This window comes from Chitinophaga sp. Hz27, assembly GCF_042263525.1.
GTDB lineage: Bacteria > Bacteroidota > Bacteroidia > Chitinophagales > Chitinophagaceae > Chitinophaga.
Genome location: NZ_JBHKFJ010000003.1, coordinates 37,335 through 152,677 on the forward strand (window position 1 = coordinate 37,335; position 115,343 = coordinate 152,677).

At 43.7% G+C, this 115,343-nt stretch carries 90 protein-coding genes and 3 tRNA genes (1 of these 93 only partly in view); 32 read left to right on the top strand and 61 right to left on the bottom strand.

Annotated elements, in window-relative coordinates:
• The 8 genes from ACE38W_RS07010 to ACE38W_RS07045 all read right to left on the bottom strand — a co-directional run.
• A partial coding sequence (locus ACE38W_RS07010) for a class I lanthipeptide (RefSeq protein WP_375829691.1) occupies window positions 1-186 on the bottom strand: 186 nt, incomplete at its 3' end.
• Between the two features lie 54 nt (window positions 187-240).
• Window positions 241-432 carry a class I lanthipeptide gene (locus ACE38W_RS07015; RefSeq protein WP_375829692.1) on the bottom strand — a complete coding sequence of 64 codons (192 nt, stop codon included), beginning with the start codon at window positions 430-432 and terminating at the stop codon, window positions 241-243.
• Between the two features lie 63 nt (window positions 433-495).
• A complete protein-coding gene (locus tag ACE38W_RS07020; RefSeq protein WP_375829693.1) occupies window positions 496-678 on the bottom strand; it encodes a class I lanthipeptide in 183 nt (60 codons plus the stop codon).
• 62 nt (window positions 679-740) lie between these two features.
• Window positions 741-923, bottom strand: a complete 183-nt coding sequence (locus tag ACE38W_RS07025) for a class I lanthipeptide (RefSeq protein ID WP_375829693.1) — start codon at window positions 921-923, stop codon at window positions 741-743.
• Window positions 924-1,025: 102 nt separating this feature from the next.
• Window positions 1,026-1,217 carry a class I lanthipeptide gene (locus ACE38W_RS07030; RefSeq protein WP_375829694.1) on the bottom strand — a complete coding sequence of 64 codons (192 nt, stop codon included), beginning with the start codon at window positions 1,215-1,217 and terminating at the stop codon, window positions 1,026-1,028.
• Window positions 1,218-1,295: 78 nt separating this feature from the next.
• Window positions 1,296-1,508, bottom strand: coding sequence for a hypothetical protein (locus tag ACE38W_RS07035; protein ID WP_375829695.1), 213 nt, complete (start codon window positions 1,506-1,508; stop codon window positions 1,296-1,298).
• Between the two features lie 99 nt (window positions 1,509-1,607).
• Entirely contained in the window at window positions 1,608-1,787 is a 180-nt protein-coding gene (locus ACE38W_RS07040) for a class I lanthipeptide (RefSeq protein ID WP_375829696.1), read from the bottom strand.
• Between the two features lie 68 nt (window positions 1,788-1,855).
• The gene (locus ACE38W_RS07045) at window positions 1,856-4,261 is read right to left on the bottom strand and encodes an outer membrane beta-barrel protein (RefSeq protein ID WP_375829697.1); all 2,406 of its coding nucleotides are present in this window, start codon (window positions 4,259-4,261) and stop codon (window positions 1,856-1,858) included.
• Between the two features lie 308 nt (window positions 4,262-4,569).
• Here ACE38W_RS07045 and ACE38W_RS07050 point away from each other — a divergent pair.
• The 3 genes from ACE38W_RS07050 to ACE38W_RS07060 all read left to right on the top strand — a co-directional run bounded on the left by ACE38W_RS07050 (window position 4,570) and on the right by ACE38W_RS07060 (window position 5,285).
• Window positions 4,570-4,643, top strand: a tRNA-Asp gene (locus tag ACE38W_RS07050).
• Window positions 4,644-4,728: 85 nt separating this feature from the next.
• Window positions 4,729-4,810, top strand: a tRNA-Tyr gene (locus ACE38W_RS07055).
• A 401-nt stretch (window positions 4,811-5,211) separates the two neighbouring features.
• Window positions 5,212-5,285, top strand: a tRNA-Tyr gene (locus ACE38W_RS07060).
• Window positions 5,286-5,476: 191 nt separating this feature from the next.
• On the opposite strand, the gene ACE38W_RS07065 is transcribed toward ACE38W_RS07060, so the two are convergent.
• From ACE38W_RS07065 to ACE38W_RS07080, 4 genes are all read right to left on the bottom strand, one after another.
• The gene (locus ACE38W_RS07065) at window positions 5,477-6,760 is read right to left on the bottom strand and encodes an HAD-IB family phosphatase (protein ID WP_375829698.1); all 1,284 of its coding nucleotides are present in this window, start codon (window positions 6,758-6,760) and stop codon (window positions 5,477-5,479) included.
• Between the two features lie 346 nt (window positions 6,761-7,106).
• Window positions 7,107-8,156 carry a hypothetical protein gene (locus ACE38W_RS07070; RefSeq protein ID WP_375829699.1) on the bottom strand — a complete coding sequence of 350 codons (1,050 nt, stop codon included), beginning with the start codon at window positions 8,154-8,156 and terminating at the stop codon, window positions 7,107-7,109.
• Window positions 8,157-8,398: 242 nt separating this feature from the next.
• A complete protein-coding gene (locus ACE38W_RS07075; RefSeq protein WP_375829700.1) occupies window positions 8,399-9,655 on the bottom strand; it encodes a DEAD/DEAH box helicase in 1,257 nt (418 codons plus the stop codon).
• Window positions 9,656-9,948: 293 nt separating this feature from the next.
• Complete coding sequence (locus ACE38W_RS07080) at window positions 9,949-10,377, bottom strand: c-type cytochrome (RefSeq protein WP_375829701.1); 429 nt, start codon at window positions 10,375-10,377, stop codon at window positions 9,949-9,951.
• Between the two features lie 160 nt (window positions 10,378-10,537).
• On the opposite strand from ACE38W_RS07080, the gene ACE38W_RS07085 reads away from it, so the two are divergent.
• Entirely contained in the window at window positions 10,538-11,374 is an 837-nt protein-coding gene (locus ACE38W_RS07085) for a methylated-DNA--[protein]-cysteine S-methyltransferase (RefSeq protein ID WP_375829702.1), read from the top strand.
• Between the two features lie 83 nt (window positions 11,375-11,457).
• Here ACE38W_RS07085 and ACE38W_RS07090 read toward each other — a convergent pair whose 3' ends face one another.
• Both ACE38W_RS07090 and ACE38W_RS07095 read right to left on the bottom strand, forming a co-directional pair.
• Window positions 11,458-13,236 (bottom strand): RagB/SusD family nutrient uptake outer membrane protein, encoded by a 1,779-nt coding sequence (locus ACE38W_RS07090; RefSeq protein WP_375829703.1) that lies wholly within the window; start codon window positions 13,234-13,236, stop codon window positions 11,458-11,460.
• A gap of 27 nt (window positions 13,237-13,263) precedes the next feature.
• On the bottom strand, window positions 13,264-16,557 hold the full coding sequence (locus ACE38W_RS07095; protein WP_375829704.1) for a SusC/RagA family TonB-linked outer membrane protein: 3,294 nt from the start codon (window positions 16,555-16,557) through the stop codon (window positions 13,264-13,266).
• A 118-nt stretch (window positions 16,558-16,675) separates the two neighbouring features.
• Between ACE38W_RS07095 and ACE38W_RS07100 the strand changes: the two genes are divergently transcribed.
• From ACE38W_RS07100 to ACE38W_RS07110, 3 genes are all read left to right on the top strand, one after another.
• Window positions 16,676-20,755: a two-component regulator propeller domain-containing protein gene (locus tag ACE38W_RS07100; RefSeq protein ID WP_375829705.1), complete on the top strand. Its 4,080-nt coding sequence runs from the start codon at window positions 16,676-16,678 to the stop codon at window positions 20,753-20,755.
• 194 nt (window positions 20,756-20,949) lie between these two features.
• Entirely contained in the window at window positions 20,950-23,175 is a 2,226-nt protein-coding gene (locus ACE38W_RS07105) for a heavy metal translocating P-type ATPase (RefSeq protein WP_375829706.1), read from the top strand.
• A gap of 51 nt (window positions 23,176-23,226) precedes the next feature.
• Window positions 23,227-23,436, top strand: a complete 210-nt coding sequence (locus ACE38W_RS07110) for a heavy-metal-associated domain-containing protein (protein WP_375829707.1) — start codon at window positions 23,227-23,229, stop codon at window positions 23,434-23,436.
• Window positions 23,437-23,622: 186 nt separating this feature from the next.
• On the opposite strand, the gene ACE38W_RS07115 is transcribed toward ACE38W_RS07110, so the two are convergent.
• The 3 genes from ACE38W_RS07115 to ACE38W_RS07125 all read right to left on the bottom strand — a co-directional run bounded on the left by ACE38W_RS07115 (window position 23,623) and on the right by ACE38W_RS07125 (window position 29,207).
• Complete coding sequence (locus ACE38W_RS07115; protein WP_375829708.1) at window positions 23,623-25,083, bottom strand: RagB/SusD family nutrient uptake outer membrane protein; 1,461 nt, start codon at window positions 25,081-25,083, stop codon at window positions 23,623-23,625.
• Between the two features lie 11 nt (window positions 25,084-25,094).
• On the bottom strand, window positions 25,095-28,217 hold the full coding sequence (locus ACE38W_RS07120; RefSeq protein WP_375829709.1) for a SusC/RagA family TonB-linked outer membrane protein: 3,123 nt from the start codon (window positions 28,215-28,217) through the stop codon (window positions 25,095-25,097).
• Window positions 28,218-29,000: 783 nt separating this feature from the next.
• Window positions 29,001-29,207, bottom strand: a complete 207-nt coding sequence (locus tag ACE38W_RS07125; protein WP_375829710.1) for a hypothetical protein — start codon at window positions 29,205-29,207, stop codon at window positions 29,001-29,003.
• Between the two features lie 567 nt (window positions 29,208-29,774).
• On the opposite strand from ACE38W_RS07125, the gene ACE38W_RS07130 reads away from it, so the two are divergent.
• Together ACE38W_RS07130 and ACE38W_RS07135 are read left to right on the top strand one after the other, a co-directional pair.
• Window positions 29,775-33,644 (top strand): Pls/PosA family non-ribosomal peptide synthetase, encoded by a 3,870-nt coding sequence (locus tag ACE38W_RS07130; protein WP_375829711.1) that lies wholly within the window; start codon window positions 29,775-29,777, stop codon window positions 33,642-33,644.
• Window positions 33,641-34,153: a GNAT family N-acetyltransferase gene (locus tag ACE38W_RS07135; RefSeq protein WP_375829712.1), complete on the top strand. Its 513-nt coding sequence runs from the start codon at window positions 33,641-33,643 to the stop codon at window positions 34,151-34,153. Before ACE38W_RS07130 ends, ACE38W_RS07135 begins: the two co-directional genes overlap by 4 nt.
• Before the next feature lie 34 nt (window positions 34,154-34,187).
• Here ACE38W_RS07135 and ACE38W_RS07140 read toward each other — a convergent pair whose 3' ends face one another.
• The 8 genes from ACE38W_RS07140 to ACE38W_RS07175 form a co-directional block, all read right to left on the bottom strand.
• Window positions 34,188-35,450 (bottom strand): DUF2264 domain-containing protein, encoded by a 1,263-nt coding sequence (locus ACE38W_RS07140; RefSeq protein ID WP_375829713.1) that lies wholly within the window; start codon window positions 35,448-35,450, stop codon window positions 34,188-34,190.
• A 277-nt stretch (window positions 35,451-35,727) separates the two neighbouring features.
• Window positions 35,728-36,918, bottom strand: a complete 1,191-nt coding sequence (locus tag ACE38W_RS07145; RefSeq protein ID WP_375829714.1) for a glycoside hydrolase family 88 protein — start codon at window positions 36,916-36,918, stop codon at window positions 35,728-35,730.
• Between the two features lie 21 nt (window positions 36,919-36,939).
• A complete protein-coding gene (locus ACE38W_RS07150) occupies window positions 36,940-38,001 on the bottom strand; it encodes a LacI family DNA-binding transcriptional regulator (RefSeq protein WP_375829715.1) in 1,062 nt (353 codons plus the stop codon).
• A 37-nt stretch (window positions 38,002-38,038) separates the two neighbouring features.
• The gene (kduD, locus tag ACE38W_RS07155) at window positions 38,039-38,794 is read right to left on the bottom strand and encodes a 2-dehydro-3-deoxy-D-gluconate 5-dehydrogenase KduD (protein WP_375829716.1); all 756 of its coding nucleotides are present in this window, start codon (window positions 38,792-38,794) and stop codon (window positions 38,039-38,041) included.
• Window positions 38,794-41,007 (bottom strand): DUF4861 family protein, encoded by a 2,214-nt coding sequence (locus ACE38W_RS07160; RefSeq protein ID WP_375829717.1) that lies wholly within the window; start codon window positions 41,005-41,007, stop codon window positions 38,794-38,796. Before ACE38W_RS07160 ends, kduD begins: the two co-directional genes overlap by 1 nt.
• Before the next feature lie 21 nt (window positions 41,008-41,028).
• Window positions 41,029-41,871 (bottom strand): 5-dehydro-4-deoxy-D-glucuronate isomerase, encoded by an 843-nt coding sequence (gene kduI / locus ACE38W_RS07165; RefSeq protein ID WP_375829718.1) that lies wholly within the window; start codon window positions 41,869-41,871, stop codon window positions 41,029-41,031.
• Window positions 41,872-41,908: 37 nt separating this feature from the next.
• Window positions 41,909-43,171, bottom strand: coding sequence for a DUF2264 domain-containing protein (locus tag ACE38W_RS07170; RefSeq protein WP_375829719.1), 1,263 nt, complete (start codon window positions 43,169-43,171; stop codon window positions 41,909-41,911).
• A gap of 175 nt (window positions 43,172-43,346) precedes the next feature.
• Complete coding sequence (locus tag ACE38W_RS07175; protein WP_375829720.1) at window positions 43,347-45,305, bottom strand: heparinase II/III family protein; 1,959 nt, start codon at window positions 45,303-45,305, stop codon at window positions 43,347-43,349.
• A gap of 298 nt (window positions 45,306-45,603) precedes the next feature.
• Between ACE38W_RS07175 and ACE38W_RS07180 the strand changes: the two genes are divergently transcribed.
• Entirely contained in the window at window positions 45,604-47,250 is a 1,647-nt protein-coding gene (locus ACE38W_RS07180) for a UxaA family hydrolase (protein ID WP_375829721.1), read from the top strand.
• A gap of 184 nt (window positions 47,251-47,434) precedes the next feature.
• Here the strand turns inward: ACE38W_RS07180 and ACE38W_RS07185 are convergent, their stop codons facing one another.
• Genes ACE38W_RS07185 through ACE38W_RS07205 form a run of 5 tightly spaced genes read right to left on the bottom strand, consistent with a single transcriptional unit; the run spans window position 47,435 to window position 53,382 of the window.
• Window positions 47,435-48,775 carry an MFS transporter gene (locus ACE38W_RS07185; protein WP_375829722.1) on the bottom strand — a complete coding sequence of 447 codons (1,341 nt, stop codon included), beginning with the start codon at window positions 48,773-48,775 and terminating at the stop codon, window positions 47,435-47,437.
• Between the two features lie 35 nt (window positions 48,776-48,810).
• Window positions 48,811-49,473, bottom strand: coding sequence for a bifunctional 4-hydroxy-2-oxoglutarate aldolase/2-dehydro-3-deoxy-phosphogluconate aldolase (locus ACE38W_RS07190; protein ID WP_375829723.1), 663 nt, complete (start codon window positions 49,471-49,473; stop codon window positions 48,811-48,813).
• Window positions 49,474-49,476: 3 nt separating this feature from the next.
• On the bottom strand, window positions 49,477-50,475 hold the full coding sequence (locus ACE38W_RS07195; protein WP_375829724.1) for a PfkB family carbohydrate kinase: 999 nt from the start codon (window positions 50,473-50,475) through the stop codon (window positions 49,477-49,479).
• On the bottom strand, window positions 50,475-51,869 hold the full coding sequence (gene uxaC, locus ACE38W_RS07200) for a glucuronate isomerase (protein ID WP_375829725.1): 1,395 nt from the start codon (window positions 51,867-51,869) through the stop codon (window positions 50,475-50,477). Before uxaC ends, ACE38W_RS07195 begins: the two co-directional genes overlap by 1 nt.
• 16 nt (window positions 51,870-51,885) lie before the next feature.
• The gene (locus ACE38W_RS07205; protein WP_375829726.1) at window positions 51,886-53,382 is read right to left on the bottom strand and encodes a tagaturonate reductase; all 1,497 of its coding nucleotides are present in this window, start codon (window positions 53,380-53,382) and stop codon (window positions 51,886-51,888) included.
• A gap of 213 nt (window positions 53,383-53,595) precedes the next feature.
• Between ACE38W_RS07205 and mnmA the strand changes: the two genes are divergently transcribed.
• The gene (gene mnmA / locus ACE38W_RS07210) at window positions 53,596-54,699 is read left to right on the top strand and encodes a tRNA 2-thiouridine(34) synthase MnmA (protein ID WP_375829727.1); all 1,104 of its coding nucleotides are present in this window, start codon (window positions 53,596-53,598) and stop codon (window positions 54,697-54,699) included.
• A 119-nt stretch (window positions 54,700-54,818) separates the two neighbouring features.
• Here mnmA and ACE38W_RS07215 read toward each other — a convergent pair whose 3' ends face one another.
• The 6 genes from ACE38W_RS07215 to ACE38W_RS07240 form a co-directional block, all read right to left on the bottom strand.
• A complete protein-coding gene (locus ACE38W_RS07215) occupies window positions 54,819-55,229 on the bottom strand; it encodes a hypothetical protein (protein ID WP_375829728.1) in 411 nt (136 codons plus the stop codon).
• 42 nt (window positions 55,230-55,271) lie between these two features.
• Window positions 55,272-55,835, bottom strand: coding sequence for a hypothetical protein (locus ACE38W_RS07220; protein ID WP_375829729.1), 564 nt, complete (start codon window positions 55,833-55,835; stop codon window positions 55,272-55,274).
• Between the two features lie 122 nt (window positions 55,836-55,957).
• A complete protein-coding gene (locus ACE38W_RS07225) occupies window positions 55,958-56,440 on the bottom strand; it encodes a hypothetical protein (RefSeq protein ID WP_375829730.1) in 483 nt (160 codons plus the stop codon).
• A 99-nt stretch (window positions 56,441-56,539) separates the two neighbouring features.
• Complete coding sequence (locus tag ACE38W_RS07230; protein WP_375829731.1) at window positions 56,540-57,703, bottom strand: Fmu (Sun) domain-containing protein; 1,164 nt, start codon at window positions 57,701-57,703, stop codon at window positions 56,540-56,542.
• 133 nt (window positions 57,704-57,836) lie between these two features.
• Entirely contained in the window at window positions 57,837-59,396 is a 1,560-nt protein-coding gene (gene odhB / locus ACE38W_RS07235; protein ID WP_375829732.1) for a 2-oxoglutarate dehydrogenase complex dihydrolipoyllysine-residue succinyltransferase, read from the bottom strand.
• Between the two features lie 108 nt (window positions 59,397-59,504).
• Complete coding sequence (locus ACE38W_RS07240; RefSeq protein WP_375829733.1) at window positions 59,505-62,261, bottom strand: 2-oxoglutarate dehydrogenase E1 component; 2,757 nt, start codon at window positions 62,259-62,261, stop codon at window positions 59,505-59,507.
• Window positions 62,262-62,538: 277 nt separating this feature from the next.
• Here ACE38W_RS07240 and rpsT point away from each other — a divergent pair, with 277 nt between their 5' ends.
• From rpsT to ACE38W_RS07255, 3 genes are all read left to right on the top strand, one after another.
• Complete coding sequence (gene rpsT / locus ACE38W_RS07245; protein ID WP_167015808.1) at window positions 62,539-62,793, top strand: 30S ribosomal protein S20; 255 nt, start codon at window positions 62,539-62,541, stop codon at window positions 62,791-62,793.
• A 70-nt stretch (window positions 62,794-62,863) separates the two neighbouring features.
• Window positions 62,864-64,648, top strand: coding sequence for a M14 family metallopeptidase (locus ACE38W_RS07250; RefSeq protein WP_375829734.1), 1,785 nt, complete (start codon window positions 62,864-62,866; stop codon window positions 64,646-64,648).
• A gap of 99 nt (window positions 64,649-64,747) precedes the next feature.
• Window positions 64,748-65,851: a Fic family protein gene (locus ACE38W_RS07255; protein WP_375829735.1), complete on the top strand. Its 1,104-nt coding sequence runs from the start codon at window positions 64,748-64,750 to the stop codon at window positions 65,849-65,851.
• A gap of 11 nt (window positions 65,852-65,862) precedes the next feature.
• On the opposite strand, the gene ACE38W_RS07260 is transcribed toward ACE38W_RS07255, so the two are convergent.
• The 11 genes from ACE38W_RS07260 to ACE38W_RS07310 form a co-directional block, all read right to left on the bottom strand.
• Window positions 65,863-66,189 carry a hypothetical protein gene (locus tag ACE38W_RS07260; protein WP_375829736.1) on the bottom strand — a complete coding sequence of 109 codons (327 nt, stop codon included), beginning with the start codon at window positions 66,187-66,189 and terminating at the stop codon, window positions 65,863-65,865.
• Window positions 66,190-66,203: 14 nt separating this feature from the next.
• The gene (locus ACE38W_RS07265) at window positions 66,204-67,214 is read right to left on the bottom strand and encodes a beta-ketoacyl synthase chain length factor (RefSeq protein ID WP_375829737.1); all 1,011 of its coding nucleotides are present in this window, start codon (window positions 67,212-67,214) and stop codon (window positions 66,204-66,206) included.
• Window positions 67,215-67,230: 16 nt separating this feature from the next.
• Entirely contained in the window at window positions 67,231-68,445 is a 1,215-nt protein-coding gene (locus ACE38W_RS07270; RefSeq protein WP_375829738.1) for a beta-ketoacyl-[acyl-carrier-protein] synthase family protein, read from the bottom strand.
• A gap of 13 nt (window positions 68,446-68,458) precedes the next feature.
• Window positions 68,459-68,719, bottom strand: a complete 261-nt coding sequence (locus ACE38W_RS07275) for a phosphopantetheine-binding protein (protein WP_073077454.1) — start codon at window positions 68,717-68,719, stop codon at window positions 68,459-68,461.
• Window positions 68,720-68,809: 90 nt separating this feature from the next.
• A complete protein-coding gene (locus ACE38W_RS07280) occupies window positions 68,810-70,105 on the bottom strand; it encodes an ABC transporter permease (RefSeq protein ID WP_375829739.1) in 1,296 nt (431 codons plus the stop codon).
• A 22-nt stretch (window positions 70,106-70,127) separates the two neighbouring features.
• The gene (locus tag ACE38W_RS07285) at window positions 70,128-70,874 is read right to left on the bottom strand and encodes an ABC transporter ATP-binding protein (RefSeq protein ID WP_375829740.1); all 747 of its coding nucleotides are present in this window, start codon (window positions 70,872-70,874) and stop codon (window positions 70,128-70,130) included.
• Between the two features lie 9 nt (window positions 70,875-70,883).
• Complete coding sequence (locus ACE38W_RS07290) at window positions 70,884-71,885, bottom strand: BtrH N-terminal domain-containing protein (RefSeq protein WP_375829741.1); 1,002 nt, start codon at window positions 71,883-71,885, stop codon at window positions 70,884-70,886.
• Window positions 71,886-71,961: 76 nt separating this feature from the next.
• Entirely contained in the window at window positions 71,962-72,360 is a 399-nt protein-coding gene (locus ACE38W_RS07295; RefSeq protein WP_375829742.1) for a hypothetical protein, read from the bottom strand.
• Window positions 72,361-72,384: 24 nt separating this feature from the next.
• Window positions 72,385-73,521, bottom strand: coding sequence for a beta-ketoacyl-ACP synthase III (locus tag ACE38W_RS07300; protein WP_375829743.1), 1,137 nt, complete (start codon window positions 73,519-73,521; stop codon window positions 72,385-72,387).
• Between the two features lie 187 nt (window positions 73,522-73,708).
• Window positions 73,709-74,635 carry a hypothetical protein gene (locus ACE38W_RS07305; RefSeq protein ID WP_375829744.1) on the bottom strand — a complete coding sequence of 309 codons (927 nt, stop codon included), beginning with the start codon at window positions 74,633-74,635 and terminating at the stop codon, window positions 73,709-73,711.
• A 292-nt stretch (window positions 74,636-74,927) separates the two neighbouring features.
• A complete protein-coding gene (locus ACE38W_RS07310; RefSeq protein WP_375829745.1) occupies window positions 74,928-75,659 on the bottom strand; it encodes a head GIN domain-containing protein in 732 nt (243 codons plus the stop codon).
• Window positions 75,660-75,753: 94 nt separating this feature from the next.
• On the opposite strand from ACE38W_RS07310, the gene guaA reads away from it, so the two are divergent.
• Both guaA and ACE38W_RS07320 read left to right on the top strand, forming a co-directional pair.
• Window positions 75,754-77,292: a glutamine-hydrolyzing GMP synthase gene (gene guaA, locus ACE38W_RS07315; RefSeq protein ID WP_375829746.1), complete on the top strand. Its 1,539-nt coding sequence runs from the start codon at window positions 75,754-75,756 to the stop codon at window positions 77,290-77,292.
• 98 nt (window positions 77,293-77,390) lie between these two features.
• Window positions 77,391-78,710, top strand: coding sequence for an ABC transporter substrate-binding protein (locus ACE38W_RS07320; RefSeq protein ID WP_375829747.1), 1,320 nt, complete (start codon window positions 77,391-77,393; stop codon window positions 78,708-78,710).
• Between the two features lie 99 nt (window positions 78,711-78,809).
• Here ACE38W_RS07320 and ACE38W_RS07325 read toward each other — a convergent pair whose 3' ends face one another.
• Complete coding sequence (locus tag ACE38W_RS07325) at window positions 78,810-79,865, bottom strand: hypothetical protein (RefSeq protein ID WP_375829748.1); 1,056 nt, start codon at window positions 79,863-79,865, stop codon at window positions 78,810-78,812.
• A gap of 59 nt (window positions 79,866-79,924) precedes the next feature.
• A complete protein-coding gene (locus ACE38W_RS07330; protein ID WP_375829749.1) occupies window positions 79,925-81,295 on the bottom strand; it encodes an MFS transporter in 1,371 nt (456 codons plus the stop codon).
• 146 nt (window positions 81,296-81,441) lie between these two features.
• On the opposite strand from ACE38W_RS07330, the gene ACE38W_RS07335 reads away from it, so the two are divergent.
• Genes ACE38W_RS07335 through ACE38W_RS07350 form a run of 4 tightly spaced genes read left to right on the top strand, consistent with a single transcriptional unit; the run spans window position 81,442 to window position 84,284 of the window.
• Complete coding sequence (locus ACE38W_RS07335) at window positions 81,442-81,912, top strand: Lrp/AsnC family transcriptional regulator (RefSeq protein WP_375829750.1); 471 nt, start codon at window positions 81,442-81,444, stop codon at window positions 81,910-81,912.
• Window positions 81,913-81,914: 2 nt separating this feature from the next.
• Entirely contained in the window at window positions 81,915-82,775 is an 861-nt protein-coding gene (locus tag ACE38W_RS07340; protein WP_375829751.1) for a helix-turn-helix transcriptional regulator, read from the top strand.
• A 60-nt stretch (window positions 82,776-82,835) separates the two neighbouring features.
• A complete protein-coding gene (locus ACE38W_RS07345) occupies window positions 82,836-83,231 on the top strand; it encodes an ester cyclase (RefSeq protein WP_375829752.1) in 396 nt (131 codons plus the stop codon).
• Window positions 83,232-83,258: 27 nt separating this feature from the next.
• A complete protein-coding gene (locus ACE38W_RS07350; RefSeq protein WP_375829753.1) occupies window positions 83,259-84,284 on the top strand; it encodes an LD-carboxypeptidase in 1,026 nt (341 codons plus the stop codon).
• Between the two features lies 1 nt (window position 84,285).
• On the opposite strand, the gene ACE38W_RS07355 is transcribed toward ACE38W_RS07350, so the two are convergent.
• Complete coding sequence (locus ACE38W_RS07355; protein WP_375829754.1) at window positions 84,286-85,611, bottom strand: NCS2 family permease; 1,326 nt, start codon at window positions 85,609-85,611, stop codon at window positions 84,286-84,288.
• A gap of 52 nt (window positions 85,612-85,663) precedes the next feature.
• On the opposite strand from ACE38W_RS07355, the gene ACE38W_RS07360 reads away from it, so the two are divergent.
• Genes ACE38W_RS07360 through ACE38W_RS07370 form a run of 3 tightly spaced genes read left to right on the top strand, consistent with a single transcriptional unit; the run spans window position 85,664 to window position 89,719 of the window.
• Window positions 85,664-88,117, top strand: coding sequence for a ligase-associated DNA damage response DEXH box helicase (locus ACE38W_RS07360; protein ID WP_375829755.1), 2,454 nt, complete (start codon window positions 85,664-85,666; stop codon window positions 88,115-88,117).
• Between the two features lie 39 nt (window positions 88,118-88,156).
• Entirely contained in the window at window positions 88,157-88,804 is a 648-nt protein-coding gene (gene pdeM / locus ACE38W_RS07365) for a ligase-associated DNA damage response endonuclease PdeM (protein ID WP_375829756.1), read from the top strand.
• A 12-nt stretch (window positions 88,805-88,816) separates the two neighbouring features.
• Window positions 88,817-89,719 carry a histone deacetylase gene (locus ACE38W_RS07370; protein WP_375829757.1) on the top strand — a complete coding sequence of 301 codons (903 nt, stop codon included), beginning with the start codon at window positions 88,817-88,819 and terminating at the stop codon, window positions 89,717-89,719.
• Window positions 89,720-89,774: 55 nt separating this feature from the next.
• On the opposite strand, the gene ACE38W_RS07375 is transcribed toward ACE38W_RS07370, so the two are convergent.
• Window positions 89,775-90,464, bottom strand: a complete 690-nt coding sequence (locus tag ACE38W_RS07375; RefSeq protein WP_375829758.1) for an ABC transporter ATP-binding protein — start codon at window positions 90,462-90,464, stop codon at window positions 89,775-89,777.
• Window positions 90,465-90,566: 102 nt separating this feature from the next.
• Between ACE38W_RS07375 and ACE38W_RS07380 the strand changes: the two genes are divergently transcribed.
• Complete coding sequence (locus tag ACE38W_RS07380; RefSeq protein ID WP_012794455.1) at window positions 90,567-90,788, top strand: DUF2795 domain-containing protein; 222 nt, start codon at window positions 90,567-90,569, stop codon at window positions 90,786-90,788.
• A 188-nt stretch (window positions 90,789-90,976) separates the two neighbouring features.
• Here ACE38W_RS07380 and ACE38W_RS07385 read toward each other — a convergent pair whose 3' ends face one another.
• The 6 genes from ACE38W_RS07385 to ACE38W_RS07410 all read right to left on the bottom strand — a co-directional run bounded on the left by ACE38W_RS07385 (window position 90,977) and on the right by ACE38W_RS07410 (window position 97,360).
• Window positions 90,977-91,798, bottom strand: coding sequence for an enoyl-ACP reductase (locus ACE38W_RS07385; RefSeq protein ID WP_375829759.1), 822 nt, complete (start codon window positions 91,796-91,798; stop codon window positions 90,977-90,979).
• A gap of 61 nt (window positions 91,799-91,859) precedes the next feature.
• Window positions 91,860-93,506 carry a DNA repair protein RecN gene (gene recN / locus ACE38W_RS07390; protein ID WP_375829760.1) on the bottom strand — a complete coding sequence of 549 codons (1,647 nt, stop codon included), beginning with the start codon at window positions 93,504-93,506 and terminating at the stop codon, window positions 91,860-91,862.
• Window positions 93,507-93,613: 107 nt separating this feature from the next.
• Window positions 93,614-95,101, bottom strand: a complete 1,488-nt coding sequence (locus ACE38W_RS07395) for a tol-pal system YbgF family protein (protein ID WP_375829761.1) — start codon at window positions 95,099-95,101, stop codon at window positions 93,614-93,616.
• 4 nt (window positions 95,102-95,105) lie between these two features.
• A complete protein-coding gene (locus ACE38W_RS07400) occupies window positions 95,106-95,501 on the bottom strand; it encodes a hypothetical protein (RefSeq protein ID WP_375829762.1) in 396 nt (131 codons plus the stop codon).
• Between the two features lie 8 nt (window positions 95,502-95,509).
• The gene (locus ACE38W_RS07405) at window positions 95,510-96,262 is read right to left on the bottom strand and encodes a zinc ribbon domain-containing protein (RefSeq protein ID WP_375829763.1); all 753 of its coding nucleotides are present in this window, start codon (window positions 96,260-96,262) and stop codon (window positions 95,510-95,512) included.
• 3 nt (window positions 96,263-96,265) lie between these two features.
• Window positions 96,266-97,360, bottom strand: coding sequence for a Nif3-like dinuclear metal center hexameric protein (locus ACE38W_RS07410; protein ID WP_375829764.1), 1,095 nt, complete (start codon window positions 97,358-97,360; stop codon window positions 96,266-96,268).
• A gap of 59 nt (window positions 97,361-97,419) precedes the next feature.
• On the opposite strand from ACE38W_RS07410, the gene ACE38W_RS07415 reads away from it, so the two are divergent.
• The gene (locus ACE38W_RS07415; protein WP_375829765.1) at window positions 97,420-98,916 is read left to right on the top strand and encodes a carboxypeptidase M32; all 1,497 of its coding nucleotides are present in this window, start codon (window positions 97,420-97,422) and stop codon (window positions 98,914-98,916) included.
• A 58-nt stretch (window positions 98,917-98,974) separates the two neighbouring features.
• Here the strand turns inward: ACE38W_RS07415 and ACE38W_RS07420 are convergent, their stop codons facing one another.
• Together ACE38W_RS07420 and ACE38W_RS07425 are read right to left on the bottom strand one after the other, a co-directional pair.
• A complete protein-coding gene (locus ACE38W_RS07420; protein WP_375829766.1) occupies window positions 98,975-99,658 on the bottom strand; it encodes a rhodanese-like domain-containing protein in 684 nt (227 codons plus the stop codon).
• 5 nt (window positions 99,659-99,663) lie between these two features.
• On the bottom strand, window positions 99,664-100,245 hold the full coding sequence (locus ACE38W_RS07425; RefSeq protein WP_375829767.1) for an SAM-dependent methyltransferase: 582 nt from the start codon (window positions 100,243-100,245) through the stop codon (window positions 99,664-99,666).
• Window positions 100,246-100,393: 148 nt separating this feature from the next.
• On the opposite strand from ACE38W_RS07425, the gene ACE38W_RS07430 reads away from it, so the two are divergent.
• The 4 genes from ACE38W_RS07430 (at window position 100,394) to ACE38W_RS07445 (ending at window position 109,795) form a co-directional block, all read left to right on the top strand.
• A complete protein-coding gene (locus ACE38W_RS07430) occupies window positions 100,394-105,250 on the top strand; it encodes a PKD domain-containing protein (RefSeq protein ID WP_375829768.1) in 4,857 nt (1,618 codons plus the stop codon).
• Between the two features lie 114 nt (window positions 105,251-105,364).
• Window positions 105,365-108,205, top strand: coding sequence for a PKD domain-containing protein (locus ACE38W_RS07435; protein ID WP_375829769.1), 2,841 nt, complete (start codon window positions 105,365-105,367; stop codon window positions 108,203-108,205).
• A gap of 3 nt (window positions 108,206-108,208) precedes the next feature.
• A complete protein-coding gene (locus ACE38W_RS07440; protein ID WP_375829770.1) occupies window positions 108,209-109,240 on the top strand; it encodes a PorP/SprF family type IX secretion system membrane protein in 1,032 nt (343 codons plus the stop codon).
• A 198-nt stretch (window positions 109,241-109,438) separates the two neighbouring features.
• Window positions 109,439-109,795: a T9SS type A sorting domain-containing protein gene (locus ACE38W_RS07445; RefSeq protein ID WP_375829771.1), complete on the top strand. Its 357-nt coding sequence runs from the start codon at window positions 109,439-109,441 to the stop codon at window positions 109,793-109,795.
• 236 nt (window positions 109,796-110,031) lie between these two features.
• Here ACE38W_RS07445 and ACE38W_RS07450 read toward each other — a convergent pair whose 3' ends face one another.
• A complete protein-coding gene (locus ACE38W_RS07450; RefSeq protein WP_375829772.1) occupies window positions 110,032-111,204 on the bottom strand; it encodes a class I SAM-dependent rRNA methyltransferase in 1,173 nt (390 codons plus the stop codon).
• A gap of 138 nt (window positions 111,205-111,342) precedes the next feature.
• Between ACE38W_RS07450 and ACE38W_RS07455 the strand changes: the two genes are divergently transcribed.
• From ACE38W_RS07455 to ACE38W_RS07465, 3 genes are all read left to right on the top strand, one after another.
• The gene (locus ACE38W_RS07455; protein WP_375829773.1) at window positions 111,343-111,924 is read left to right on the top strand and encodes a nucleotide exchange factor GrpE; all 582 of its coding nucleotides are present in this window, start codon (window positions 111,343-111,345) and stop codon (window positions 111,922-111,924) included.
• A 112-nt stretch (window positions 111,925-112,036) separates the two neighbouring features.
• Window positions 112,037-113,209: a molecular chaperone DnaJ gene (dnaJ, locus tag ACE38W_RS07460; protein WP_375829774.1), complete on the top strand. Its 1,173-nt coding sequence runs from the start codon at window positions 112,037-112,039 to the stop codon at window positions 113,207-113,209.
• 200 nt (window positions 113,210-113,409) lie between these two features.
• The gene (locus tag ACE38W_RS07465) at window positions 113,410-114,351 is read left to right on the top strand and encodes a class I SAM-dependent methyltransferase (RefSeq protein ID WP_375829775.1); all 942 of its coding nucleotides are present in this window, start codon (window positions 113,410-113,412) and stop codon (window positions 114,349-114,351) included.
• Between the two features lie 29 nt (window positions 114,352-114,380).
• On the opposite strand, the gene ACE38W_RS07470 is transcribed toward ACE38W_RS07465, so the two are convergent.
• Window positions 114,381-115,343, bottom strand: partial view of a von Willebrand factor type A domain-containing protein gene (locus tag ACE38W_RS07470; protein ID WP_375829776.1) — the 3' portion only. Its footprint extends 783 nt past the window's final position; only the last 963 of its 1,746 coding nucleotides appear in the window; its start codon lies beyond the right edge, outside the window; its stop codon occupies window positions 114,381-114,383.

Consider the following 115,343-nt stretch of genomic DNA (forward strand, 5'->3'; position numbering starts at 1 on the left):
TTCTGCGTAGCCAGACAGGGTGGTACAAGCGCTGCAAGTGAAGTTGTGGTGAGTACTCAGATCGCCACCTTGTACTGGCGCCTGAACACCGCCTTCTACCTGATCCAGTTCTTCACCGGTTAAATTGGCCACTTTTTCTTTGTCGAAAGAAAGTTTGTCGTTCATTAATGCGAATTGCTTTTTCATGTTTGTGATTTTTGGTTGGTTGATAAATAATTATTGATGGAATATTTGTTTTAATTATGCTTCTGCGTAGCCAGACAGGGTGGTACAAGCGCTGCAAGTGAAGTTGTGGTGAGTACTCAGATCGCCACCTTGTACTGGCGCCTGAACACCGCCTTCTACCTGATCCAGTTCTTCACCGGTTAAGTTGGCCACTTTTTCTTTGTCGAAAGAAAGTTTGTCGTTCATTAATACGAAATGCTTTTTCATGTTTGTGATTTTTGGTTGGTTGATAAATAATTATTGATGGATTTTTTGTTCTAATTATCCTTCTCAATTACCTGTAAGTGTAGTACAAGCGCTGCAAGTGAAGATGTGGTGTGTGCTCAAATCTCCTTTACCGATAGTTTCAACACCGCCACCTTCTACTTGGTCCAGTTCTTCACCATTGAGGTTAGCTACGCTTTCTTTGTCGAAAGAAAGTTTGTCGTTCATTAATACAAAGTGCTTTTTCATGTTTTGATTTTTGGTTGGTTGATAAATAATTATTGATGGATTTTTTGTTCTAATTACCCTTCTCAATTACCTGTAAGTGTAGTACAAGCGCTGCAAGTGAAGATGTGGTGTGTGCTCAAATCTCCTTTACCGATAGTTTCAACACCGCCACCTTCTACTTGGTCCAGTTCTTCACCATTGAGGTTAGCTACGCTTTCTTTGTCGAAAGAAAGTTTGTCGTTCATTAATACAAAGTGCTTTTTCATGTTTTGATTTTTGGTTGGTTGATAGAGAATTGTTGATAAAAATGAAATTAATGATTGGCGATTTTTTTAATGGTTGGGTTGGTTTGATTTTTACCTGTGCTACTATGCATCTAAATAAGCAGACATAGTATTAGAAGCGCCGCAAGTGAAATTGTGATGAGTAGTCTGATCGCCACTAACGATTGGCGACTGAACACCACCTTCTACCTGGTCTAACTCATCTGGTGTTAGGTTTGCAATCCTTTCTTTATCAAAAGGAAGCTTGCTGTTTTGTAAGGCAATTTTCTTTTTCATTTTCTTGGTTTTTGATTGTTAATACGTTAATAATTAAAAAGCTAAATGATGGTTGATAATATGGTAAGGACGTATATATTATTGTGGTTGTGTTTTATGTTCATTATCCAGACTGTAGTAATCACAGTTAAAATCATCTTGCGTACTTTGTGGCGCATGAGCTGCAAACACTCTGGCAATGGTATCTTCCATACCGGTCACTATTTTCTCCATTTCATAGCTCGACAAAATAGCTACCCGGTCTTTGTTAAGGAATAATTTTGTTTTCTGATATCTCTCCTGCTTTTTCATATTTTATATTTTTATTTTGCAGTTAATAATTTCCCTGGTATCACAGGTTTTTTTTTTAGTTTTTATGAAATGATTTTTGTTATTGATAGATGATGATGCTTATTCAGGATCAATGATGGTAGTACATAATCCGCAGGTGAAGTCATTTTTAGTACTTGCTCCACGTGTTGGAAATTTTTCATAACCTCCATTGATGCTATCGATTTCTTCTCCGGTTAGCGCTGCTATGCTTTCCTTATCCAGATTAAGTTTCGATTGATTTACTTGTATCTTTTTCATAATAATTTTTGTTTAGTTTAAATGATTGGTTTTTGTTTTTTATGTAGATAACAGGAGAGACACCTGTTTTAATTGCTTTCAATTCTTTGTTTTTCGGTTTCTATACTGCTACTTCTGATAGTGCTGGCTTTCACATTCTTATTACCGAGCTTATAAGTCAGTTGCAGTTTTACAAACCTGCTTTCTGCTTTGGCCACATTTGCCATATTCAATCCGGAAGAGAGTATGCTATATTTACTTTGGAACGTATTGAAGATGTCTGATACGCTGAGTGATACGGTGGCTGTCTTTTTCAGCATTGTTTTAGACAAACCCATATCCACGGCATAAGAAGGATCGAAATGGTACATTCCAAAAGCTTGTGCAGAGTAGTACCTGCCATTAACTTCCAGCTTAAAGCTCTGCGGCAGTTGTATGATATTGTTACTGCTGAAGTATCCTGTTACCTGGGCACTATTTAGTTGCAGATCAGAAGTAGAATTATATTTCGCATAAAAACCTCCTAGTGTATTTATAGATGTCCATTTATTGTGCAACAGTGGTAAAGAGTAAGTCACGTTACCATCTACATAGTCACCACTGCTTACATTTTCAAAAGTGGAGATCACTGCATCACCTGAAGCTGCCTTTTTAAAGATATCTGCTACCACTTTCTGATGATGCTGATAAGTAAATGCTGCCATCCATTGGTTATTGTAAGCATACGATAGTTCGAAGTTGTGCGATATAGATGGAGACAGATAAGGATTTCCCTGGAAGTAGCTATATTGGCTTCTGTAGATGATAAATGGATTCAGGATATCAAACTTAGGCCTGTCTATTTTTTCCTGGTAAGAGAAGCCAAACTGCTGCTTTTCTGATTGATTAAACTGTACGCTAAGACTAGGGAAAAAGTTGAGATAACTATTTTTGTCTGTTTGCCCTGTTGTCACAGAAATACCTTCTGTATTGGTTTGTTCTGCTCTGATCCCTGCTTGCGTTTCAAATTTTCCAAATGTTCGGGAGGCATTGAGGTATAGCGCATTGATATTTTCTTTATAGATGAAATGGTTGGTTTTTGCGCTATCTGTCAGCCATTTGCCCACAGCCTGTTGTTGCCAAATAATATCGTTGTCGATCGTATTGAAGTTTACTTTTAGTCCTGCTTCAAATCTGGCCAGCTTGGAAGGGTGTACATAATCAACAGTGACCGATTTGATGGTATTGTTGGTAGGAGAATTATTGCGTAGTGCCAACGAAGGATACTGCTCAATCATCTCACTATTAAAATACCGGGTAAGAATATCGTCGTTAATAGTTTTATCGTAGCGTAGATAATCTGCATTTACAATCAGCATTTTACCAGTGGAATCAAGCATGCTTTTGTAGTAGATATTTACTGCGGGATTATAGAAGGTAGCATGCCCGTCTGTGGCTACTGTGGAGTAAGAAGGTTCAGTACCAGGTCCTCTTTGGTCGGTATGATTCATATCATCACGATCTCTAGTATTGTACATCCCTCGCAGGAATATGCCGAACGTGTTTTTAGAATTGATATCATAATCCATTCCAGCTTTGAAAGTATGATTGTTGCGGGTGCGTACTTCATGCTCATCTTCATTGATTTTTGTAATATTCTCCATTAATCGGTTGGAGGTATTATCCATATAAGATTGGGCATGGAGGTAATCATAACCGCCGTATAAGTTCAGTTTATTATTTCGGTAGTTAATACTTGCGCCGGCATTATACCTGGCATAGGTGCCAGCACCGACTCCGAGTGTAACGACACCATTGGTGCCTAATTTTTTATTTTTGGCAGTGATGATGTTGATAACAGCACCACCGGCAGCATCATATTTGGCGGAGGGATTGGGTATGACTTCTATTCTTTCTACGCCATTGCTGGGCATAGCAGAGAGATATTCTTTTATATTATCTCCGGTGAGGTTTGTATTTCTACCATCTACCAGAACAATTACTTTTTTACCTCTGAACTGGAGCCCGTCTTTTTCAGCAACACCGGGGGCTCGCAGTACTACGTCGTAAGCATTACCGCCAGCGGCTATAGGGCTTTCGGCTACGTTCAGCACCACTTTATCAAGACGTTGAACGATAAAGGGTTTAGCCCCTGCAACGCTTACGCCTTTGAGTTGTTGCTGATCCAATGCCAGGTATATATCAGCAGGGATAGCTGTTTTGCTACCATCAATTACGATTTCATTTTTTGTATAAGGTTTGTAACCTATGTATACTACAGAAAGCGTATAGGTACCTGTAGGCAGATCTTTGAAATGGAAGCTTCCTTTTACACTACTAAGCGAATGGAAGGTAGTATCCTTACCTTTTAAAATCACTGTAGCATTTGGTAATGCTCCTTTGGTGAGACTGTCACCAACCTGGCCATATAGTTCGGTTTTTCTCTCCTGGGCTGTTGCCAGTTGTATGCCTGAGAGTAGCACCAGTATTGTTTTCGCGATTTTTATTGATTTCATAAAATGTGTTTTTTGAACTTGTTGATACAAACTTAGCGCATGGGATAAGGCATGGAAAATCCGATACACCAACTGGTATAATTGAAGTACAAAACCGGCAAATAAGAATGAAGATATCTTGGTCAGGAGCATGCGCTTTTGAGATGAATACTGCGATGTGTTAGCAGTAGTTCAGCGCTTAATCATTGAAAAAGAAAAACTTAAGATGAGCAGAGATTTATTAGAAATATTTGGTTAGTTGAAATTATTATCTATATTTGCAACCCCAAACGGGGAAAACGAACGGCTCAAAGGGCCGTCTGTATTGAGGATCGGTAGTTCAGTTGGTTAGAATGCCGCCCTGTCACGGCGGAGGTCGCGGGTTCGAGTCCCGTCCGGTCCGCACATTGAAATATGACGCTTGATGATTAATTCTTCAAGTCCAATTGGTCAAAAGAAATTGATAAGTTGTCTCTTATCTTAAAGCTGGGCAGGTTCCAGAGCGGCCAAATGGGGCGGACTGTAAATCCGCTGTCTACGACTTCATAGGTTCGAATCCTATCCTGCCCACACTAGTATTAAAGCCTTCGGTATACCGAGGGCTTTTTTCTTTTAATGTATTTTTTAGTAAGATCTCATATCAGGGCACTCCGCGGTCTCTACTCTGTAGAGAGGCGGACTGTAAATCCACTCCCTACGACTTAATAGGTTCGAATCCTATCCTGCCCACATTAGTATTAAAGCCTTCGGTATACCGAGGGCTTTTTTCTTTTAATGTATTTTTTAGTAAGATAAATCTGCAGGACCAGCGCGGTCTCTACTCTGTAGAGAGGCGGACTGTAAATCCACTCCCTACGACTTAATAGGTTCGAATCCTATCCTGCCCACATTAGTATTAAAGCCTTCGGTATACCGAAGGCTTTTTTCTTTTAATGTATTTTTTAGTAAGATAAATCTGCAGGACCAGCGCAGTCTCTACTCAGTAGAGAGGCGGACTGTAAATCTGCTCCCTACGACTTAATAGGTTCGAATCCTATCCTGCCCACACTAGGATTAAAGCCTTCGGTATACCGAGGGCTTTTTTCTTTTAATGTATTTTTTAGTAAGATCTCATAGCAGGGCACTTGACCTTCAGCTATTCAGTATAGCCTACCCCGTTACCCATCAATAATGGTATCACATAAAAAAGCCTCCGAAAATAACTTCCGGAGGCCTTATATACATTTAAGGATATTATCAGTACAGGACCCTGAAACTAATCGTGCCTGGCACTTCTCGCAATGCCTTTAATAATTGCGGCTGATAATCTGCACGTATATCTGCAATAACATATCCTATTACCTCATTGGTCATCAGATATTGAGAAACGATATTGATCTGGTGATCCGCGAATACCTGGTTCACCTTTGCCATAACACCAGGCACATTGCTATGTATGTGAATACAACGATGAACATTTTCCACCTTCGGCAATGTCAGATGCGGAAAATTACTGCTCTTGAAAGAATCACCATTGTTGATAAAACGAATCATTCTCTTGGCAACAGATGCCTGCTTCTTCAGATTATCAAATACGATCACTCCCGCTTCTGTACAGGCTTCCAGTGGCAAATGTTTTTTACCATTGCCTATGTAGCCTATCACTTTCAGCTTTTTTGCCTGCTTCAACTGCGTAGCAGATAATCCTGTTTTCTCTCCCAGCAACAACATGCTTGCCTTAGCTATCAGCTTTTCATCCAAACTATCAACCACCTTTACATTAAAACCTTCTTTCTTCAGCAACTTCACAGCATCTTCTGCTACACTCCCCGCAACCACACAGTGGATACGGTTCTTAGGGTACGATACTGCCGATGGAAGATTATTGATAAAAAGAAATTCATCCAAACTAGGTGTCACATAATCCGCCTTTTCTACTACTGATTTACGGCTGACATTCTCTGTAAAGGCATAGAACTTACGAATCATGCCGAATTCTTTCAGCTGAAAATCTGAATAACCATCACCAATTCCATGGATCTCTCCCTGTAGCTGCAACTCCTTCAGCAGCTTCACTTTGCCCCCTTCGAATGATAACGGGTTCGCCTCATCGTAGCCATTGATCCTGCCTTCACTATCAAAGGTGAAAGTATTTGCATAAATATTTTCCTTCTTGATATGATAAGGCAATACTACTGGTGTAATAAACTCTTTGAAGCCACCAGAAACGATCAGCACATCGTCTGCATGGTCCTTGAAAAACTGCTTGTTACGCGCAAAGGAAGGCGATACCAGCTTCTTCAGGTGTTTTACCAGCAGCTTCAGATGCTCCTTGTTAGCCTCCAGCAACTTCACCCTACCAGCCAAACTTTCACGGAAAGAGAGTTTTCCTTCCATCGCCTGGTTAGTCAGGTCCTCAATTTTTTTATAGATGGCTTCTCTGTCTGGATGATGTTGAAGAGAGATACGGGCGAGTTCGTCCAATGCTTCTACTTGTGTAAAAGTGCTGTCGAAATCTATGATATAGTACTTTTTACTCACTGACTATCTGTTTTGAGAAGCACAAAAATAAAAGTTTGCAAAGGTTTTTTGCGACAAACTTCCCGCCAGCAGCAAATTATACCGCTTGCATTTTTCAGAATTATAACAGTTTATAGCTGTTGCAATAAAATACAAGTATAACTGTTGCCGCTTGTACACAGCTTCTCCAGCCGGTTGCCGGGAAGAAAGATATGGATGTCATTTTCACTTACCTCAATAATCTGAATAGCGGCATGCGCCGACTCGTTGCACCTGTTCAGGTGTTCATTGGGTCCAATATCTGATTTCGTGATTAAATTAAGTTAAGGGGTACAGTTAAAATAGGCCAGGCATGTACATTCTATCGTTATTCGAACTCATAAGCAAAATTACCGATTACCCTGTTTCTGTCTTCCGGATTTACAGATAGATAACGCGCTACTTCAGCAAATACAAACTTCTTAATATCATTTTTGATGACGGAAGATTCCATTCGCCATCTGGCGGGGCCTGTCAGCTCAAAGCCTTTGCCTCGCACAGCAGCAATCAAAATCATGCTTTCTACAAGCTTACGTTTACTAATCCTGATCTTGGTCCTGGCTTTAGCAGCAGCATCCTTAATCGCCATGATCATGCCTTCCTGCACACCTTCTATCAAACTGCCACCCAGGAACAATTCATAGTGGTTTGCAAAAGATCGTACATACGATGTCGTTATCCATAGTGGCTGATAACAAAAACTGATCTGGTACACATAATCACGGATATTGGCTTTCAGGTCCATGCGAAAGAATGGATTAGCATGTGGATGTTGCGCGATAGCATGATCCATCATACGGCTTATTCCTTGCGGATACAGTAATACATTCCGTCTGAAATCAATGCGTTCATCTGAGGTGACGATTTTTATGCCTGGATAGAGATAAGCGAATTTCTGCAGCAGTAGCGTGGTTTGCTCGTAATCCACGATAAACTGGCGGAAAATAGTGGTGTCCAGTGCAAATTCAATCATGATACCACCGGGTGTTCCTTTTCCTTTGGTGATATTGAGAATATAACATCCTTGTTTGCTATCGATTGTATAGATATCCTCCTCATGGTGAATCTCTATTTCGGCATGTGCACTGAGCGCTATCATGATGGCAATAGGCAATGCACTTGTCTGCTCCATTTCGGGCAGATCAAGGTTATTCACGCAGTTGATGAGTCCTGCGGTTGCTACTTTCGTTGCTGACAGCCGAATACTTCCTGAATGCAGAAATTCAATAGTTATGGTCGTTTCATCCCTGGTCTCAGTTAACATCTCTTCCAATACATATTCCAGCATATTCGCGAAGCCCGTAAATTTCAAATTCCCAATAAACATCGCAGGTCGAGAACGTATCAGCTCATTCAATTTGTTGGCGCGGGTATCCATCTCTTAAAAAAGGGTCAAATTCAAAAAAATAATAATATTCCGTCACAATGTCGTATGAAAAATCGCTACTATCTCATTTAGTTTTTATGAACATTGGCAAATCGTCGCTCAAAATAAGCAATAACGGAGTTTCATAGGCCGATAAATTTTCTCAAATGATAGCTTTAACTAAGGGGAGTGTCATTTTTTTGAGTTTTCGGGCATAAAAAAACCGGGAAGTTCGTCCCGGCTTCATCATATGCTTAAAAATCGATTTTGTTGCGTTTATCTGTCTGATAGCGTTTTTTATGCTGATTAGAAGGCTTCGGCTTTCTTGGCTCCCGGCGCGGGTTTCCGGGGTTGCCTCTATCAGCTTCCAGGTTTGCAGCCTCTGCAAATGGATGACGTAGCACCGTAATCGGTTGCTTTGTTAATTTACCAATATTATTTAGGAAACCACGCTCATTCACATCACAGAACGACAGTGCAATACCATCATGGCCTGCCCTACCTGTACGTCCAATACGATGCACATAGGTTTCCGGTACATTAGGTAAGTCAAAGTTGATCACATGTTCCAGTGAATCTACATCAATGCCTCTTGCAGCAATATCTGTAGCTACCAGTACACGCAGTCCGCCTCCTTTGAAGTTGGTCAGCGTAACCTCTCTTGATTCCTGTGATTTATCGCCATGCAATGCATCCGCACGTATACCGCTGCGTTTCAGGTGCTTGGCAATATTATCTGCGTTATGTTTAGTTTGTGTAAATACAATGGTACGTTTGATATCTCTGTTCTTCAATATCAGTTCCAACAAAGCCTGTTTGTCCTTTTTACGTACATAGTAAACACCTTGCTCAATCCTTTCAGCAGTAGAAGAAACGGGAGTTACCGTTACTTTTTCGGGCTTATAGAGCATACTGTTTGCCAGCTGAGAAATCTTAGGCGGCATCGTTGCAGAAAAAAACAGTGTTTGCCTTTCTTGTGGCAGTTCCTTGATGATTTTCTTGATATCATTCACAAAACCCATATCCAACATACGGTCTGCTTCATCCAGCACAAATACTTCCAAATGACTTAGATAAACATATCCCTGGTTCATCAGGTCCAGGAGGCGGCCAGGCGTAGCAATGAGTATATCTGTGCCATTACGCAGCGATATCACTTGTTTATGCTGTGGTACCCCACCAAAGATTACATCATGTTTTAAATCGGTAAACTGACTGTAAGACTGGAAATTATCCCCGATCTGAGAGGCTAATTCGCGTGTAGGTGTAAGGATGAGAGCACGAACATGCTTATAAGCCTGTGCGCCTCTGTCTTCTTTGTATAACTTTTGTATGATAGGAATCGCAAATGCGGCGGTTTTTCCTGTGCCGGTTTGTGCACATCCAAGCAGGTCTCTGCCTTGCAGTACAATAGGTATAGATTGTTGCTGTATGGGGGTTGGGGTTGTATAACCCTGAGCTTCCACAGCTTTTAATATAGGCTTGATCAGCCCTAATTGCTCAAATTGCATGTTCAAAATTTTAGCCCGGAAACGTGGCACCGGAGTCATCAACATCAGTAAAAGGCAGGTGTCCGTGTATACGTCGGGGTGACCGGATGAGCTTATTATAAAATAATTGAAAGTTTATCTGGTCTGTTATTAAAAGTTTACAAGATAAGTCCTTGTATATCTGACCAATGAGGAGCGCAGATTTTCGTCGTACGTGTTTTAATCTCAAAAGACGGTACCAAAGATACGGCTTTTTGGGTTCTTCATAGTGTTAAAAGTAAAGGCCCTTACTACAGGGCCTTATACCGGATAAATTACTTAGATGGAGCAGGCGGCGCTGGCGGCGTCTGTCCTTCGGCTGGTTTACTGGCTGGTTCCTGATTACCATGGTGACAGGTATAGCAGGTAACAGTCATTGGCTCTGCACCTTTGAAGAATTTCTTGTTGATACGCTTGGTCATACGCATCATATCACGTGCAATCTCCTTGTGTGGGTTGTCATCACTTGCGAAATCCATTTTCTTAGGATCATCTTTGCTCGGAGCATGACAGAAATTACATCTTACACCTAATGCACTGTTGAAATTACGCATTACAACAATCAGCTCTTCGTGGCTGATATCTTTAGGCAATACCTTCAGATTTTTAGGCTTTTCCTGCTGCTGTGGCAGTGATAAAGAACATAATGAGCCAGCAGCAATGATTGCAGCAGCCACTACGACTACGCTCTTTTTAAGTTTCATGACCTTGGATTTAGACTGGATTAAGACAGTTATTTGCTTCCTTTATAGATGAAATCTACAAAAAAATATCATATCCCAAAATTTTATATAGATAAAAGCGCAAGTTTCGGGTTTACAGGCAGTAATCACCGGCTTAATTTTGTTGTAAATTGATGGAGATATGAACAACTACGATAAAGTGGCAACGGCCATCACGTATATCAGGGAGCATTTTAAAGAACAGCCCGACCTCAGCGAAATCGCTGCGGCAGCACATCTCAGCCCCTATCACTTTCAACGGGTATTTGCAGAATGGGCAGGTGTATCTCCCAAAAAATTCCTGCAATACCTCACACTCGACTACGCAAAACAATTACTGCGAGAAGAACATACCACCTTGCTGGATGCCGCCTTCGAAGCTGGTCTCTCTGGTACCAGCAGACTGCACGACCTCTTCATAAATATAGAAAGTATGACGCCGGGAGAATATAAAAACGGTGGAAAAACATTACATATCAACTACAGTTTTGCAGAAAGTCCATTTGGTAATATCCTCGTAGCAAGTACGCCTAAAGGTATTTGTTATATGGCTTTTGCAGATGACCAAGACACTGCGCTACAGGAACTTTACGCCAATTTCCCGGAAGCGGAATTCAAACAAATGACGGATATGCTACAACAAAATGCATTGTATATTTTTCGTCAGCAACCTACCAGTCTGCCTGAAATCAAACTGCATCTCAAAGGCACACCATTTCAGCTGAAGGTATGGGAAGCACTGCTGAAAATACCAATGGGTAACCTGCGCACCTATACACAAATCGCAACAAGCATCCAGCATCCAAAGGCTTCAAGAGCAGTAGGTACCGCGATCGGTAGCAACCCGGTAGCATTCCTGATACCTTGTCACCGCGTGATCAAAGCAACAGGAGAAACCGGTGGATATCATTGGGGCAGTACGCGCAAAACAGCTATCCTGGGATGGGAAGCAGCGCGTACCCAACCAACGGATCAATGATGGGGTACAGATGAAAGGCCTCTGTTATAAAAAATAAGCCTCCTGGAAAGGAGGCTTACTCGTTTGTTTGACTTTATATTGCTCTATTCAATCCAGCCTTTATTCTGATCCAGCTTCGGATTATTTTGTCTTTCTGTTAATGGAATAGCCCAGGTATACAACTGATCTCCCAGCCATACAAACGGTACTACCACCGTTCCCCAGATTTGTTTGATACCATTACCTGGATAGAATACATCATCTTTCCAGGTTTTCCAGCGCAGCTCATCAAAGTAGGAAATACCTTCGTTCGGGAATTCTGCCAGGCGCTCATGACGAATACGTTTGCGTAAATCATCCTGTCCTGCAACGGTAGTAGCCGGAGAAGAATTCAGCAAACCTACACCAGCACGACCTCTTACCTGGTTCACCAGATCAACAGCCCCAGAGGTATTACCCTGCTCATTCAGTGCTTCAGCCCACATCAATACTACATCTGCATAACGGATAATTGGAAAATCAATACCACCGGAAGTACGGTTAGGTAATTGTGTTGAACCAGTATAAACGAATTTTCTATGCAGATAGTAGAAGAAAGATTTAGTATCTGTCAGCAAGTCCAATGTTGGCGGCAATTCATTTCTTACCGGCCAGCGCATGGTAAATGTTTGATCAGCACCATTGATATTTCTGCCGACATAGGTAGAATATGGCGTGATAACGTTTGCATTCAGACGTGGATCTCTATTAGCATAAACCGCCTGAATTCTCTGTTCATTACCATCAGGCAGATAATCAGCCATATAAGCGCCACGGCCGGCAGCTGCCGTCTTTTCTGCATCTGTAAGATTATTACGGAGGAAGTAAACTTCACGCTGTGCAGGTGTTTTGCTGCTGTACCCCGGAATAACAGCATCCCAGTTAAATGCACTACCATCTTTATTTTCGTAGCCATCCACCAGGTCTGGTGCGATCAGGTAAGTGTTCCAGCAGGAGCCAAAAGAAGAACGACTGCCGCAATAAAACTGTGTAGTGCTTCCAAATCCATCTACCGGCAGGTTCTGGATAGAGAAGATACACTCGTCACTTTCTTCGTTCGCTTCGAGGAACAGTTCACGGTAAGTAGGGAACAGAGTATAGCCAGCATCTTTCACACTCTGGAAATCTGCAATCGCCTTATCCCAAACTTTCTGATACATGTATACTTTACCTCTCAGTGCATAGGCTGCACCTTTGGTAGCATGACCAAAGCTGGCATTACCTTTTGCATACTTTGCAGGAAGATTCGGTTCTGCAACTGCTTCCGTCAGATCTTTAATCACCTGCGCCCATACCTCATCCTCGGTGTTACGCGGACGCATCAGGTCATTGATATTCCTTGGATCTAAATAGATAGGCACACCTTTAAACACTTGGTTCAGGCGGAAATAATAATAAGCACGCATAAACTTCATCTCTGCGAGATAACGGCTTTTCTTTTCCGGTGCAGAAGGTGAAACTTTTTGCAGATTGTAAATGGCATCGTTTGCACGGAAAACGCCTTCATACAAATCCTGCCATACTGAAGAAAACATTCCGTTTGCTGGTGTGGCTGTACCTGTCTGGAATGCATCTCCATCACGGCCCTGTCCATCAATAAAACGGCTGTATTGATACAACTCTCTTCCACTCGCACCACCAGTGCTATAGCCCATTTTCAATTGCTGATAAACACCGGAAACACCCAGGTCGGTCAGGTTGTCGGTTGTCCACATAGTAGCGGAAGAAACCGAAGTATAAGAGTGCGTATCCAACAGGTTTTTACGGCAGCCTGCCAGCGTCAGCACACCTAGCACCAGCGCTGCTCCTGTTAAGTATCTTCTTTTGATATCTATATAATTCATTGTAGTATCTTCTTTTTGTCTGAAAAATTATAAACCAAGGGTAATACCAGCAGCCACTTGTTTCATGGTTGGATAACCGATACCCTGACTTAATTCAGGATCTATACCTTCCCATTTGGTCAGCGTCAGCAGGTTTTCACCGGAAACAAATACACGACAGCTATGCAAACGCAAACGTTTCATCACATCAGCAGGCAGTGTGTAACCAATCTGGATATTTTTCAGTTTTACATAATTGGCATTATACAGCCAGAAGGTGCTAGCAGTGTTGTTGATAGCATCGCCATTGTATTTCAGACGAGGAAAATGACCGTTGATATTATTTCTTGGATCATTAGGATTTGCATCGTTGAAATAATAGTGATCATCTGCAATACGAGAAGCAATCGCATTACCCGTACGTACAATGGAGTTATCATATCCTTCCTGATTCCAGTAGAATTGCAGACCTAATGCGCCCTGAATCTGTAATGACAGATCAAAGTTTTTATACGCCAGATTGGTATTAAAACCGAAGATGAACTTAGGATCTTTGTTAGTACCAGTAAACTTCCTGTCGTAGCTGTTACCATAAATACCATCACCATTCAGATCAGCGAAGATGAAGTCGCCATAATACAGCTGTGATTTACCTGTAGCATTTACTGGTGAGAAAGTATAACCTGCGGCTTTCATGTCTTGTACCCACTGGTAGTCAGCAGCAGTTCTGATCATACCATCTTTAGGACCGCCATTGATGTTTACGGAACCATCTGCATTTTTGTAAGAACCATTACCATGGTATAGCTGACGCAGATAGTATTCGCCGATCATATGACCTTCCACGTTTGGATTAACAGCACTGGTGCTGGATGCGACAGCACCGATGTTGCTGTTATATACTTTGGAGCCATTCACTGTGCTCCAACCTTCTACTAATTCGCCTTTGTATTTGGTGATCTGGTTACGGTTGTAAGCGAAGTTACCGCCGATAGAATAGCGGAAATCACCTTTATTTCCTTGCCAGTTCAGGGTAATTTCAATACCCTTATTGTTGACGCTTGGGCCGTTTACAGTAGGTGCGGCAACGTTACCTGCTGTCAGTGGCAGTGGAACAGTTGTAAGGATACCAGTTGTCTGGCGGTTATATAAATCCAGTTCTACAGATAAATGTCTGTCGAAGGTGCTGAAGTCTAAACCAATGTCAGTTTGTGCAGTGCTTTCCCAACGAAGGTTAGGGTTGGCAATTTTTCCCTGCACCAGGGAAGATGTCTGGTTACCACCATAAGAATAGTTATTGGGGCCATAAGTGGCTTGCCAATCGTACACGCCTGCGGCATCGTTTCCGAGTTTACCCCATGAACCTCTCAGTTTCACATCCTGGAAGAGATGAGAGAAGGACTTAGCAAACGACTCTTCTGAAATGCGCCAGCCGGCAGAGAAAGAAGGGAAGTTACCCCATCTGTTGTTGGAACCGAATCTGGAAGAAGCATCTCTACGCATATTAGCTTCGAACATGTATTTGTCTTTGTAGATGTAGTTCACTCTACCAAAGAAGGAACGCATAGAACGATCGAAGGCCGTACCGTTGATAGAAGACATGGTAGTACCGGTACCGATGTTGGTAATGGTAGCATCCAGCAGTCCCATCATGGTGGCGCCGAAGTTAAAGTACTTCCAGTAGTATTCGTTATAACCTACCATGGCGTTGAAGCTATGCGCACCCCATTGGTTGTTGTAGCGCAGGATCTGGTCCATGGTGTAACTATAGTCCTTGCTCTGTCCCTGACCAGTAGTCAGGTTATTAGGCAGTGCTGCCTGTACAGCGATGGTGTTGGTGGCAAAATTCCAGCGGTCCAGCGGAATGGTATAGTCAGTAGAGTCAGTACCTCTTACCTGGTAGTTAAACCGGCTTTCGAGGACAAGATTTTTAAGGACATGAATGTTGGAATATAAAGTAGTATTGATTCTGGACGTCTGGTTAGTACCACCTGCACCATAGAGGTAGCCGAGCAGGTTATTTAATCCGGCAGATTCATCAGATGAAGATGGAGCGCCGAATTTGCCATTGTACATCGGATACAATCCTGGTGTGGTCTGGCGGAGGAAGTTGAAGAGATTACCCACATTTCCTTTGTCCTGGTTCTGGATTGATGCAAACGTTTGCGTTCCAAGGGTCAGAAAATCAGTTACTTTCACTTCAACATTTGCGCGCATTTCATAGCGGTTGATACCAGTATTATGCATAACACCAGGGTTGCCGAGGTAGCGTGCAGAGATATTATATAATACATTATCACTACCACCAGTAACCTGGAAGTTATGGTTTTGGATCAGGCTATTCTCGAAAATGGTTTTTCCCCAATCGGTATTAGGATAAGCTACATAGTTAGGGATACCAAATTCATTGAGTTTGTTTGGATCTTTTTGCGCAGCCTTCCACAGATCGATGTTGGACTGCTGATAAGGAGCTGCCTGACCAAGGTTGGTAGCACCTTCGTTGAAAAGCTCCATGTGACGTACATAGTCGGTCACGAACTTAGGCTTATTATTAGGAGTAGCCTGTGAGAAGATGCCGGTGTAGTTAAACTGAGGCTTTCCTTTGGTTCCTTTTTTAGTAGTAATAAGAATTACACCATTTGCCGCCTGCGCACCATAGATGGAAGCAGCAGCAGCATCTTTCAGGATAGAAATGGAAGCGATATCAGATGGGTTTACCGCATCCATTGTTCCGATGATACCATCAATAACAACCAGCGCGCCGGCATTATTCAGGGTACCAGTACCTCTTACACGGATAGTGGCACCATCCAGGCCTGGTTGGCCTGAGTTCTGTACTACGCTCACACCGGCAGCAAGGCCACCAAGTGCAGAGGATACGTTGGTCACAGGTCTCGCTTCCAGTTGCTTGGAACCGATAGCGGATACCGCGCCAGTCATATTAACTTTTTTCTGTACACCATAACCTACCACTACTACTTCATTCAAACCAGTTTCTTTAGAATGAAGTAATACGCTGTAGGATGATGCAGCGCCAGTTTGGAGTTCGGCGTTGTCGTATGACATCCCCGAAAAGACAAGGATAGCACCGTCTGGCACCACTGCCTTGAAATTACCGTTTCCGTCGGTAACACCGATAGGCTTACCTCCTTTTATGTGGAAACTTACTCCGGGAATTGGCATACCCGTGGAATCTTTCACTGTTCCCTGGATGTTCTTCGTTTGTGCAAATAAGAATAACGGGGAAAACACAAATACGAATAACATCAACCGCATAGCAGTAAAGAGCTGGTTTTTCTCCTTCTTGAGTTGCGGCTCACAAATTCTTCTTTGAAAATGCATTGTGGAAATTTTAGAAATTAACTAATTAGAGTTGGTTGACGTGGTTTTTTAAAACACAGGCATACAAGAATTCTTACCTACAAAATTGTATATTTGGCAGTACGGGAGGGGGGCAATAATGAATTTAAATAGGGGCGCTTTCTTAAATCTTTCGACCAAAACAGCAGTGAACAGCAATTTCTCCACCATATTGGCAGTGGTACTACTGCTTTTATTACCACTTTTTTCCAGGTCGCAACAGCAGAACCTGAAGTTTCATCATATTAATACAGAGAAAGGTCTGAGCCAGAATTCCGTGCTGGCGATCACCCAGGATAAAGAAGGTTTCCTGTGGTTTGGTACACAGAGTGGCCTTAACAGATACGATGGTAATAATATGAAAGTCTTTAACAGCCGTGATAAAAACGGACTGTCGCACGGCTATATACTTTCCCTTTTATGCGATCATAATAACCAATTGTGGATAGGCACCGGGCAGGGCCTCAATAAATTTGATAAGGTTACGCAAACGTTTGCATCATATCTTCCTAAAACCAATAAATGGGATAACGCCAACGTCATCACCAGCATAGCCGAAAGCCCAAAAGCCCTATGGATAGGCACTAAAGATGGACTATTTAAGTTTTTACCCTCCCTAAAATCCTTCGAAAAAGTCAACCTCGACAACGCACTACCTAACCAGGAACGCTTAATAATATATGATATATGGCCCGCTCAAAATGGTGACCTATGGGTAGCCTCCAGCGGTGGCATACTTATATTAGATATACATACATCCCAGACTCAGATCAAAAAAATCCAACAACACTTCTCCCCTACCAACAACGAAATATCCGCAACAGCCATAACGGAATATCCCAAAGGCAACTTCTGGGTAGGCACCCAAAATAACGGCATGCTCCTTTGCGACAGCAGTGGCGCCATCACCCGCTCCTTCACCGCCGCCAATAATCCCGGATTTGTCAGCGACCATATAAGAAAAGTTATCGTAGACAGCGTCCGGAATAAAGTACTGGTAGCCACACAAAACGGATTGGTCATCATTAATGCTTCAGATAAATCCATTACACCCTGCCAACATTTTTCCAGAAACCCGCAAAGCATTGAAAAGAACTCCCTCTGGAGCCTCTACCTCGCCACAGATGGCAGCTATTGGATAGGCTCCTATTTCGGCGGCGTGAGCGTTTCTGATGGCGACCATTCCGCTTTCAATACCTGGCCAGGAACAGAAATGTACCCAGGCATCGGTAACCCCGTCATCAGCGGCATGACGAAAGATAAAAATGGACAGCTATGGATTTGTACAGAAGGTAATGGATTGATACAGCTAGATCCCCGTTCCTTACAATATAAGGTGTACCGCAACAGCCAGGCAGCCAACAGCATCAGCTCCGACCTCCTGAAATGCATCTTCCTCGATAAAGAAGGTCAGCTATGGATAGGCTCCCACAGCGGAGGCCTCAATATGCTCAATACCGCCCGCAACAGCTTCTCCCATTATGCACTCTACCAAAATTTACAAACAGAACGGGCAAACGAAATCTACGCCATCTCCGAAACCAACAATGGCAAACTACTAGTTGGCGGTAAGCATGGCCTCTTCGCAATCACTAAAGGCAGCAACGAATTCGAAACAAAGAATTTCCTGCAGCTACTCCGCCCCTCCACCAACGCCCTATTCCAGCTCAATACCACCCAACACCTGGCTGGCACTCAGGAAGGTCTATACCTCATTGAAAATAACCAGGCCACCCGCCTCTTCGACGGACTCGCTATCAACTGCATCCTGCCTCAATCAAACGAAATCATATGGCTGGGGACCAAAGCCGGATTATATACCTATAACCTGAAAAGCCGCCGCCTGCTGAAAAGCAATATCAAGGCGCTGGATATCAGCATACTCAGTATCAGCACCGACCCTCGTAAAAACCTCTGGCTCAGCACAGAAAACGGTCTCTTTATGCTGACTCCGGATAACTCCATACATCATTACCTCGCCAGCGATGGCCTGGCCAACAATCAATTCAACTACAACTCCGTTATAACCGACAACGAAGGCCGCATCTTCTTCGGGGGTAATGATGGCCTCACCTATTTTCATCCGGCTGATATAAAAATCAATACCTCCATCAGCCCACTGATGTTTACCGGTATCACCATGCTGGACTCAGCAGCCAACAACATGACCGCCCAGCTAACAACTGATTTAAACCATACAGATCATATAACACTTAATAATAAACAAGCTTCTTTCAGTCTCCAGTTCGCATTACTGAATTATATAAAATCTGAAAAAAATCAATATGTCTACCAGCTGGAAGGTTTCGATAAAAACCCAAGAACAACGCTTTTTCCCACAGCAGCTTACATTAACCTCCCACCAGGGGATTATACCTTTACCGTAAAAGGCATCAACAATGATAATATCGAAAGTGCAGTAAAACATTTACACATAACCGTACTACCACCACTATGGCGCACATGGTGGGCATATACGATTTATGCCCTGCTGATATTTGCGCTGATCTTCAGCACCATTCGCTATATCTTCCTGCAACTCATTCTGAAAAAAGAAGAATACCTACATCAACAGAAGCTGGATTTCTTTACCAATATCTCCCATGAGATCAGAACCCACCTAACCCTGATAGTGGCGCCAGTAAGCAATTTGATGCATCAGAAAGAAATGCCACCAGCAAACAAAGCGGCCTTAATCCAGGTGGAAGCCAATGCTTCAAGACTCATGCAACTGGTCAATGAGCTAATGGATTTCAGGAAGATAGAAAGAGGTTACATGCACCTTCACATCGCCAGCTATGAAATAAATAGTTTCCTCGATGATATCTACAAGGCATTTTTGCCTGTAGCCGAAAGCCGCAATATCTCCCTGACATTTACACCACTAAAAAAAGATATCCAGCTATTTTTTGATAAACATCAGCTGGAGAAGGTTTGCTTTAATCTGATTTCAAATGCCTTCAAATTCACGCCAGACAGTGGTCATATCTGTATTAAATTATTTGCAGATGAGGAACAATGTCGTATAGAAATTGCAGATAATGGATTTGGTATAGACGATGATTATAAAGATAAAATCTTTGAAAACTATTACCAGATAAACGATCATACCCGCCAGAATACCGGCTATGGCATCGGTCTGGCACTCTCCCGCAAAATCGTGGAATTACATAATGGCAGCTTATTCCTCTCTGATAAAACCAGTGAATATTCCACTGTTTTCCACATCGTGCTCAAACAAGGTACCGAGCATTTCCAGGGCGATCATGTTCACTTTGATGGAAAGCCAGGCAGCCTGGGTATCACACCACAAGTATTACTTCAACCTGAAATAAATACCTCTTCCGATCAGGAAGAAATCACCGACAAAAACCGCAAAACCGTGCTGGTAGTGGAAGACAACCTACTGATACAAGAACTCATCAAAGGTATTCTCTCTCCGTTCTACCAGGTTACCATCGCTTCCAATGCTGAATCAGGACTGGTGATAGCACAGGAAATATTGCCAGATATTGTCATCAGTGATGTGATGATGCCAGGCATGAATGGGTTTAAATTCTGTCAATTGCTGAAATCAGATACACTCACCGCACATATTCCCATCATCTTGCTAACAGCAAAAACTTCTACAGATGATCAGATTTATGGGCTGGACCAGGGGGCAGACATCTATCTCTCCAAACCATTCAATTCACGTATATTATTATTACATGTACGCAATCTCGTGCGTAACCAGGAAAACATCCAACATAAAATTGCAGCGCATTATCTTAATAATAAAACAACAGATATCCCTGAAACCTCAGCCGCCGAAGCAGAAAGCATTGCAGCTTCCGGCCTCAGTGAAACAGATCAGCGATTCCTCGAACGTTTAGTAAATCACGTAGATGAATATATTGCTGATGCAGAACTAGGCGTGCAGGCACTTACCAAAGAATTTGCTATGAGCGCACCCGTATTATATAAGAAGATATACGCGGTTACTGGTTTGTCTATTCATGAGTTTATCAAAATCCAACGACTCAGAAAAGCTTGCGTGTTATTGAAAGATAAGGAAATGAATATCTCTGAAGTCGCATACTCCGTTGGTTACAACGATCGCAAATATTTCAGTAAAGAGTTTAAGAAATTCTTTGGTATTAACCCTACGGAATATCTGAAACAAACTACTACCGAATAAACCACCCGCGGGAGACTGAAGGCTCTTCAGCAACCTTCCATCTCCCCTTCAAACATCCTACCACATTGACTTACAACCCATCTCCCTATCACATAATTATCTACCTGCACCAGAAATTATATAAATCATATCCATGATTGTATAACAATTCCGCACCTGTTGTGTCCGACCTTTGATCTATCAATTTGAATCATATGGAAACACAGGAACAAATCATAAAAAAGACATTCCCTATCACCGGCTTAAGCTGCGCCTCCTGCGCTGTTAGCGCAGAATCTATGCTGAGCGCCACGCCAGGCGTAGTGCATGTAGGCGTTAACTTCGCCAACTCCAGCGCCACCGTGGAATATCAACCATGGGTAGTAGGCCCTGATGGCTTAAAAGCCGCTATACAGTCTATCGGTTATGACCTGGTAACAGAAGAATCCGAAGAAGCTACTGCAGCCCTGGAAGATCTGCATCGCAATAAATTTGAAACACTGCGTAAAAAGGCCATCTGGTCTATCATATTCTCTGTACCACTGGTAATCATTGGTATGATATATATGAATATGCCTTACGCTAACTATATTATGTGGGCACTCGCTACACCAGTAGTATTGATCTTTGGCCGCCAGTTTTATGTGAATGCCTGGCGCCAGGCCAAACACAGAGCTGCTAACATGGACACGCTGGTAGCACTGAGCACCAGTATCGCTTATATCTTCAGCGTTTTCAACACTCTCCTCCCTGAATTCTGGCACAGCCGCGGATTACACGCACACGTATACTTCGAGGCCGCCGCAGTAGTGATAACCTTTATCCTCTTAGGCCGGCTCCTTGAAGAAAGAGCGAAATCAAATACCTCTTCAGCCATTAAAAAATTAATAGGACTGCAACCTAAAACAGTACAACTCATCCAGGACAATGGTGAAACGGTAGAAGTGCCGCTGTCACAAGTAAAAGTGGGTGATTTATTACTGGTGAAACCAGGTGAAAAAATCCCTGTAGATGGAGCAGTAACCACTGGTAGTTCTTATGTAGATGAAAGCATGATCTCCGGAGAACCTTTACCAGTACTGAAAGAGAACGGCGCGGAAGTATTCGCTGGCACTATTAATCAGAAAGGTGTATTACGTTTCAAAGCCCTGAAAGTAGGCGGTGATACCATGCTGGCACAGATCATCAAAATGGTGCAGGAAGCACAAGGTAGTAAAGCGCCGGTACAAAAGCTCGTAGATAAAATCGCTGGTATATTCGTTCCCGTTGTAACGGGATTGGCTATACTAACATTGATCGCGTGGCTGATCTTCGGTGGCGACAATGGCTTCACACAAGGTATGCTGGCCATGGTAACAGTACTTGTCATTGCTTGTCCATGTGCTTTAGGTCTTGCCACACCAACCGCTATCATGGTAGGTGTAGGAAAAGGAGCTGAAAACGGTATGCTTATTAAAGATGCAGAAAGCCTTGAATTAGCACACAAAATCAACGCTGTAGTACTCGATAAAACTGGTACTATCACCGCTGGCAAACCAGCAGTAACCGGCATCCAATGGAAAGCAGGCATCGACACAGAACGAGCTGCCAGACTGCTTTACAGCATCGAGCAACAATCCGAACATCCATTGGCATCAGCTATTGTTAAATACTTAAACGTAAATGAAACCATACAACCGGAACACTTTAATAGCGTGACTGGTAAAGGCGTTGAAGCCACCTACAGTGGTAAAAAATACTACGCCGGTAGCAGAAATTATATTAATAGTCTTGGTGTAAAAGTAGGCGCACAGCTGGAAGCACAGTCTGACCGCTGGCTAGCAGATGCAGCAACCGTTATTTGGTTTGCGGATGAAAGAGAAGCACTGGCTGCTGTGGCTATCGCGGATCAGATTAAAGAAACCTCCGCCGCCGCTGTGAAAAAACTGGAGAACATGGGTGTAACTGTTTACATGCTCACCGGTGATAATGAACAGACGGCAAAAATTGTAGCTGAGAAAACAGGTATCACGCACTTCAAAGCAAACGTACTGCCAGCCGATAAAGCGGCCTTTGTAGAGAAACTGCAAAAGCAAGGTAATGTGGTAGCGATGGCCGGCGACGGTATCAACGATAGCCACGCACTGGCACAGGCAGATGTGAGCATCGCGATGGGTAAAGGTACAGACATTGCCATGGACGTGGCCCGCATGACGCTCATCTCTTCAGACCTGTTGATGATACCTAAAGCAATTAAACTATCCAGGCAAACGGTGAAGCTTATACGTCAAAACCTTTTCTGGGCATTCATCTACAACCTGATAGGTATTCCTTTAGCCGCAGGCATATTATATCCTGTAAATGGTTTTCTTTTAAATCCAATGATCGCAGGAGCAGCCATGGCACTGAGTTCTGTATCTGTGGTAGCAAATAGTCTGCGATTAAAATGGAGCAAACTTTAAACAAATTTTTAAACAATTTTATTCATAAACAATAATATAAATCAAATCAATATGGAAACTTACAAATTCAAAACCAATATCAATTGTAGCGGATGTGTGGCAGGAGTAACTCCACACTTAAATCAAGCAGAAGGCGTTGAAAAATGGAACGTTGATACTGCAAATCCACAGAAGGTATTAACAGTAGAAGCAGCGGGTGTTTCTGCAGAAGAAGTAGCAGCGATCGTAGCAAAAGCTGGTTTCGTTGCAGAAAAGATCTAAGAAAATATCAATACAGCATCAAGACAATGGAGCCGTCCATACCTAGTATGGGCGGCTTATTTGTGAGGTTGGTTTCGGGCACCAACCAAAACAAATGTCCCTCCCGAGTGGGAGGGACTCCATTATTGCTTATGAAAAAGACCAGCATTAAATAATGCCACGTCGCTACAAAGAGGAAACTACTTTTTACTGGTTATCAACACAAAGTTTGTTATATACCAATTCATCAGAAGATATAGGCCAGATATACTTTGTATCTGTAGGAAGTGTTTGTACCACACCACCTCTGGCCACAAAATTTTGTTGCGTTCTGGTAACTTCCATGCCTCTGAAACCTTCTCCCAGTAGTTCAATATGTTTTTCCTTCCAGATAGCATTTACCAAATCTGTTGGTGTTGCAAAGTCTCCGGCAGCAAAGGTTACAGTAGGATCAGACCTATGACGCACTGCATTCAGCAGGGCTAACGCAGTCGGATCTACGGAGTTATTTTGTTTCACCAGCGCTTCTGCATAGTTCAGCAATATTTCAGCATAGCGGATAATCGGCGCCCAATCTGTATACGGGTTTGGCGTAGGATATTTTACCAGGAAGTTTTTTGAACCTACAACAAACAAGAATTTCCTGCGTGTATCTGTGGCTGATTTCCACGAAGAGTCGGAAATAATACCAGTAGATATCAGCGAGTATTCACCATTACCACCATAAGGCAACGTAGCAGGCGCAAAATAATATCCCAGCTGTGTTTGTGTAGCAGGATAGTCACCGGTAGTACCTGTAAATGGTAAAGAGAAAATAGATTCTGTAGTGGTATAAGGAGGTGCGAACACTTTGGCGATCTCTGTATTCAATGCATGCCCGCCAGGAGAACTAAATGAGGTGGTACCTGTTACTATTTTCTGTGCTTCGGTAATCACCTTATCATATTTACCCATGTACAGATATACACGTGTCTTCAGTGCTACCACACTATAGTAGTTAGCATGCGTAATGGCCTTCACCGTACCCGCCGTGGATTTAGGCAGTACAACTTCTGCTTCGTCCAAATCTTTCAGGATCTGCGTATAGACGTCGGCCACGGTGCTTCTTGCTTTTGCATAGTTACCTTTTTCCTTATGGCCTTCCAGATACAGGATCAGCCCAGGTTTGCCGCCGGTACCATCCCAATATGGACGAGCATATAATTGCAACAATGAAAAATAAGAAAGTGCTCGCACAAACTTAGCTTCACCCACGTAGATCTTTCCTAAGGAGTCGCCTACTACTTTATTCCCCTGCGCTGCCATACCGTCAATAAACAGGTTCGCGTTATTGATAGTAAGATAGCCCTGGCTCCAGATTTCTTTTACTTCCTGGGTTTCATTACCTACGTTTCTTCTCCAGGTAAGCGCCAGGGTAACGGAGTTAGACAGTTCATTGCTGTAATCTTCTCCACGTGCTTCGTTGGCAATCTGAAATTTCCCACCAAGGAATTTACCGTTTTTAAGCACGGTGTATAAACCATTGTTCTGGCTGGCGATACGGTCTGGCGTATCAAAAACAAGGCCTGCATCAAGGTCCGACTGCGGTTTAGGATCCAGCAGCGATTTCTGGCAAGATGCCATCATCATTGCACCTAACACTAATGTATATACGCTAATTTTTTTCATCTTCATTCGGTTTAGAAATTAACATTTAAACCCACTGTGATAGTACGTCCGTTGGCCAGCGTGTTGCGGTCAATACCTTGACCCGATGCGTTGTTACCGTTGGAAGATACTTCCGGATCAGGACCAGGATATTTAGTCCAGATAGCCAGGTTTTGTGCATTGGCATATACTCTCACGTTTGAAAGGTGCGCCAGTTTGGTCACATTGGAAGGTATGTTATAGCTCAATCCAAGGGTGCGCAGCTTCAGAAAATCGCCTTTGAATACGTTGGCAGAAATAGCATAGGAGCTACCATTAGATACGTTATCACCTGCAACCAGGCGTGGGATATCAGTAACATCACCCGCTTTCTGCCATCTACGTAATACATCTGTAGTGTTGTTCCAATAACGCTGATCTCTTAAACCTGCATTGGAACCATAGTACACAGAGAAACCAGTTTGATAGGTCAGTAATACATTCAGTTCAAAACCTTTATAACGGAAGGTGTTTTCAAAACCACCGATAAATTTAGGATTGGTATTAGCAAATGGTACGGCAGACTTAACATTCACTGCAGCCGCAGGCTTGCCATCCATATAGTAGTAAGCTCCTGCCGCTGGATCATAACGCACTGTTTCACCTGCTGCATTGATAAGCATGCGCTGACCTGTAGCAGGATCTACACCGGCAGATCTTACCACATAAATCATACTTGCAGGAAGACCAATTTTATTAATAGAAGTTTGTTCCAGTGAAGAAGTAGTAAATGGCACTTCAGTCATACCATCCGCCAGAGAAGTAATCTGGTTCTTGTTATAGGTAATATTGAAGTTAGATGACCAACTGAATGCACCCTTTTCCAGTACTACAGCATTTACACTAGCTTCCAGCCCTTTATTGTACATAGAACCTGAGTTGTAAGGTACAGTTGTTGGTAATCCGGCAGAAGGCGCCTGTGTAAGATAGAGGATCAACCCATCAATATTGTTGTAGTAGTAGGCAAATTCAAAGTTGATGCGGTTTTTAAGAATACCAAAGTTGATACCCACATCTGTCTTTTTACTTTCTTCCCAGGTAAGGTTGGAGTTACCAGACTGGTTAAAATACATCGCCTTATTACCGCCATATAGCAATGGATGATACAGGAACATAAAGTCGTAGTCGCCCAGGCCGGCAAAGTTACCCACCTTACCATAACTGGCTCTCACTTTGAAATTGCTGAAGATTTTTCCTAATGCACCTTCGGCCCAGAAATCTTCTTTAGCTACTTCCCATCCACCAGAGAAACCATAGAAATTACCTTTTTTATGATCTTTCGCAAATGCGGAATATTGATCCTGACGGAGGTTACCACTCAGGAAATATTTTTCTTTAAAGTTATAGTTCAGTCGTCCGAACCCTGAGAGCAAATAGTTATCTCTGGAATAAATACCGGTAGAATAATCGATCAACCAACCACCTTGTGTAGTATTAAAATAATCATCCGCCTGGAACTGTCTGTCCAACCCATAACGCTGACGCGTATCACGCTGTTGCTCCATACCCAGTAACAGGTTCAGGTTATGATTGCCGAAAGAATGTGCAAACTGGGCGGTATTTGTCCATACCCATCTTTTGTAATTGGAAGAAATACTGATGGCCTCTCCTTTTAAGCTAACACCATCACCACTTTTATTATTGCGGTAAATATTGTTGTCCATCAAAAGATAATCAATACCATACATCGTTTTCAGCGTTAGCCATTCGAATGGTTTCAGCTGTGCATATACGGAAGACTGAATATGATTGGACTCGGTATTGGATTTATCTTTATCCAGCAATACCTGTGGATTGTACAGACCAACCTGTAAGCTAGGATTAATAGGGTTAGATACATATCCGTTTGACAACAAGCTATAGGACCCATCATTATTGTATGGCGCCGCAATTGGAGAAGTAAGGAATGCCAACCTAGCCAGACCACCGGAGTTAAATGCCTCCCCTTCCAGAGAACCAGAAGACCCGGAAATTTCACTCAATTCATTGCTGTAAGAGCCTTTAACGCCAACAGTAAGTATTTTCCCAACTTTCTGATCCAGGTTAAACAGAACGTTTTTACGATTGAAAGCATTACGTTTCAGAATACCTTCCTGCCTGCTGTAACCACCAGATAAATAATAGCTGGTACTTTCTGTAGCACCAGAAGCATTGAAGCTATGTTGCTGCGAGAAAGCCTGTTTACGGTAAACAACATCTTGCCAGTTAGTATTAATAGGATTCCCGTTTGCATCTTTATTGAGCGCATAAAGATTAGTAGCACCAGGGGTTTTGTTCAGGATACCTTCGTTCTTGATGGTGATATACTGATTAGCATCCAGCAGTTTAGGCATACGCGTTGGCGTTGACCAACCTGCCCAGCCATCATAAGAAAATCTTGCTTTACCTGCTTTACCTTTTTTGGTGGTGATAAACACGACACCATTAGCAGCGCGGCTACCGTAGATAGCAGTAGCAGCTGCATCTTTGGCAATTTCGATAGAGGCAATATCTGCAGGGTTAATGCTGGCGAGTGGGTTCAGTGGCGCACTGGTGGAGCCCTGATCTCCAGTGAAAGTGGCGACACCATCGATGATGATCAGCGGGTAAGCACTCAGCGACAGCGAGTTTACACCACGGATACGGAATACCGGCGGGTTGTTTACTACGCCGTTAGGTACAGTGATCTGTACACCAGCAGCACGGCCGCCAAGGCCTGCCTCAAAGCTCTGGATAGGAAGTTCTGCAACAGCACCTCCTTTGATAGAACTGATGTTACCAGTTACTTCTGCTTTACGTTGCGTACCGTACCCTACTACTACCACTTCCGAAATTGATTTGGCATCAGTGGCAAGTGTGATGTTAAAACCATTCTGCCCGGAAATCGGTATCAGCTTGGTTTCGTAGCCTACCATCGATACTTTGATTTGTTTTACTGTTTCAGGAAGTGATAAGGTAAATTCACCTTTTGCATTGGTAACAGTACCTGTTTTGCCGCCAGGATAACTAACCGTTACCCCGAGTAATGCAGCGCCGGCGTCATCTACTATGCGACCCGAAACAGTCCTGTGAGATTGGGCCAATAGCGAAGATGCTAGCAATAGCATGCTGGCCACCACGAGTAATAGTTTCCTCATGTAGTTCAGATTTTGGTTGTGAGAAATTGACTGAATTAAAGTTGACTGATTTTTTTCCTCTTGTTACGTGTTTGTCTGATTCAGATTTTGGTTATAAAAAGATTATTCAGGCCAGGCATGACCACAGGTCTTATCTGGGCATAAGTAGACCCCTAGCGGTTTTCACCGCATAACGTACAGCATCTTCCTATGTTTAAAATAAACGCGCTAGTCTGCCCTATGAATAATTGGCATATTAAATTCTATACAGTATTGATACTTACAGTTCGTTGCAAAGGATTTTCTTCTCATTAAATCTTGGTTAAGGTAAAAGCAAAACACAGATATCTTCCTATCTGATGATAATAAATGGACTACATAACAACATTCCTGTTCTCTCGCGTGGTAAGACTGATTTTATTTTTGGTGCTGATTTATTAGTAGTGAAAAACAGATCCAGACGATGGGAGATATCCTTTTTTAGAAGATGATCAGGTCAGCATTATTGTTTTTCATTACCAGGCTACAATACAAATTAGTCACAGATTTTGGTCATATACGCACGATAAAAAGTTGTGGTGCTTTTATCGATTCTCTTTCTCTATAAGCGATAAAATGCTACTTAAAGCAAACTTGACTAAAAATAATAAAATATTTTATTGCATGATAGTGTTTGCAATAATAATGCAGTATTATTTAGATAGATTAATGTTAATATATTAATATTCAAAAATTTATACATTATAAGTCCAGGAAAAAAATTTCCTGCTTTGCATTAGGTGAGAGCGTTAATCAGAGAGAAAATTATTTCGTTGGTTGTGTTTTAGAATAAGGGATATTGTTAGAATCTGCTGCTTGTCTGGCTTTGTCTCTTGCTATTTCTTCCATTCTCATTTTCATGATACGTCTTTGGCGACGGAAACGTTGTTCAGGAGAAAAATAGTAAGCTATTGCCGTTATGAAGAATAACAGGAAGAATAATGGCAGCAATAAGGAGTATTTTCTGGACATAGGAACTCTATAGTAACAATAAAGAAGGTTTTCTGCTTAAAGAGTCGGTTTCCCGATTAAACTACAATTTATAACAAAAAGGCGAATCTTAACATTTAGTAAGTAGAGGACTATGGCAGTCGCGCGCGTCATAAAAAGGTAAGTTAAGCTGTCGGGAGGCTCGGACAATCCATATTAATCAAATGTTAAAAATTTATCATGAAAAATCTAACCTTATAAACAATATTTTTTAATAAGTGTTATCCTCTACAGACCTGTATTTTTAAGCATATTATAAGCCAGGACCAGCATAGTATATATTACCTTTGCATTTAACCTTTACCCAATCAGACATGAATATGATGTCAAGTGTGTTGAATGCAGATGGTAAAACGGAACCGGGCCCTATTATGCGATCACTACACAAGGTAGATTACTGACAGCACTGGAGCAACCGCCGTAAAACAGCACCAATCACAATTACGAGTTTTTTAGAACTACATTTTCGGGCAGCAATATATGAATGGTTATAGCATAGTAATGGGACCCCAGCGGCCGGATTTACTTCATACAGAAACATTAGCAGAGATGTTTGCGAACACGGTTCAACACCATCCGCATCATACTGCCATAATCTTTCAACAACAGACTTTTACTTACAAACAACTGGATCACTGGAGTGATGCAGTTGCGGCCATGCTGCAATCCCAGGGAATAGGCCCTGGTAGCATCGTTGGCGTTTGGTGGCCTAGAGGCCCGGAACTCCATGTGGCAATTCTGGGTATTATCAAGGCAGGTGCAGGCTATGTTCCCCTGGACAGAGAAATGCCTGCAGAACGTGTGGAAGGTGTACTGACAGAAGTAAAGGCTGCCGCCTGCTTTAGTCAGGAACCACTGCAACTCAATGCCACCATACTTAACGTACCACAAGTACCACAGGCAAACGACCATTTTGTGTTGGTTGCTGGTGCCAAGCCGGAAAATATCGCCTACGTGCTTTACACCTCCGGCAGCACCGGTAAACCTAAAGGAATACCCATCACGCACAAACAAATCTGCCACCTCATCAGGTCAGAACAAACTGTGCTAAACATCCAAAGCAGCGATAAAGTATACCAGGGCTTCTCCGTATCCTTCGATATGTGGTGCGAAGAAACATGGCTCAGTTACTTCGCCGCCGCTACACTCTGGGTAGCTGATGCCACCACCGCCAAAGCTATCGATGAACTGAGCGACACACTAAAAAAAGAAAAAATTACCGTTCTCCATGCCGTGCCGAGCCTACTCGCCATTATGGACAACGATATCCCCACCATCCGTCTCCTAAATGCCGGCGGTGAAGCCTGTACGCCACAAGTACTCGCCCGATGGGGAAAACCGCCACGCGAGTTCTATAACAGTTACGGCCCTACGGAGACAACCGTTAGCGCCACCTTCGCACGATTACTCCCCGGAGATCCCATCACCATCGGTCATCCACTGCCCAACTACAACATGGCAGTAGTAGATAGCCAAATGAATATCCTCCCCCTCGGAGAACGCGGCGAACTGGTAATTACCGGCCCTGGCGTAGGCATGGGCTATATAGACCGCCCAGACCTTACCGCCGAAAAATTCATGGACAAACCCGCCTCCCTGGACGCAATTCCGGGAGATCGTGTATACAAAACCGGTGATGCTGCCATCATCCTGCCCGATGGAAACATCGACTTCCAGGGCCGCCTCGATGACCAGATCAAACTTCGCGGCTACCGCATAGAACTAGGCGAAATAGAAAATAAACTCAATGATATCCCCGGTATCTCGGCTGCTGCCGTTGCCGTCAGAAAAGATAGCAACGAACAAGATCAACTGGTAGGTTATGTTGTAAAAGATACTGGCAGTACCATCCATGAGGCAGATATGCGCCAGGAACTGGCCAAAACACTGCCCACCTACATGGTGCCCGGCGTTATCATGGAACTGGATGATATGCCTAGGCTCCCAAGCGGAAAAATAAACCGTAAGGCTCTACCCGTTCCTTCTGCTTTTGCACAAGCCACCGAACCACTCAAAATTGATACAGGCACCCCTTTACCAGAGCGCGTCATCGCTGTACTGGAGAAAGTATTCCCTGATAAAACCATCAACCTGCAGGAAGATTTCTTCACAGACCTCGGCGGACACTCCCTGCTGGCAGCTGCTTTCGTATCAAGACTACGCCGTGAAGCGGATATACCACAAGCCTCTCTGAAAGATATCTACATACATCGCCCCTTACAAGCTTTGGTAGATACCTGGGCTTCCGCACCGCAACAAGGAAAAGAGAAACAACATACCTTCAATAAAGTGCCATGGTGGCGACATACACTCTGCTGGATAGCCCAGACAATCAGTCTCCTGCTGATTTTCGGACTGTTTGCCATGCAGATATTCTTCCCTTATCTCGGCTATTACTACGTAGCAGAAGATACTGGAAAGCTGAGCTACGCCATCATGACGGCATTAGGCATGTTTTGCCTGCTCCCGCCAGTTTTCACTTCCCTGATCATCATCTTCAAATGGCTGGTAATCGGTAAAATGAAAGAAGGCGACTATCCACTCTGGGGTAGCTATTATTTCCGCTGGTGGTTCGTAAAAACCATGCAACGCCTGATGCCTGCTCAATTCCTGCAAGGCACACCGCTATATCCAACCTTCCTTCGTTTCCTAGGTGTGAAAATAGCCTCCGATGCACAGCTCGGCTCCGTGACCATTGGTGCGGAAGACCTGGTCAGTATAGGCAGCGACGTTAGTATCAGCTCCCAGGCAGTAATCAACAACGCATGGGTAGAAGATGGTATGCTCAAACTGAGAAAAGTACATCTCGGTGATCATGCCTACATCGGCAGTAGTGCCGTTATCGCCGGTGGCGCCATCATGGAAAACTGGAGCGAACTCACAGACCTTAGCTATCTCCCGCAAGGAAAAACAATCGCTCAGGGAGAAATATGGCAAGGAAGTCCTGCTCAACTGAAACAGAAGAAATCTATAAACGAACTACCACAGCCACTGCCGGTTTCTATGGCAAGACGCGTTAAATACAGCCTCGTATTCTCGCTCTTCCTACTGGTATTTCCTTTCACCGTACTGTTGCCGTTATTGCCCACCATCATTACCATCAATAAACTGGATAATGCTGCTCCGGACTACAACTTCAACTACATGGTGATCACACCAGTGCTGGCATTGACCTATATACTACTGTTTACCACACAAACGGTGATCCTTACACGCTTACTGCAATGGGGCATCAAACCGGGCATCTACCCCATATACAGCCCATTCTATGTGCGTAAATGGTTTGCGGATCAGCTGATGTCTTTATCACTGATCGTAATACACCCGATTTTTGCAACGGTATATATTAGTTCCTTGTTCCGCGCTCTGGGCGCCAAGATTGGTAAAAACACAGAGGTATCCACCGCCAGCAGCGTTACACATCCATTGCTGGAAATCGGCGACGGCGCTTTTGTTGCAGATGCCGTTACCCTCGGCGAATCCGACGTTAGAGCCCAACAGCTCACCCTCGCAAAAACAATTATTCATAATACCAGCTTTGTTGGTAACAGTGCACTCATCCCACAAGGATATGAACTGCCTGAAAATATGCTCATAGGCGTGTTATCCACACCGCCTTCCAAAGAGCAGATGGCTGCAGACAAAGCCCGCGACTGGTTTGGTTCTCCGGCGATCGCACTGCCACGCAGGCAGGAAAGTCGTTTCTTCCCGCCAGAACTCACCACCCATCCTACTTTGCTGCGCAAGCTGGCAAGAGCAACAGCGGAATTTATTCGTATACTCATACCCGAAACAGTAGTAATCTGTTGCAGTATCCTTTTCATCGCCTATGCGCATGACCTGGTAACGCAGAAATCATTAGGAAACATCTTCCTGCAATTTCCATTCTACTACCTGTTTTTCCTGGGTATACCAGCATTTCTCTTTACGGTGTTGCTGAAATGGATTATGGTGGGCGTGTACCATTCAAAACAAAGTCCAATGTGGACATCTGCTGTATGGCGCAGTGAAGGCATTACTTCTACCTACGAAGCCTTGTCAGTGCCATTCCTGTTGGAATACCTGAAAGGCACGCCATGGTTACCCGTTTTATTGCGCTTCCTGGGCGTAAAAACCGGTCGTCGTGTATGGCTGTTCACCACTGATATCACCGAGTTTGATATGGTGGAAATAGGCAGCGACTCTGCGTTAAATGATGATAGCGGCCCACAGACGCATCTCTTCGAAGATCGCGTAATGAAAGTTGGTCCGATAAAAATTGGTAAACGCAGCAGCATCGGCGCCCGCACCATCATCTTGTATGATAGCGAAATCGGTGATGATGTCAACCTCGCACCACTGTCGCTGGTCATGAAGGGAGAAAAACTGCAATCCAATACCAGCTGGACCGGTAGCCCGATTAAACCTGATTACGAATGATAACGCTCACGCATATACGCATCCGGGACCATTACAAGATAATGGCTGATATGCTGCATCAGCTGCATCTTTCAGAAAAAGAGTACTTCCCGGCCACCGCAGCCTGGGAGGACATTGCGGACAACTACATGCAACATGTGATAGAAATGCAGGAAGAATATGAAGGCACCTGCATCGTTGCATGGGACCGTGATAAGCCAGTAGGATTCATCTTCGCTTACCTTGAATATCCCGATGAAAGCAGGATAGAAGATTACACCGGCGATACGCTCTATGTATCCGATGGCTATGTGGCGCCAGACTACCGCCAGATGGGCATCTACCGCAGTATGAACGAAGACCTGGAAAATAAATACATCGCTCAGGGAATACGACGTATGGTGCGTTATACGCTTACCAACAACAAACGTATGCAGGCTTTTCTTACATCAAAAAATTATACTGCCGTTCGGTTGGTATATGAAAAATGGCTCACACCAGATGGGCAAGAGCCAAAGAAAATATTCTAGCAAAAAGCGCCTCTGTTGCAGAGGCGCTTTTTTGTCAATATTCTATCGCATGATCTCTTATTACAGCAGCACCGTTATAGGCGGCCTTCGATGTCCAGTCTGCCGGAGCTGCACTCCAGTAAGGATTATCCGCCGCTAAGCCCAAAGGCAGGAAACTATTGGTGCAGAGATATAAACTACCTGTAGAAATATAGCCGTCGGCAATGCTGGGTTGATGACCACAAAAACCGATTTGAAGCCAACCTTGTTTGTCAAAAGTACCAGGTGTCTCATAAATACGTTTATGCATTGCCGTTAGCGCGCTTCTCACCTGCGCTGGCTGTAGTTCCTTAGGCAATTGTTGTTGTAATGCCAGCTGTGCCAGTGGCTGAAAGGCGCCGCTGCGATATGGCATGCTACGCCCTACCACGGGGAAGGTGCCTTCCGGCGACACCTGTCTTTCCAGGATGGCGCCGTAGCGTTGCATACGCTTAAACGCAAGCCGATATTGCTCTTTACTACCTTCTCCTTTCTCAGACATGATACGCAGTGTTTCTGTTAGCATTGGATGTATCACGAATGCATTATAGTAATCGAAGTGGAAACTCGCACCATCACCATACATGCTATCGCCTTTGTACCAGTCCATCATTTTCTGGATAGCGGTATCCGCTGGTTTACGGTCCCAGCCTGCATCTGCCATTAATAAAAATGCTTCAATAATAGCAGAAAACAGCAACCAGTTATTATTGAATGCCTTAATACTTCTTAGCTGTTTCAAAGCAGTGATGATATTCTGCTGAGTGTCAGCAGGTAGTTTTCCCCAAACATTTTGTGGTGATCTCAATAAGCCCAATGCCAGGAAAGCACCGTCTACCAAAGGTTGTGGATCATACTTACCGGTAAAATTCATATAGTCGGGGGAGTTAGGATTGGTAGCATGGTCCAGTGCTGCATGAACAGCAGTCAGCATTTCAGCACGCTTCAATCCTTCAGGCGTATTGTCTGCGGGGAGTTCTAACCACGGCGTTAGCCCTGACATAGTGCGGCCAAAGGCTTCCAGATAAGTTACTTTATCCACTGGCTTCATGTAGTTGGGAGCTACTTCCGTAGGCATGGTTGCTTTCAGTTTACCCTGGCTGAGTGCCTGAATAACGGGTGTGGCTATACGCAATAGTAATTGCAGATTATAAGCTCTGTCATCCGCAGTTTTTTTAGGTAGATGATCCGCCATATCTTTAGCGAAGCCTTTATCGGTATGGAGTGTAGCGGCGATACCTGCGAGTGGTACGGCTTGTAGAAAATTTCTTCTGTTCACTATTATAAATTGAAGGTTGATCAAAAACTATAATTCATTTTAAGCGAAGTGCCGGCCGTCCCGCAGGGCGGAGCTACCGCTTTCAATGATGTCAAATGTATTATCACGCGTTCCCTATAAATATATCTCGTTGCTTTATTCAAGATAGCTATTAAAACAGCATCTAGCAAACCACTGTTCATCTTCCTATAAAAAAGAAAAGCGCCGGAGGCGCTACTACAAAACACAAGAAAAAAAGGGGGTATCGGAAAACCGACACCCCGTTGCCTTTAAGATATTATTTAGCCCATTGTTTATAGCGCAAGAGCGCCTCAACAAAATAGTAATCCGCATAGGTCAGTGGCACATCTACTTCAGAATTATGAGGCAGAGAGCCCACGCTATGCATGAGGATGAAGTCATTGTTTTCACCTTCTTTCGCCAGGTAAGCAGGGCTGCAAAGGCTCGCTAACATTTTTTCAGCTGCGCCCCAGTAGCGGTTGCCAGTGGTTTTGTCGGTGTACTTGCTCAGTTCCAGCAATGCGGAAGCGGCTACGGATGCAGCAGAAACATCACGCAATGCATTAGGAATATTTGGAGCATTGTAATCCCAGTAAGGCACTAAGTCAGCAGGCATATTCGGATTGTTCAGAATAAACTCAGCTATATGCTTGGCCTGTTCCAGGTATTTTTTGTCTTTAGTTTCGCGATACATCAGTGTATAGCCATAGAGGCCCCATGCCTGACCGCGAGACCATGCAGAGCTATCAGCATAGCCCTGGTGTGTTTTTTTCTGTAACACTGCGCCGGTAGCAGGATCATAGTCTATCACATGATAGGAGCTATAATCCGGGCGGAAGTGATTTTTCATCGTGGTGTTAGCATGTGTCTTTGCTATTTCAGCAAATTTTTTGTCGCCACTGGCTTTGCTGGCCCATGTGAGCAGTTCCAGGTTCATCATATTATCGATGATCACCGGAAATTTCCAGGTGCCGTGGTCCCATGATTTGATGCAACCTACAGTCGGGTTAAAGCGGGTAGATAACGAAGCTGCACTGGTGAGCAGTACGGCCTTGTAAGCAGGATCTTTAGTGATACGATAAGCATTTCCGAATGGGCAGTACATCATGAAGCCCAGGTCGTGTGTGCCTTTATTATTTTTTTCTTTTTCTACCAATGCCATACGTTTCAGGGCTTCTGCCTTGAAAGCGGGATCTTTGGTATATTCGAAGAGATACCAGTTGGTACCAGGATAAAATCCTGAGCACCACCAGCGGGAATTAGATGTTTCCAATGCACCAGTTTTGGTGGTGGATTTTGGTAGTACAGAATCAGGTAAATGCTGCGCCATCAGTTTATACTGACGAGCTGCAAATTGTAAGGTTTCATCTGCTTTTTTCAGCAGTTCTTTGTTGGCTTTCCCTACTTGTGCATACGATTGCATACACAGTACAGAGAGTAATAATGGAAGGAACAGTTTTCTTTTCATGATTTCGTTTATGCGTCTGAGTTATGTCAATGTCACTTTCTTTTTGCTCGTCTTAGCTTTTCCAGCACTGGATTGTCTTTCGATGAGCTGAATAGGAATGATTTCCTGGGAATAACGTGGCACAGCGGTCTGTTTGCCGTTGATCAGTTCCATTAAAGCGGCTACTACTCTTTCTCCCATCATGCCGGGGAATTGGTCGATAGAGCTGATGGGGGGCGTTACGATTTCGGTACGAGGGTCATTGGAATAACCTACGATTTTAAGATCTTCAGGTACCCTTAGGTTGATTTTGCGGCAATACTCCATGATGGTAATCGCGGTGGTATCATTAGAGGCAAAAATACCGTCTGGGTAAGGCTTTTGCGCAAATATTTTCTCACAGGTCTGCCAGGCGTTGTCTCTGGTCAGTTCCTGATAGAATACGCGGTTCTTTTTAAATGTCAGGCCATGTTCCTGCAAAGCATTTTTGTAACCAGCAACACGATCACTGTACAGGCAGCAGGTAAGCGGCCCTGAGATATGCACCACATCCTTACAACCTTTATCTATCAAATGTTTGGTGGCAGTGTATCCTCCCAGGTAGTCATCTCCCTTGATCACCTTCACATTATAATCTTTAGGTACCCTGTCAAAAAACACCAGTGGTATATTATTATCTCTGAAAACATCAAAATGAGAAAAATCAGTAGTATATAATGTGGTAGAAACCACCAAAGCATCTACCCTGGCGGAGTATAGCGTATTGACTAATGTCTTTTCCTGTTCATAGGAGTCGTTAGACTGGCAGATGATCAGGTTATAGCCATATTCCTGCAATTTATTCTGGATGATGGTAGAGATAGTTGCAGGAAAAAACATAGAAATCCTTGGCACTATCAAACCGATCGTTTTGCTTTTATTATTACGGAGTCCTGCGGCCAGGGCATTCGGTCGATATCCCAGCTTTCGCGCCATTTTCTTAACACGTTCTTTCGTACGTGCGCTGATGTTAGGATGATCATTGAGGGCCCTGGATACTGTGGATACCGATAGTTGGAGTTCTTCCGCAATATCAACGATGGTTTTTTCTGTGCGTTTACTCATGGAATGTATATGCTTTTTCCTGCAATGGTTATATTAATTATCTGCCCATCCAGCCACCATCAACGGTGAGGATGGTGCCATGTACGTAATCGGAGGCTTTAGAGGCCAGGAATACAACAGGGCCGTCAAAATCTTCAGGTTCTCCCCAGCGGCCTGCAGGAATACGATCGAGTATGGAAGTACTGCGCTGCTCATCTGCACGGAGTGCGGCAGTATTGTCTGTGGCGATATATCCTGGGGCTATTGCGTTCACGTTCACTCCCTTAGAAGCCCACTCGTTAGCAAAAGCCTTTACCAGCGAACCTACGGCTCCTTTGCTGGCTGCATATCCCGGAACATTGATACCGCCCTGGAAGGTCAGCAAGGAGGCTGTAAAGATAATCTTTCCCTTTCCTCTGGCAATCATACCCTTACCAATTTCTCTGGTCAAGATAAACTGCGCATTCAGGTTGGTATTAATCACGGTATCCCAATACTCATCCGGATGCTCCGCAGCCGGCTTACGCATAATCGTACCTGCATTGTTCACCAGGATATCAATTACAGGCGCGTCCTGCTGTAATTGATGAATAAACGCATACAATGCTTCTCTGTTGGCAAAGTCGCACTGATAGGCCTTAAAACGCCTTCCCAATGCTGTTACTTCACGCTCTACCTCAGAGCCGCTCAGCTCCAGCGAAGCTGATACACCAATAATATCGGCGCCGGCTTTTGCTAAAGCTACTGCCATCGCTTTACCGATACCTCTTTTACATCCTGTTACCAGGGCTATTTTTCCGTTTAATTCAAACATTATTTCTGTGTTGGAGTGTAAGTCTGTAAGGTTACTGCAATCTTGTTGTTAACACGCTGGGAGAAATCTTCCAGATAGTTAAACCACTCGGTGGAATTAGCAATCCATCCACCTTTACTCCAGGTAGCACCGGCATAATAAACATAAGGCTTATTATTTTCCGCTACGCCAGGAGTCAGCAAATGCACATCATCGGTTTTCATGCCAGGTTTTACTTCAGGGAATACGCAACCCAGGCCGATCGTACCGTCTTCGCCATGTTGTGGCTCCCAATATCCCATCACACCGGTTTTTTCATCCAGCAAGATAGTACCCGGTTCTTTTCGTTTAACGATACCCGTTACCACTGGCAGTTCTTTACCGCTAAAGCTATATTGTAAAGAGATCCTGTTTAGTTGAGAACCAGCATCCAGACTGATAGTTTTAGTCACGGTTACAGGAATACCACCTGCATTCCATTGCTCATAAGTAAGTGCAAAGGAAGTACGTAACGGACCATTATCCAGTGATTTCTGCTGACGATAATTTTTAGGGAAACGAATCGTATCCTTGATAACAGGTGCATTATCACCTGCGCCAAGTGTGAGTCCTACGCTATAGAAATCAAGTCCCTGGCCATTATCATGGTGATAATTATCTGTTTTATACCACTCGTTGATGACCAGTTCCTGGGTACGTTTAGCCCAAACATCAATACCATAAGCCATTTCCTTAGGTACCTGTTCCAGCGCTTTACCGTACATACGATAAGCCATGCGGTCATTTTCCCATGCATAGTCATCTTTACGCTCAGGAACATAACGACCATAAGCCCTTGCTTTTACAGGAGCCGGCGTACCTTCTTTTACAAAGGCAGTCACGGTTGCACCAGGTGCAGCATTGATCTGCAGCAGTATGGATTTAGGAAATTTCTCCCCTGCATAGATAAGCTGGTAGGGAATTTCTTCACCAGTAACGGCATTGACTATACGGAAAGATTTAGCGGCAGCTTTAGGCTGTGCTTTGGCAAAGGTCGCCATATCCAACTCTACAAGCTCTCCCTGACGGTCTACACCAATATTGTTGGTCATCTCTATGGCTGTACCTCCCTGGTTCCTGATATCACTTTTAATAATTTCAGAACCCGCTAACAGGAACGCACCTACGCCATAAACATCGGTATCTTCTGCAGTTGCCTTACCGGGAGCTGCAGCCACTACCTGCACAAAACCCAGCTTACCATTAGGTTGTACGCAACTTACCAATGCTTGCCAGCCCTTTTTAATTACCGGCATAAAATCTTTTGCAGGCAGGATATTATTATTCACACCCCACATTAATGCATATACGTAGAAGCCAGTACCACTTGTTTCTTTTGCAGGGTAGCTTTCAGCGTCCAGGAGGCTGGCATGCCAGGTACCATCGCTGCTTTGCAGGGAAGCCACCTTATAAGCCATTTGTTTGAACTGTTCTATGAATTTGGCTTTGCCTGCATAATTCGCAGGCATGTTGTCCATCATACGTGCAAGTCCGCCCATTACCCAGCCGTTACCGCGACTCCAGAATACGCGTCTGCCATTTGCTTCTTTCTTTCCAAAGTAGCTGGCATCACGATAGTATAAGCTGTCTTCTTTGCTATACAGGAAGTCGCTGGTTTTCCACCACAGTTTATCTGCAGTAGCGAGGTAGCGTGCATCACCGGTAGCAGTGGTAAGATAAGCCAGTGCGGTAGGACCCATAAACAGGGCATCACACCAGGCCCATTCACGATGATGAATACCGTTTACCCAATCCAGTGATTCGGTATGCGGCGCTGCAACGATGCTATCAGCCAGCTTACGCCAGCGTGCTATCATCACAGGATTTTTATACACTGTATATAACTGTGAATAGGTTTGGCCAATGCAATATTCATCAGCGAAGAACCTGTCCGGACCTGTATTCCAGTTATTATCCACGCCTACTTTTACGAGGCGTTGCATAAAGAAAGGATTTTCAGATACCTGTGCCAGCTTAAACATACCGGTGTACATAGCACCGTTGGTCCAGTTGGTTTGCGGATTAGCCCAACCTCTGTTATCGAGTTTGTTCCATTGCCAGGTAGCTACTTTTTCCATCTGTCCTAAAACAGCTGGCGCATTGAGCGTGGAATCACCCACTGGCAGGCATTTAGCCGTGGATGCATGGAATAAGGCAAGTCCTGAAAGACTTGCCATTACTATATTCTTTATCATGATTACGGTTATTATCAGTTACTAACGTAGCTCAGTAATTTTGCAATGGTCCATATCACTATAATCCAGGTTTTCACCTGCCATACCCCAAATGAATGTATAATTGCTGGTACCAGCACCGCTATGAACGGACCATGGCGGAGAAATGATCGCCTGTTCGTTCTGCATCCAGATATGTCTCGTTTCCTGCGGTTGACCCATAAAGTGGCATACAGACTGTCCTTCCGGTACTTCAAAATAAAAATAAACTTCCATTCTTCTATCATGTGTATGCGCTGGCATAGTATTCCAGACACTGCCCGGTTTCAACTCGGTCATACCCATTTGTAACTGGCAGGTTTCCAGCACAGAATTTACCAGCAATTTATTGATGGTACGGTGGTTAGATGTTTCCAGAGAACCCAGGGTCACTACTTCCGCTTCATTTTTAGTTATCTTTTTAGTTGGATACGTATGATGAGCAGGTGTAGAGTTCAGGTAGAATTTAGCCGGATTAGCAGCATCTTTACTATGGAAGGTTACCTGTTGTGTACCTTTCCCGATGTATAAAGCTTCTTTAAAAGCGATTTCATATTTCACGCCGTCTGCTTCTACAATACCATCACCACCTACGTTGATCATTCCCAGCTCTCTGCGTTGCAGGAAATAATCTGCTTTCAGCAGATCAATAGTTTCCAGTTTCAGTGCAGTTTTCACCGGCATAGCACCACCAGTGAGATACCTGTCGAAATGGGTATGTACCCAGGTAATTTCATCTGCTGCAAATACACGTTCAATCAGGAAAGCCTCTCTCAGTGCAGCAGTATCCATTTGCTTTACTTCAGCAGGACTACTTGCATAACGGGATTCATATTGTTTGCTCATAATACTTTATCTGTTGTTATTAGTTTTTTACTGTTGATTAATAAGTAACGTGGTAATCTTTTTTCACTGGTTTACCAGACCATACTTTTTGCGCAGTCCATTCCGCCGCCGGTGCAGACCAGTACGGATCTTCAGCAGGTAATCCCAATGCCAGGAAGCCATTGGTACAGATATACAAACTACCAGTAGAAGTGTATACATCTGCTACTTCTGGTTGATGTCCGCAGATACCTAACTGCAGCCAACCGTTTTTATCGAAGGTGCCTTCCTGTTCAAAGATGCGTTTCATAATGGCAGACATAGCACAACGTACCTGAGCAGGCTCCATACCTTCCGGTAGTTGATGCATGAGCGCTAGTTGTACCAGCGGCTGGAATGCTGCCGTGCGGTAGGTCATAGACCTTCCTAAAGCAGGATAAGTACCATCCGGCGCGATCATGCGTTCCTGTAATTCCGCAAAGCGCTGCATACGTTTCATCGCCTGATCATAGTCAGCTTTAGCACCTTGTTTGTTGTCAGACAGCACTCTGAGCATGTCTGTCAGCATAGGATGAATGACATAACCATTGTAGTAATCCAGCGAAAACTGCGGCCCATCTGAATAAAAGCCATCACCAGCATACCATTCCTTCATTTTCTGCGTCGCCACCATGGTACGCAGTGGTTCGAAGTCTTCGTTGATTGATAACAAGAAAGCCTCTACCATGCCGGCAAAAAGCAACCAGTTATTATATGCAGGACGTATACGTCTGAGCTCTTTCAGTTCAGTGATAACATTTGCTTTAGTTTTATTATCCAGCGGCTTCCAGAAGGTATCCGGTGCACGCATGAAAGTCTGACATAAATAGGCTGCATCTACCAGTGGCTGACCTTCTACGCGGAAATTGAGATAATCCGGCGATTTAGGGTCTACCGCATTCACGATACCTTGTAATACCTGCTCTTTCATTTGCTTACGCACTTTGCCTTCCGCGGTATTATCTTCTGGTAATGCCAGCCATGGCGCGAGGCCAGAGATACAGCGTGCGAAGGCTTCCAGGTAAGTCACTTTTTCCAGTGCCAGGCCATAGCCAGGGCCTTTTTCCTTAGGCATGTTCTTTTTCAGTGTGCCTTTGCTCATGTTCTCTACCACCGGTCCAGCTATCTTCTGCAGTAGTTTATACTGATATTCACGGTCCGACAACGTAGCTGCTATATTGTTTGCACCAGTATTTCCTGTTGCTGCCAGCGCCTTGGAAGGTGCTACCATTCCCGCTATTCCGGCCAGCGGGGCCATCTTTAAAAAATTCCTTCTTTCCAAACTATATAGTTTTTGCTGTTTGTAACAGGTGCCGGGTTATTAAAACCCTAATTTAATGCAAACGTTTGCAATAATCCAAGTGCTATTTTATGCAATCGATTTTAACGCGCTATGGTGCTGTGTTTGCGAGATATAAAAAATATTTGCTCAAATAGGCAACTACAATCTCCCGATGCTATTTTAACGCAAATTTGATGGTGTATTTTCCGCGTAGTTGCTGTTGTTTGGCCACCAGACTAATACGCGTAACGCTATTACCCCAAACGGAAGACAAGCGTGGATCATCGATAGGTTGCTGCGTAGTCTCCACGGTCAGCAATGCCGGATCATAGTTAACCACCAGGTCATTACCATTACCTTTGATAACAAGTACCCCTGCCTTGCTGGTATCAGGTACCTGCACGCTCATCAGGTTACAATGGAAAGGTTCTTTCCATTCTTTCAGGTCATATTCATCGGTTAATATAACAGTGGAAGCATTTGCAGTGAAGTTCCAGGTGCGTACCCAACTATTTACCTGGGCGGTTTCAGGGTAAGCTTTGGCGATGTTCATTTTAAGCGTACCGCCGTCAGGACGCTGCTTAAAGGATACATCACTTGCCTGGAAGCGGCGTCCATCCTGCTGTTGCAGGCCGTTAATCGTAGGACAATTATGCCACTGCGATTGCATATACCATAACTGATAACGGTCTTTGCTAAACGTTTGCTTAGTATAGGTACCAACGCCAACATCGATGATGGCAGGTTGCCCATTTACATACAACACAAAATTACCTACATCATTATGGTTATGGCTTTCGGCATTGTGTCCGCCCTGAGCTGCCAGGAACAAGCCTTTAGGTGTACCTCCCTTAGTTCTTAATGAAAGCACCTGCAAGTCGGGCAACCAGTTGACTGCAGTATAAGGCGCAGCTGCCGGGGTTTTCCGGATATCATCTCCTAACAATAACTCATATACGAATTCCGCCATGGCAGTGGCACGCAAACGTTGTTTATCCGTATGCCCCAATTGATAGAGATAGGAACCAAATTTCGTCAGCAGAGAATCATGATACATGGTACCATACATAAATACATCCTGTGGTGGCGGGATACTTCTGGCAGAAGCATCTGCAAAATTCACAAAGCGGTTGCTATCTACATGCATTTTATAGATATAAGCGCCTATAGCATGCATCAGTTGATTATTGCTAAAATCTAATTTACCGCCAGAAGCGCTCTGTAAAGATTCCAACATTTCAATCAGTTTGCCGCCTGCATGTCCCCAGTAAGAAGGACCTTCATCGCAGCCACCATCGGGCGCATACGCATTCACAAAGTTATCGGCGCTGCGTATACTCTTTGCAATCACTGCATTTCTTCTTTCGCTGTCATCAAGATTCAGCAATGCCGTTTTTAATATGTTATTATTTATCCAGATGTTCCAGTTATTGACTTGCCCACCTTTAAAGCCCATCCACCAGAAATCATCGCGTTGGAGATAAGGTATATAGATACGACGGTCCAGTTCATAGTCAATCCGTTTATTGATGATCACAGAATATTTATCCAGCTCATCTCTCAGCAGAAACTGCGCCCAGCTGAGGGTTACGGCGGTTTCACCAGCTACCAGATCAATAATCTGTTCAGAAGGATCAGGTAAATTGGCGCCGGATTTTTGTACGCCAATATGCGCAGGTAGCACCCAGGTACTTTCTTCCAGCACCAACCAGAGGCCATTGGCTATCTGGGGCATGAAACGGCCTTTATGTTCCACCAGTTCGCCGGCAATCAATGCTACCATCATTCTTCGGCGTTCGCCTTGTACTGTTTCGAAGTTGATCCTGTTGCCATTATCGCGGTATTGGAGATAGAGATCAGCAGTTACGGAAGGCCATTTATAGTTCAATGCTTTTTCTGCATCCTGTAACAGTCCGGCTTTGGTATCTTCAGGGAGCGTGTTTAAACGCTGCTGGATAGTGGCTTTCAGGTTGCTGCGCCAGGTGTCTCTGCCTGCAAATGCAGTAGCACCGCCGGCTTGCTGCCAGGCCTTTTCCAAGAAATTTGATGGCGATGGCTTTGTTTGAGCCTGCGTATTTACTGAAAGGGCCATTACAGCCGCTATCAGCACGTGGAATACTTTTATTGATCGCATAGGGCGATAGATTTATAAGGTGAGTAAGCGCTGTGCATAGTCATCCAGTTTTCATTGTTCACTAAAAAATGCTGGCTTTTACCAGAAAGCTGTTACAATGTAATAATTGTTCAAACGTTTGCATAATCTTTTTTTCAGATGGTATTTAAACCATTTAATTTGAATTTATCATTTACTGATTCATTTGTAACTTGCTGTAGTAAACGATTTGCGTTGATTTTGCAAGAAGGCAAAATTTTATCAGGGATTAATAGGATAGTATTACCAGCGCGCTGCCTTATTTACTACTTTAGCTTTTATGAACAGTTATTTACAAATACATCCGGCCGATAATGTGCTGGTTGCATTGCAAGATTTACAGGCTGGAACAAAAATCACATATAACGGCCAGGAGATAACATTGCTGCAAAACACTCCCGCTAAACATAAATTCTTTATCAACGATATCAATAGTGGCGAACCTGTAATCATGTACGGCGTACTGGTTGCAAAGGCATTAACGCCTATACCACAGGGTGGACTGATGACTACAGAAAACGTAGTACACGATGCCAACGCCTTCCATGAAAAAGAAGGTAGCCAGCAATGGCAGGCGCCGGATATCAGCAAATGGAAAGACCGCACATTTATGGGCTATCAGCGTGCAGACGGACAAGTGGGCACTCGTAACTATTGGCTGGTAATTCCATTGGTATTTTGTGAAAACAGGAATGTAAGCGTGATCAAAACAGCTTTTGAAAAAGGACTGGGATTCGCGCCTGCAGAGATTTACAACGAACAGGTTACTGATCTCGTTGATCTCTACAAAAAAGGTGACTTAGCCGCCATCAAACAATATGAAGCCGGCGTAACCACCAACACAGATAAACACAGCAAAGTATTCCCTAATATCGATGGTATTAAGTTCCTCACCCACGAAGGTGGCTGTGGCGGCACGCGCCAGGATTCAGACGCGCTGTGCGCATTGCTGGCAGGTTACATCCATCATCCAAACGTGGCTGGTGCTACAGTGCTCAGCTTAGGCTGTCAGCACGCACAAGTTTCCATCCTGCAGGAAGCAGTAAAAAAACTGAACCCATCATTCAACAAACCAATACTGGTATACGAACAGCAGAAGAGTCCTTCCGAATTCGCGATGCTCTCTTCAGCCATTAAAGATACCTTCCTAGCACTCGTAGAAGCCAACAAGGATACCCGTAAACCTAGTCCATTATCCAAACTGGTAATAGGCCTGGAATGCGGCGGCTCTGACGGTTTCTCTGGCATCTCTGCCAACCCCGCGGTAGGTCATACCTCCGACCTCCTGGTAGCATTAGGCGGTACTTCTATCCTCTCTGAGTTCCCTGAACTCTGTGGTGTAGAACAAGAGCTGATCAATCGTTGTACTACAATTGATACTTCTGATAAATTCATTCGTATCATGCGCGCATACGAAAACCAGGCGCAGTCTGTAGGTTCTGGTTTTTATATGAACCCTTCTCCTGGCAACATCAAGGACGGCCTGATCACCGACGCAATCAAATCTGCTGGTGCTGCTAAAAAAGGGGGTACCTCTCCTGTTACTGACGTTCTCGACTATACGGAATATGTTACCAAACCAGGCTTAAACCTGCTTTGCACACCTGGCAACGATGTTGAGTCTACCTCTGCTGAAGTTGGTTCCGGTGCTAACGTAGTACTTTTTACCACTGGCCTGGGCACACCTACCGGCAACCCAATTGCGCCAGTATTAAAACTGGCTACTAATACCAGACTGGCTACCCGCATGCCTGATATCATCGATATCGATACTGGTTCTATCATCAGTGGCCAGCATAGCATCGCTGAAATGGGTGAACAAATCCTGGAATATGTGATCCAAACCGCCAGCGGTAAAGTGCATACCAAAGCAGAATTACTGCACCAGGATGACTTTATTCCGTGGAAACGTGGTGTGAGTTTATAATTTGAAAGAGCTGCCCGAAATAAATAAAAAATGGAGTGCCTAAGGCACTCCATTTTTTATTTATTCTTTCTGAAAATCAGTAAAATAATGCAGGACTTCGCATAAAAAAAAGAGTCAGGGCCGCATCCCCTGACTCTACATGCTTGGTACTCTTCTTAAACTATGAAACCCTTTAATAGCGTGCTTAATTGCTGTAAACAGCATTCTTTTTATCATCAGTAATTGGTTCATCCAGTTGCACCTGCTCCATTCTTGGCGCAAAAGCGTGCATCATCAACCAGGCCACCAGATAGGCGAGTCCACATACGGTCAGGATGATACCATACCCTTTTGAAATATGATTTAATGCTTTGTAATGATCAAGAATAACACCCACCAACAGTGGGAACAATGAACCACCCACAGATCCAGCCATACCGCCAATACCCACAACAGAACTTACTGCCCTTTTAGGGAACATATCTGACACGGTGGTAAAGATGGTAGCAGACCATGCCTGATGCGCTGCAGTAGCCAATCCTATCAATCCTAAACCAACAGCCAGGTTATTAACATGCGGTACTATTACTACCGGCACTACTGCAATAGCAAATGCCAACATAGATATTTTACGCGCTTTAAATACAGGCCAACCTTTTTTGATCAGGTAAGAAGATAACCATCCCCCGAAAATACTACCCACACTAGAGATAGAATATACGACCACTAAAGGCCAGCCCTTAGTAGCTTTCATATCTAGATCGAAAGTAGTAGTAAGATAAGTAGGTAACCAGAACAGGAAGAACCACCATACAGGATCTGTCAGCAGTTTACCAAAAACAAATGCCCATGTCTGACGAACAGCAAACAGTTTTCCCCATTTTACACTTTTGGGTTTCTCTGTGGAATCTGTCACTTCTTCATTATCGCTATGGATATAGTCATACTCTTCTTTAGTCAAACGTTTTTGTCTGGCAGGAACTTCATAGAACATCCACCAGAATATCAGCCAGATAAAACCGATGGCGCCGGTCCAGATGAAAGCAGTTTGCCAGTGGTAGGAAGATAGGATCCAATAAACTACCGGAGGGCCTACAATGGCTGCGATATTAGCGCCTGAGTTGAATAATCCGGTTGCCAATGCTCTCTCCTTTTTAGGAAACCATTCTGCAACAGATTTAATAGCTGCAGGGAAATTACCCGCTTCACTGACACCCAGTACAGAACGGGCAGCGCCAAAGCCAAAAGTGGAACGTGCGGCAGCATGTGCCATAGCAGAAATACTCCAGATCGCTACAGAAACAGTATATCCGAGCTTACTGCCTATCTTATCTATTAATCGTCCAAAGCCCAGTAAACCAAGTGCATAGGCCGCGGAAAATGCAGTAACAATATAACTATAGTCTTTTTCTGTCCAGCTAAACTCCTTAGTCAGCGCATCCTTTAATAAGCCTATTACCTGCCTGTCTACATAATTAATCGTGGTCGCAAAGAATAACAACGCGCAGATGCCCCAGCGATATTTACCTAAAGTTGTGGAATTCATTTCGGCTGATTTTGGAAATTATAAAGTGGCTGAATTTACGCTAAGCTCTTCAGAATTGCAAACGTTTGCATAACTTTTTCTTTCAATGCTGTCCAGTCGCGGTTTTCAATTACTGCTTTGGATAACAGGTTGGAACCCATACCAACGCAAACAACTCCTGCATCAAACCAGCTTTTCATACTTGCTGCTGTTGGCTCTACGCCACCAGTAGGCATAAACTTAAGGCCAGGGAATAATGGCTTGATAGCAGTTGCAAAGCCCGGTCCCAGCACATTTCCAGGAAACAGTTTCACCAACTGTGCACCATTCTTTTCTGCAACAGAGATCTCTGTTGGCGTCATACAACCCGGTATCCAGGTAATAGATTTCTGTTGGCAAATGGCCGCAGTAGCCGCATCAACAATCGGACATACAATAAAATCCGCACCCGCATCTGCAAAAAATGCTGCATCATCCGCATTCTTGATCGTACCTATCCCCAGGTACATCTCCGGCATAGTTGCTTTTTTCTTTTCCAGCATAGCACTGAAATTAGCCCTGGCAGCGGCGCCGCGACTCGTAAATTCGAATACACGCAAACCGCCGTCATAACATGCCTGTAAAACTTCCAGACAAACGTTTACATCGTCGTGGTAAAAAACCGGGATGATCCCGCTCTGCTGAAAAGCAGCTAAAATAACTTCTGATTTCGGCGCCATAGTCTACATCAATTTATAAATCTCTTCTATTGGAGTTGTATTAAAATCACCTTTCACAAAGAATTTGGAATAGGCTGCTGCAGCGGCAAAAGAAATAATGCCCTGATCATCTTTTCCTGCTAATTGTGCATGGATAAGTCCTGCCATAAAGCAATCACCACTACCCACTCTATCCACTACTTTATCGGTATCATATGCCTTACTCACACTCACTTTGCCTTCATTGTAGTAAAATGCATAATAATGATTATGTGTAGGCCCTGAAGAGAAGCGGAAAGTGAAAGCCACTCGCTTACAACGTTTATACCTTTCCGTTATTTCCTTTGCCACATGTGTTGCCTGCTCCAGGTAAGCTTCTTTCGTATCACGTTCCAGCTCTGCTGTGTTAAGTGAAGTATCCAGCATTGTATGTGCCGCCCAGATGTTACCCATGATCACATCACAATATTCCACCAGCTCCGGCATGATCTCAAAAGGCTTTTTGCCATACTGCCATAACTTGCTGCGGAAATTAAGATCTGTCGAAATAGTCAATCCCTTACGGGTGGCCGCTTCCAGCACTTCCTTACAAATGGCTGCTGCCTGGGGGTTCAACGCTGGCGTAATAGCGCTCCAGTGAAACCACTCTGCATCGCCCAGTAATGAATCCCAGTCTGTAGTACCTGGCTCAATGCCAGCAAAGGAAGAATACTTCCTGTCATACACAACTTCTGCATGTTTAAGATCGCTGCCCTGTGCCAGGTAATAAATCCCGATACGGTCGCCCCCCCATAACATCCTGTCTGTTTCTATTCCCAGTGCTGTCAGCTGTGATAACACATCCCTCGAAAGACCGTTGTCAGGCACTTTGCTGAGATAAGATACCGGCGTGCCCCACTGTGCAAGTCCGGCGGCTACATTAGCTTCCGCTCCCCCAACGTAAATAGCAGCTGTATGGGACGACAGCTGCGGGGAAAGCCTTAACAGGATCTCTCCAAACGTAATTACTTTTACTGCTTTCATTAGAATCCGAAATATGCTTTTGCATTATTGTAACAAATATCCTGCACCATCTTACCCAACCACTTCAAGTCATTAGGCAGCTCCCCATTTTCTACATCCCGGCCCAGGAGGTTACACAAAATACGACGGAAATATTCATGACGCGAATAAGAAAGAAAACTACGTGAGTCCGTTAACATGCCAACGAACCTGGAAAGCAAGCCCATATTGCTTAAGCAGTTCATTTGTTTTTCCATACCATCTTTCTGGTCGAGGAACCACCATCCGGAACCATACTGGATTTTTCCTGGTATACTTCCATCCTGGAAATTCCCTGCCATAGTAGCAAAAACATCATTGTCAGCACCATTCAGGTTATAAAGTATCGTTTTAGCGAGTCTATTATTCTTATCAAGCTCATTTAGGAAAGCACTCATGGCCATGGCATTTTTCCAGTCGCCAATAGAATCAACACCGGCATCTGCCCCGAAAGAAGCCAGCAGTCTGCTGTTGTTGTTCCTGATAGCACCTACATGGAACTGCTGTGCCCACCCTTTTTCATGATTCCACTCACAGATATGTAGCAGCACGGCTGTTCTGAACTGCTCATTCTCCAGCTCTGTAGCCACTTTGCCCGTTCTCCCCTGCTGGAAAATACGCTCCAGTTCTGTACCGGTAGCTGGCTTGAAATAAAAAGCACTCTGCCCATGATCACTCAGTCGGCCACCTTTCTCATGGAAATAATCATGGCGTTGTTTGAGACCTGCAAGTAATTTATCATAACTGTTGATATCCGTACCTAGTACTTCCGATAGTTTATCCACAAATGAATTGAACATAACCGGGTTATCCACCGCCATGGCCCTATCTGGGCGGAAGGTAGGTAACACCACCGTGCCAAAAGGATTAGCAGCAATAGTAGCATGGTGCTCCAGCGAATCCACCGGATCATCGGTAGTACACAATGCTTTTACCTGGAAATGTTGCAGCAGGGATTGCGTACTCAGGTCGGGCAGCAGCTCATTACAGCGTTTGTAGATGCTTTCAGCGGTGGACTCATTCAGCAGTTCCGTAATTCCAAAAGGATTACGCAACTCCATATGCGACCAGTGATACAGCGGGTTACGCATGGTATAAGGCGTAGTAGCGGCCCAATGCCGGAACTTCGTATAGTCGTCAGCATCACCAGTGATATATTTTTCCGCCACGCCATTGGCACGCATTGCACGCCATTTGTAGTGGTCACCCTTCAGCCAGATGGCCGTCAGGTTATCATACACCTTGTTCTGCGCAATTTCATCCGGCGGCAGGTGATTGTGATAATCGATGATAGGCATAGACATGGCGTAGTCAAAGTATAATCGCTTTGCTGTCTCTGTTTGTAACAAAAAGTCCTCCGACAAAAATTCTTTCATATTCGCTGTATATAAATTATCTGGAAGCCGCCAGTTCCTGACGGATGAATGCTTTTACTCCCTGTTGCTGTAATTGTTCAAGATGATTGGCAATGGTGGCAGTAAAGCCTGGAAGCCCGTCCAGGTTTACTTCCCAGAGACGCTGGTCAGCACATATCGAAGCTACCATTTCACGGCTGCCGTTATACTTATTCCAGTATTCTGCGAAAATGGAAATGTTATCATCTGTAATCAGGTATTCTTCTCCATCTCTTGCTCCATAGTATTTACCGCCCTCTTCACGCACCGGCTTCAGGAAAAGCAGCATGGCAGCGAAGCCCAGCGACATATAAGGAGGCAACGCCTGTTGCTGCTCATAGTAGCGCACCAGCGTGCGCACATTACGTGCATTCATTTTAGAACTCTCCTGGAAGGTAATGCTGATCAGCTTATGCGCGATAAACGGATTCGCAAAACGGTCCAGCACATCCTGTGCAAAGGTGCTGGCTTGCGGACAAATATCCTTGATGGTAGGCAAGATCTCCTGTAGCACTACCTGCTGGAAGAAATGCTTCATATATTCGTCCTGCATGCACTCATATACGGTGTTGAGGCCAGAAAGGAAGCCCATAGGCACAGAGGCTGTATGACTACCATTCAGGATACGCAACTTCTGTTCACGGAAAGGGATAATGCTTGGCGCAATCAGCATTCTTTCATCTGCCTTATAAAAAGAAAGAACAGACTTAATATACTCATCTCCTTCAATAGCCCAAAGTAAAAAGGGTTCTACTTCTATCCACAATTTATCAGTATAACCGGCTTTTTCTTCCTGTTCCGCCAAGTTTCGCGGTTTGCCAGGAACGATCCTGTCTACCAGAGAGCTGCAGAAACGGTTAGCATTATTGATCCAGTCGATGAAAGCCGCTGGCAATTCGTTGTATGCTGCCAGTTGAAGTACGATATCTTTCAGGAGGATACCGTTATCCACTACCAGTTCAGTAGGTACAATTACGAAGCCCGTATGGCTGCTGCCACCAAAGAACTGGAATCTTTCCCAGAGTATGGCCAGGAGCTTGCCGGGGAAGCTGGAAGGGACCCCTTCCGTGACTTTCTCCGGAACGTATTGTATGCCCACTTCGGTAGTATTGGATATAATAGTCTGTAAATCAGGCTGATGTACTGTTTTTAGAATCTCTACCCACTCTGCATTCGATTGCAAAACACGGGAAATAGAAGCATTTACCAGTACGCTATCAACCAGTTCTCCCTGGGAAATTCCTTTGATATGCGTAGTATAGAGGCTATTTTGCTGGTCAAAATCGTTCGTATCACCGTCCGTGCTTTTGATGACAACGATGCGGCCCTGGAAGATGCCTTGTTTGTTTGCTTTATCTACGAGGTAGTCTACTAATCCGCGCAAAAGCACGCCAGTACCGAATTGTAGTATTTTTTCCGGGTATTGGAAAAGGTTTTCATGAACGCCGGAATCAGCTCTTCTCAGGATGAGCTCTTGGTTAAGTGTTGCTAACATTTACTTCTACTTTGGACACTAAATATAGAATGCGAAATTAACAATTTGAAGCAAAAGGTAACATTTTGTAGTAATTCGCTAATTAAACGGCATAGATTAGCAAAAAGCTATCATCAAATAGTCATAATTGATGGTGGCATTGCTAATATCGATAATGTGAGTACCTGCATTGGCAGGAAAATAAGTAATTTTGCAGCCTTAAACTATTTTAAAATGAGCAAGCATGGAAAAGTGCTGGTTGCCATGAGCGGCGGTATTGATAGTACTGTAACGGCGCTGATGTTGCATGAACAGGGCTACGACGTGGTGGGTATCACCATGAAGACCTGGGATTATGCATCGGCAGGCGCCAGCAAGAAGGAGACCGGCTGCTGTAACCTGGATTCATTCAATGATGCACGCGCTGCAGCGGTGCACCACGGATTCCCTCACTTTGTGCTGGATATCCGCGATGAATTCGGCGACTTTGTGATCAATAACTTCGTAGATGAATATATTGCAGGACGCACGCCTAATCCGTGTGTGCTCTGTAATACACATATCAAGTGGCGCGCATTAATGAAACGCGCCGATGCACTGGATTGCGAATTTATTGCCACTGGTCACTATGGCCAGATTCGTCAGCACGATAACGGCCGTTTTGTTATCAGCAAAGGAATAGATGAATTAAAGGACCAAAGTTATGTTTTGTGGGGTATCGATCAGGGAGTTTTATCCCGTACCCTGCTGCCATTAGGTAAGTACCGTAAAACAGAAATCAGGCAGATGGCCTTCGATTTCGGTTATCCGGAGCTGGCAAAGAAAGCAGAAAGCTATGAAATCTGCTTCGTGCCAGACAATGACTACCGTGGCTTCCTGAAACGTAAGGTAGAAGGCCTGGAAGAAAGAGTAAACGGCGGTAATTTTGTACTCGCAGACGGTACTATCGTGGGTAAACACAAAGGTTATCCATTCTATACCATCGGTCAGCGTAAAGGCCTGGATATTGCCCTGGGTCGCCCTGTATTTGTTACAGAGATTATCCCCGAAACCAATACCGTAGTATTAGGTAATGAAGATGAACTGCAGAAAAACGAGATGTTTGTAAGCGGTATCAACATGGGTAAATACGAAACTATTCCGGAAGGAATGGAATCAATTACCAAAATCCGTTATAAAGATAAAGGTGCACTCAGCACCCTTCACAATGAAGGTGGTCTCGTAAAAGTGAACTTCTTCGAACATGTGAAAGGTATCGCTCCTGGCCAGTCAGCCGTTTTCTATGAAGGCGATGATGTAATCGGTGGTGGTATCATCCAACGTGCTACGTCTATCTAAATTGATATTTCTATCATAAACGAAAATCCGTCTCTACGCTGTAGAGACGGATTTTTTATTGTTGATATTTATAGCAGCATAGCTTAATGCATCATAATAACTCACTACCGCTATTGATATTATTCGCTGATTCTCTCTTGCTCCCCTTTATTTAACCAGTCAACAAAAATCCTTACCAACCCCTTAAACCATTCCCAATTAAAAATTAGAAAAAGTATTAATAGTAATAAACAATATGGCTGCAACACTATAGTCAGTTTAGCATTACTAATACCTCCCCATATACTGGTTCTGCTTATGGTAGTTGTAAATGCCGCCTGACCAAATGTACTTAATAGTAACACAACAAAAGTTGCATATCTGTTTACTGTTTGATTAAATGGAATAGCGATCAGCGCTACCAATATCAAGACTAAACCAATATAATGTTCATAGGTAAAGCAATACTGCGTAGTAGCAACTTCATAAATACTGTAAGCCATCAAACAACTAATGACTAATAGGGAAATATAAGGGAGTATTTTTTTCATAAATATTGCTACTAACTATAATAATTTCGTACCGATATACTTTCATTTCGGCCGCTTATTCAAACGCTTATAAATAATCTCCTGTCTTAAATAATCCCGAAATCCTTCTAATAACTGTTCATTTACCATTCCACGATTCCACATTAAATTATAGCCGTGTGATAGAAAATAATTCGGTCCGTCAAATACACCATATTCTTTGTCAGTTTTAGCATCCGCACTTAAAATACTATCCGCTTTGTGACTAATTACATTCCATGTTAATGTATCCACAGCAAATATTAAACTTTCATAAAACCGCACTCTATTCAAGCTATCCGACATATCAGCCGCAGCACTATAATAGGGTGCTATTGCGTAGTTAACAAAAATGTTAGCTTGATTATTTTTCTTTTTAATATATACATAATACGAAGTATCCCATACTTTTTCATAAGCAAAAAATAAATCCGTACTATCCAGGTTTTCACTAATAGGCACAGGAAATTTAAGGGCCAGATATTTCATTTGCTGCTCATCATTTTTATCATGTAAATGCTCATGTACAGGCTGTCTACAGGAAATAAACAAGAAGACTAAAATAGGGACCGATAAGTATCGCATCATTACATAGATTAAAATGACTTATTACTATTCTGACATTAAACTTGGTAACGGCAAACGCCCTCTGTTACCTAATTGATTACATAAGGTACAAACAACCGCCACTCATTTACTATTCACTTAATTCAATGCAGAGGCGTTGGTACCTGCATCCCTTTTCTACTCTCAAATACAACTACACTATCAATAGACTTTAATGTCAACCTTTCTGAGATTTCACACAAAAAATTCATAAAAGTTCGTAATCGCGCAGGACCCGCACCATATACATATATCCTTTTATTATTAAAATCCGGAAGAATAATTTGGAAAGAGGATGCATCTGTTATGTCCTGTGTATATGATTCCAGATATCTTTTAAAAGGCGTTCTCTGATAAGCGCTGTCCAATTGCAGTAAATCACGCTCACTCAACTGGGCGCTGAAAAAAGATTGATGCCACCTTCCTTTGGAATATAAGACCTTTCCAATACTATCGATAATTATAGAAAAACTTTGTTCCCAGCCACTGTCATAGCTGATATCTAATTTATGAAAAGATGCTATGGGCTTTTTATGCCCACAACTAATTAAAAAAATGATGAAAAATAATATCAATAATCTTTTCAAGGTAAGCGTACTTATTGCTACAGTGTTCACATTTAAGATAAATAAAAAAGGATATCCTAAGATATCCTTTTCAATATGATTATGATTAAGATTTTATTCTTACCTGGTAAATTTCACCGCAAACATCGTATCAGCACCATTACCATACCCAGTAATAATACCGCCTTCCTGACGCTTTAAATCACTGTTAGCCTCGATAAAATCTACTACATCCTCATTCTCCTGACGAAAAACAGAACAAGTGATATAAATAAACGAGCCTCCAGGTTTCACAAACGATACAACGTTAGCGGCTATACGCTTTTGCAAATCAGCATATTTGCTGATCTCCTCTTTCTTAAAAAAAGAAAGATTTTCAGGCGTTCGGCCCCAGGTACCGGAACCGCTGCAAGGCGCATCCAGTATGATCCCGTCAAAACTTACTTTGCCCATAGTTCCCGGAAACGCAGGATTGGTAAGGTCAGCCACACGCTCTTCATAATTTTTCACACCTGCGGCTGCAAAACGCTTCTGCAGGTTTTCGAGAATAGACCTTCTCACATCACTCACGAGCAACTGTACTCCAGGCTCCTGATCTTTAAGCAAAATAGATTTTCCACCACTTGCTGCACAACAATCCCACCAGCGCTCACCCCTACGTGGCTTGAATAACAAACCTGTCTGCTGACTGCTGGCATCCTGTACTTCATACCAGCTCTTCTCTGGCAATAAGTCTTCTATCTTGGTACCATTAGGTAATGCCAGGGTTGTCTTATTATCCCAAAGCTGATAGTTAATGCCAGCTTTATCAAGAATACCAAGTACTTTATCCTGCTTATTATTTCTGATACGTATATAGAAATGTGGTTGTTGCAAATAACTTTTTGCAAATGCATTCGCATCAATTCCTTCGGAAAGCTCATCTGCAAAAGGAAACAACGCAGCTGCTTCTAACGCTCCATTACCGCTCAATTGCAATTTCTCTTCAATTGAATTACCCACAGCCGCATTCCATTCTGGCTTCAGCTGTGCCAGCAAATCATTAGGTGTGGTTTCACACAGAAACGTTCCTAATAATAAACGTTCCGCAACATCCTTATCACGCTGCCACCATCCTAAACGGTAATAGTGATATACCAGCTGTGAAATCCAGCGTCTGTCGCGACTCCCCATCTGGGGATGCTGCTTAAAAAATGCTTTCAGAAAATGATGCAACGGAGGATCGCCTTTATAGGCATTGATAACTTTTGTTGCTGATAAGAGATAACTGTCCCAACGGCTCATGCCGCGAAGATAAGGGTTTCCTTCGCCTACAGCGGTATTTTTATTCGGATCTTTTCCTGACAGGAAAATCTAAAGAAAAAGGCCGTCTCTACTGTGTAGAGACGGCCTGTATGTTATTCTAAATACTATCAGATTAGAGCTTCAGCAGCGCTTTCAGCGGATCTTTACCGAACAGTAACTGCTCAGGATTTTCCAGCATTTCTTTCACTCGTACCAGGAAGCTTACTGATTCACGACCATCGATAATACGGTGATCGTAGCTCAGTGCAATGTACATCATCGGGCGAATAACCACCTGACCATTCACTGCCATCGGACGTTCCTGGATTTTGTGCATACCAAGGATCGCTGACTGAGGAATGTTGATGATCGGTGTACTCATCAGGGAACCAAATACACCACCATTAGTGATAGTGAATGTACCACCGGTCATTTCCGGTAAAGTCAATTTGTTATCACGAGCTTTGGTAGCCAGGTTCAGTACTTCTTTCTCAATTCCTGCCATATCCAGACTCTCCGCATTACGGATAACAGGTACTACCAGTCCTTTAGGGGCAGATACTGCAATTGAGATATCGCAATAATCGTGGTATACCAGTTCCTCTCCATCGATGTAAGCATTTACGGATGGGAATTCCTGTAAAGCAAAGCAACATGCTTTTGTGAAGAAGCTCATAAAGCCCAGGTTCACTTCATGTTGTTTCTTGAATACTTCTTTGTATTTAGCACGCAATGCCATGATTTCGGTCATGTCTACCTCGTTGAAGGTAGTCAGCATAGCGGTGGTATTTTTAGCTTCTACCAGGCGGCGGGAAACGGTTTTACGCAGGTTGCTCATTTTCTCACGACGTTCGCCACGAGAGAACATTTCCTGACCGATAGCCACACCTGGATTTTGTAAGGCAGCATATACATCGTCTTTTACGATTTTGCCATGAGCGCCGGTACCTTTAATGGTAGATGGATCTACGTGTTTGTCAGCAATTACGGCCGCAGCAACAGGTGTTGCTTTAATGTCGTTAGGAATGCTGGTTACAGGTGCCTGCTGAGCCTGAGGTTTTGCAGGTGCTGCTGTTGGAGCAGGAGCCGCTGCTGGAGCAGCTTTACCAGCTGGTCTTGCAACGTCAGTATCTATTTTGCAGGCTACATCCCCAATTTTCAGGGTATCGCCTTCTTTTGCAACAAGGATCAGCTTACCAGCTTCTTCTGCATTGAGTTCGAAGGTAGCTTTCTCAGATTCCAGTTCACAAATAACTTCATCACGTTCTACGTAATCACCATCATTTTTGGTCCATTTCACGAGCGTTACTTCACTGATAGATTCACCTACTGTAGGAACCTTCATTTCAATTACCCCTTTATTTACGGCTGGAGCTGCAGGTGCCGCTTCTGCTGCTGGTGCAGCCGCTGGCGCAGGCGTTGCTGGTGCCGCTGCCGGAGCAGCTGATGCTGCATCTGTATCGATGGTGCAGGCAACATCTCCAATTTTCAGTGTAGCGCCTTCCTGTGCATTCGCGGAAATTTTCAGTACACCCGCCTTCTCTGCATTCAGCTCAAAGGTAGCTTTCTCTGATTCCATCTCACACAGTACTTCGTCCTGTTGCACATAATCTCCATCTTTTTTCAACCATTTCGCAATTGTTACCTCGCTAATAGATTCTCCTACCGTAGGGACTTTGATTTCGATAACCATATTTTATCAGTTGATGGTGAACCTGTTATTGACTGTCAAAAAAACTGTTGTTCTGGAAAAGTCTAACAGTTAATAACAGGTATCTGTTTTATTAGTTTGAATATTTTATTAGATGTTAAAAGCGGTATCAATGATCTGCTGTTGTTCGCGGGCATGCACTTTTGCATAACCAGTGGCAGTAGACGCACTTGGATTACGGCTGATAACACCGTAGTTGATCTGTTTCAGGTTCATCTGGAGGTAAGCAGCAGCGCCCATGTTCAGCGGCTCTTCCTGCACCCAGAAGAAAGTAGCTCCTTTATATTTAGCCGCAATAGCTTCCAGTTGTTTTACTGGCAGCGGATACAGCTGTTCCAGACGAACAATAGCCACATCTTTGCGGTCTTCTTTCGCCTGTTTATCGCTCAGATCAAAATACATTTTACCAGTACACAGTAGCACTTTCTTCACCACTGAAGCATCCTGGATATATGGATCATCCAGTACTTCTTTAAATCCACCCTGGGTAAATTCTTCCATGGTAGAATATGCTCCCACATGACGCAGGTTAGCTTTTGGTGAGAAGTTGATCAGTGGCTTACGGAACTGCCATGTCAGCTGACGGCGCAGCGCATGGAAGAAGTTAGCTGCTGTAGTAATGTTGGTCACTACCATGTTTTCTTCTGCACATTGTTGCAGGAAGCGCTCTGGACGTGCGTTGGAGTGATCCGGTCCACCACCTTCATAACCATGAGGCAATAACATTACCAAACCATTCTGTGTTGTCCATTTCTGCTCTGCACTGCTGATATACTGGTCAATCACTGTCTGCGCACCATTTACGAAGTCGCCATACTGTGCTTCCCAAACTACCAGGCTATTAGGCGTTGCCATAGCATAACCATACTCAAAGCCTAATACACCATATTCACTGAGGAGTGAGTTGTAAATTCTAAATTTACCCTGCTCCGGAGAAAGTTCACCTAAACGGTTATACGTAGCGTTGGTATTCTCATCAAAGAGTACCGCATGGCGGTGAGAGAAGGTACCACGTTTTACATCTTCCCCGCTCATTCTTACATCTTTACCTTCGCTCAGTAAGCTACCATAAGCCAGCAGCTCACCTGTAGCCCAATCCACTTTACCTTCTTCCTGATAGAGTTTAATCTTGTCCTGCAGCAATTTGCTCACTTTACGTAAAGGAACAAAGTCTGCCGGCCATTTCATCAGACCATCAAAAAGACGTTTGAATTCATCTTCGTTGATAGCTGTTACCGGAGATTGATCGAAGTCCTGTGGAGTTGCTTTACGCAGCGCCAGCCACCATTCTTCCGGTTTCTGGTTTACATAAGGCAGCGGATGTTGTTTTACTTCATCCAGACGTGCCTGCAGCTCATCCCAGAATACTTTCTCCATATCTTTTGCCAGTGTCTGTGCATCGGCTTCGCCATTTTGCAGCAGGAACTGGGTGTATACTTCACGTGGGTTCTGATGTTTATCGATCAGTGCATACAGACTAGGTTGTGTAAACTTAGGCTCATCACCTTCGTTGTGACCGTGTTTACGGTAACATACCATGTCAATATAAACGTCTTCGTTAAACTCCTGACGGTAACGTGCTGCCAGCTGAGATACTTTAACCACCGCTTCTGCATCATCACCATTTACGTGGAATACCGGCGCCTGCACGATAGAAGCAACGCTGGTACAGTAATCAGAAGAACGAGCATCATCGAAATCGGTAGTGAAACCAATCTGGTTATTAATTACAAAGTGAATGGTACCACCTGTATAGTAACCTTTCAGTTTGCTCATCTGTGCTACTTCATAAACGATACCCTGACCCGCTACCGCAGCATCACCGTGGATGAGGATTGGCAGAATTTTATCGTAATCGCTATTATATATTACATCTGCTTTGGAACGGGAAAAACCGATCACAATCGGATCTACCACTTCCAGGTGGGATGGGTTAGGCATCAGCTGCAGGTTTACCTGTTTGCCATATGCCGTTTCAACCTGAGAACGGAAACCGAGGTGATACTTCACGTCGCCGCTACCCATGGTCATATCCGGGATCGCCAGACCTTCAAATTCATTGAAGATCTGCTCATAAGTTTTACCAAGAATGTTTGCCAGTACGTTCAAACGACCACGGTGAGCCATACCGATCACAGATTCCTGTACACCATATTCCACAGCTTCGCTGATCATAGCATCCAGTGCAGGAATAGTAGATTCACCACCTTCCAGACCGAAACGTTTCTGTCCAATATATTTAGTGTGTAAGAATTTTTCGAAGATCACACCCTGATTTAATTTCATCAGGATACGACGACGTTTTTCCAGTGATAACGGAGTACTCATGGCGGATTCATATTCTTTCTCCAGCCATTTTGCTTTTTCACGGTCATTAATGTAGGTATACTGAATACCTACTGATCCAGCGTAGATCTTATTCAGGAATGCCAGAATATTCTCTAACGTGGTTTTGCCAAGGCCAAGGAAGGAACCTGCGAAGAATTCTGTCTTCAGGTCTGCATCACTCAGATCGAAATTAGTTATTTCGAGGCCGGCTTTTCTGTCTTTTCTTTCGCGAATCGGATTGGTTTTGGCGATCAGATGGGCTTTTTTGCGATATGCCTGAATCAGGCGATATACACCAAACTCTTTCACCAGCTGGTCGTTGGTCACCGGTGTCCCTCCTCCTGCAGCTGCCGGTGCAGCGGGTCCCGCCTTACCATTAGCGTTGGATACTGCAAAATCAAACCCTTCAAAAAATTTTACCCATTCTGGGTCTACGGAATTAGGGTCTTTGCGGAAATCCTGATATAATGATTCTATGTATGCAGGATGCGAGTTGGTGACAAATGAGAAGTCCTTCATTTACAACGAGTTTTGCTGATCTTCAGTTCAAATACTTTTCTGTTGATTCCCATCATCATATAGGTAGATTTCCCACATTATATAACGCATGGGAATGCAAATATCGCTCGTTTTTCATTACAGAGTATCTAAAAAATTATAAAATAATAAGCAGATTTATTATGTAGGAGATACCGATCAATCACTTATATTTGCACCTTTATCGGCAGGGGAATTTTATTTTGTACTTTATTAGAAAAAGTATTACCTTTGCCGTCCGAAACTTGAAATTTGAAAAATGGCAAACCATAAAGCAACGAAAAAAGACGTACGTCAGAGCAAAAAACGTAATGAACGTAACCGTTACTACGGTAAAACTACCCGTAATGCCATCCGTGACCTGAAAGCGATTACTGAGAAAGCGGCAGCGGAGAAAGAATTGTCAGATGTAGCTTCTATGATCGACAAATTGGCTAAACGTAACGTTATCCACAAAAACAAAGCTGCAAATCTGAAAAGCAAGCTGGCTAAGAAGGTAGCTTCTTTAGCTTAATTGCTTCAGTAACAATATTTATAGCTCTTCCTCTAAAGGGAAGGGCTTTTTGTTTTTATAATCCAGTTATATGAGAAATAATTATAGTATATGCGGAGATAGTCCCGCATTTTTTTGCTTTTTAGGCAGAAAAGCCCTGATTCTAGCCCTCTTTATCAGCATTATACCCTTCCTTTCCCATAGCCAGGACCTCCAAACTCATTACGAAAAAACTAATGGCAACGAAACTGCCACCTACCCGGAAGTCATCCAATACTATCAAACCCTCGCCAAAAAATTTCCACAGATAAAAATTATGGAAATGGGCCCCACAGATGCCGGATTTCCGCTTCACCTCGTTATTTACAGCCCAAGTAAAGACTTTAACTTCGCCAGCCTCCGAAAAAAAGATAAACGCATTATCCTCATCAATAATGGTATTCACCCTGGCGAACCCGACGGGATTGACGCATCTATGATGCTCCTCCGCGACCTCGCCCAGGGAAAAACTGACATTCCCGATAATATCGTCCTTGCCGTTATCCCGGTATATAATATAGGTGGCGCACTCAACCGTAGCACCTTCTACCGCGTGGATCAAAACGGCCCGGATGCCTTTGGCTCCCGTGGAAATGGCCAAAATCTAGACTTAAACCGCGATTTCATTAAAAATGACTCCAAAAATGCCAGGAGCTTCGTCCAGATCTACCACCTCACCGACCCAGATGTATTTATCGACAACCATGTAAGTAATGGCGCTGATTATCAGCATATCATGACCTTACTCCCCACCCAGCACGATAAACTCGGTGGACCAATGGGTAACTTCCTTCAGCAGCAATTCACCCCAGGTCTCTATAAACTAATGAAAGAAAAAGGCTACGACCTCGTGCCTTATGTGAACCATTTCGGAGAAACACCCGACAGCGGCTGGGTAGAATTTGATGATTCTCCCCGCTACTCTTCCGGATATTCAACCCTTTTTCATTCCTTTGGCTTCGTTCCGGAGACACATATGCTGAAACCTTATCCACAACGCGTAAAAGCTACCTACGCACTGATGGAATGCTTCATCAAATTCACTGCTGATAACAGCAATACCATCCGCGACCTACGCGCCGCCACCAAAAAAGCAGTGCTCACCCAACAGCAATTCCCGCTGGAATGGCAGCCCGACATGTCTAAATACAACATGATTACCTTCAAAGGCTTCACCGCCGGACATAAACCCAGCGATATCAGCGGCCTGCCCCGACTCTATTATGATCGTACCAAACCATATGAACGCCAGGTGAAATTCTACAATTACTTCAATGCTGGCAATTATGTGGAAAAACCAACTGCTTACATTATTCCACAAGGCTGGTGGCCAGTGATCGACCTGTTGAAAAATAATAAGGTCAACATGGAACGCCTCTCCCATGATACAACTATCCTGGTGGAAATCTATCATATCGCTGACTACAAATCATTCAATAAACCTTTCGAGAAGCATTTCCTCCACACCGATGTGAAAGTGACTACCACTAAGGATACTATGCATTTCCGCAAGGGCGACTATTATATTCCAATGAACCAGGTAGCCAACCGCTTCCTGATAGAAACCCTGGAGCCTACCGCAGGCGACTCCTACTTCGCCTGGAATTTCTTTGACGGTATCCTGGGCCAGAAAGAAGGTTATAGCCCCTATGTATTTGAAGATACCGGCTATGAGTGGTTAAAACAGCACCCGGAGGTACAACGCGCCCTGGCAGAAAAGAAGGCAAACGATACCGCCTTCGCCAAAAACGCAGCAGCACAATTACGCTGGGTATTTATGCAATCGCCTTATGCCGAACCTGATTATCTGAGATATCCGGTGTATAGAGTGAGATAATATTTGCCTGAAAACTAATTATTTGCGGTGAATATAGCTATTATTCTCCGCAAATAATGCGGAGAATAATAGCTATATTCACCGCAAATAATGCGGAGAATGTACATTCATGAACGTAAAGAATGGCCTCATTTTAACTGGGACGAGGCGGCACTAGCCAAATTACTGGCCGAAGTTCGGCACAACCAGGGTCGGCTACTTGGGCGAATGGAAAGCTTAGGGTTCAACCTTCAGGATGAAGCCACACTAAAAAACCTGACATTAGATGTATTGAAGTCTAGTGAAATCGAAGGTGAGCTATTAGACGTCGACCAGGTGCGCTCCTCTGTTGCCAGACGTTTGGGAATGGACGTTGCTGGTGTTGTCCCGGTAGATAGAAACATTGAAAGCGTTGTAGAAATGATGATGGACGCTACTCAACAATATGATGTTCCCCTCACTGCAGACCGCCTTTTCGACTGGCATGCTGCGTTATTTCCAACTGGAAGAAGCGGGATGCAGCGGATCGTTGTAGGTGCATGGCCTACTAATTCAAAAAAAGACCCTATGCTTGTAGTTTCCGGCCCTATAGGTCGCGAGACCGTTCACTTTCAGGCACCAGACGCTGATAAAGTACCAACAGAAATGCAGGCATTTTTACATTGGTTTAATACAGAAAATAGCATAGATCCGGTAATAAAGGCCGCCATAGCACATCTATGGTTTGTTACCGTACATCCTTTTGCAGATGGAAACGGACGTATAGCGCGTGCCATAATGGACATGCAACTTGCGCGTGCAGATGGAAGCAGGAAAAGGTTCTACAGCATGTCTACCCAAATCAGAACTGAACGTAAAGCCTATTATCACAAACTGGAACAAACACAGAAAGGATTCCTAGATATCACAACATGGATTCAGTGGTTCCTGGAATGCCTCAACCGCGCGATTATCGCTACAGATAGCACATTGGCAGATGTCATGCGTAAAACAAAATTCTGGGAAAGTCCAGCCATTCACGGCATCAATGACAGGCAACGACTAATGCTAAATAAATTACTGGATGGCTTTGATGGAAATCTGCATTCCGGCAAATGGGCAAAGATCACTAAAGTATCTCCGGATACTGCCACCCGCGATATCCAGGATTTAGTTGAACGTGGATTACTTGTAAAACAGGCCGCAGGTGGTAGAAGTACGAGTTATATTTTAAGGGAAGATTAGGCAGATATAAATCATCTCTCCGGCAATTCTCTATCTTTATAAACCACCTCAAACTTATACCAGTAGTCCTTTACAGCTGCCTGTATTACAAAAGGCTCACTGTCATTTACACGCACGCTTACGGCATAATAGGAAATAATCGGGTAAGATCTATTGCCGGAAAAACGGAAGGAATTCTTCTCCAATGGAAAAGATCGCCAGGTATATTCCAATGAAATCACCTTGAATCCATACGATTTCAAACGCTCTATCCAACGTTTTTTCACATAACGGTGTCGGTAATATCCACTACAAATAATGCCTATCAGCACAGTCAACACAATAAATGGAAATATCATTATAGTAAAGAGATTTATACCCTTTCCACTACTATTACACTATGTTGCTCTCCGAAATAATGATTGTAAATTAATATCTTCTTTATATCTGTTGGTAAGGAAGGGATCGTTGGGAAATGTTGCGCAGGCACTTTTCCGTTTTTCAGTAAAGTCACTGCCAGCCAGAGTGCAAAAGCACCAACGGTTTCATGTTCTCCACTCAGGTGTTTGAATGGAAGTTTCGTTTGTGGCAGCACGTTATTCATTAACGTATAGTAATGCTCGTGGTTAGCATCACCATTAGTACCACTGAGAATTAAATCAGCATCTGCACCAAGCTCTTGTAATACGGCTGTTAGTCTTGCCGTAGTAGGCTTATACAGCAATTTACAAGAAGTTACGGCTGCCAGTGTGCGCTCATTAGTGGCGCTACTCAGCACAAAAAAAGTACTGCCTTCTCCTGATATGGTACCAGGAAGATATTCATCATAAATGGCACTGCTGCTTACCGGAGATGTGCGCCAGTGGCCGATACGGCTCTTGATGAAGAAATGCTCGGGGGTCATCTCTTCAAAAGCGCCGGTGAGCGTATGTGAATGACCCTCATTTAACAGCATCATGCTGTCTATCAAAGCATTTTCAAATGAAAAACCTCTGTGTACAAAAGTATTATTGTAATCGGTGCCTTTCTGCTGTAAGGCTATTAGTCCGTTTACAGAGTTATAGGTAGATTGTATAAACGGGGTCGGATTGAGGGCAGTCTCTTTATACTGCTCTACTTCTTTTATAAACTTTTCCGTATCCTGTAAGCTGCCTTTGCCAGTACCAGTAACGATTGGGCCAGGTGTTTCCACACCACTTTCCGACAAACATTTCAGCGCGGTGGTGAGTCCCATTTTCAGCACGCGCGTCATACGACGCAGGCTGTTTCCAGGAATAAATGGCTTATAGTCTGGCTCTATACATACAAATCGACTATCCGTTTGCACTAACGGCGCGTCAATGAAATCTCCATCAAATGTATGCTGGGGAGATATTGCAGCCATTCCTTGAATATAACACTTAGCCTTCATATTTACTGAGAACCAGGGAGGCGTTGTTTCCTCCGAAGCCAAAAGAATTTGAAATTACATTTTTAATCAGGATTCCTTCCTGCAGTTGGGTAACCGGTACGATCTGCAGTTCTTCCATTTTCTCTGTAAAATTGAGATTAGGGAAGATGATCCCGTTTTGTATTGCTAGTATGGCATAGATGGCCTCTATTGCACCAGCTGCTGCCAGTGTGTGGCCGGTAAAAGGTTTCGTGGAACTGAACGGAGGAACTCCTGTTCCAAAAAGCCGCTCCAATGCACGTCCTTCAGAAATATCATTATTCAATGTAGCAGTACCATGCACATTGATATACTGTACGTCTTCCAGCGTTCTGCCACTCATCGCCAGGGCCTCTTTCATAGCGGCATAGGCGCCATCTCCTTCCGGCGATGGAGAGGTTGGGTGAAATGCCTCGTTCGTATTACAGTAACCACTCAATTCGGCGAGTATAGTACTGTTGTTGGCCTTTGCAAAAGATTCACTTTCCAATACCAGATATGCAGCACCTTCTCCTAAATTGAGACCGGTACGCTGATTATCGAACGGGCGACACAACTGCTTGTCCACATTCTTCAGGGAATTGAAGCCATTCAGGGTAAACCTGGTCAAGGCTTCTGTTCCACCACAGATCATCCTATCATACATACCATGTTTAATCATCCTTGCGCCAAACATTAATGCATTGGCGGAAGAAGAACAGGCAGTACTGATCGTTGCAATATGTTCTGTAAGGCCAACGGAATCGGCTATACGTTGGGTACAATCCGCACAGTCCAGCGTATCAATGCTATCAATGAAATCGCCTTCCTTATCCGGATTGATGAGATCGAAATATACCTTTTCAGTATCACACATGCCACCTACTGTGCTGGCATTGATAAAGCCTGTGGGCACATCCTGCACATTGCTGATCCCGGCTTGCTGTAATGCTTCCCGCATCGCAATCAGCCCCAGTAAGGTGGTTCGTGTAAATCCCTTTTGCACAGGCATACCAAGGATTTGAAACAAAGCCTGGTCATCATGCTTTACTTCTCCCGTTGGCAATACCTTCTTGTAAATAGTATCAATATAGTCGGTAAAACCTAAACCTGTTTTCTGATGGTACAGGTTCTGAAAATTTCCGGCTACATTATCACCAATGGCGGTGATCATCCCAACCCCTGTTATAAACACTCTTTCCGCCATGCAGATAATTAACTTAAGCAGGTTGTTGTTTGGATTGAATAAATTCTGCCATAGATTGAACAGACTGCAGGATTTTACGGCCTTCACGTGGATCTTCCACCTTGATACCATATTGTCTTTCCAGTAACACCATCAGTTCCAGTGAATCAATGCTGTCAAGGCCAAGACCGTCGCCAAATAGGGGTGCGTTATCATCGATATCAGCAGGTTTGGTGTCTTGCAGATTCAATGCTTCGATAATCTGTTCTTTCAGTTTCTGTTTTAATTCTTCCATAATGTTGTAGGTTTATCTGCTGTCATTGGCAGCGTAAGCCTTTGTTAAGTGGTAAAAATACAGTTTTAGTACTGTTTTTAAAATATTTAATCAGCTCATTCTCCGTTTTTCCACATATCCGGCAAGTGCCAGCATGACAAATCCCGTAAATACAAGCCTTAATATATTTTTCCAAACATAGGCGATATTGCCATTCCTTAAATATATGTCGTTGATAGCATCCAGTCCCCAGCTTAGTGGCGACAAATGCCCTACTCTTTGCATCTTTTCAGGCATAATTTCCAGTGGTATCCATATACCGCCAATGGCAGAGAGTATCACAATAGAAATAGCCCCAAAATTCAGCGCCTGATTAGGAGTTTTAAAAACTGTGCCAATCAGGATACCGTAAGAAGTGGCTGCTAGCCCAATGGCTGCCGCCACCAGGAAGGTAGCACCAGCATCCCGGCCCATGGTGAGTTTTGGCAGGTCCAGCAATGGCATTAAGTACATGCCTACCAACATCATGCAATAGAATTGTATTACACAAATGCCCACAAAAAACAACATTTTGCCCGTCAGGATTTCCAGATAAGAACCCGGTATCAGCTTCATTCTCAACAAACTACCATCTTCCCTTTCGCGAATCATATTGCCAGCAATAGGAATTACGATGAAGAACATGGCGAATATACTCCAGGCAGGCACGTTATGCTGCACCGAATTGGAGATTACATCTATCTGCTTACCATTTCCCGTTGCTTCTTCCTTTAATCCCACCGCCTGCAAACGTATTGCCAGCGTATCATTTTCAGCAGTAATGGTAGTATCCTTTCGACGCAATTCCTGTTTGATTCGCCCAAGCAACATATCTGTTTCTACCTGGGTAAGGAAATTATCAATAGCCTGATGAATAGCCCCTTTAAAGGCCTTCTTCGCTGCAGGGTCGAAGTAGATGATCACATTCAGCGAGTCGCCTCCTTTCTTTACCGGTAGTGAAATAGACATGCCCATTCTATTGGAAATATCATTCACTATTTTATTTGCATTACTAACAATAGATCCGGTTGCACCGGCGGGAATGATAATACTGATCTTGTAAGTACCATCATTTACCAGTTGCCGCGCAGTGGTCACGTCCAGCTGTTTCCCATCAACAGAGTCGATGATGCGGAACTGCCCACTGCTTTCCAAACCTTCGCGTATATATCTTCCTAATCTCCCATGATCATTATCTACAGTAAGAATATCAAATTTTACTTCCTGGTAATCTTTAAAGGGAGCGTCCTGGATCAATGCCATTACGGTGATCAATACCACCGGCATGACAAACAGTAATGTTAATCCTGTTTTATCGCGCCTCAGCAGTTGCCATTCTTTTCGTATAGTAGCCAGTAACCGTAACATAGCGGAATTGCCGTATAATAAATTAATCTCTCAAAGCATAACCTGTGTAATGCAGGAAAACGTCCTCCAGGTTCCGACAGTCCGGCAGCGCCGCTATCAGGTCAGTAGGATTGCCTTGTATAACCATGCGTCCTTCGTCCATAATGACAACGTCATCACATAGCGACTGCGCTTCTTCCAGCAGATGGGACGTATAGAGGATACTATTGCCCTGGCTATTGTAATCGCGCAGAAACTGGAGTATAACGCTTCTCGACTGAACATCTACGCCAGCTGTAGGTTCGTCGAGCACTAATAAGGTAGGTTGATGAAGGGCAGCTGCGATAATATTTGCTCTCCGTTTCATTCCACCTGAATATTTATAAATTTCTTTATTGACACTCTTTTCCAGCCCGAATCTTTCGAGCATATCCAAGATTTTGGTCTTTAATTCTTTGCCTTTAAATCCGTATAAATTTCCGAAGTAGGTCAGGTTCTCCAGGGCACTCAGTTGCGGATACAAAGCGATACGTTGTGGTACAATACCAACCATCCGTTTGATGGCTTCACGGTGAGCGCCATCCTGGCGTAGCCCGTTGATCAGTACATCCCCACTATCACCTCTTACCAGGCCACAGAGAATCGAGATAGTCGTCGTTTTACCGGCGCCGTTAGGTCCTAGTAAACCGCTGATACTACCTTCCCTGAAAGAGAACGACAGCCCCTTCAATGTAGGTTCATCGGCTCCCTTATAGGTCTTATACAATTCTTTTACATCAATAGCAGCCATATCACACAATTAAAACACCTTGCTGAGCTTACGGAAGAAAGCCTCTTCAGCAGCGGCGTTACGGAAAAGCATTTCACTCAGGTCGCCATAAGAAACGTTGTCGGCACTACGGCTTTTGCATACACGACCTGCCGCAAAGGCAAAGTTGCGCCACAGGTCACCTATCTGAGTCAGTTCACCTGCCAATGCAGAGAGCTCAGGTTTATTGAGCTTTTCTGATGCTTCCTGTAGAAATGCCGCATATATAAAGCGGAACCCAGCGCCGCCGGTGCCGATTTCTTCCTGCATGCGGATAATATTACCGAGATAGAGTCCGGCCCTGCGAGCGTCCAGCTTTTCAGGATATTTCTTTACTCTTTTCGCTAAAAATCTGATACCATCCACCCCAAACATAGGGATGGGTACTTTTAGCATATAGTGACAGGTTTGTTTGATACCTGCTATGATCGGTTTTTCAAAAGAGACGTCTTTCGGAACGCTAATAGGGTAATACATTTTCCCTTTAGGCGCTGGAAATCCTTTGGCGAAGCGGGCTTGCGCCAGTGCATCCGGCCCGATGGCCGTTACGCTATCCATTACAGGATCGCTTACCAGGTATTCCCCATTTTCTTTTCCATAAACAACGAGATTATGTGCGTTGAAATGGAAGCGATAAGATTCGGGGAAATAGGTCAGGTAGTAAACGCTGGAAAGCAATCCTGCAGGGTTTCCTGCAGCCAGCGTATTATCGAGTGCCATCATTCCTTTTTCAACGGAATTGAATTTCTCTACCTGCATTTTAATACCCAATCGCTCACATACCCGTTGAAAAATTGCTCCAGGCCAGATTCTGTAGGTAGTACCTGGCACGCCATTCACCTTTACAAACGGCAAGTGTCCGAAAAACAGGCCAGCTCCGATACCGAAGGCCATCGGCTCACTGATTTGTAAGCCATGATACCCGAGCAGATTGGAGATAACGCCACTTTCGCAATGTGCTGTTTGTGTGTGATGGAAATGAATATCGCTCATAGTTGATTTATGTCGCCTTAATTATCAAACGGAGTTCCGGTTGCACGAAACTCCGTTTAACAATTATGCTGTTGAATTATTTAATCTGCTGAAGTTCTGCTACGCTGATCTTGAAAGCGTCTGCGTAACGTTGCAGCATTTGGGGACTGAGTCGTTTGAATACGGCAGGTTTCATATGTCTTTTCACCTGCCATTGGAACTTGCCAACATAATTCGCCAGCAGAGCCAGGTCCATAATAGTTTTTTCCATGTAATAGGCGATCGGACTAATTTCTCCGGCCAATACGCGGTTTCTGGCAGCGCTCACTCTTTCATGCACTTCTTCCCAGGCTTGTCCTAAGGCTACGTTTTCGGGTTCCCACCCAGCACTTTGCACCTGGACGTAATTTCCTGAGTTATCCACCGCATACATAATCTGTTTGAAAGTACCTTCATGCAGGTTATCGCCATCCTGAGGCACCTCATCTTTTTTCATGTCAGCAGTTTTTAAAGGTGAATATTAAACTACGGTGATACCAGCGTAGGCATAGGAGAAACGTGCGCTTTCCGGAACCATCATCACAATTTTCTGACCTTTTTTCAGCTGGCCGGTATTCATCAGTTCTTCCAGCATCAGGTAAGGAGATGCTGTACCTACGTTACCTACATTAGCGAGGTTGGTAAACCATTTCTCTAATGGGATAGGAACGCCGATGCGGGTAATTTCTTCGTCGATTTTCAAGCGGAAAAATTCGGAAGAAAGGTGAGGCAGGAACCAATCAATTTCTTCGAGGTTGATGCCATATCTTTCTACCATTTGTTTCCACATGATAGCGCCGGAAGGAACAATATTTTTACCGAGTAAACGGGTATCTTGTTTAAAAGAGAATACACTGTGTTCAGCCCATTCGTCAGGTGTCATATCGATCCATCCTTTGGTAGAACCATCTTCATTTTTCACAGAACCTGCGTACATACAGGTTTCAAGTTCATGCGCATAAGAAGCAATTTCCACCCAGTCTACACGGAGGGAGATACCATCTTCATTAGGCTTATCAGAGAAATATGCAGCGCTGGCGCCATCGGAGAGCATCCAACGGAGGAAGTCTTTTTCAAAAGCGATGAAGCCATTTTGTTCCAGGAGCTTTTGTTTATCAGCTTCGGGCTGGAATTTTTCGGCGAGCATCCATGCGGAGAATTTTTCAGAGCCGGTGCTAACTGCGTTGGAGGTATTACCACAACGGATAGACATCCAGGCATATTTAAAGGCTTGCATGCCAGCAGCGCAGGCGCCGGTGGCAGCGATGAGTTCAACAGGCTGGCATTTCAGCAAACCATGCACCATAGCGGCGTGGTTTGGCAGTAATTGATCAGGAGAGGTAGTACCACAGGCGAGCAGTTGTAAATCACTGATTGGATTCTTCTCATCAAACAGTGCTCTTACTGCTTCAGCAGTCATTTCAGCATTGGAATGCGTTGATTTTCCTTCCTGGTCCAGAGAATAGTATCGTGTTTTGATCTTGTTATTACCCAAAATCTTCAAACGCATACGGGAAGGTTTTCCGTCCACCATTCCTAGGATGCTTTCCATTTCGTCATTTTCGACAGGCTTGTTTGGCAAAAATTTAGAAAGCCTGGTAATATATACTTCCTTCATTTGAAAAAAATTCGATCTGATTAAGGTTAGTTACAAAACCTTAGCAAACATCACAATGAAACATGCTTTGATTTGTACACAAATTATAGAGCGTAAATATAGAATTCTAATCTGAATTACAATTATTACGCCATTACCCGTTGTGGGTTATATGATATGCAGATGGCATAGATAGCACTGAAAGATACTATGAATTACGTAGGGAAACTCCTTTATAATAGTCTACTTCGCGTTGTAATTCTGTCTTTTTCAGGTTTAGCTTGATGAGTGATGAAATGATCGTAACCGGGGACAGTACAATGATTCCAGGGATCAGCAGGGACCGGTACATGGATACTCTTGGTTTGCGTGCAGCATTACCAGGGCCACCTTTTGCGCTGATAAACTTGGCCCAATAGCGGAAAGCTTTGATACCACGATCTTCCAGCAAAATAAGATTAGGAATCAACTCTACGGCGTCCATACCTAGCAACTCTCCTTGCAGCGGCTCCCAGTTGGATGATTCCAAAGCCTTGCCCAGTGGGGCTGCAAAACGTTTGCTGGTAATGATTTCATTTTCCTGAACACCACCTTGAGGCAAGAATCGTGTTGCTTCTTTTTTACCTTTAAATAACCAGCGTAACACCGTTACCAGCGATACGAGGTTAGGGGATTTATCAACAAGAACAATATTTCCGGCAAGTTTGGCACCCGCCTTATCAAGATACTGTTTAACTTTTTCCTGGGCGTTGAGCCACATATTACGGCCACCGATGAGGGTAACCACTGTTTTGCCTTTCAGCAGCTTCGCTGCATCTTCGCTTTGGAGGAAGGCCGCGGTGGGCTGTGAAGGCGACAAAAACCATGGCTGATAGGCCAGTAATACCAGGTCGAAATGCTCATTCACATCCACTTTCAGTGGCTGTATAGCACGCGGCTTCAGTAATACCGTCTCCGGCATGGTGTCATAAAATGTCTCTTTTTTCCAGGGAAATACAAAAGGCTCTACTGGTACCAGTTGCTCATAGGTAACATCCACTTTGCCTTCCAGGGGCGCCAGCACATGATCAACAATCCTTCTAAGTTGTCCGGTTTGAGTATAGTATACAACCAGGACCTTCGGTTTTACATTCATAAAGAAACAGGAGGTTCAAGCTTTTGAAGCTGTAAACTTACAAAAAAGATAGCACCTATTATATGATTTAATAATAATTTGATACAAAGGCAACCCATAATGGCAGGGATCTGATGGGGTGGAAAGCAGGTTATAGATAGCTGGTGGCTTGTGCCCCAGCCAGATACTGCATCAATCGGCTTACATACTTGGTGCAGTATCTGGACTAAAGGACTTTAGTTTTTTACCAATCTAAATAACTAAGAATCAGACTTTTTATGATCAGAAATTTGTTAAAATTTTGTAAATATTTTTAATCAAGTTTCTTAACCGAGCCGGAACCCGCTATAGAAGAGGATATTTGAGGAGAACCTTTATAAGAGATATCTCCGGAACCTGCAATTTTTGCTTTCAGCGAAACACTCGCATGTACTTTTGCATCACCGCTACCTGCAATTTTTACTTCTGCATTCTCAGAAAGGAGCGAAGTACCTTCGAAATCACCGGCGCCACCAATGCTCACTGTGAGGTCGCGGGTCTGGCCGGAAAGCTTGATATCACCAGCACCAGCAATAGCTGCAGAAACTTTAGGCGCGTCCAGCTGGCCGGTAATGCTACCAGAGCCACCAATCTTCACCTGGATTTCGTTTTTAGACGCAAATTGTCCATCCAGCTCAATATTTCCACTACCGGCAACGGATACTTTAGATAACTCTTCTGTGGATATATGCACGTCGAACTTACCATGCGTACGGGCATTCACTTTATTTTTCATTCTGACAATCAGCAGGTCACCTTCTGGCACCAGCTCTATCAACGGCACAATATTACTTTCAGCATCAATAGTAGCAGTTTTGGTAGGACCAGGCTGTAAAAAAACATTCATTCCACCTTCTACCCGGATGGCTTTAAAGGTAGCAACCGGACGTTGTTCGCTAATAACGTTACCATTTCCATTTACGCTGGCAAATTGGTTGCAGGAAGAGAAGAATGTAACAGTGGCAAGGGTTAAGATACTAAAGCACAAGCTTATTTTATTTCTCATATATGGGTAATTAATATCGGAAGATACAACCAGATTTCGGAATTTGGAATTTCAAAATCCGAATTTACCGGAATGACTTTATCTTTGCACCACCATGACAGAAAAGATACTTATCCTCGATTTCGGTTCTCAGTACACACAGCTGATTGCACGCAGCATCCGCGAACTGAATGTTTATTGCGAAATTAAACCATGTCTCCAGCCAATTGCCTGGGACGAATCCATCAAAGGAATTATATTATCCGGTAGTCCGTTTTCCGTAAATGATCCTAATGCGCCTTCTGTTGATATTGCAGCTATGGCCGCTAAGGTACCGGTACTGGGCGTTTGCTACGGCGCTCAGCTGATGGCTAAAAACTTCGGCGGTGAAGTTGCAAAAAGCAATATCCGCGAATATGGCCGCGCCTTTATGGAACACAATGACAAAGAGGAAAAGTTATTATATGATATTTCAGGGAAAAGCCAGGTTTGGATGAGTCACTCCGATACCATCAAACGTATCCCTGAAAGTTTCGAAATAATCGCTACCACCGAAAATATCCCGGTTGCTGCCTTCAAAAGCACCACTGTAGCCGCTCACCCAATCTTCGGTTTGCAATTCCACCCGGAAGTAACTCACTCCCTCGAAGGAAAACAGATTATCCGCAACTTCCTGCTGCATATCTGTGGTTGCACCCAGGATTGGACACCTGCTCATTTCGTTCAGGAAACTATTGCTAATATCAAAGCTCAGGTTGGCGATAAACGTGTAGTAATGGCGCTTAGTGGTGGTGTAGACAGTACTGTAGCTGCTGAACTGATCCACAAAGCCATCGGCGAAAACCTCTTCTGTATCTTCGTTGATAACGGCTTGCTTCGTAAAGACGAATTCGAAACGGTACTCGAGTCCTATAAACATATGGGTCTCAACGTAAAGGGCGTTAATTCAAAAGATCTTTTCTATGGTCAGCTGGATGGCGTTTCTGATCCTGAACAGAAACGTAAAATCATCGGCCGCCTCTTTATCGAGGTATTCCAACAGGAAGCTACAGCACTGAAAGATATTTCCTTCCTCGGTCAGGGAACTATCTATCCTGATGTAATCGAATCCGTTTCTGTTAACGGCCCTTCTGTTACCATCAAATCACACCACAACGTTGGTGGCCTCCCTGAAAAAATGAATATGCAGCTGGTAGAACCGCTTCGCTTCCTCTTTAAAGATGAAGTACGCCGCGTAGGCCGTGAAATCGGTATCAGCGATATCTTCCTGGGTCGTCATCCTTTCCCTGGCCCGGGTCTTGCTATCCGTATCCTCGGCGCTATCACTCCAGAAAAAGTCGAAATGCTCCAACAAGCAGATGCCATTTATATTGATGGTCTCCGTGAAGCTGGCCTCTACGACAAAGTATGGCAGGCAGGTACCATCCTCCTTCCAGTACAAAGCGTAGGCGTTATGGGTGATGAACGTACTTACGAGTTTACCGTGGCACTCCGCGCAGTAACCTCTGTAGACGGTATGACCGCCGACTGGGCACATCTGCCTTACGAATTCCTGGCAAAAATGTCTAACGATATAATCAACCGCGTTAAAGGTATTAACCGCGTTGTTTATGATATCAGCTCCAAGCCACCTGCTACTATCGAGTGGGAATAACTGGCAAATGGAACCAACAATAACCGATCGGCACAACTTATGCAGTTAGCTGCCGATCGGTTGTTAAATTTTATGTCACAGCACAAACTGCCAATTGTATGAACCTGTCTTTTTCTATAAAACACCTGTTTGCCGGACTGGCTATCGCAGTCGCGCTAAGCGCCTGCTCCTCTTCTAAGAAAGCCGTATCCAATACATCTAATTCGGCAAATATATCCGCCAACAAACCGACTACAGAGAAAAAACCTGAACCACCAAAAGTGGACAAAAAAATCCCTTTCAATGTACCCGCATTTGCCAGGGAGGTTAAAAGAAGTACCTACAATGTAGCCCTCTTCACCCCATTGTACCTCGACTCCGTTTTTGCAACCTCTAATGATATTCCAGGCCGCACCATGCCACGCTATGTATTGCCAGGACTCGAATTCTACGAAGGCGCCCAGCTGGCACTGGATACCCTTCAGGCCCAGGGATACAACCTCCGTGTAACCGTTTACGACAGCAAAGGCAAACAAAGCGTTAACACCATCATCAACAGCAAAGTGCTGGACGCCACTGACCTTATCATCGCTTCCGTTACCAACCCTGACCTGAAAGAACTCAGCGACTTCTCCCGCAATAAAGAAATCAATTTCATCTCTGCTACCTATCCTAATGATGGTGGCATCACCGATAACCCTTTCCTGTTTATCAGCAACAGTACCCTCAAAACCCACTGTGAAGCTATACAGGATTATATACAACAGGCATTTTCCAATAAAAATATTATTCTGCTCCGCAGAAATTCACCCTTCGAATCTCGCATGGGCGCCGATTTTAAAGCAGCCTATGAGAAATCTACCAATCCAAAAAAATCAAGGATAAGAGAAGTGGTTTGGAACGATGCCACCACTCCGGAAGAGCTATCTAAATACCTGCTCACCGATCGTACAAACGTAATCGTAGTTACTGCCCTCGATGAAAATGGCTCCAAAACAATCCTGCGTAAGCTCGGTACCAACAGCGCTACTTACCCTATGCAGATTTATGGCATGCCTACCTGGGATGTATTTAAGTTTAAAGAACCTGAATTAAAAGGTCTGCAGATCTATTATTCATCTCCTTACTACAACGACAAAACAGATTACTACAGCCGTTATGTAAGCGACTATTTCCGCAGAACATACCGCGCACGCCCTTCGGACATGGCTTTTAAAGGATTCGATATGACTTACTTCTTTATCCGCCTCATGAGACAGAATGGTGTTTATTTTAATGCTGAAGTTGGCGACGCACCAAAGGTCATTTCGCAATTCGACTTCCAGCCAGTTTATGTGAAAGAAGGTGAAACCACTCCTTCCTACTTCGAAAATAAAAACATCTACATCATCCAAAAAGGTGATTCTACAGATATTAAAATGAATGCAGTTAAAAACTAATCGCATTCTTACATAAATAAAAAAAGCGATCGCCAAGGCGATCGCTTTTTTTATTTATGTAACCCGCGCCGATTAACACAGGCTATCATTCGAATATATTTATAAAGGCAGATGGTAACTTCTCAGTTCTCCCTCACTGGTTGTGAGTAACAGCTGATTGTGAACAATCATAATATTGATCACATTACTACTGTAGTCTACTATTTTTTCTTTGCTTTTTGTAGGATTGCCGTTATAATCATATGCAGTAAACTCAATTCCTTCTGGCATTACTTCCGCTTCTACCAGCATGGTGGCCCTGTCGATCAGTAACAAACGCCCAAAGATGGTATAGGCGAGCATCTTCTTATCATCAATAAAGAATATGCTGTAGTTCAGTGAATCCGGTTCCTCCGCAGGATAATCTGCATTACCATCAAATATGGCATCCTGGCTTTGTTCCGCAACAGTGGTGAGGCCTGGATAATCAAACACCATCATAGGCCCGTCGTGGTGAGGCGCGGTTACAAACTCCTTTCCTGAAGGCGCAAAATTACCGAAGATATGGTCCGCGCATTGTGGCAGTTCCTGAACTGTTAGCACCCCATTATCATAAGAAATCTGCATCAGTTCGCACTCTTCCTGGCCAGCACTTGCTTCCAGCATCACCTTGTCTTTGTCTGGCGTGGCGTGGAAAGTATAAGCATATTCCTGCTTGCCGTTCAGCGGATAAGAAGCTAATAATTCAAAGGATTGCGCATCTATAATCTGTAACTCATCCTGCTCACCATCTGCTACTGGTATTACATACATGATGGTTTTATTATCTGCACCAAAATAGACAGCAGAGCCCAGAAAATAGCCCCATGGCTCATGTTCAATCGTATGTAATACATTCAAATCCGCATCCATGATACGGATTTCGTTCATGCCAGCAATCGCAATTAATTTGCCATCACTGGAGGTCGACATTTTTGTACTTACATATCTTGCAGACTGTGTAGGTAAAAGTCTTTCCCAGATGATCTGCAGTTTGCTATCCAAACGTGTCATCAGGGGCTGACTTGCGAAGTTCAGCAGAAACTCGCCATCAGGCAATGGCAGTACGTTTACTGGATTTGCAGTAAATGTAATTTTTGCATTTAATGGTAGATGTATATGCGGAAATTGACTCATAAAACTAGTTGTTCAGAAAGTGCAAAGGTAACGCAGAAACACTTTATGAAATACTAAGTTTATAATGAAAGCTGATGCTTGTTTTTATATTGATATCTTGCGATTTGTAAGATAGCTATTAACTCAATACTTACCAGCACTAACAATGCTGAAATATGCATATCAAAATGCATTTCAATTGCCTGTTGCATTACTAATCCTGTCAATGATAAGCCCAGGCCTCCGCCAAATGAATTCGCAGTTCCGTTGATACCTGAAGCCAGCCCCTGCTGCTCAGGTGGAGCTGCCTGTACGCCCAATATGGTCATACTTGGGAAAATCATCGAAATACCAATGGCATTTGTACAAAATATAGCCGCAATGATAGATGGTAAAGGCTGGAATCCAAGGTAGCTGATGATAAAAAGAATAAAACCTGATAACATGAAAATATTACCAACCACGCCAACACCGATCACGCCAAGCCGCTTAAATAACTGAGGCAATATGAATTTACTGAAGAGTCCTGACAAAATACTAAAAGGCAGTAGTAGTATGCCTGCCTGTGCAGGGTTTAACATCAGGTGTTGTTGCAGGTACAGTGTCAGTAAAAACAGGTAGCTTACAAATACTGCACCAGTAAGCAATGCACCAAGATTACCAGTAACGGCACCGGGCAAACGAAGTAATTTAAAATCTACTAATGGTGCAGCAAGTGATTTCTCTTTACGGATAAAATAAAAGCCCAACAATAAGAATCCGGCCAGCACCAGCAGAAACTGTAGTGGCGCAGTAGTAATGCTACCGAAAGAATGAATGATCCAGGCAGCAGCCAGCATGAGAATGGTGAGGATAACGCCACTGGAAAGATCTTCTTTTTGTTCCTTCTTTATTTTAATATCTACTGGAATAAATTTCCATGCAAAAAATATAGCGAGCATAATTACAGGCACATTGATAAAGAAAACCCACTGCCAGCCCCAATACGCAGTAATAAGTCCGCCGGTTGCCAACCCTGTAGCGAAGCCTGTACCAGCCATAGCGCCGAAAATCCCCATCGCTCTGTTTCGGGCGGTGGCATCAGGAAAAGTATTAATGATAATAGCAATGGCGGCAGGGATGGCAAAGGCCACACCTATTCCTTGCAACGCACGAAAGGCTAGCAGCCAGCCAAAAGTTTGTGCGCAACCACAAGCAAATGATGCAAGTCCGAATAACCCTGCTCCTGCTATATAAATATTCCTGCGCCCCTTGATATCCGCCAGGCGGCCGCCCAGCAGCACAAAGCCACCATAGAATAATATATACACGGTTTGTACCCATTGAATGGCATCCGCACTGAATTTGAAATAGCCTTCCATACTAGGAATCGCCATATTCAGTACAGAGGCATCCAGTGTTTCAAAAAATACCGCCAGACAAGCTACAGTCAGAATTATTCGTTGTTGCATATATAAAAAGTTGGATCACAAACTTAATAATTTAGAACATTAATAGTTTTTTTGCAAAAATTTTGGAATAAAACACCAATTGAATATCTTTATGAAGATTTTTATTCCAAAAAAGAGGATCACATCCTCATTAAACAGAATATAACTTGGAAACACAACTGGTACTGGATGAAAAGGATATGAATATCCTTAAGTTACTTCAACAGGATGCAAAAATGACGATGCGCGACATCGCAGCCCAGCTGAATCTCAGCACCACCCCTGTGTACGAACGCATACGTAAAATGGAACAGGCAGGCATTATCAAACAATACGCTGCCATCGTGGATCCCCGCAAAATTGGAAAGGGATTGACCGTACTATGCTACATCACTTTAAAGGAACATAATAAGAAATACGGCAAAAAATTCATCCAGGAAATCCTCAACTTCCAGGAAATCACGGAATGCCTCAATATCTCTGGGGAGTTCGACTTTATGATTAAAGTACAAGTAAGGGATATGGACGAATATCGTGAATTTTATGTAAATAAACTCGGAGAACTGGATAATCTCAGTCATACCCAAAGTATTTTTGTTATTTCTGTTATCAAAGCCACTCACCAAGTAGTTTACTAGTTATGCTGTTGAAGTTTCCGCAGGATTTCCCCGGTCAGCAAGTACTTAAAGCCGGTAATGTTCATTACTCCATGCTCAAGCAAAGACGTATGGCGGAAAAACGACGTATTTTCCTGAAAGAAAACACACTCATATTTGTTATCAATGGTTACAAAATATTACATACAGAGCAGGCTTCTGTTCGCGTGGAAGCTGGCTCTGTAGTCCTTGTCCGCAGCGGATTTCATATCCTATCAGATATTGTAGAAGATGGTACGGATTTTAAAAGTCTGCTGATATATTTTTCAGATGAAGATGTAAGCAGATTTGCCCACAAATACCATTCTCTTTTTACAGGAACACAAGCTACTACACAACAGCAATTAGTAGTCCCTATCACCAGCCATCTCGATAATTTCCGCGAAACGTATATACGTTATTTTCAATCTCCCCCGCATCATCTTTCTGCTATACTATCGCTGAAAAAATTTGAGTTGTTCCTGTTACTAATGGAAACACCACAACAACAGGCAGTTGCAGCGTTCCTACAATCTATCAGCAACGTACAGCCACCTGAAATAGAATGGGTGGTACGCAGACATTTATTTGAACCACTCACATTACCAGAACTAGCGCAATTATCTAATAGAAGTCTCGCAGCCTTTAAGCGTGATTTCCAGCAACATTTTGGTACGTCTCCACGCAAATGGATCATTAGCCAACGACTATTACACGCCTATAATCTTCTATTCAACTCACCTTTACAGGTAGCTGAAATCAGCCTGGAATGTGGGTTTGAGCATACACCACATTTCATTTCCCTGTTTCGCCAGCAATACGGCGATACGCCACAGGCGCTCCGTTCTAAAAGTGCTATTATCTGAGCCTTTTACGTTATTCCAACCTTTCTATAGCCACTAGCTTTGCATATAAATAATCTTGTTATGCAATCCACATTAGAAAAAAACAAAGCTATTGTCAGAAGATTCAATGAAGAATGTCTCGTAAAAGTCAATATGGAAGCCCTGGAAGAAATTGTCAGAGACGATTTCACCAATCACACCGCGCCTCCAGGATTCGCCAATGATAAAGATTCACTGAAAACCTTTATAAAGTATGCATTTCCAAACATTGGAAATATATCACTGACCATCCATGATATGATTGCAGAAGGTGATAAAGTGGTGACGTACAAAACTTTCACGGGTATCCTGAAAGCACCGCTGCTAGGCGCTTCCAAAATCGGAGAGCCTATGGAGCTGACAATTATCGATATTATTGAAATAAAAGAGGGCCGTTATTTCGGCCACTGGTCTGTACGACAAATGGTGCAGCAGTAATATCTTAAAAATGCTTACTTTAAATCCATGAACCGTAAGCATTTTCTATCCTCTTTGCTGGCTACCGGTGCGGTAATACCGGGACTCAATGCTATCGCTGCTGGCATGCCCACTGCCAGCAGTGATCAGCCCATTATTCCTCCATACCTGAAACCTGGCGATACCATTGGTATTACCTGCCCTGCAGGTTATTGTCCCCGCCCCGACCTCGATGCGTCTTTACGCATTATAGAAAGCTGGGGATTTAAAGTTCGTTTAGGCAGTACCGTAGGATTGCGAGACTTTACTTTTGGAGGCACCGATCAGCAGCGCGCAGCTGATTTCCAGGAAATGCTGGACAATCCTGAAATCAATGCCATTCTCTGTGCCAGGGGAGGTTATGGCTGCGCCAGGCTCCTCGACAAATTGAACTATGATAAGTTTGTGAAGCGTCCTAAATGGATCATAGGTTTCAGTGATATCACTGCCTTTCACTGCCAGGTCAATAACAAGCTGAATGTCGCCTCCCTTCATAGTAAGATGACCAATAGCTTTCCGGATGATTTTCGTACAGCCGACCCCGTTGTTCAGGATACCATCACTTCTATTTATAATGCACTTACTGGGCAGAAGATGAGCTACAAAGGCATCGTCCAACTGAGCAACCGCCCAGGAAAAGCCACAGCACAGGTCATCGGCGGCAACCTGGCTGTAATACAAAGCATGAACAGCACTCAGTCAGAAGTAATGACCGATGGTAAAATATTATTTCTGGAAGAAGTAAGTGAATATCTCTACAACATAGACAGAATGCTGGGCACATTGGAGAGATCAGGTAAATTTAAAAACCTGGCAGGACTTATCGTTGGTGGATTTAATAAAATCAGGCCTGATGATCCGGGAGAAGAATTTGGGAGAACTGTTCAGAACATGGTGCTGGACCGCGTAAAAGATTATAAATACCCGGTATGTTTTGATTTCCCGATAGGACATCAGCGTAACAACTATGCCATCAAATGCAATATGGTACATACGTTGGAAGTAACAACCAATGCTGTTACGCTGACGGAATAATTTATTTTACAAAGAAGGTCACGATGAAGAGTATAGCCAGTACATACATTACCGGGCTAATCTGCTTGTGCTGGCCTGTTAATACCTTCAATAATACATAAGACAACATACCAAATACGATACCTTCTGCAATGCTGTAGGAGTAAGGCATCATGACGATTGCCAGGAATGCTGGTAATGCTTCCGTGACATCATTAAAATCAATTTTTGTTACTGCGCCCATCATCAACATACCAACAATAATCAATGCCGGCGCGGTAGCAGCCTGTGGTATCATAGCAAATACCGGAGCAAAGAACAATGACAGCAGGAACATGATGGCTACTGTAAAGGAAGTCAGCCCTGTTTTTCCACCAGCGGCAATACCACTGGCGCTTTCCACATAGGCTGTTACAACGCTGGTGCCAAGCAACCCCGCAGCGGTAGTACCTACAGCATCCGCCATCAACGCCTGTTTGGCGCGAGGGATGCGGCCATTCGCATCCAGGAGTCCGGCCTTATTACATAACCCGATCAAAGTACCTACCGTATCAAAAAGATTTACCATCAACAGGGTGAATAATATCACCACCATATCCATAGAAAATATCTTATCAAATTGCAGTTTAAATGCAATAGGTGCAACAGATGGCGGTAATCCCATCAGGTGCCCGTTTTCTGGGAGATGTGTTACCCCCAATGGAATACCTACAATGGTGGCGGCCATGATACCGATCAACAACGCAGCATTTACGCCTTTATACATCAGCACTGCACTGACGATAACACCTATCAATGCCAGTAGCGGACCTGCAGAGGTAAGGTCGCCCATCTTCAATACCACCCCTGCCAGCTTACCATCACCAACATGATGCATACCTGTTTCGATGATGCCAGCATTAGCCATGCCTATCAATGCTATCAACAAGCCTATCCCCACAGAGATGGCATGTTTTAGGTTTCCGGGAATACTATTGATGATAGCTTCCCGTATTTTAAACATCGACAGAAAAATAAAAATCACCCCTTCCAGGAAAACGGCTGTCAGCGCAAACTGCCAGCTATAGCCCAACGAGGCCACAATGGTATAGGCGAAGAATGCATTGAGGCCCATCCCTGGCGCTACGCCAATTGGGAGCCTCGCATAAAAAGCCATCACCAGCGTACCAATGGCCGCCGCCAGTGCCGTGGCGGTGATAAGGGCATTGAAATCCATGCCCGTCTGCGATAATATACTGGGATTTACCGCCAGTATATAGGCCATGGTAGAGAAGGTGGTCAGTCCAGCCAGCACCTCTTTTCTAACGGTGGTCTGGTTTTCTTTTAACCTGAAAAATTTTGAGAGCATGATGCAAAAATAGTGTCTTAATTTTATCCGATAACCGGTAAGGAGATCGTGCATGAAAGGAAAACAAATTATTATCGAATGGCTGGCGGCAAAAGAGCTCAAGCCTTTTGAGTTCCAGGAAGATGCCTGGGACGCTTATCTGAAGGGAAAATCGGGACTCGTGAATGCCCCAACCGGCTTTGGTAAAACATTTTCGCTCTACCTGGCTGTACTGATAGCCTGGATAGATGCCCACCCCAAAGATTACCAGAAAAAAAAGAAAAATGGCTTGCAGCTGTTGTGGATAACGCCACTACGCGCACTCGCCAAAGATATTGCCCGTGCCATGACGGAGGTGCTGGAGGAACTCAATATTCCCTGGCAGGTAGGTATACGAAGTGGCGATACCTCCCTCACCACCCGCGCAGCACAGAAAAGACAGATGCCGGAAATTCTGCTGATCACGCCAGAAAGCCTGCATCTACTGCTGGCACAGCGGGATTATCCTTCATTATTTAAAAACCTTCATACCGTAGTAGCAGACGAATGGCATGAGCTCATCGGCACCAAAAGAGGTGTCATGGTGGAATTGGGATTCTCCAGACTTAAAGGTCTTACACTACAGGAAGATCGCCCGCCGCTGAAAATATGGGGTATTTCCGCCACCATAGGCAATCTTGACGAGGCAATGGAAGTCCTTTTAGGACCATTTCATAACGATGGTATCATCATCCGTGCGAAATTGAAGAAAAACATCGCATTAAAGAGCGTTATTCCTGCGGAGATAGAGAATTACCCCTGGGCCGGACATCTGGGCTTAAAGATGCTTAAACAAGCCATTCCGATCATCGAGGAGAGTCAGACCACCCTCCTGTTTACCAATACACGCTCTCAGGCTGAAATATGGTACCAGGCATTGCTGAAAGAATGCCCCGATCTGGCAGGCGCCATCGCGCTGCATCATGGCTCCATAGACCTCGAACTACGTATATGGGTGGAAGAAGCCCTGCACAACGGTATCCTAAAAATTGTGGTCTGTACTGCCAGCCTCGATCTGGGCGTAGATTTCAGACCAGTAGATACTGTCATTCAGGTAGGAAGCCCTAAAGGAGTAGCCCGCTTTCTCCAAAGAGCCGGCCGTAGTGGACACCAACCCAATGCCATCTCCAAAATTTTCTTCTTACCTACTCATGCACTGGAGCTGGTAGAGGCAGCAGCCCTGAAAGCCGCTATGGAAGAAGAACTCATTGAAAGCAGAATGCCCATTCTACTCGCGTGGGACGTGCTATTGCAATATCTCATGACGCTCGCCGTTTCCGACGGCTTCCATGCAACAGATATCTGGGAAGAAGTAAGACATACCTTCTGCTACCAGCACATTACACCTGACGACTGGCAATGGATACTAGCCTTCCTCACCACTGGCGGCGATGCACTCTTCAGCTATGATGAGTTTAAAAAGATGGAAAGACACGGGAATTTCTTCCGTTGCACCAGCCGTATGCTGGCTATGCGCCATCGGTTACATATAGGCACCATCGTCAGCGATGTCATGATGAAAGTAAAGTTCATGACTGGTGGCTATGTAGGCGTCATCGAAGAAAGCTTCATTTCCAGACTTCAACCAGGCGAATCCTTTACGCTCGCAGGCCGTAACCTTGAGTTTGTGATGACCAAAGACATGACAGCGCTGGTACGTAAATCTACCTCCAAGAAAACGATCGTTCCCAGCTGGATGGGAGGACGTATACCATTGTCCAGCAACCTGGGAAAAATGCTACGACAAAAATTCAATGAGGCCCTTACCAGAAGAGCGAAAGATCCTGAATTAGTGGCATTGCGGCCATTGTTTAAATTACAGGAAGATCTTTCCCATGTCCCTAAAGATGATGAATTGCTGATAGAACATATCGTTACAGAAGATGGTTACCACCTGTTTGTATATCCCTTCGAAGGCCGTCTGGTACATGAAGTCATGGCAGCGTTGCTGGCTTATCGCATCAGCAGAATTCAGCCTATTACTTTTTCTATGGCGATGAACGATTATGGCTTTGAACTCTTATCTGATCAACCAATTCCGGTGACAGTAGAAAATGCCAAGGAGCTTTTATCAGTAGAAAATCTGATTGAAGAATTACAGGCCAGTGTAAATTCTACCGAAATGGCCCGTCGTAAATTCCGCGATATTGCTGTAATCGCGGGACTTATCTTCCAGGGATACCCAGGCAAGAGTAAGGCCAACAGGCATTTACAGGCATCAAGCTCTCTTATCTTCAACGTTTTCAAGGATTACGACCCAAACAATTTGTTGTTGCAGCAAGCCTTCAATGAGGCATTCTTTTATCAGATGGAAGAAGCCAGGTTAAGAGAAACCCTCGACCGTATTGCGATTAGCAAGATCGTAGTCACTCATCCTCAACATCTCACACCTTTCTGTTTCCCAATTAAAGTAGACAGTTTACGTGACACTATGACCAGCGAAAGACTGGAAGACCGTATCAAAAAATTGATTGCGGCAAACGGATAGGAATTTGATAATTTGCAGCCTTATTTAAAAGCAGACTGCGTGACAGGGGAAGTATTTTTTTATCAGTCGCAACACTGGCATCTGTTGCCAGAACGTGCCATATATTGGGAAGAAGAACAAGCGCTTATCGTATCAGATCTTCACCTGGGCAAGGCCACTCATTTCAGGAAGGCTGGTATCGCTGTACCTGCGGGTATTGTAGCGGAAGATCTTTTCCGATTACAGCGGCTGATCACTAAATTAAATCCTGTTCAGATTATTATTGTCGGTGACATGTTCCACAGTCACGAAAACCGGGAGGTAGATTATTTCAGGGTATGGCGGCAACAATTTGCTAATATTCGTTTCCACCTGGTAGTTGGGAATCATGACATTATGCCAGCAGAAGTTTATGATCTGCTAGACATTCACACAACCGACCAACTGACTATCAACGATATACATTTTATACATGAACCTTGTGAAGATCACAACGGTTATACCTATACGTTTTCAGGGCATTTGCATCCTGCATACGTAATGGCAGGAGTAGCGCGACAAAGACTTCGGCTCCCTTGCTTTTATTTTGGTCGCCACTGCGGTATCCTGCCAGCATTTGGCGAGTTTACCGGCTCTGCTAGTGTAGATCCTGAGCCAGATGAACCTGTGTTCGTCATTGCCGGCAATTCGATCCTCAGGGCGCAATAATACAGACAGGCTATGAAGATTGCATTTCACGACGTATATATACACCCCCTTCCTCCGGACCATCGTTTTCCGATGGTCAAATACGAACTGATTCCTCAGCAGCTGCTCCGTGAAGGAGTGATTACTGCTGAAGATATTTTTACACCGGAGCCTGTGGAGGAAGAAGTGATCCTGCTCACCCATACACGAGAGTACTGGAAGAAATTGCGTGACCAGGAATTATCGTATAGAGAACAGCGTAGTATTGGTTTTGTGCAATCGCCCTTGCTAACACAACGCGAAATTACCATCGCACAAGGCACCATAGATATTTCATCGCATGCATTGGAAAATGGCCTGGGCTTTAACGTAGCCGGAGGTACCCATCATGCCTTTGCAGATAAAGGAGAAGGATTTTGTTTGCTGAACGATATAGGCGTGGCAGCTAACTACCTGTTAGACAAGCAGAAGATCAGCCAGGCGCTTGTAATTGACCTGGATGTACACCAGGGAAATGGCACTGCTGCCATATTTGAAAATAACGCCAGTGTATATACGTTCAGTATGCATGGCGCGCATAACTATCCATTCCACAAGGAGCGCTCTGACTGGGATGTTCCGCTGCCAGATGGCATCACTGACGGGGCTTATCTTCAGCAGCTAAGAACAGCATTACCAATTTTAGTAAACAAGGTGCGGCCTGATATTGTATATTATTTGTCGGGGGTAGATATTTTGGAGACCGATAAGCTGGGTAAACTAAAAATCACACCTGATGGCTGCCTTGAGCGCGACAGGCTGGTATTCGACGCATTAAAGCGACATGATATACCAGTAGCCGTTGTGATGGGAGGCGGTTATTCTCCACGGGTGAAAGACGTTGTGGATGCGCATTGCAAAACTTTCAGTGCAGGCATAGATATTTACGGACAATAAAAATGGCATCTCTTGAAAGATGCCATTTTAAATATTATTACTGACAAATGTTTTTCTATTCTGCCAGAATCGCACCTTCATTACGTTGTAAGGTCTGAATGATCCTTCCATCTTTCATGATCAGCTGTCTGTCGCTTAGCGGCGCCAGTTCTTCATTATGCGTCACAATGACGAAGGTTTGATTGAATTTATTGCGTAGTTCAAAGAAGAGATTATGTAGTTCTCTGGCATTATGGGAGTCGAGATTACCAGTGGGTTCATCAGCCATAACGATATCCGGGTTGTTGATGAGGGCGCGGGCTACGGCCACACGCTGTTGTTCACCACCGGAGAGGGCGTTGGGCTTGTGCTCCAGGCGGCTGCCAAGGCCGAGGGTTTGCAGCAGAAAAGCAGCTTTTTCCTGTACACTGCTTTTAGACTCGCCAGTAATAAGGCCAGGGATGCAAACATTCTCCAGCGCGTTGAATTCAGGCAGGAGATGATGGAACTGGAAGATAAAGCCAATATGGCGGTTCCTGAAGTCTGCGAGGGCATTACCTTTCAGCGCAGTGAGATCCACATTATTGAGCAGTATTTCGCCGGAAGTAGGCGTATCCAGTGTTCCAAGGATATGCAGCAGCGTGCTTTTGCCGGCTCCCGAAGAACCGACAATGGTCACTATCTCTCCCTTACTGACAGTGATATCAACTCCCTTCAAAATTGGTAAGTTGGAATAATTTTTGGTGACATTGCGAGCGGTTAGCATAACCCAAAGAAAAGTTATTTACGAATAAAATAGTAAAAGTTGTTTATTTCAAATTAAATAATACTTTTGCCAAAAAATTAGAAAAGTAAAAATTTTAATAAGATGTACTGGACATTAGAATTAGCTTCATACCTGGAGGATGCTCCATGGCCAGCTACGAAAGACGAACTCATTGACTACGCAATCCGCTCCGGTGCACCGATTGAAGTGATTGAGAACTTGCAGGAGTTGGAAGATGAGGGAGAAATTTATGAAGGCATTGAGGATATCTGGTCCGATTACCCGTCTCAAGACGACTTCTTCTTTAATGAAGACGAATATTAACCAGCTAATCCGTTATTACATAGGATACTAAGTATCCTATTAAAAGTATTGCAGCCGTTTCACCTGTGGTGGAGCGGCTGTTTTATTTTGTACCTATAGCTATCAAGGCCATTTGTAATAGGCTGGTAAACAAGAAGGCCGTCTCTACTATGTAGAGACGGCCTTCTTAATATCTGAGCAGTATAGAATTAGGAATTACTGTTTTCCATTGCTTTAATAACGCCGGCAGAAACACCAGTGTAAGAGAAACCACCATCGTGATAGAGGTTCTGCATGGTCACCATTCTTGACAGGTCAGAGAAGAGGGTCACTGCATAATCAGCGCACTGGTCAGCAGATGCGTTACCCAGTGGGCTCATATCTTCTGCGTAAGCAACAAAACCATCAAAGCCCTGAACACCGCTACCAGCAGTTGTTTTAACTGGAGACTGGGAGATAGTGTTTACACGTACTTTTTTAGCCACGCCATAGTGATAACCAAAGCTACGAGCAATTGATTGCAGTAATGCTTTAGCATCAGCCATTTCGCCATAATCAGGGAATACGCGTTCTGCAGCGATATAAGATAATGCAATTACAGAAGCCCACTCGTTTAATGCATCCAGTTTGTAAGCTGTTTGCAGTACACGATGTAAAGACATAGCAGAAATATCGAATGTTTTGTGGTTAAAGTCGTAATCCAGGTCGGTATAGCTTCTTCCCTTACGAATGTTCATACCCATGGCCACGGAGTGCAGTACGAAATCGATCTTACCGCCAAAATGCTCCATGGATTTAGTAAACAGGTTGTTCAGATCATCCATATTGGTTACATCAGCAGGAATCACCGGTGCATTACAGGTTTCAGCCAGCTTTTTGATTTCACCCATACGGAGGGCAATAGGAGCGTTGGTAAGCACAATTTCAGCGCCTTCTTCTACACAACGGAGTGCAGTTCTCCAAGCAATAGACTTTTCATCTAATGCGCCAAAGATGATACCTTTCTTCCCTTTTAATAAGTTATGAGCCATTTGGTCAAAAATTAATTTCGGCAAAAATAATCGTTATAGTTGAAAAAAGCTATTTGAGTTTTTAACGGACCATTTCCCTTGCATTTTCAAGGGCAGCGGCGGTTGGCTTTTCTCCACTAAGCATCTGCGCGATCTTGTTGATACGTTCATCTAACGTCAGCAGACGTACGCTGGTAGTAACTTTTTCAGCAGCAGCATCTTTATATACAAAGTAATGTGCATCTGCTTTACCTGCAATCTGTGGTTGGTGTGTAATACAGATGATCTGATGTTCTTTTGCCAGATCTTTCAATATGATACCTACCTGTTTTGCAGCTTCTCCGGAGATACCGGTATCAATTTCATCAAATATCAGGGTAGGCAGATGTACTGACTGTGCTACCAGAGATTTCACGCAAAGCATAATACGACTCAACTCACCACCGGAGGCTACTTTACCTACAGGTGCAAAATGATTGCTCTTATTAGCATCAAACAGCAGGTCGATGGTATCATGACCATGTGCATTGAGTTCTCCCTGTACAATATCTACTTTCATGCGGGCATTAGGCATACCTACCTGTGCCAGCAGTTCGTTTACTTTTTTCTCAAAAGGAATAGCAGCTTCTTTTCTAGCTGTGGAGATATTCTCTGCCATCTCTTCCAGCTGGGAACGTAACATTGTCTGCTCCTGTTCCAGTTGTGCCAGCTCTTCATCGAGGTTTAGTACACTGCTAACTTTCTGTTCCAGTCCTGCTTTGATTTCGAGCAGTTCGGCAGTAGTTTGAATGCCATGTTTTTTGAAGAAGCGATACCCCATGGCCATACGCTCGTTCACTTGCTCAATTCTGTTGCCATCATATTGTACCTGATCACCGAGGCGGTCTATATCACTGCTGATGTCCTGCAATTCCACATAAAGTGATTGCATTCTTTCTGCTACTGCTGGTACATCTTTATGGAAAGAAGAGATGGCTGTCAGGGAAGACTGTATTTGCTTCAGTGTTTGAAGGATAGGTTGTTCATCTTCCTTCAGCTGAAAATATACTTTACTGAGTGTGTTCTTGATTTCTTCGGCGTGACTGAGTACTTGTAGCTCAGCGTCCAGGTCTTCGATTTCATTTTCTTTGAAATCTGCTTCTGCCAGTTCATCGAGCAGGAATTTGTTATAGTCCAGTTCTTTGTTGGCGTTATCTCTGTTATCAAAGAGTTCTTTGTATCTGCGTTGTACCTGCAGGTATTGTGTAAACAGCTGCTGATAGGCGCTTAATTGTGCTGGTTTTGCTAATGCGTCTATTACTTCGCGTTGGAAGTCAGCGTTACCTAATTCCAGTGTATCAAACTGCTGATGCAGGTCTACCAGGTATTGTGCGAGTTCATTGAGCTGGGAGATATTAACGGGCGTATCATTGACGAAGGCCCGGGATTTGCCGGCAGCACTGATTTCGCGGCGGATGATCAGCTGATCTTCCACGTCCAGTTCATGTTCCTGCAGGAAGGTGGCAATCTGGCTATTTTTCACCAGGAAAATACCTTCTACGATGCATTTGTCGGTCTTGTTAAACAGCACACCAGGATCGGCTCTTTCGCCTAGTATGAGGGAGAGGGCCCCGAGCAGGATGGATTTACCTGCACCAGTTTCACCGGTAATCACGTTCAGGTTACCTGAGAAATCTACTTCCAGGTGATCAATAATGGCGTAATTCTTAATGATTAATCGCTGTAACATAAGTCAGGATAATAAAAAATGCGCTGTAAAAGTCGTGATATTCTCTGTAAGAAAGTTGACAAAACTTATCTCTCAGGTTAAAAAATCATTCGACGGACACTCCCGGATCAGGAACCGCTCACACGCTGTAATCCTGCTTTTGCCCTTGCATCCAGGGAGTTTTTATAATCGTGGCCTTTCATATCCAGGCACTGTTGGTAACACTGGATTGCTTTGGCTTTTTCGTTTCTTTTTTCGTAGATATATCCCATTTGCAGAGATGCCCTTGCTGCATAATATTCCGGCCTGTTGGCCCCTACTTTCACGGTGGCATCATACATCTGGATCGCTTTATCGTCCTGTCCTATTTCGTCATAGATACGGCCAAGCCTATACGCGTATTCCAGTTTTTCAGATATATCAGTAAAATCTGTTGATTTTTTGGTGAGGATTAATTTCAATGCATCATTAAAATAACCTCCATCACTTAACAATCTTATTTTCAGGAGGAATGGATTAGGCCATTTACCACCTTTAGCTTCTTTCAGGGCTTGTTTGTCTGCATCTGTTTCCAGTCCGCCCTTATCAAAGATCATCTGCCTGTATTTATTAGCAGCAGCCTGGTTACCTTCTAAATAATAAAACCAGCTGAGTCTTTGCAAACATTCTTTCAGGTAAAACTTCCCTTTGAAATTATTGACAAACTTCTCTAAGTAAATATGAGCATCTGAATCCAAACGCGTCAGTTTCAACAAGCCATATACGTAGTTATAATACTGAATATCGGCATATTCCTTACCTTCATTTCTCTCTTGTAATACCTTAATACCTGTAGCGGCCTTTTGGTTATTCAGGGCCAGATTGGCTACCATGAGCGCAAAGAGGTAATTATTCTTTGTATCCAGCTGTTTACGTTGTAAAAACGCCCAGGTATCTTCTGGTTTATTTACAACGAACAAGGTCAGATAGCAGTAATAATAGTAAGATTCTTCACGTAGCAATTTAGCTTCTGGCGCATTGCTTTCCACAAAAGCATTCACATTGTTCATTCCTTCTTTGATACTGCCTTTCATGCCCAGGACATTGGTAATCCATTTATATCCTTCAGGAATAGTTCCAAACACTGTTTGCATGGATCCCAGCAACAACCGGTTAGGGATGAAGTTGGGAAATTTACGCTGGTTATCTTTCAGCATCATGTATGCTTTTCTGACTTCCCAGGTGGCATCCCATTTTTCTCCGAACTTCACTTTGATCATGGCCCAGTGAAACTTAATAGCTGCCTGTGTATACAGGTAGTAGGGAGAATCTTCCGAACCTTCGTCCATTTTGTCCAGTCTGAAGCTTCTGTTACCACGCTTATTAGCATATTCCGCAGGATCTTCATTAAAGAACAGTGGGAAAAAATCTGCATAATCATCCAGAAAATAGGGTATCAGGTTATCTGGATTTTCTTTCTTTTCTTCTTCCAGGATAGCTTTCCCTTCGTTCAACTTGAGCTGCATGATAGCATCATAGGCCTGTTCGCACCTGCTATTAAAGTCATAAACTTTCTGCCGGGCACTAACGCTAAGGCCTATACTAAGTATCAAGAGTAATGAAACAACAATACGCATATCATCAAAGTTCCTTAAAACCAATCAAACAATTTACAATTCCTAAAGTTGCCTCATTGCATCCAATTTCCTGCCACAAATAAAAAGAACTAATACGCATGGTATCTGCGGAGCTGAACGGTATATGAAAAATGATTGGAAACTCAAGACAGGCCGTGCCTGTACCTCTTCCGGCTTTCATAGTTTCATTTGAAAGAAAGGTGCCTGTTAGCACAGTTCTTATCCAGCCCCCTGCATGCCTTTGCAGCAAAACTAATATTTTTAGTAATATGACGCTAATTTTATTAGCGTTATTTTTTATCAGTGGCAGATGATATGCATATAGGGCATTCTTAGGATGCAACAACGGCAAAAAAAAGCGATCAGGAACAAAGTCCTGATCGCTAAAAAAGTAAACCAAGTTATTTCTTAGATAGTTACGGAAGCTTCCAGATCATTATCCACCAGGATACGACCGCAATGCTCACAAACTATAATCTTTTTGTGCTGACGGATTTCAGCCTGACGCTGAGGAGGAATAGCATTAAAGCAACCACCGCAGGAATCACGAACAATGGTAACCACTGCCAGACCATTACGATAGTTTTTGCGGATCTTCTCATAAGCAGCAAGTAAACGTGGGTCTACCTTCTCACGAGCGGCATCGCTTTCTTTCTCAAATTCTTTCTCTTCTTTATCTGTTTCAGCAATGATTTTTTCCAGCTCGCCTTTCTTATGTTTCAGATTCGCTTCTTTATCACCAATCGCTTTTTTAGCGCTTTCCAGGACGCGGCTCTTATCTTTCACCTCTTCATTGGCATCTTTGATGTGCTTCTCTGCCAATTTGATCTCCAGATTCTGCATCTCCACTTCCTTAGTGATAGCCTCAAACTCACGGTTGTTCTTCACATTGTCCTGCTGCTTCTCATATTTCTTGATCAGCGCTTCAGCTTCTTTAATCGCGGCTTTCTTATTGGCAACGAAATCCTGGATACCCTTGATCTCATTCTCAATGTGTGCCTGACGGGTGTTCAATCCTTCGATCTCATCTTCCAGATCCTTCACCTCAATCGGCAACTCCCCTTTCAGCACCTGGATCTCATCCAACTTGGAATCAATCTTTTGCAATCTGAGTACAGACGCTAATTTTTCTTCAACGGAGTATTCTTTTACGGTAGCCATGTATTATAAATAATTTACCGGGTTTGTTTTAATCGTAGATTTAAGAGGCGCAAAATTACGGAATTTTTCGGTCAATATATGATAAAATAATTCCACTGTAAACTGCTCACTCTCAAAATGTCCTATATCTGCGATAACTATTTGATTATCAGCATCAAAAAATTCGTGATATTTGAAATCTGAGGAGATATACACATCTGCGCCCACACCTATGGCACGCTTTAACAGGAAACTCCCCGCACCTCCACATAAAGCAATCTTTTTCACTGACTTACCTCTCAATGACGTGTATTTCACACAACCTGTACCAAAACGCGCTTTCACCAGCTTCAAAAATACCAGCTCGTCCATCTCCTCCGGCAGCTCTCCTACCAGCCCTGAACCTACTTCATGGTACATATTATCCAACGTTACTATATCATACGCCACCTCTTCATAAGGATGACTACCCAGCAACGCCTGTATCACACGACCTTCCAAATATAACGGAAAAATCACTTCCAACTTCGTTTCTGTCTCAAAATGTCTTTCCCCTACTTTTCCCACATAAGGATCCGTACCTACACCTGCTTTGAAAGTACCCTGCCCCTCACCATTATAGCTACACTCACTGTAATTCCCTATATGCCCGGCCCCGGCCTCAAAAAGGGCGTTTCTCACCTTTTCCGCATCAGCAGCCGGCACAAATGTGTATAGCTTCTTCAGCAGCCCCTTTTTAGGCTGTAATATTCTACAATTCGTCAAACCAAGCCTCGAAGCCATTTCTGCACATACGCCATTACGCACATTGTCCAGGTTCGTATGCGCCGCATAGACTGCCACATCATGCTTGATAGCTTTGATAGCCACCCGCTCCACATAGTTATTGCCATTAATCTTCTTCAACCCACCGAAAACAATAGGATGATGCGCTACCACGAGGTTACACCCCCTGGCTATCGCCTCGTCTATAACTTCCTCCGTGGCATCCAATGTCAGCAATACATTCGTCACCTCCCTGGAGGCATCGCCAAATATCAGCCCAGCATTGTCATAACTCTCCTGATACTGCAAAGGAGCATATTGCTCAATCACCTGGATAATGTCTTTTATCTTCATAAAGCTAAAAATTAATGGTTCTTCTGCTCATAACTTACTTTTGCAAAAAAATATCAGTTATGCCAGGAAGCAAATCTACAGCAGAACAATATGCCGATTATAAACTAAAGATGCAAAAAATTGCAGATGTAAGGAATGCAATCGCCGTATTGGGCTGGGACCAGGAAACCTATCTCCCTGAAAAAGGCGCCGCCTTCCGTGGTCAGCAAATTACCACCCTCAGCTCCATTGCCCACGAACTCTTTACTGCCGAAGATCTCGGCTCGCTGCTGCACCAACTCCAAAACAATCAGGATCTCAACGCGGTTCAGCAAAAAAATATCCTGCTCTCCATAGAAGACTACGATAAAAACAAAAAATATCCAGCTGCTCTGGTAGCCGAAATCTCCGAAGCCACCAACCAGGCCTATCACGCCTGGATCAAAGCACGCAAAGCTAACGATTACCAGATATTTGCACCTGCGCTCACCCGTATGGTGGAACTGAAAAGAAAAGAGGCCGATATCCTTGGTTATGAAGACCATCCATATAACGCCCTCCTCAACGAATACGAGAAAGGCGCCAATACCTCCATGCTGGACACCATTTTTACAGAAGTGAAATCCGCGCTGTCGCCATTACTGGACAAAATCGCTCAGCAACCCGCTGTACGCAGAGATTTCCTCCATCGCAACTATAACAAAGACAAACAATGGAAACTGGGCATCGACATCCTGAAGGAAATGGGATATGACATGAAAGCCGGCCGCCAGGATATTTCCGAGCACCCTTTCACTACCAGTTTTAACCCATTAGACGTTCGCGTTACCACACGCATAGATGAAAATGATTTCAGCAACATGACCTGGAGCTGCATCCATGAAGGAGGTCATGCACTTTACGAACAAGGCCTCCCTTCTGAACAGTATGGCCTTCCTTGTGGTGAAGCCGCCAGTCTGGGTATCCACGAATCACAGTCAAGACTATGGGAAAACAATGTTGGCCGTAGCCTCGACTTCTGGAAATTCCAGTACCCTAAGGTGCAACAACTTTTTACAGAAAACCTCAGCGACGTATCCCTGGAGGAATTCTATCATGCTATCAATCATGTGCAGCCTTCACTAATCAGAACTGAAGCCGATGAACTGACCTATCATTTTCATATCATGATCCGATATGAAATAGAAAAAGGCCTGATAGACGGTAGTATCAGCACCAAAGACCTGAATCATACCTGGAACGAATACTACCGTCAATACCTACACGTAGAAGTGCCAGATGATGCACAAGGCGTTTTACAGGACATTCACTGGTCGCATGGTAGCTTCGGGTACTTCCCAACCTATTCACTAGGCAGCTTCTACGCCGCACAGTTCTTTGCGTCTGCACAGAAACAAGTACCAGAACTTGCCACTGACATAGCTTCCGGCCAGTATCATTCTTTACTGGAATGGTTACGAACCAATGTTCATCCTTTCGGACGTTTCTATACTTCCAATGAATTATGCGAGAAAATCACCGGAAAACCGCTACAGTTCAGCTATTTCCTTGACTACGCTACTAAAAAATTCCTATAAAATAAAGGCTGATCTCTTGTCAAAAGAGATCAGCCTTTTATCTGCATAACTAATAATCTTATTTCAACATCGCTTCCAGGTTATCTTTGCTGGTTACGCCTGTTAATCTTGCCTGCTCTACGCCATCTTTATATACAATAAACGTGGGCAATTCTTTCGCATTAATAGCTTTCATGACATCGGTATCATTACCACCATCTACTTTTACCAGCTTCACGTCTTTTCTTTTTGCCAGCAGATCTTTTAACACCGGCTCCATTTGTCGGCATGGCGGACACCACGCAGCGCCTACATCCGTTAATACCCAGCCTTTCACTTTAACCTGTTGATTATAATCATCCATGGTCAGTTGAGCAGCTTTCACAGCGACGTCTTCTACCGGCAAACCGCTTTGTTTCCAGGCGTTGATGCCGCCCTCCAGCTCTACCACTTTGGTAAAGCCATTTTCACGCATCCATTTAGCGGCACCAGCACTTCTGCCACCACCTAAACAATATACGTATACCGGCTTTTGTTTATCCAGATATTTAGCTCTTTCATAAAACTCTGGTTTCTGTGTAAAATCGGCCTGTAAAGCATTTGGAAGATGACCAGTTTTATATTCTGCTGCGGTTCTAACGTCAAAAACCTGCACACCTTTTTGCTTGATATCATTGGCAAAAGCAGTTGCATTTTCTTTATCCTGTGCCTGTGCTGCAAAACCTGCACACAGAACGGCAACTGCAATAATTATTTTCTTCATAAGCATTATTTCCTGATAAAATTAATAAAAACCTCATTCCCTTGCCTTGCCGGATGTGAATTATAGCAAGGTTCTATGACCTTTAATTCAAAATACGGCGAGAATAATTCTTCATATTCTGTAACATTACCTCCAAATGGCGGGCCATCATGCGCAAAAGACCTGTTAAACAATACGCCTGCCAGCTTGCCTTCTGGTCTTATAATCTCGTGCATATGCTGTACATAATCAATCCTCAGCAATGGGTCCAATGCACAGAAAAATGTTTGCTCCAACACAAGATCATAAGTTTCCTGGTGTGCAAAAAAATCCCCTTCCAATACACGGATACCTGTGGCAGAAAAACGCTCCTTTAGTTGTTCAGTAACTACTGCCGCAATGTCGAGCACTGTAATATTCTTAAACCCGTTTTCCCAAAGATAACCGGCCTCATAGCTGTTACCTCCACCAGGAATGAGTATACGCAATTCTTTATCTGTTAACTGATCTGCATAGGCTTTCAGTGGTGGCGACACCATTCCCATATCCCATTGGGTTTGATGATGCTGATAACGTTCGTTCCAATATTTTTCATCTAATAACTGCATCTGGCTAAGATAACTAATTTACGCGCTAACATTAAATTTCTAAGAATTCTGCTATTATACTGCATAAAATATAGGCTGATGTTATAATTTAAATACTATTTTTATAGATTATTATAGATGAATCAGCCCTGTACAGGGCACCTATGCCATGACTAACCTTACCTATACCTTTCGTAAAGCCATATCCGTATTTGTCATTTTGTTGTTTAGTATCAATAAGATATATGCACAGAATGTTACAATAAAAGCAGATAATATCAGTGGATGTTCACCAATGCTCGTGAGCTTCACCGCCACACCTGATGCTGGATATACCAGCTACGAATGGGACTTTGACCAGGGTTCTACCGTCAACAATCTTTTATCTCCGCAAAAAACATTCAATGCGCCGAAAACTTACCATGTGAAGTTTACAGCGGTATATCCATCCGGACCAGTTGTTAAAACTCTGGACATAGTGGTACACGATAACCCTAAGGCAGTTGCAACTGGTGGAGTTACAGATATTTGCCAACATGGTGCTTTGTCATTCACAGATAATAGTAGTACTTCCGATGGAACTATACAATCTGTTTCCTGGGATTTTGGCGACGGTACATTTGTAAATGGCGCACAAGGTGCTACTGTGAGCCATACATTTAATTATGAAGGCTCCTACAATGTTGGAACTATTGTTACCAACAGCTGGGGATGCCGTAGTAACAGCACTCCTATAGCCGTTACCGTTAGGGCTGCTCAGCAACCCACCTTCACCGCAGTGAAAACAGGTAGTTGTACCTCTCCATTCGACGCAACGTTTATTAATACTACCATTGATCCTAATAAAATTTATACATATACCTTCGACTACGGTGACGGCACTACTGGCTCATCTCCCCAACATACCTACAACGCCCCTGGAACGTATACAGTGTCATTGACAGCCTACAATGGAACCTGCCAGGCCACCACTACAAAAAAAGATTATATCACCGTAGGTGGACTCAAAGCATCATTTGATTATCATGCCTGTCTTGGTGAAGACGTAATTTTCACGAACACCACCAAACCTACACCCACCTCTTCTATCTGGTCATTTGATGACGGTACTGTTCAACGTACAGATAATGCAGTAAAACAAATTACTACGCAAGGTTCCTATGTAACGTTATCGGTTACACTGGATGGATGTACAGATGTTATTTCAGTGCCTGTAAAACTTAATCCACTTCCTACAGATAAAGGTATTGCCAACCCAGACAAGCAATGTGCAGTGCCAGTAACAACTCAGTTTACAATACAAAATAGTAATGCGGTAACATGGCTATGGAGCTTTGGCGATGGTACTACTTCTACGGTATCTAATCCCACGCATACCTTTACAGAAAATAAAAATTATCCGGTAACATTAACCGCAACTTCTGCAGAAGGCTGTAGTATAACAACCAACGTCAAAGCGGATTATTCTCTGCCAGACCTTGCATTCAGCCAGGATGTAATGCAGGGATGTATTCCTTTACTGGTAAATTTTGCAGTAATAAACGGACCCGTTACGAGTGATCCTTTCATTAAGTACGAATGGGATTTTGGAGATGGTGCTACCGGCACGGGAGCCTCTATTGCACATACTTTTACAACTGAAGGAGTTCATACAATTACCTTAACAGGCACCACACTTAGTGGATGTAAATCCACCAGTACAAGGTTTGTTAGGTCAGGCTTTAAACCTGTGGTAGACTTTACCGCCACTCCGCTGGTTGCTTGCGCGAAAGACTCGATATGGTTTACAAATAAATCTAAGCCGCAAGGTCAGGAGTGGTTGTGGGAATTCGTAACTGATAATGCAGATCCACGAAACCCTGGTTCACAATTCTCCACTGACGAGAATCCTATACACGTGTTCCACAATTTCGGATTGCAAACCATTACCTTAACAGTTACGAACTTTGGCTGTACTGATTCTCTTACTAAGTATAACTATATCAGTATTAATCCGCCGATCGCAGAATGGGCTACAGCTGTAGATTGTAGCAATAATCTCTATAGACTTTTTTCAGATAGTACACGATGGGGAAATGATCCTACACTCCCTAAAAATTACTCCTGGGATTTTGGAGATAAAACGCCAGGCAGCACTATTCCTAGTCCTGATCATACCTATGCACAGCAAGGTATTTACGAAGTATCGCTAACAGTAAATAATGGGGCTTGCGATAATACCTACAAGCAAAAGATTTTCGTTGTTACGCAGTTACCAACAATCAAAAGTCTCAGCAGTTCCGTTTGTGTCGGCGCGGATTATTCCGTAAATGTAAACGTCACAGATCCTACGCTGGAAGCAGGTTTTACTATTAATTGGGGAGATGGAAATATAGAAGGGTTCAGCACATGGAATACGAATTATAATCATCATTATACTACGCCAGGTCAATATAAAGTACAATTAACGGCGACAGATCAGAATAATTGTGTTCGTCTTTCTAATATTGAAGACATCACTATCAATGGCCCTATTCCTAAATTTACTATAAGCGGAAAGCCTTGCAGGAACGAAGATATCACCTTCACCGATCAATCTACTACCAATAGTGGTAATCAGCTTGCAAAATGGGTATGGAATTTCGGTGACTACAGTCCAGAAGAAACAAAAACTGCCTCACCAGCAGATACCAAACATAAATATGTGAATGATGGCTATTACCAGGTAACCCTTACTGTTACTGATAAATACAACTGTACCGTTATTGCCATCCAAAACTATCAGCTGGATGTGCACAGTGCAGACTTTGTGCTGGCAACGCCTGAGCCTTGTCTTAACCAGGACAATCAATACTATAATTCGTCCACGAATGCAAACAGCTACCAGTGGGACTTTGGAGATGGCACTAACAGTACGGCTGCCAATCCCGTGAAAGCATATACGACAACTGGTAATTATACAGTGCAACTGATTACAACCACAATAAATGGTTGTAAGGATACTGCCGAGCATACATTACGTGTTCCAGATCCTAAGGCCGATTTCACAATGCCGGCAACGTTGCTGCCTTGTCCACCGGCCAAGGTGGAATTCACCAATAACAGTACAGACTATGTTACCAGTAAGTGGGATTTTGGAGATGGATCATTTACTGCCAATAACAATCCAGATGGTCATAACTACACAAGACCAGGAACCTACAATATCACGCTGACAGTATATACCAGTGGTGGATGCAGCAATAACGTTGCACATTCGTTGAAGGTGGATGGCCCCGATGGCACACTCACTTTTAATCCTAACCATGGTTGTGCGCCACTGGATATTGTTATGAGTGCCAGTGCTACAAAAACTGTTAGCTATGCCTGGGATTTTGATGATGGTGTGGTGGAAAAAACGACTGTAGCTACATCTCCGCTACATACTTATCAAAACAAAGGAATCTTCTATCCTCGTGTTATCCTCACAGATGATAAAGGTTGCGCAGTACCTGCTATATCTACAGATAGAGTTGTGGTAGACAAAGCAGTGGCGGATTTTGATATAGATAATTCAGCCGCTTGCGGTGGTGGACAAGTGTTATTTCTCAACAAATCTAATACGCTTACACAAGATTCACTTGCTTTACCATACAGTAGCAGCTGGGATTTTGGAAGAACAGGCCAACCTAATAACACCAGCATCAGCAAAAACGGTGTGTTTAATTATCCATCGCCTGGTATGAGCACAGTAAAACTGCTCGTCACCAGTGCTTATGGTTGTACCGCTACTGTTGATAAAACAGTCACCATTCCTACACAGGCCCATGCTACTGTTAGTAATGTTGCTGACATTTGCCAATATAGCACCACTACTATCACAGGCAGTGAAACCGTAGGAGTGCCGGGGGCTAAATGGCAGTGGAACATTGCGCCAGACATTAAAAGCAATAGTATCAACCCAATCAATTACACTGGTAATACAAACGGCATAATGCCTATCAGCCTGACGATAACGAATGCTGACGGAAGCTGCCCTAGTGTTGCAAATAGTCAGATCACAGTTCATGCATCACCATCACTGGCGCCAACACCAGACCAGGTGAATATCTGTCGTGGCAATGCCTTGCAATTGCTTGCCAACACAGATGCTGATGCTACCGTTACCTGGACAAACTATAACATTAATGACATTAAAAGTAAAACGCCGCTCATCACACCAGATATCGACACAATGTACACAGTATTAGCAGTTAACCCTTACGGCTGTACGAATTCAAAATCATTGCGTTTTACAGTTACACAACCTTTCATTGTAACCACCAGCAATTATTCCATTTGTTATGGTACGGGCACTTTCCTGCTGGCTTCTGGTGCATACCGGTACCAATGGGCGCCAGCACCTGGATTAAGTAATACCACTATCCCTAATCCACTCGTAAAACCGGAGATCAGTACTGATTATGTGGTGAGTGGTTTTGATAAATACAATTGCTTTGAAGTAAAAGCTACTGCTCATGTTACAGTAAACCCAACACCTACTATCAATGCAGGGCCGGATATTACAGCATCTGCAGGCGCTATTCTGCCGTTGACGGTTACAGGCAGCGAGGATATTACCAAAGTGCTCTGGACGCCGCAGACAGATCTCAGCTGCTTTACCTGCCTGAATCCTACGGCCACACCTAAAAATGATGTTACCTATTATGTGGAAGTGACCAACCAATACGGTTGTAAGGGTACAGACGATATCAGCATCAAACTGATTTGCGATAACTCCAACATCTTCATTCCTAATACCTTCTCTCCTAATAAAGATGGTGTAAATGATATTTTCTATATCCGTGGACGTGGTGTCAGAGAAGTGAAATCACTGAAGATCTTTAACCGTTGGGGCCAACTGGTGTTTGAGCGATATAATTTTAGCCCGGACGATATCACAAAAGGCTGGGACGGTACCTTCAAAGGGCAAATACTTACTCCTGATGTATATGTTTATTTCGCAGAAGTTACCTGCGATAAGGGAGGCGCAGGGTTACTAAAAGGAAACATCACTTTGTTAAGATAATCAATTATTAAATAGATAAATTATTGAAATTCTGTATTATATAGATAAAATAGTGTATTTATTGTTTTTTTAGTTAATTTGTGTGCTGATTTCTATGAAAAACCGCAGCTACCTATGAAATACCATCCGGCAAGATGTTTAATGGCATTATTGTTTCTGTTAATCATGTTAACAGGAGGAAAAGTGCTGGCACAGCAAGCGGGCTTCAATTATACAGCCTCTCCAGTATCCCTCTGCGCTCCGGTAACAATCAGTTTAACAAATACAACAACTGGCTCCCCGGTAATGTATACCTGGGATTTTGGTGATGGACGCACCTCTCATGATGCCAATCCTAGTATTTCCTATACTACCGGTGGTCTCAAAAAGATATCTCTCACCGCTAAATACTATAATGGAGAAAGTACTTATTTCAGGCAGATAACGATTGGAGATATTCCTGCGGTAGATTTCAGTGCAAACATTACCCAAAGTTGTAAGCTATTTACAGCTACTTTCACCGATTTAACTCCTGGGGCACAGTTACGTACATGGGATTTCGGGGATGGTTCTGCACCAGTGCAGTCTACAACGAATACGGTAACACATGCTTACGGCAAAGCAGGTAAATTTAGTATATCCCTTACCGTTACTAACAGTACCGGCTGTACGCAAAAATTAACAAAGTCTGAATACATCAATATATCATTGCCTGATGTTGCAGTAACCAGTCCTATAGGTGGTTGTGTACCATACACGGCTTCTTTTTCTGCCACTGCCACCAATTCGCCTACCGATCCGGTTGCAGGCTACACCTGGAACTTCGGCGACGGTACCATTCAGGCGGGTAATGCCACCATTAATCATACCTACCCACAAACAGGTACTTATGATATCACACTCACCATGACCACTACCAGTGGTTGTACTGTTACTAAATCATTCCCTAAACAGATTCACACAGGTAATCCGCCTTCCAACGTAAGTTTCACCGTATCGCCGACTACTGCATGCGTAGGCGAACCAGTACGCGTACTCGCAGATGCAAAATATGTGGATACCTACAGCTGGGATTTTGGCGATGGCTCCAAACTGGATACCGCCGCCAATGACCTGAAACATAATTTCCAGGCTTCAGGCAATCTGACCGTACAGCTAAGAGCTGGTAGCAACGGATGTTTCACCAGTCCTGTTTCTGCGCCCGTTACCATCACCGGCCCAGTATCATCCTTTAATGCTACCAGATCATGTACCGACAGAACAGCCTTTTCATTTACTAACACTTCTACCAATACTACCGCTACAAGTACCTACGAATGGGACTTTGGAGACAATAGCCCATTAGAAACCACCCAGAATGTTACGCACCAATATGCAACTACGGGCAAATACACGGTACGTTTGACAGTAAAAGATAACAATGGAACCTGTAGCCATAGCAGCTTCCAGACGGTTAACTACTTCCTGCCTGATTTCACTACAGGTGTTAGCGCTATCTGTAGGGGCAGTAAAGCAACCTATGAAGTATTAAATGTGCCACAAGAATTAGTGGCTAGCTATACCTGGCAGTTTGGCGACGGTAGTTCCTATACTACTACGCAGCAGAGCTATGAGAAAACCTTTGCTACGAGTGGCACTTTCGATGACAAACTGATTATTAACTATAAGGATCCCATGTATTGCACCGATGTGGTTACCAAAGTGGCCAACATCCGCATACTGGCCCCAGTAGCAGATTTCAGTCTTAGCGGCGGAGCCTGTGCAGGACAACCAGTAAACTTCAAAAATAATGCTGTTACCTCTCCGAATACACCACTGACCAACTGGCGTTGGGACCTGGGTAATGGTCTTACTTCCACAGCACAAGCACCACCGGCGACAAACTATTCATCCTCTGGTGATTATACCGTGAAGCTCGTGATTACTGATGCAAGAAACTGCATGGATTCTATCACCAAAACCATTACCATCAATCCTTCGCCATTCATTAAAGTAACTGCTACACAAGCTAAAATCTGCGAGGGTAGCGGCACTACGCTCAATGCTATTACAGATGGTAATGTACAATGGCTCACCACTGATTATCTCAGCTGTACTTATTGTACAACACCAACAGCAGCACCGGTTAGTAATACAAGATATAAAGCACTGGCTACTAACGCTTACGGCTGTACGGTATATGACTCAACAGACATTTCTGTAGTACCTAAAGTTACCATGACGGTAACGCCCAATATGAATGTATGCTATGGTAGTTCCGCGAAACTACAAGCTACTGGCGCGCTTTACTACAACTGGACGCCAGTAGACGGGCTTACCAATAATAAGATAGCCGATCCCGTTAGTACGCCTACCGCTGACATTACCTATCAGGTTACTGGCACCAACGATCCGATGTGCCCATACAGTGCACCAGTATCTGTGAAACTTTCTGTAAAACCAGTACCCAGTGTGGAAGCGGGCAAAGACCAGACGGTTGCCGTAGGTTCTACTGTGCGGCTGATTGCCAGTGGTTCTCTGGATGTAGTGAAATGGCAATGGTCTCCTACAGATTATCTCGACTGTCCTACCTGTCCTGCAGTGAGCGCCGCTGTCCGCAAGCCTATGACTTATAGCGTTACAGGCACCAATGCATTCGGCTGCTCAAAAAGTGATGTAGTAAGTGTGGACCTGGTTTGTAAAAGCGATGCCATCTTCATTCCGAACAGCTTTAGTCCTAATGGCGACGGGGTTAATGACATCTTTTATCCACGTGGTAAAGGAATCAGCTTCGTGAAATCGTTCAGAGTCTTCAACCGTTGGGGACAAGAAGTATATCACAGAGAGCAGTTCAACACAGATGATATCAGTAAAGGCTGGGATGGGATGTTTAAAGGAAAGCCGCAATCAGCGGATGTTTACATCTACTTTCTGGAGGCCTACTGCGATACCAATGAATTTATGCAATTAAAAGGCAACGTAACCTTACTCAGATAATTTATGAAATACTTATACGGCATATTACTGTTTACCTTTGGCGTATTATTCACGCCAGCATTGGTTGCACAAGATATCCACCTCTCACAATTCTATGAAACCCCCATCCTGCGTAACCCTGCGCTGATAGGCATTTTCAATGGAGATGTGCGTGTACAGGCCGTATACCGTAACCAATGGAATAGTGTTACCACCGCTTACCAGACAGGTACTTTAAGTGGTGAAATCAAATTTCCCGTTGGTCAAGGGAATGACTACCTCACCACGGGCCTTCAGTTTACCTATGACCGTGCGGGTACTTCCAAACTACAGTCTACACAAGTATTCCCTGCCATCAACTATCATAAGTCGTTAAACTCGGACAAGACAAGTTTCCTGTCTCTTGGTTTCATGGGGGGATATGTGCAACGTCAGTTTGATCCTAACAACATGACTTTCGATAACCAGTATACGGGTGGACGTTTCGACCCTACGATGCCTACAGGCGAAGAGGGTAAGCTGGCCTTGAGAGGTTATGGCTACCTGGATGCCGGTTTTGGATTGAGTTATAACAGTGTAATCAGGGAAGATGTGAATTACTACCTGGGTGTAGGTTATTACCATTTCCAGGGTTCAAAGGTTTCCTTTTATGCAGATAAAACTATTCAACTGCAGCCAAAATTGACATTTAATGCAGGTATTTCCATTCCGCTGGATGAGCGTGTGAAAGTGGTGGCAGAATATAACCAGTTACACCAGGGTACCTATTCGGAATATATCGGTGGCGCTATGCTACGATATGCGCTGATGGATCGTGGACTTGAGTCCACAAGAGGCATATATGGGGGGCTCTTCCTTCGCTGGAATGATGCGATCATTCCTACAGTGAAATTGGATATGGATAAGTATGAGTTGGGGATGTCTTACGATGCAAATATTTCACAGTTGAGAACGGCAAGTCAGAGTTTCGGTGGTTTTGAAATATCGCTGGTGTTTAAAGGATTCCTTAACAGCCGCAACAGTACGTTAGAAAGCGTGAATTGCCCAAGATTTTAAACCCTCAAAAATATTGTATGTCAAAGCATTACAAAATATTGTTCAACCAACCGTTAAATTTTACATAAAAAGAAGGAAAAATATAACAAAATGGCGTTGTATTTGTTAAATTTATAGGGAAAAGTGCACAGGTTTCGTGTGTGATTTAACAATCAAAAATTAGGAAATATTTGAATAAAATTTTATCTTTATAAGACTATGTTAAAATCCTCTACCCTCTTATTTACCCTGTTTTTTTGCCTCTGTACCTTTGCGGTCAGTGCACAAAACGACAAATCCCAACCGGCAACGGACGGGGGTAGTAAAATTGTGAAACTATACCCTAACCCAGCTACCAACATTGTTAACTTCGAAATTACACAGCTACATAATAACGAGCAACCATATGATCTTATTGTGTACAATTTCCTGGGAAAAAAAATAGATCAGCTGAAAGGTATCAGTGCACGTACTACCGTTAATTTATCAAATTACTATAGTGGGCTATATATTTATCAGTTGAGAGATCAGCGTGGTAACCTGGTAGAATCAGGGAAATTCAACGTAGTAAAATAAAGATATTTTATTCGCAAGATATTAAAGGCGTCTCTACATGGTAGAGACGCCTTTTTTTTACCCTTTTAGCATGTCCAAAATGTTAGGTTACCTAACAGGTATAAAGATAATGCTGGGTAGCTGAAATAGGGTAACAGTAGATTTTTATACGGATAGTAATCGGCATGTAGTTATCGAGTAACGGCATAAAAAAAGCTGACACAAAGGTCAGCTTTAGTATAAAATATTGTTGTGTTTTACTGCACTTCTACAATCAGGAATTTAAGATAAGTAGTATTCTCAATATTCCACAAGATAGGATGATCCTGTGCCTGTGTCTGGAACGTTACCTGACGCAGTTTCTTTCTAGCGTCTTTGGCAGCCATATCAATGATTTCCAGGAAGAGGCTTGGCGGCACCAGGTTGGTGCAGGAAGCCGTTACCAGGAATCCACCAGGCTTCAGCAGCTTCATACCACGCAGGTTGATCTCTTTATAACCTGTAATCGCTTTCTGTATATTCTCACGGCTTTTAGTAAATGCCGGCGGGTCCAGAATTACAACATCAAATTTCTTTTCCTCTTTTGTCCATGTTTTTAGCTGGTCAAATGCATTTACCGCCTGGAACTTACAAATATCCTGGAGGTTATTCAGCTGTGCATTACGGCGTGCGGTGTTAACAGCATGCTCGGAAATATCAAGTCCCATTACACTTTTAGCACCATAGTGGCCGGCATGACAAGAGAAAGTACCTGTATAGCAGAATGCTTCCAATACGTCTGCACCTTTAACGATGTGCTGGATCGCCCGACGGTTATCCTGCTGATCAAGGAAATAGCCTGTTTTCTGGCCGTTTTCGATGTCTACATGGAATTTCAGACCGTTCTCGTTGATGATAACATTGGTATCAAATGGAGCAGAAAGGAAGCCTTTCTGTTGCTGCATACCTTCCAGTTCACGAACAGGAACATCATTTCTTTCATAGATACCTTTAGGATTAAAAATCCTGTTCAGGGCATCTACGATAGCGCCTTTCCATTTTTCCATACCAAGTGCCAACGTCTGAATAACCAGGTAATCATTGAATTTATCAATGATCAGGGCTGGCATTTCATCCGCCTCACCAAATACCAGACGGCAGTTTTCTACATAACCGATCTTTTTACGGTATTCCCAGCATTTCAGTAACCGACGATAAAAGAATTCATCGTTGATTTCTTCGCGCTTATCGCGGGTGAGCAGGCGCACAAGGATCTGGGATTGGGGATTGATATAACCACGGCCCACAAAAGTGCCCTGGTGCGTGAATACATCTACAATGTCGCCAGCATCTACCGGCCCATCGATTTCGTTCACTTCATTACCAAATACCCAGGGATGTCCCAGTAGTACCCTGTTTTGTATCTTTTTCTTTAAAAAAACTTTTGTCATTTATCGCAATTCGAGGTGCAAAGGTAAGAAATAGGCAGCACCCTAATACCAAACACATGGAATCCGTGTCAATTTGTCGCCAAATGTTCGCTTGGCAAAGTAATTGACTACTTATCTTTGCAGACAATCATTACAATTATGACAGAAAAAGAAAAAGACATGCATCAAGAGGAAATTAACAATACCGAAAATGAGAACAGCATGCCAGATATTAACACTGATGAGAATATGAGTGGATCTTCGCATATGAATAATGAGTTGGATGAATCTGGTGAATTAGGTAAGAAAGACAAGGAAATAGCTGACCTGCGCGATAAATATCTTCGCCTGCAGGCAGAATTTGACAATTTCCGCAGACGTACTGCCAAAGAAAGATTAGAGTTAATGCAAACCGCTGGCAAAGATGTTATTGTATCTTTGTTGGATATACTGGATGATAGCGAAAGAGCTGCCAAACAAATGGAAACAGCTTCTGATCTGGCTTCCGTTAAAGACGGCTCTATGATGGTTTTCAGTAAATTGAAATCCTCTCTTTTATCCAAAGGTCTGACAGAAATGGATGCTATGCACCATGAATTCAACCCTGACCTGCACGACGCCATTACTGAAATTCCTGCACCTACTCCGGACCTTTCCGGCAAAGTGCTGGACGTTTTACAGAAAGGCTATTACCTGAATGACAAACTGATTCGTCACGCGAAGGTAGTGGTAGGTAAATAGTGACGATGTGGCATGACATTGCAACAGAAGTACTATGCTGACAAATGACAGAAATAAAATTTTTATAACAGAAACAACCCCGCCATCAGCGGGGTTATAAGGTTTTTATATAATGTCTACCAAGAGAGATTATTACGAAATACTTGTTGTAACCAAAACGGCGACACAGGATGAGATCAAAAAGGCATACCGTAAGGTAGCCATGCAATATCACCCTGATCGTAACCCCAACAACAAGGAGGCGGAAGAGAAGTTTAAAGAAGCCGCCGAAGCATATGAAGTATTAAGCGATCCGGATAAACGGGCACAATATGATCGCTTCGGACATGCGGGCATGAATGGTGCCCGTGGTGGTGGATTTAACGGTGGTGGTATGAATATGGACGACATATTCTCCAACTTCGGTGACATTTTTGGCGATGATATCTTTGGCAGCTTCTTCGGAGGCGGCGGAAGAGGCCCTGGTGGCGGCGGTGGAAGACGTGGTCGTGGTACCCGTGGCTCTAACCTTCGTGTGAAAATTAAACTCACCTACGAAGAAATCGCTAAAGGCGCCAACAAAAAGATCAAAGTTAAAAAATACGTTTCCTGCCAGCATTGCGGCGGATTAGGTGCGAAAGATAAAAACTCTTTCCAGACCTGTAACACCTGTGGTGGCTCAGGCCAGGTAAGAAAAGTAACTTCTACCTTCCTCGGCCAGATGCAGACAGTAACAACCTGTCCTAACTGTCACGGTGAAGGCCAGATCATTACCAGTAAATGTAACCACTGTAAAGGTGAAGGTCGCATGTACGGCGAAGAAACCGTAAGCATAGACATCCCAGCAGGTGTTGCAGAAGGTATGCAGCTCTCTATGAGCGGCAAAGGTAACGCAGGCGAAAGAGGCGGCGCTCCTGGCGATCTCCTCATCCTTATCGAAGAAGAACCACATCCGGAACTTCAACGCGATGGCCTCAACGTAGCCTACGACCTGCACATCTCCTTCACAGATGCAGTTTTCGGAACCTCCTTAGAAGTACCTACCATCGACGGTAAGGCGAAAATTAAAATTCCTGCCGGTACCCAAAGTGGTAAAATCTTCCGCCTAAAAGGCAAAGGTTTCCCAAGTATCAACTCCTACGAACGCGGTGATCAACTAATTCACGTGAACGTTTGGACACCACAACACCTGACTACCGAAGAAAAAGACATGTTGGAAAAACTCCATATTTCTGACAACTTCAAACCTAATCCGGAAAAATCCGAAAAAGGCTTCTTCGAAAAAGTCAGAGATATTTTTAGCTAACACACGCGGCTGGTGCGCCTTCGGCGCCTTTCTTTCACGCAAAGCAGCATAAGCAGCAAAGACATATGTTTTGTTATTTGTAAGGATTATGTTGTGTAAGTAATGATAAAGAAGAACTTGCTCGGATTGCAATATTTGATTCAGGCTGAATACCGTGACAGCACCCGCTGCCTCACCGTATTCAGCTTTATCTTTTAATTATGGATAACAAACTCCAGATGTTCGAGAACCGGCTGACGAAAGTTTACCGGCATATCTCCAAACTCGCCAGACGCCAAAATATCACCTGCTATCGTGTATACGATGACGATATTCCCGAATTCCCCTTCAGCATTGAGATGTATGAAGACTATGTCTACATCGCGGAATACCATCGCAAACACGGAATGGACGAAGACGCACACGAAGCCTGGCTCGACTCCTGCCTGGAACTGATCAGTAAAATACTGGAAGTTGCTCCATCGAAAATATGGGTGAAACAAAGGCAGCGCAAGGAAAGTAGGAAAGGTCAGTATGAAAAACTTAGCATCGAAAGCCATGAAATGGTGGCCCATGAAGCCGGATTGAACTTCAAAGTGAACCTCTCCGACTACCTGGATACCGGCCTATTCCTCGACCACCGCATTACCCGCAGTATGGTCAGAGACGAAGCTAAGGACAAAAAGGTGCTGAACCTCTTCTGCTATACCGGATCTTTCTCCGTGTATGCAGCCGCTGGCGGCGCTTCTCAAGTAACATCTGTAGATCTTTCTAAAACATATTTAAGCTGGGCCGAAGATAATTTCAGACTGAATGACATCGATCCTGCGAAACACGAATTCGTACATGCGGACGTGTTACAATACCTCGATACGCTCAAGCTAAATACCTATGATCTCGTGATCATGGACCCTCCTACCTTCTCTAACAGCAAGCGTATGAAGGAGTTCCTCGATGTACAGCGTGATCACGTAATGATGCTGAATAAAGTATTACTAGCTACCAAAAAAGGCGGCACCATTTACTTCAGCAATAATTACAGGAGATTTGTGATGGAGGATGATCAGATAGAAGCCGCTACCATTAAGGATATTACGGCACAAACATTACCGTTCGACTTCCAGCAGAAGATGATCCGCAAATGTTATAAGATCACCAAATAACGATATACAGGGGGCTTTCAAGGCCCCTTTTATTTTGATTTTCCTGCCAGTTTTACCAGCTTAAGAAACTCTTTTCTGTACCCACTTTTATCAGGCCCCAATGATTTCTTAGCCATCGCCTCTACCATTTCTATATCACCACAGCCACGATAGGCAGAATTACGTAGTATCATACCAAACAAGGCCACGGAAGCTGCAAAGCGATGATCTGCTGATGCCTCACTAAATGATATGCAATGATCCGGAAGCTTTACTTCCAGCTCATGCAGCTGTGCCTCCTGTGGACGCCGGTATGTTACTTTTATGGCTGCCAGTAAGGAATCTACATGATCATGCAGGCTGTCTGCCGGCAAGATTTCATACAAGGCCACAGCACAATGTCCACTACCTACAATACCTCCCGCAACCGAATCCGGCACACTATTATCAGAAGGCAGTACCTTGTTTTCATAACCAATCAGCCTATACGATTTTACTACAGCAGGATTAAATCTGACTTCCGCCTTGACATCGCGGGCAACGGTGAATAAGGTACTACCAAACTCACGGGCAAAAATCTTGTTGGCTTCTTCCAAATCATCTATATAAGCGAAATTACCATTGCCTTTAGCGGCCATGATCTTCAGTTTGGAGTCTTTATAATTCTTCATGCCCACACCCAGGCAGGTCAATAATACCCCACTTTCCTTTTCTTTAGTGACCAGTTGTTCCATCTCCTCATCAGAAGATCTACCTACATTAAAATCTCCGTCAGTAGCCAATATTACGCGGTTATTACCATCACTGATAAAATGCTGCTCTGCCACCTGATAAGCCAGTTTGATGGCCGCTTCTCCGGCAGTAGCGCCATTAGCATTAAGGTTGTCAATCGCACCCAGGATCTTTTCTTTCTGATCACCAAAAGTAGAAGCCAATATCACCTGCGGTTCGCTGGCATAAGCAACGATGGCTACGCGGTCGATAGGCCGGAGATTGTTTACCAGCACGCGAAA

What these genes read in the sequence shown, in the direction of transcription:
- ACE38W_RS07015 (WP_375829692.1), bottom strand. Translation starts at nt 432, where the DNA reads ATGAAAAAGCATTTCGTATTAATGAACGACAAACTTTCTTTCGACAAA.
- ACE38W_RS07020 (WP_375829693.1), bottom strand. Translation starts at nt 678, where the DNA reads ATGAAAAAGCACTTTGTATTAATGAACGACAAACTTTCTTTCGACAAA.
- ACE38W_RS07025 (WP_375829693.1), bottom strand. Translation starts at nt 923, where the DNA reads ATGAAAAAGCACTTTGTATTAATGAACGACAAACTTTCTTTCGACAAA.
- ACE38W_RS07030 (WP_375829694.1), bottom strand. Translation starts at nt 1,217, where the DNA reads ATGAAAAAGAAAATTGCCTTACAAAACAGCAAGCTTCCTTTTGATAAA.
- ACE38W_RS07035 (WP_375829695.1), bottom strand. Translation starts at nt 1,508, where the DNA reads ATGAAAAAGCAGGAGAGATATCAGAAAACAAAATTATTCCTTAACAAA.
- ACE38W_RS07040 (WP_375829696.1), bottom strand. Translation starts at nt 1,787, where the DNA reads ATGAAAAAGATACAAGTAAATCAATCGAAACTTAATCTGGATAAGGAA.
- ACE38W_RS07045 (WP_375829697.1), bottom strand. Translation starts at nt 4,261, where the DNA reads ATGAAATCAATAAAAATCGCGAAAACAATACTGGTGCTACTCTCAGGC.
- ACE38W_RS07070 (WP_375829699.1), bottom strand. Translation starts at nt 8,156, where the DNA reads ATGGATACCCGCGCCAACAAATTGAATGAGCTGATACGTTCTCGACCT.
- ACE38W_RS07075 (WP_375829700.1), bottom strand. Translation starts at nt 9,655, where the DNA reads ATGCAATTTGAGCAATTAGGGCTGATCAAGCCTATATTAAAAGCTGTG.
- ACE38W_RS07080 (WP_375829701.1), bottom strand. Translation starts at nt 10,377, where the DNA reads ATGAAACTTAAAAAGAGCGTAGTCGTAGTGGCTGCTGCAATCATTGCT.
- ACE38W_RS07085 (WP_375829702.1), top strand. Translation starts at nt 10,538, where the DNA reads ATGAACAACTACGATAAAGTGGCAACGGCCATCACGTATATCAGGGAG.
- ACE38W_RS07090 (WP_375829703.1), bottom strand. Translation starts at nt 13,236, where the DNA reads ATGAATTATATAGATATCAAAAGAAGATACTTAACAGGAGCAGCGCTG.
- ACE38W_RS07095 (WP_375829704.1), bottom strand. Translation starts at nt 16,557, where the DNA reads ATGCATTTTCAAAGAAGAATTTGTGAGCCGCAACTCAAGAAGGAGAAA.
- ACE38W_RS07100 (WP_375829705.1), top strand. Translation starts at nt 16,676, where the DNA reads ATGAATTTAAATAGGGGCGCTTTCTTAAATCTTTCGACCAAAACAGCA.
- ACE38W_RS07105 (WP_375829706.1), top strand. Translation starts at nt 20,950, where the DNA reads ATGGAAACACAGGAACAAATCATAAAAAAGACATTCCCTATCACCGGC.
- ACE38W_RS07110 (WP_375829707.1), top strand. Translation starts at nt 23,227, where the DNA reads ATGGAAACTTACAAATTCAAAACCAATATCAATTGTAGCGGATGTGTG.
- ACE38W_RS07115 (WP_375829708.1), bottom strand. Translation starts at nt 25,083, where the DNA reads ATGAAAAAAATTAGCGTATATACATTAGTGTTAGGTGCAATGATGATG.
- ACE38W_RS07120 (WP_375829709.1), bottom strand. Translation starts at nt 28,217, where the DNA reads ATGAGGAAACTATTACTCGTGGTGGCCAGCATGCTATTGCTAGCATCT.
- ACE38W_RS07125 (WP_375829710.1), bottom strand. Translation starts at nt 29,207, where the DNA reads ATGTCCAGAAAATACTCCTTATTGCTGCCATTATTCTTCCTGTTATTC.
- ACE38W_RS07130 (WP_375829711.1), top strand. Translation starts at nt 29,775, where the DNA reads ATGTTTGCGAACACGGTTCAACACCATCCGCATCATACTGCCATAATC.
- ACE38W_RS07135 (WP_375829712.1), top strand. Translation starts at nt 33,641, where the DNA reads ATGATAACGCTCACGCATATACGCATCCGGGACCATTACAAGATAATG.
- ACE38W_RS07145 (WP_375829714.1), bottom strand. Translation starts at nt 36,918, where the DNA reads ATGAAAAGAAAACTGTTCCTTCCATTATTACTCTCTGTACTGTGTATG.
- ACE38W_RS07150 (WP_375829715.1), bottom strand. Translation starts at nt 38,001, where the DNA reads ATGAGTAAACGCACAGAAAAAACCATCGTTGATATTGCGGAAGAACTC.
- kduD (WP_375829716.1), bottom strand. Translation starts at nt 38,794, where the DNA reads ATGTTTGAATTAAACGGAAAAATAGCCCTGGTAACAGGATGTAAAAGA.
- ACE38W_RS07160 (WP_375829717.1), bottom strand. Translation starts at nt 41,007, where the DNA reads ATGATAAAGAATATAGTAATGGCAAGTCTTTCAGGACTTGCCTTATTC.
- kduI (WP_375829718.1), bottom strand. Translation starts at nt 41,871, where the DNA reads ATGAGCAAACAATATGAATCCCGTTATGCAAGTAGTCCTGCTGAAGTA.
- ACE38W_RS07175 (WP_375829720.1), bottom strand. Translation starts at nt 45,305, where the DNA reads ATGCGATCAATAAAAGTATTCCACGTGCTGATAGCGGCTGTAATGGCC.
- ACE38W_RS07180 (WP_375829721.1), top strand. Translation starts at nt 45,604, where the DNA reads ATGAACAGTTATTTACAAATACATCCGGCCGATAATGTGCTGGTTGCA.
- ACE38W_RS07185 (WP_375829722.1), bottom strand. Translation starts at nt 48,775, where the DNA reads ATGAATTCCACAACTTTAGGTAAATATCGCTGGGGCATCTGCGCGTTG.
- ACE38W_RS07190 (WP_375829723.1), bottom strand. Translation starts at nt 49,473, where the DNA reads ATGGCGCCGAAATCAGAAGTTATTTTAGCTGCTTTTCAGCAGAGCGGG.
- ACE38W_RS07195 (WP_375829724.1), bottom strand. Translation starts at nt 50,475, where the DNA reads ATGAAAGCAGTAAAAGTAATTACGTTTGGAGAGATCCTGTTAAGGCTT.
- uxaC (WP_375829725.1), bottom strand. Translation starts at nt 51,869, where the DNA reads ATGAAAGAATTTTTGTCGGAGGACTTTTTGTTACAAACAGAGACAGCA.
- ACE38W_RS07205 (WP_375829726.1), bottom strand. Translation starts at nt 53,382, where the DNA reads ATGTTAGCAACACTTAACCAAGAGCTCATCCTGAGAAGAGCTGATTCC.
- mnmA (WP_375829727.1), top strand. Translation starts at nt 53,596, where the DNA reads ATGAGCAAGCATGGAAAAGTGCTGGTTGCCATGAGCGGCGGTATTGAT.
- ACE38W_RS07215 (WP_375829728.1), bottom strand. Translation starts at nt 55,229, where the DNA reads ATGAAAAAAATACTCCCTTATATTTCCCTATTAGTCATTAGTTGTTTG.
- ACE38W_RS07220 (WP_375829729.1), bottom strand. Translation starts at nt 55,835, where the DNA reads ATGATGCGATACTTATCGGTCCCTATTTTAGTCTTCTTGTTTATTTCC.
- ACE38W_RS07230 (WP_375829731.1), bottom strand. Translation starts at nt 57,703, where the DNA reads ATGAGCCGTTGGGACAGTTATCTCTTATCAGCAACAAAAGTTATCAAT.
- odhB (WP_375829732.1), bottom strand. Translation starts at nt 59,396, where the DNA reads ATGGTTATCGAAATCAAAGTCCCTACGGTAGGAGAATCTATTAGCGAG.
- ACE38W_RS07240 (WP_375829733.1), bottom strand. Translation starts at nt 62,261, where the DNA reads ATGAAGGACTTCTCATTTGTCACCAACTCGCATCCTGCATACATAGAA.
- rpsT (WP_167015808.1), top strand. Translation starts at nt 62,539, where the DNA reads ATGGCAAACCATAAAGCAACGAAAAAAGACGTACGTCAGAGCAAAAAA.
- ACE38W_RS07250 (WP_375829734.1), top strand. Translation starts at nt 62,864, where the DNA reads ATGAGAAATAATTATAGTATATGCGGAGATAGTCCCGCATTTTTTTGC.
- ACE38W_RS07255 (WP_375829735.1), top strand. Translation starts at nt 64,748, where the DNA reads ATGTACATTCATGAACGTAAAGAATGGCCTCATTTTAACTGGGACGAG.
- ACE38W_RS07260 (WP_375829736.1), bottom strand. Translation starts at nt 66,189, where the DNA reads ATGATATTTCCATTTATTGTGTTGACTGTGCTGATAGGCATTATTTGT.
- ACE38W_RS07265 (WP_375829737.1), bottom strand. Translation starts at nt 67,214, where the DNA reads ATGGCTGCAATATCTCCCCAGCATACATTTGATGGAGATTTCATTGAC.
- ACE38W_RS07270 (WP_375829738.1), bottom strand. Translation starts at nt 68,445, where the DNA reads ATGGCGGAAAGAGTGTTTATAACAGGGGTTGGGATGATCACCGCCATT.
- ACE38W_RS07275 (WP_073077454.1), bottom strand. Translation starts at nt 68,719, where the DNA reads ATGGAAGAATTAAAACAGAAACTGAAAGAACAGATTATCGAAGCATTG.
- ACE38W_RS07280 (WP_375829739.1), bottom strand. Translation starts at nt 70,105, where the DNA reads ATGTTACGGTTACTGGCTACTATACGAAAAGAATGGCAACTGCTGAGG.
- ACE38W_RS07285 (WP_375829740.1), bottom strand. Translation starts at nt 70,874, where the DNA reads ATGGCTGCTATTGATGTAAAAGAATTGTATAAGACCTATAAGGGAGCC.
- ACE38W_RS07290 (WP_375829741.1), bottom strand. Translation starts at nt 71,885, where the DNA reads ATGAGCGATATTCATTTCCATCACACACAAACAGCACATTGCGAAAGT.
- ACE38W_RS07295 (WP_375829742.1), bottom strand. Translation starts at nt 72,360, where the DNA reads ATGAAAAAAGATGAGGTGCCTCAGGATGGCGATAACCTGCATGAAGGT.
- ACE38W_RS07300 (WP_375829743.1), bottom strand. Translation starts at nt 73,521, where the DNA reads ATGAAGGAAGTATATATTACCAGGCTTTCTAAATTTTTGCCAAACAAG.
- ACE38W_RS07305 (WP_375829744.1), bottom strand. Translation starts at nt 74,635, where the DNA reads ATGAATGTAAAACCGAAGGTCCTGGTTGTATACTATACTCAAACCGGA.
- ACE38W_RS07310 (WP_375829745.1), bottom strand. Translation starts at nt 75,659, where the DNA reads ATGAGAAATAAAATAAGCTTGTGCTTTAGTATCTTAACCCTTGCCACT.
- guaA (WP_375829746.1), top strand. Translation starts at nt 75,754, where the DNA reads ATGACAGAAAAGATACTTATCCTCGATTTCGGTTCTCAGTACACACAG.
- ACE38W_RS07320 (WP_375829747.1), top strand. Translation starts at nt 77,391, where the DNA reads ATGAACCTGTCTTTTTCTATAAAACACCTGTTTGCCGGACTGGCTATC.
- ACE38W_RS07325 (WP_375829748.1), bottom strand. Translation starts at nt 79,865, where the DNA reads ATGAGTCAATTTCCGCATATACATCTACCATTAAATGCAAAAATTACA.
- ACE38W_RS07330 (WP_375829749.1), bottom strand. Translation starts at nt 81,295, where the DNA reads ATGCAACAACGAATAATTCTGACTGTAGCTTGTCTGGCGGTATTTTTT.
- ACE38W_RS07340 (WP_375829751.1), top strand. Translation starts at nt 81,915, where the DNA reads ATGCTGTTGAAGTTTCCGCAGGATTTCCCCGGTCAGCAAGTACTTAAA.
- ACE38W_RS07345 (WP_375829752.1), top strand. Translation starts at nt 82,836, where the DNA reads ATGCAATCCACATTAGAAAAAAACAAAGCTATTGTCAGAAGATTCAAT.
- ACE38W_RS07350 (WP_375829753.1), top strand. Translation starts at nt 83,259, where the DNA reads ATGAACCGTAAGCATTTTCTATCCTCTTTGCTGGCTACCGGTGCGGTA.
- ACE38W_RS07355 (WP_375829754.1), bottom strand. Translation starts at nt 85,611, where the DNA reads ATGCTCTCAAAATTTTTCAGGTTAAAAGAAAACCAGACCACCGTTAGA.
- ACE38W_RS07360 (WP_375829755.1), top strand. Translation starts at nt 85,664, where the DNA reads ATGAAAGGAAAACAAATTATTATCGAATGGCTGGCGGCAAAAGAGCTC.
- ACE38W_RS07370 (WP_375829757.1), top strand. Translation starts at nt 88,817, where the DNA reads ATGAAGATTGCATTTCACGACGTATATATACACCCCCTTCCTCCGGAC.
- ACE38W_RS07375 (WP_375829758.1), bottom strand. Translation starts at nt 90,464, where the DNA reads ATGCTAACCGCTCGCAATGTCACCAAAAATTATTCCAACTTACCAATT.
- ACE38W_RS07380 (WP_012794455.1), top strand. Translation starts at nt 90,567, where the DNA reads ATGTACTGGACATTAGAATTAGCTTCATACCTGGAGGATGCTCCATGG.
- ACE38W_RS07385 (WP_375829759.1), bottom strand. Translation starts at nt 91,798, where the DNA reads ATGGCTCATAACTTATTAAAAGGGAAGAAAGGTATCATCTTTGGCGCA.
- recN (WP_375829760.1), bottom strand. Translation starts at nt 93,506, where the DNA reads ATGTTACAGCGATTAATCATTAAGAATTACGCCATTATTGATCACCTG.
- ACE38W_RS07395 (WP_375829761.1), bottom strand. Translation starts at nt 95,101, where the DNA reads ATGCGTATTGTTGTTTCATTACTCTTGATACTTAGTATAGGCCTTAGC.
- ACE38W_RS07405 (WP_375829763.1), bottom strand. Translation starts at nt 96,262, where the DNA reads ATGGCTACCGTAAAAGAATACTCCGTTGAAGAAAAATTAGCGTCTGTA.
- ACE38W_RS07410 (WP_375829764.1), bottom strand. Translation starts at nt 97,360, where the DNA reads ATGAAGATAAAAGACATTATCCAGGTGATTGAGCAATATGCTCCTTTG.
- ACE38W_RS07415 (WP_375829765.1), top strand. Translation starts at nt 97,420, where the DNA reads ATGCCAGGAAGCAAATCTACAGCAGAACAATATGCCGATTATAAACTA.
- ACE38W_RS07420 (WP_375829766.1), bottom strand. Translation starts at nt 99,658, where the DNA reads ATGAAGAAAATAATTATTGCAGTTGCCGTTCTGTGTGCAGGTTTTGCA.
- ACE38W_RS07425 (WP_375829767.1), bottom strand. Translation starts at nt 100,245, where the DNA reads ATGCAGTTATTAGATGAAAAATATTGGAACGAACGTTATCAGCATCAT.
- ACE38W_RS07430 (WP_375829768.1), top strand. Translation starts at nt 100,394, where the DNA reads ATGACTAACCTTACCTATACCTTTCGTAAAGCCATATCCGTATTTGTC.
- ACE38W_RS07435 (WP_375829769.1), top strand. Translation starts at nt 105,365, where the DNA reads ATGAAATACCATCCGGCAAGATGTTTAATGGCATTATTGTTTCTGTTA.
- ACE38W_RS07440 (WP_375829770.1), top strand. Translation starts at nt 108,209, where the DNA reads ATGAAATACTTATACGGCATATTACTGTTTACCTTTGGCGTATTATTC.
- ACE38W_RS07445 (WP_375829771.1), top strand. Translation starts at nt 109,439, where the DNA reads ATGTTAAAATCCTCTACCCTCTTATTTACCCTGTTTTTTTGCCTCTGT.
- ACE38W_RS07450 (WP_375829772.1), bottom strand. Translation starts at nt 111,204, where the DNA reads ATGACAAAAGTTTTTTTAAAGAAAAAGATACAAAACAGGGTACTACTG.
- ACE38W_RS07455 (WP_375829773.1), top strand. Translation starts at nt 111,343, where the DNA reads ATGACAGAAAAAGAAAAAGACATGCATCAAGAGGAAATTAACAATACC.
- dnaJ (WP_375829774.1), top strand. Translation starts at nt 112,037, where the DNA reads ATGTCTACCAAGAGAGATTATTACGAAATACTTGTTGTAACCAAAACG.
- ACE38W_RS07465 (WP_375829775.1), top strand. Translation starts at nt 113,410, where the DNA reads ATGGATAACAAACTCCAGATGTTCGAGAACCGGCTGACGAAAGTTTAC.